Source organism: Archangium violaceum, from assembly GCF_016859125.1.
GTDB classification, from domain to species: Bacteria; Myxococcota; Myxococcia; order Myxococcales; family Myxococcaceae; genus Archangium; species Archangium violaceum_A.
Genome location: NZ_CP069338.1, coordinates 3,316,114 through 3,431,456, shown reverse-complemented (window position 1 = coordinate 3,431,456; position 115,343 = coordinate 3,316,114). Strand labels below are relative to the sequence as shown.

The window sequence follows — 115,343 nt, the reverse complement described above, 5'->3', positions numbered from 1 at the left end:
CCTCGTCCCTGGAAGGTTCACGCCGTCACGGAGCTGTCCGCCGCGCGCTCGCGGATGCTGCGGATGCTCGAGGGCCTGCCCGAGGACGCGCTCACCCGCCAGCACTCGCCCCTCATGTCGCCCATCGTCTGGGACGTGGCCCACGTGGCCAACTACGAGGAGCAGTGGCTGCTGCGCGCGCTCGGCGCCCCGGCGCTCACCGACGCCGCCTTCGACGCCCTCTACGACGCCTTCCGCAACCCTCGCGCCACGCGCTCGCAACTGCCGCTGCTCTCCCCCGAGCAGGCCCTGGCCTACGCCGCCCGCGTGCGCGAGGCCTCGCTCGACTGGCTGCAGGGCCTCCCCGAGGACTCGGACGCCCCCCTGCTGCGCGGCGGCTTCGTCTTCGGCATGGTGGCCCAGCACGAGCAGCAGCACCTGGAGACGCTCGCCGCCACGCTGCAACTCATGACGCGCCACGTGTACCGGCCCGCGGCGCGCCCCCGTCCCCGCCCCGCGCGCACCGCCGCGCACGAGCTCTTCATCCCCGGTGGCCCCGTGCGCCTGGGCAGCGACGCCGCCTGGGCCTACGACAACGAGCGCCCCGCGCACACCGTGGACGTGCCGCCCTTCCTCCTGGACGCGCACCCCGTCACCAACGGGGACTTCGTCGTCTTCGTCGAGTCCGGGGGCTACGACGACCCGCGCTGGTGGGCTCCCCAGGGCTTCGCGTGGATTCAGTCCCAGGGGATCCGCCACCCGCTCTTCTGGGAGCCGCAGGAGAACGGCACCTGGCTGCGGCGGCGCTTCGGGTGGTGGGAGCCCATCGCCCGCGACGAGCCCGTGCAGCACGTGTGCTGGTACGAGGCGGACGCCTATGCGCGCTGGGCCGGCAAGCGCCTGCCCACGGAGGCCGAGTGGGAGAAGGCCGCGGCGGGCTCGGACGTACGGCCTCGCACCTACCCGTGGGGCCACACACCGCCCACCGCGAGCCACGCCAACCTCGGCGGAGACATGTGGGGCCCCTCGGCCATTGGCAGCTACCCGACAGGACAAAGCGCCGACGGTGTCTGGGGCCTGCTCGGGGATGTCTGGGAATGGACCTCCAGCACTTTCACCGGGTACCCGGGGTTCAAACCCTACCCCTACCGTGAATATTCGGAGGTGTTCTTCGGGGCGGAGTACCGGGTCCTGAGAGGCGGAGCCTGGGCGAGTGCCCCCGTGGCCGTGCGCAACAGCTTCCGCAACTGGGACTACCCCATCCGGCGACACATCTTCGCCGGCTTCAGATGCGCGCGCGACGCGAGGTGATTGATGGGACGGACAGCGGGGTGGGTGGGGAATGTGGGGCTGGGACGGCGCGACGAGTCCCTGGTGACGATGGAGGTGCACGTCCGGCCGGGGGATGCGCAACGGGCGCTGCGCGCGGAGGTGCTGGCCGGACTGTGCGGCGAGCGCAACCCCCGGGAGCTGTCACCCCGGTGGCTCTATGACGAGCGAGGCAGTCAGCTCTTCGAGGAGATTACGCGGCTGCCGGAGTACTACCCCACGCGGTGCGAGCGGGAGATTCTCCTGGCGCACGCGGCGGACATCGCGCGGGCGAGCGGGGCGGAGACGCTGATCGAACTGGGCAGTGGGAGCAGCGAGAAGACGCGGCTGCTGCTGGACGCGATGCGGGGGACGGGGAGGCTCACGCGCTTCGTGCCCTTCGACGTGAGCGAGGCCTTCCTGCGGCAGTCGGCGGAGGCGGTGGCGAACGAGTACCCGGGACTGCACGTGCACGCGGTGGTGGGAGACTTCGAGCGGCACCTGGGGCGGCTGCCCAGGGGAGGCCGGAGGCTGGTGGCCTTCCTGGGAGGCACCATCGGCAACCTGAAGCCGGCCGAGCGGGCGCGCTTCTACGCGGAGCTGGCGGAGGGACTGGCGCCGGGCGAGGGGCTGCTGTTGGGAACGGATCTGCTCAAGTGCCGGCGGCGGCTCTTCGAGGCGTACAACGACAGGGCGGGGGTGACGGCGGCCTTCAACCGCAACGTGCTGAACGTGCTCAACCGCGAGCTGGGGGCGGACTTCGAGCCCGAGGCCTTCGAGCACCTGGCGCCCTTCGACGAGGAGAACGGCTGGGTGGAGATGCGGCTCATCTCCACGAGGCCGCAGGCGGTGCGGCTGCCCGCGCTGGAGCGCTACGTGAACTTCGCCGAGGGCGGGGTGTTGCGCACGGAGGTGAGCTGCAAGTTCCGCGTGGAGCAGGTGGAGGCGGAGCTGGCGGCGGCGGGACTGCACCTGGTGGAGCGCTGGACGGACGCGGCCGGCGACTTCGCGCTCTCGCTGGCCCTCAAGCGCTGACGCCTCCCACCTCTCCCTGGAGTCTCGGGCCCGTCTCCCAGAAGAGATTCAGAAGAGATTCCGCGCGAAAAACCCGCGCATATCCCCGGACGTTCACGCCTCCGTTGGTGAGCAGGGCGTTGAAGACTTTCACATATCCACCAGAGCGCCGGCCGTCCGGGGGGAAGGGCCGACTCCCTGGTGTGAGCAGGGGGGATTCATCGGGCGCGCGGCCGGAGAGCATGGGGCTCCTGGTCGTGGCGCCCGATGTCTTTGGGGCGACCCCCGCTCAGCGCTGCTGTTGGAACTCGATGCCGCGGCAGGCCTCGGTGGCCAGGTCCACCTCGCCTTCGGTGACGCCGGGGAAGGTGGCGCACAGGAAGAGGTCATCCTCCACGCGCCGGGCACCGAAGAGCGCGGGGTAGCGCGAGCCCATGCCCCCATCCGAGAGCTTCGACGAGAGCGACACCCGCACGAGCGAGAAGTCCGAGCCGCCCTGCTGCTGCTCCACGGTGCGCTCGAAGTCCTGGAAGGAGCCGCCCATCATCTCCACGAGCGCCTCGGGCGCGGGCAGCGAGTCCCCCTGGCCGGAACGCAGGTCCACGCGCAGCACGGGGTGGCCGGGAGGACCGAACTGGAAGCTGCCATCCCGCGCCACCTGGGCCGTCCACCCGGTGGGCATGGGGACCTTCACCCCCACGCGGCGAGGAGTCGCGGGCCGGGCCTCGGGCCCCTCGGCTCCGGCGGGCGGCTCCCCCTGCTGCCGCTCCTTGCACCCACCACAGCCGGTCGCCAGCACGGCGAGCGCCACCAGGGCGGCGCGGGCATGCTGGCGCACGGCGGGGCGCACTACTTCTTGCCCTCTCCACCCGGAGGCGGCGGGGTGCTCCCCCCCTTGCCGAGGTTCTCCATCTTGCTGGTGCCCTCGAAGATGACGCCGCGATCCATGGTGAGCGCGGGCGACTCGAGGTTGCCCTTCACGCGCGCGGGGGCGTGCAGCTCGATGAGCTGGGACGCGCGCACGTTGCCCTCCACGGTGCCGTTGATGATGACGGTGCCGGCGTTGATCTCCGCCTGGACGCGAGCGCCATCACCGATGACGAGCACGTCCTTGGTGAAGATCTGCCCGTTGAACTTGCCGTCGATGCGAACCTGCCCCTCGAAGGTGAGCTTCCCCTCGAACTCACTGCCCTTACCGAGCAGCGTGTGAACCTCACCCGGACGCGTTGCCACGGATTCATCCTCCCGTCTGCCACCTAGAAGCGGTACGTTGGTTTTCTCTTCTTTTTTGCCGAGGAGCGCCACGCGCTACTCCTTCCTGAGTACCTTCAGGATGCGGTCGAGGTCATCGTACGAGAAGTAATCGACCTCGATGGTCCCTTTTCCGCTGCCCTTCTCCACCAGGCGCACTTTCGTACCGAGCACCCGCTGGAGCTCCTCTACCAGGGACTTCACCTGGGGGCTCGGCTTCTTCGGGGTGGCGGAGTCCTTGCCCGCCTTGGCGCTGCCCTTGGCCTGCTGGACGAGCTTCTCGGTGTCACGCACGCTGAGCTTGCGGGCGGCGACCTGGGCGGCCAGCTCCGTCATCTCCGGGATGCGGGGCACGCCGAGCAGCGCGCGGGCATGGCCGGCGCTGAGGTTGCCCTCGGCCACCATGCGCTTCACCTCGTCCGGCAGGCCGAGCAGCCGCAGGGCGTTGGCCACGGTGGAGCGCTCCTTGCCAACGCGCTGGGCCACCTGGTCCTGGGTGAGGCCGAACTCCTCGACGAGCCGGTGATAACCCTCGGCCTCTTCCATGGGGTTGAGGTCCGCGCGCTGGAGGTTCTCCACCAGGGCGAGCTCGAAGGCCTCGACCTCGGTGACCTCGCGGACGATGGCGGGAATCTCATGGAGGCCGGCGAGCTGCGAGGCGCGCCAGCGACGCTCACCGGCGATGAGCTTGTAGCCCTCGGAGTCCTTGCGCACGAGCACCGGCTGCAGGACGCCCTGCGCCTTGATGGACTCGGTGAGCTCGCGCAGCTTCTCCTCGTCGAAGTGGCGGCGCGGCTGGAGCGTGTCGCGTTTGATGGCCTCGATGGGGAGCTTGAGGACACTGCCCTTGGGAGGAGCGGCGGGCTCGGCCGGGAGCACCACGGCCGCGGCGGCCGCGGCGGCCGCGGGAGGAGGAGCCGCCTGGGGGATGAGGGCGGAGAGGCCACGGCCCAACGCCCGCTTCTGCTTGTCACCATTCACCACTGCGTCGTCTCCGCCGGGCGAGCCCGGCATCACCAGCCCGGGGAGCACCCGGGCGGACAGGTCCTTCACGGCGGAAGCGGGTGGACCTGGGGAACCCGCTGACCCGGCGGCCCGCGCCTATATAAGGATGCAGGCGGCGGCCGGGCCGGGCACTACGCCACCTTCCGAGCGGGGGGCGGGTTGGGCTCGCGCTGCATGATTTCGCGGCCGAGCGCCAGGTAGCTCTCACAGCCCTTGGACTTGATGTCGTAGAGCAGGATGGGCTTGCCGAAGGACGGGCACTCGGACAGGCGCACGTTGCGCGGGACGACGGACGTGAAGACCTGCTCCTTGAAGAACTCGCGCACGTCCGCGACGACCTGGTTGGCGATGTTGGCGCGCGAGTCGAACATGGTGAGGAGGATGCCCTCCATCGTCAGGCCGGGATTGAAGGCCTGCTTCACCAGGTCGATGGTGTGGTTGAGCTGGGAGAGGCCCTCGAGCGCGTAGTACTCGCACTGCAGCGGGATGAGGACGGAGTCCGCGGCGATGAGCGAGTTGAGCGTGAGCAGACCGAGCGACGGCGGGCAGTCGATGAGGATGTAGTCGTACTGCTCGGCGAGCGGACGGAGCGCGTCGCGGAGGCGGTACTCGCGCCGCTCCTGGTTGACGAGCTCGACCTCGGCGCCGGTGAGGTCCGGGGTGGCGGGGACCACCTGGAGGAAGCGCAGCTCGGTGGGGTGGAGCAGCTCGCTCATGGGGCGCCCTCCGAGGAGGGCGTCATAGACGGTGCCCTGGAGCTGGTCGCGCTTGAGCCCGAGCCCGCTGCCGGCATTGCCCTGGGGGTCCATGTCGACGAGGAGCACCTTGCGCTCGGCGGCGGCGAGGCTCGCGGAGAGGTTGATGGCGGTGGTCGTCTTGCCGACGCCGCCCTTCTGGTTGGAGATACAGATGATTCGACCCACGTGGCCCATCCTTGCGACGCCCCGGGAAGTACCCGGGGGCTCTGCGGGGGAGGCAGCTACCGGATCCGCATTGATCCATCAAATCGCCGGCTGATCCAGTCCGCGACCGGATCAGCCTTCTAGCCTGCCTGCCTGACATCCCCGCGCCGAGCCAGGAGGCTCGAGGACCCCGAGAACCCCCTCCCTCTCCCCCCGGGAGAGGGCCTGGGTGAGGGTACCGGGTGGAAAAGCGAGGGTCCGCGTTCCACGTGGAACACGCGTTCGAGGGAGGGGCACGACAAGAACCCGAGGACTGGAGTACCGGAGCCGCCCCGTGAGCCACCCCACCGGGCGGACCCTCCACGAGGCCCGGTCCCATCCCGCCGCCCCTGGGGCTCCACCGCGGGGACCGCGGCCGCCAGCGCCCGTTCCACGTGGAACACGTGTTCGCGGAAGGAACCCGAGCACCGGGCACGAACCGGAGAGCAGGCCCCCTCCGAACGAGCACGCCGCGAGAAACATCTCCTGACAGGGTCTGCCGGCACATGACGCCCCCCTGTTCCACGAGGAACACGCGTTCGCGGATGGCGCTCCAGCTCCAGACACGCCCCCCGGAGCCAGCCCCCCCGGCCTGGCGGTTCCACGTGGAACGCGACTCCGCCTGAAAGACGCCCGCCCCCTCACTCGCCCCGGCACTGCTCCACGAGGAACAGGCTCCGACCGCCGGAAGGCGCCCTCCCCCTCCTCGTTCCTCGCCGGACACGCTTTCGCCGCGGAGGTCCTCGGGTACAGGGACGCGGAGCGGCGTCCCGGAAGCGCCGGACGGCGCACGCACGGGCCGACGTTCCACGTGGAACAGAGCCCCGCCGGGAAGCGCCCTCCCCTTCCGCCTCGTTCCACGTGGAACACGCTTCCGCTACGGGGAGCAGACAGGTGCCAGAACAGGGAGACGGAGCTGCGTTTTGAAGGACTCGGGCGGCACGCACGGGGCGGACGTTTCACGTGGAACAGAGCTCCGCCGGGAGCCCCCCTCTCCTCCCCAGCCCCTACGGGGGCCTCCAGAACCAGACATGCGGAGCGTCACCCCGGAAGACCGTGGCTGCGCGCACGGATCGTCGTTCCACGTGAAACAGGCTCTGATCGAAGGCGCCCTCCCCTCCCTCTCGTTCCACGTGGAACACGCTTCCGCTGCGAGGGCCTCCAGAACCAGGGGACCGGGCGGCATCGCGGAAGACCCGGGCGAAGAGCTCGAATCGACGTTCCACGTGGAACACGCTCCAGCCAGGGAGCCTCTCCGGGAACCGGGTGTGGTCCCAGCTCCGATGCTCCAGGCAGGATGCTCGGACCGACGTTCCACGTGGAACAGTCCCCGACCTGAAGGCCTCCTTCCCCTCCTCCGTGTTCCACGTGGAACAGCCCCCTGCCCGAAGGCGCCCTCCCCTTCTGCCCTGTTCCACGTGAAACACGCGCGCGCGGGGGAGCCCAGGCGCCCGGGGACGGAGCCGAGAGGCGGCTCCTCCAGCGGGCACCGCGGGGGAGCACACCGCCCGGCATCGCTCCCACGTTCCACGTGGAACAGCCCACCTGCCCCGGGACGCCCGTCCTCTCTTCCTTGTTCCACGTGGAACATGCTTCCGCGAAGGGGGACCTCCGGGGCCCGGGGCGTGGAGGGGCACGCCGTCCGGAGGCATCTCCGGCGGAGCTGCCCTTGTGCCGGGTTTCGGCCAGGCCGGAGCCCTCCTCTGGACTCCTGTTCCACGTGGAACACGCCCGGGCACGCCGGGACATCCTCGGCTACAGGCGGCCCCGTCCAGCCTGCCGGCCAGACCGCTGGCGCGGTCCCGCGCCATCCGCCCACGACCCGCTCGTCGCCGGTAGCGGTCCGAGCGGCGGCATCTCCGCCCCGGAGGCAGCGGCTGACCCCGCCACGCACCTCGAGGCTCGGTGCTCCATGGACCCCGACTGCTCCTGATGCCCTGGCTCCCCTTCGCGTCCCCGGGGACGGGCTCCCCGCCCCCAGCGCAGCCGCCCCTGGTTCGAGCCGGTGGTTGTGGGGACGGCCCGACGGCGGAGTCCCCGAGGGAGGCGTTCCGCGACCCGGGACTCCGACGAGGACGGGGGGCGCGCCCTCTGGGACAACTGCCCCATGTGCCCAACACCGCTCAGGAGGACACGGATGGAAACCGGGTGACGGCGGTGTCCTCGCCCTCCCTGGTTCCCGTGGGCGCGCTCCGCACCTGGCCCGTGACGGTGGCGAACATCGGCACGCGCGAAGCCACTCGGACGTCACTCATCTTGGCGCTCCCGAGCACGTTCCGACGGGGTCGTCACGGGCAACAGGGTCTCGTGCCGACTCGGAGAGGCGCTCGGGCCCCCTCCTCTGGCTTCCTGGGGCGCGCGGCCTCCGGGTTCCTCGGCCACCTTCACGAGCGTGTTGAAGGTCTCCGAGCCCGGAGGGCTCGTGCAGGAGCTGTCCACCGGCTGTGCGCGACCGGAATCGGACTCATCCAACAACCGCACCACGCTGTCCGTGTCCGTGGAGCCGCCCCCTCCTCCACGCCCCGGTGCAAGCTGTAGGACCTGGGACACACTGCAAGGCCCCGTGCCATGAGGGGAGGCCTCGCACAGGTTCACCCTCCGGGGCCCGTGCCCAACTTCCCGTCTCTCGGAGCTCGACATCGAGCGCCCTCTCGGGCCCACGGGGTCCGCGCGGGTGCTCCTTCACCTCGAGAGGGGGGATGAAGATGGAAGCCATCCTGCGACTCGCCGAAGTGGCCTCGGGTATCGCGCGCACCGCCGGGTCCGCCCAGGTCGTCAACTTCATCGCCGTATCCCTGGTCATGTTCCTCATGGCCGTCGTCTGGCTCCTGCTCAGCCGCAGGCGCGCTCCTCCCAGGACCCGGCGTCGTCGCCGGTAGAAGGGCGTAGACCCGCCCCCCCTCGATCAGAGGGAGAGGGGGCCTCGCGCGGGCTCAACGTGGGAGCATCCCTCCCCTCCCCCGCTACTCCCGCTTCGCGAACGGAGCAGACACGACCTGGCTGGGGTACTCGACCCCTGGCTCCGCGCTCACCGCGCCAGTTCGCGCACACGGGACCGACGCTGGGCGTCTCTCTCCATGGCACAATGGCGGACAGGGGGTTCTCCGTGTCCTTCATCGCGCCGTCCATGAGCGTGGAACTCTCATGAGGTCCGTGGTTCCGCTCCTCCTGCTCGCATTGGGTTGCACCACTCCCTCCTCACACGCGCCCTCCGCAGCGGACGCCACCCTCGCCCGAGGGCCGTGGTTGGAGGTGCCCGCGGTGGAGATGCCCACGGGAGACACCTCCATTCCCATCAGCCTGCTCAAGGACGTGGCCGATGCGCTCCTCAGGCGCCCGGGTGCCAGGGTGTGTGACCCCATGACGAATCGGCCCATCCCCGGCCTGTCCACCGAGTACTGCTCGACGGTGTATGTCACCGGAAATGCCGATTCCCTCTCCTGGCGCGTCACCGAGCCCCTCACGGGAACCCACAACCGATGCAACCCGTTCTTCGTCGTGAAGGACGAGGACTACCCCGCCTCGCAGGTGTGGGTCGTGGGCTATATCCACAACCACCCGTGCGGCGCGGTGCCCTCCTCACTCGACCTTGGCGCATGGCCCACGGACGCGTTCAACCCCTATGTGGCCATGGCGGAAGTCCGCCTGGTTCCGGGCAATCCGGCGCCGGCCGTCCACGGAAAGACGGCCATCGAGATGGCCTCGGCGCTGGTAGCGGAGCGCCAGGACGGCACTCGCCTCTTCCTGCGCTACTTCCCCACGGGCGAAGTCCAACAGTGGAGCCAGGGAAAGGCTCGTTGGATCTCCTTGGGTCGCTGTGCCCCACGCGGAGAAAACAGCCTCGGCACCGGCCCACAATGCAGCGAGGAACCTCTGCGGTTGTTGCCCGAATAGGGGCCGAGCATGGGCGACAGTATGCAATCCCCTGCTCCCAGAGCACCCGTGGCCCGGAGCGGTTTCAGGAGAGAAATGATGAAGGCATGTGCGCTCGCAGTACTCACGGCGGTGCTCTGGGGATGCGCCGTGCCCGCCTCCGCGTGGAAGGGGGAGGTCCAGTGGCCGGATGAGCGCTCGGCCCAACTCCGCGTCCCCTCCTTCGAGGCAGGCGCCGCGCTCGCCGCAGCAGCTGCTGTGCGCGAGATGGTGCGGACCAACCCGTTTCCAAACCTCTTCACGGGATGCTCCAGCCCCGAGCAGGGACTGAATGTCGCCGTCTTCACGGGCCCGACCCCGGGTCTCTATTACGTGAAGGTCATTCAGCGCTTCGATCGGTGCGGAGGCCCGTACGTGCGCGTACTCGACGGCTGGTACTTGTATGCCGTCACCCCCCAGGGCGAAGTGGTGGCGGAGGCCCCCTACCCTCCCGAGGAGGACACCTCCGCCGCCCCTACCCCCTCCAGCCCACCTCCTCCTCCCGAGCAAACGCCGCCACCCGCCGCTCCGCCCCCGAGTCCGGGAGCCGATACGCCCGCGCCGACACCACCGTCGGCCCCCGCCCCCGCGCCTCCACCTCCGGCCGAGTCTTCCCCCACCTCGCCACCCCCCGTCCCTCCGGCACCTGCTCCTGCAGGTCCGGTGGCTCCATGAAGGTATGAGGGAGCTCTCCCCATGGTCGTGGGTCCATCATCCCCCACCCGACCTCCTGGTAGACCCCGCGCGACTGGACGAGGCGTTCCGCTCACGCCCCCAAAAAGGCGAGAGGCGCCCGCCGCCAAGCGAGCGCCTCTCTGGGTCGTGACCGCCTGAGCGGACACGCGTCGAAAGTCCATCCATCCACAGAACGAGCAGGCCCCTTCGACTTCGCGGGAGTCCGCTCTCAGTCCTGTTTCCTGTTTCTCTTGGAGTCCGCTCCGATTCCAGTTTCCCGCTTCGCTTGGAGTCTGCCCCGATTCCCGATTCCTCTACGGAATGGATGCGCACCGCGCGCGCTGTAGTCAATTGGGTGCATGCGTTTGAACCCGTTCCGCGACGGTACGCGGCGCTCGAACATCCTGGCCAGGGCGCGCATCGCGCCTGCCCTCCGATGAACAAGACTCTTCCCCAGGGTGCATCCCCTCCAGGGTTCTTCGCTCCGGACCGAATGCCTACCTTCCGGCAACTCCCAACCGCCAAGGGGAGCCAACCCACGGAGCGCCTGCGGCGGACACGCGTCGAAAACCCCGCGTGCGCTCCTCAATAATCAAGGAGTCGGTTACGCATGGAACCATCCTCAATCATCACCGTGGCGAGCGAGCTCGCGTCGTCCTCGCTCGAGCCCGTCGATGTGCTCGTCTTCCTCTCCGTGGTGCTCGTACTGTTCATGCTCGCCGTCACATGGCGGGTCCTGAACGTGATGGAGCGCTCCGAGCAGCTGCGTCGGCGGCGGTGAGCTGACTCGCCGAGCACGGAGCCACCGGGCTCCTCGTTTCCGAGCCCGGTCCTCCCTCCTCCCCTCCCAGAGAGGGGAGGAGGCCCGGCTCACTCCCGCTTCGCGAACGCCGCCACCTGCCGCTCCGCTCCCGAGAACGGCAGCCGGTACGCCCTCGCCGACACCAGCGAGAGGCCCCGCTTCTCCGCCTGCGCTCGCAGCTCGTCCTCGCCCTGCGCCTTGCCCAGCATCGCCACCACGTGCCCTCCCGGCGCCAGGTACGCCGGCGCCAGGTCCAGCCAGTCCGGGAGGTCCATGAAGGCGCGGGCGATCACCCGGTCCGCCCTCGGCAGGCCCTCCGCGTCCGGCTTGCCCTCGGCGCGCGTGTGCACCGCCTTCGTCCCCGTCAGCCCCAGCCCCGCCACCACCACCACCGCCTTCAGGTACCCCACCTTCTTCCCCACCGCGTCCACCATCGTCACCGACAACGACGGCCTCGCCATCTTCAGTGGCAGCCCCGGGAACCCCGCTCCCGCTCCCACGTCCAGCACGCTCCCCGCCCCCTCCACCTCCGGCAGCACCGCCAGCGAGTCCAGGAAGTGTTTCTCCAACACCTCCTCCTCCGCCGTTATCGCCGTCAGGTTCACCTTCGCGTTCCACTTCAACAGCTCGCCCATCAGCCGGTGCAGCCTCGCCGGCACGTCCTCCCCCACCGTCACCCCCAACGCCCGGCACCCCTGCTGAATCTGATCGGCGAAGCGCGCGTTATCCACAGCCGGCCCTCCCTGCTCGGGGTCTCAACCCCTTGAAATGATTCACACCTTGGGCTTCTCCAGACTTGCCCACACCTTGTCCACACCCCCCTGTGCGATCAGACACCGCACTCGCGAGGGCCTCCGGCGCCCCCCAGCCCGCCACGCTTGAGCGCCACGAGCAGCAAGGAGAACGCCGCCGGCGTCAGCCCCGGAATCCGCCTCGCCTGCCCCACCGTCGCCGGCCGCACCTTCTCCAGCTTCTCCACCGCCTCCGCCGACAGTCCTCTCACCCCTGCGTACGAGAAGTCCCCCGGAATCCTCCACCCGTCCCACGCCTCCGCCTCCCTCGCCGCCGTCCGCTCCGCCATGACGATGTAGCCCTCGTACTTCACCTCCACCTCCACCTCCTCCACCACGTCCGGCGCCAGCGCGGGCCAGCCCTCCGGCTTCTCCGCCGCCAGCGCCGCGTACGTCACCTCGGGCCGCTTCAGCCGCGCCGCCAGTCCCGTGCGCTTGAGCCGCGCCACCTCCTCCGCCACCGCCCTCCCCCGCGCCTCCACCCGCTCCAGCACCTCGCGCGACACCAGCCCCACCCTCGCCCCGTGTTTCGCCAGCCGCAGGTCCGCGTTCCCCTCGCGCAGCTTCAGCCGGTGCTCCGAGCGGCTCGTGAACATGCGGAAGGGCTCGTCCACCCCCTTCGTCACCAGCTCGTCCACCAACACGGCCCCGTGCGCCTCGTCCCGCCCGAGCACCAGCGCCGGCTCGCCCTTCACCTTCAGCCCGGCCTGAATCCCCGCGTACAGCCCCTGGAAGGCCGCCTCCTCGTAGCCGCTCGTCCCGTTGAGCTGTCCGGCGAAGTAGAGGCCCTCGATCGCCTTCGTCTCCAGCGTCTCCTTCAGCTGAGTGGGCGGCGCGTAGTCGTACTCCACCGCGTAGCCGAAGCGCGCCACCTCCACCTTCTCCAGGCCCGGCAGCGTGCGCAGGAACTCGAGCTGCACCTCGGCCGGCATGCTCGTGGACAGGCCCGCGGGGTACACCAGCGGCGAGTCGGGGCCCTCGGGCTCGAGGAACACCAGGTGCCGCTCGCGCGCGGAGAAGCGCACCACCTTGTCCTCCAGCGACGGGCAGTAGCGCGGGCCCCGTCCGACGATTTCCCCCTGGAACAGCGGTGAGCGGTGGATGTTGTCGCGCAGAATCCGGTGCGTCTCCGCGGTGGTGTACGTGAGCGCGCACGTGACGGCGGGCTGGCACGGGAAGGACGTGGAGCCGAGCGTCCACTTCGTGCGCAGCGACAGCGGACGCGGGGGGAAGTCTCCGGGCTGGGGCTCGAGCGCGGCCCAGTCGATGCTGTCGCGCAGGAGGCGCGCGGGCGTGCCCGTCTTGAAGCGGCCCAGCGAGAAGCCGAGCGAGCGCAGCGAGTCCGACAGCCCCTTCGCCGCCTCGTCGCCGAGCCGTCCGCCCACCTCCTTCTTCTCGCCCACGTGCATGAGCGCCTGGAGGAAGGTGCCCGTGGTGAGCAGCACCGCGCGCGCCGCCACCTGCGTGCCGTCCCCGAGCACCACGCCCGCCACGCGTCCGCCCTCGGCCACCACGGAGGACACCTCGGCCTCGTGCACGGTGAGGTTCGGCTGGGCCCACAGCACGGACTGCAGGGTGCGCGCGTAGGCCTCGCGGTCGCACAGCACGCGGGTGGCCTGCACGGCCGGCCCCTTCGAGGCATTCAGCGTCTTGAAGTGCGTGCCCGCGAGGTCCGCCGCGCGGGCCATCTCCCCGCCGAGCGCGTCCAACTCGCGCACCAGGTGGCCCTTGGCGGTGCCGCCCACGGCGGGGTTGCAGCTCATGACGGCGGCGCGCTCGCGCTTGAGGGTGAGGCCCAGGGTGGACAGGCCCATGCGCGCGCAGGCCAGGGCGGCCTCGCAGCCCGCGTGGCCGAGCCCCACCACGATGACGTCGTACCGGAGATTCATGTCGGCAGGAAGGAAGGCGAGCGGGCGACAGGGGCGTCCCCGCGTGGTGCCTCACTTCTCACGCGGAGCACCCGGGAAGGCAAGCCGCGTGGTGGGCCGGAGCGCCCCTCAGGCGGCCTCGCCCGACACCTCGCCCACCGGCAGCTCCACCGTGAAGGTGGCCCCCTCCCCCGGCCGGCTCTCCACGGAGATGGTGCCCCCATGGGCCCGCACCACCTGGCGCGTGAGGTAGAGGCCGATCCCCAGCCCCCCGAAGTGCTGCTCCGGCACCCCGCGGCTGAACGGGTCGAAGATGTGCTCCAGCTCGCTCTGCGACATGCCCATGCCCCGGTCCCTCACCACGAGGCACACCGCGCCGTCCCGAGGCGTCACACGGATGTCGATGGGCCTGCCCTGGCCGAACTTCACCGCGTTCTGCACCAGGCCCGACACCACCAGCTCCAGCCGGCGCGGGTCCCACTCGCCGACCGCCGGGCACCGCAGCTCGCGCACCACCGCGGAGCCGCTGGCCGTTATCTGCCGCTGCAGCCCCTCGAGCACGCCCGCCACCACCTCGCACAGGTCCACCCGCTTGCGCCGCGGCACCAGCGCGTGGCCCGCGAGCAGGTGGGACACGTCCAGCAGTTGATCCACCAGCAACCCGAGCCGCCGCGTCTGCCACTCGGCGGCGGACAGCTCCGCGAGCAGCATCTCCGGCGTCAACGGGGCCCCGCTCCGGCCGCGGCGCAGCAGGCTCTGCAACCGCAGCTGGAGCGGCAACAGGGGCGTGCGCAGCTCGTGCCCGGCCACCGACAGGAACGTCTCGCGCAGCCGCAGCGCCTGCTCCGCCTGGCGGTAGAGCCGCGCGTTGTCGATGGCGATGGCCGCGCGCCGCGCCAGCTCCTCGGCCAGCGCGAGCTCGGCGGGCCCGTAGCGTCCCGGCTCGGCGGCGGCGAAGGTGATGGCGCCCAGCGCGTGCCCCCGGGCCACCAGCGGCACCGTCAGCAGGCTCCGCAGGCCCAGCCTCCACGCGAGCCGGAAGTGCTCGTCGTCCACGCACACCGAGCGCAGCGAGTCCTGCGTGAGGTGCGGCTCCAGCACCCACCTGCCGGTGCGCATGGCCACGGCCGCCGGCACCTTCGAGTCCGGGCCGGGAGGGTAGCGCCGCTGGAGCTCCTCGAGCAGCGGCGTCTTCGACACGTCCATGTGCGCCCCACTCACCCGGCGCAGCTCCCCCTCCTCCACCAGGTCGATGACGCACCAGTCGGCCAGGGTGCCCACGCACACGGAGGCGATGCGGGGCAGCACCTTCTCCAAATCCAGCGACTCCAGCAGCACCCCACCGGCCTCGGCGAGGAAGGCGGAGGCCGCCTCGGTGCGCTGGCGCTCCTCCAGCTCCTTGCGCAGCGACTCGCGCATCTCGTTGATGGCCGCGCTCACCTCGTCCAGCTCGTCCTGGCGCAGCCCGTCCGTCACCGCGCGCCGCAGCACCAGGGGGGCGTCCAGGTGCTCGGTGTCCAGGCCCCGCGTGTAGGCCGCCATGGTGGCCAGGTGCTGCGTCACCAGCCGCTGGAAGAGGATGAAGGCGAAGAGGGCGAAGAAGAGCGTCTTGCCCGCCTCGGTCGCGAGGATGACGAGCACCCGGCTGCCCAGCTGGGACTGGATGTCCTCCAGGGTGGCGCCCACGCGGAGCGTCCCGAGGAAGAGCGCGCCGCGGTGGAGCGGGAAGTCGCGGGTGAGCTCGCGTCGCGCGCCGTCGCCGGCCGTGTAGTGGGTGCCCAGCGCGCTGTCCACCTCCGCGAGCGCGATGCCCGGCAGCGTGGTGATGCCCTCGAGCTGGATGCGCAGGTGCTCCTCGTCCAGCGACCAGAGGCTCTCGGCGATGCTCTGGGCGTAGCTGGAGCGGATCTGCTCGAAGCGCGCCTCGAGCTCCCGCACCTCGCGCTGGTAGTCGGTGACGAGCTGCACCAGCGTGCCCAACAGGCTGACGGCGGCGCTGAAGAGCAGGATGTAGAGGAGCAGCCGGCGGCCGAGCCGGTTGCCCGAGTGCAGCCACCGCGAGCCCCAGGGGGAGCCCGGCCCGCGCTCCGGCGGCGCATGCGGCTCAGGGTTCGTGCTCGTGCGGTGGAGGGCGGGGGGTTGCATTCGTGTCCAAGGGTCCGCCCGGCAGTCGGCCATGCCGCTGCGCGAACAAGGTCTGGAGGGAGAAATCGTAGTGCTTCAGGCGGGGGTTGGCTGCTTTCGAGAAGGCCCGGAAGTCGAATGCCTCCCAGTCGGGCCGGGCGAGCACGTCCTGGTAGGCCGCGACGTTGGCGCGCGTGAGGGGGTGGAATGGCGTGCGCCAGTCGAGCCGCTCGGAGGCGAAGTCGAGCCCCTGGTGGTGGTCGTGGAGGAGCACCAGGGCCCAGGCCCCTTCCAGGAAGTGCCCGCCGAGGCTCGTCTCCAGCGTGCCCTCGCGCACGGCCTGGAGCGCCTGGGGCGTCCAGTCGATGCCCCCCACCAGCACGTCCACGCCCGGGCGGCGGCCCGCGTCCTCGATTCCCCGCGCCGCCCCCAGCGCCATGTCATCACTGGCGGCCCAGACGACCTGGACCTCCGGGAAGCGGCGCATCAGGAGGAACGTCTTGCGCCGGGCCTCGTCCCCCAGCCAGGAGGCGGTGACGCTCTGGAGGAGCTCGGCGCCCTTCCACTTCGAGAGGGCCAGGCCCAGCCCCTCGTTGCGGAGGATGGCGGAGGTATCGCGCCGGGGCCCCTCGAGCGCGACGAGCCGGACCGGCGCGTCCGGGGAGGGCCCGCGCGCCCGGGCCGCCTCGAAAAGGAGCCACGCCAGCCGCTCCCCCGCCCCCAGGTCGTCCGGCAGCATCTGGCCAATCCACCACGTGAAGAGCTCGCGCGGCCCGCCGACGCGCTTTTCATCCTCGGGCCGCAGCCCCGAGTTGATGATGAACACCGGGACGCGGGCCTGCTCGGCGATCTCCAGGACGCGGGTGCCGATGCCGCGGTGGATGGAGGTGATGAGGTAGTCGGGGCGCTCGCGCCCGCTCACCAACCGGCGCACCTGCTCGAGCATTTCGCCCGGCCACTGGGCGATGACGGAGTCGACGAAGTCGATGCCGAGATCATTCGCGGCGGCCCGCATGGCGCCCACGACGTTGCGCCGGAAGGGGTTGTCCGGCAGCGCGTCGAGGAACACCACGCGCATCCGCCGGGGCGCCGGGGCGGACGGCGGGGGCGCCGGAGCCACGGGTGGCGCCGCCCCCGAGAGGAGCAGGAGCGACGTGAGGAGGACGCCGAGGCGTCTCCGGAAAGCGGACATGGACAAGCAGCTCCCCCTTCTGCGCGCGGCGCCTCCGAAGCGGAGGGGAACCCCACGGGACGAGCGTAGCGTTGGATGGGACCCGGCGGTAATCCTCCCCCCTCGAGAAACGCTCACCCGTGAGCGCTCCGCGGCGGGTTGCTGGACCTCCGACGCACCCTGCCTTGACGCGGCGTGAACCTCGGGAGAGACAGGGGCCTCCCTGCTGGGGGACTCCTATATGAAAAAGACCTTGTTGCTCCTGACGTGCCTGCTGTCCGCCGGCTGCATCACGAAGAAGGCCACGCAATTCGCGGTCCCGAAGGAGCGCGCCACCGAGTGCGTGGCGCACTGCAACGATTTGGACATGAAGCTCTCCGCGGTGGTCATCATCAGCAGCTCGGCCGGGTGCGTGTGCGAGCCGAGGGACGCGCAGGCGAGCACGGGCAACGGCGCGGCGGCGGTGGTGGGCGGCGCGATGATCGCCGAGGAGGAGGCGCGGCAGCAGGAGCAGCAGGAGCGGCAGCGGCGGCACCAGTCCCCCTCCATCCCGCGGAGCCAGTAGAGCGGCTCACTTCTGCTCGGGGAGGGTGAAGGACTCCACCGTGTCGAGCGGGCAGAGGGAGACGGTGCGACCGACGCGGACCATGCGCTTGTTGTCGCGAGGGAAGTCGGCGACCTCCATCTCGCGCCGCTCGCCGCCGGAGAGGTAGACGAGGTCCTCGGAGAAGGGGTTGCGCAGGTGGTGCCCGACGGACGGGGTGGGGAAGCCGAGGAAGTCACCGGGGCCCACCTCATGCTGCGCGTCGGCGATCTCCGCGATGCCGCGGCCGGACAGCACGTACATCCACTCCTCCTCGAGCTGGTGCGAGTGGAAGATGAAGGACTCCTTGCCGGGAGGGATGCGGAGCAGGTGCACGCCGGTGCGGCGCAGGCCCACGAGGTCGCTGAGTGAGTGGCCGTGAATCTCCGAGCGGGGGTTGAGCGGGTGCTGCTGGGACTCGGTGGGGATGCGGGCGCGGTCGGCGGCGCGCGAGAGCGGGGACTTGGGCGCGGCGGGGCTCTTCTCGGTCTTCTCGGACATGAGTCACTCCAGGTGGGTGTGAGGGGCCCGGGTTCTAATCCCTTCAGGGAGGTGAGCGAAGGAGATGGATGCTCCCTCTCCCCCTGGGAGAGGGTTGGGGTGAGGGTATCCAGGCCCGTTCTTCCAACCCGTGGCCCGATGGGGGAGACAGCCACCCGCGCGCATGCCCGGGCCGTGACAACGAGACGGAGGGTGACCTCGAAGGACATGTGGGGCTGCCGGATGTCAGCGGTAGGGTGTAGCCTTCGGGCATGAACCCTGAAACCAGCGGAGCACCGTGGACATGGGTGGCGACCCGAGACGCAAGAAGACCTACGCGGACCTGGAGGCGGTGCCGCCCCACCTCGTGGCGGAGCTGGTGGACGGCGAGCTGTACACGAGTCCCCATCCGGCCTCGCTCCATGCACTCGCACAGGGAGCGATCTACGGAGAGCTCCACGGACCGTTCAACCGGGGGAGGGGAGGACCGGGAGGCTGGCTGCTCCTCTTCGAGCCCGAGCTGCACGTGGGAGAGGACGTGCTGGTGCCGGACCTGGCCGGCTGGCGCCGCGAGCGCATGCCGGAGATGCCGCAGGTGGTGGGCTTCACGCTCGCGCCGGACTGGGTGTGCGAGGTGCTCTCTCCGTCCACGGCGGCGCTGGACCGGGAGAAGAAGATGAAGGTCTACGCCCGCGAGGGCGTGCGGCACCTGTGGATGGTGGACCCATTGAAACAGACGCTGGAGGTATACGGACGCGAAGGCGAGCGTTGGGAGGCATTGGGCGTGCACGCCGGCCAGGCCCTCGTGCACGCCGAGCCCTTCGCGTCCCCGCCACTGGAATAGGGCGTGCTCTGGGCGCGCTGACGCGGACGCCGTCTCCCGTTCACCTCAGGGCGAGGGAGGAACGGACACGGGGCCAGCCGGGAGCGCCTTGATTTCGCGCAGTCCCTCCACGACCTCTCTGTACATCTCGGAATGTGGACGCCGGGCCTGTGGGTGACTCGTCCAGACGAGCAGGGTGTCGAGCGCTTTGGGACGGAGCCAATACATGGGCGGTGTCGTCGAGGTCTTTTCCCAGGTGCTCCAGTGCTCGTCGAAGAGGATGGATTTGGCGATGTCCCCGACGCCACAGGCGATGATGATGTGGGGAGCGTAGAGGCGGATCTGCCGGATGAGGAACTGCCGGTCCCGATAGGCGGCGGCCCACATCTCCGAGTCGACGCTGGTCGCCTTGCCGCCACACTTGTTGAGATTGACGACGGCGATCTTCGAGATGGCCTCGCGCCGGGACTGGACGGTCGAGGCGGGGACGGACTCCCACGGAAGCCCGCCCTGGTGGATGCCATGGGTCCAATAGGAGATGACGGTCCACGTCGGGCCGATGCTACCGTCGCCCACCACGTCGAAGAGGTTCCAGGCCTCCGCGTTCTCGTCCGCGTTGACCTCCTTGAGGAGGAAGAGCACCCGAGGATGGGTGTTCCAGTACGACGAGCCCCTGGCCATCCCATCCGGGTAGAAGCGGCGGTTGCCCTGCGCGAGGTGCTGCTTCCACTCCGAGAACAGCGCCGCCTCTTCCTGCTCGATGCCCTGGTTCATGCGTTCCCCCTCTGAGCGCGGAGAGGTTCGCACCCCGTCAGGGAGCACACAACCCGGATGGGGCAGGTACAACCTTCGTGGTACACCGCCTGCATCTGGCGCCGAGGTGGGCACCCTTCGAGGAGCGACATGGCCACGAAAAGCCGGGGAAGCTCACAGCAGCCCAAGCGCGTACGGGCTGGCTCACGCAAGCAGGCACCCTCTCAGCCCCTGCCCGTGTACTTCCTTTCATTGACCCTGAAGAACGTGCGCTGCTTCGGGCCCGAGCAAACCCTGAAGCTCTCCGATGACCAAGGACGTCCGGCGAGATGGACGGTCATTCTTGGTAACAACGGCATAGGCAAGACGACCCTGCTGCAGGCGCTCAACGGCTTTGAACCTGTTCCGTCACGCTCGTTTGTCTGTTCAGCTCAAAGCTGGAAATCTGCCATCCAATGACAGCACTCAAGGACATCAAGCCGGATTCTCATATCAACTGACATCACGCACAGCAGGCTCCAATAGTGCGACGATTGCCGCTAATTTCGTCAATCTGGCGTGCTACGGCTATGGGGCGACCCGCAGGTTGGGTGCTGGTTCATTGTCTGACCAGAAAGCGTCTGGTCCCAGCGATAGCCTCTTCTTCGAGGACGTACCGCTGAGAAATGCGGAAGAGTGGCTCTTGCAAGCCGATTACGCTGCCAGCAAGGGCTCACATGAACGAGGTGCGCAGGGCGAAGCCATCCAGCGGAGGGATCGCATCAAGCAACTCCTGCTCGATCTGCTCCCGGAGGTGAGTGACTTGCGCTTCGCACCTCCCGACGCGGACAACCCGATGGCCAGGGTGGAGGTACAAACACCTTACGGGTGGGTCGGGATGCGGAACCTGAGCCTGGGCTACCGGACGCTCATCGCCTGGATGGTGGACCTCGCGAGCCGCCTGTTCGAGCGCTACCCCGAGAGCCCCAACCCGCTAGCTGAACCGGCGGTAGTGCTCGTTGATGAAATCGACCTCCACCTGCATCCGACGTGGCAGCGCCAGCTCATCGGGTACCTGACCGAGCGATTCCCCAACACCCAGTTCATCGTGACCGCGCACAGTCCGCTCGTCGTCCAGAGCGCCACGGATGCGAACATCGTGGTCCTGAAGCGAGAGGGCGACCATGTTGTCATCGACAACGATGTGGAGTCCATCCGCGGCTGGCGCGTGGACCAGCTCCTCACGAGCGACCTGTTCGGATTGGAGACGGCCCGGCCGCCGCAGCTCGAGGATTTCCTCAAGGCGCGGACCGCGCTCCTCTCCAAGCCCCGACTGACGAAGAAAGACGAAGCCAGAGGCAAGTGCGCCTTCTGCGAATCGCAACTCGCCCATATCTCCTACGGAGACGTCGAGCACTTCCGTCCCAAGGCGGGGTGGCGGCAGGAGGAAGGAGGGCCACTCGGTCGGCCCGGTTATTACTGGCTCGCCTACGAATGGACGAACCTGTTCCTGGCCTGCACGCTCTGCAATCAGCAGTTCAAGAGGAACCTGTTCCCCTTACGGACTCCCTCGCGGCGAGCCCGAAGCCACAGTTGGCTCCAACACACGCGCGAACTCGCAGGCAACCCATCAGGGGTGGCCATCACCACGGGGAATTCCCATGAAGCAGGGCTGGAGGGTGGTACTACTTGTGCTCCTCGCGGGGTGTGGCTGCCTCTTCCTCTTGCCCATGGACGTTGAGGCTGGGAGTCGCTACGGCATCTATCACTGCAGCTGCAACTACACCGAGTTGTCGAAGGAAGAAAACGAGTCCCAGCGAGATAGATGGGACGCCTTCAGAGCCTCGTTCCGGGATGATTGGTCAAAGAAGTTCGGGCAGTGGCCCATCGAAAACGGGGACAATTGGCCAGGGCACCATGTCCATGACCTGAAGCACGGTGGCAACCCGGTGGACCGCAACAACATCATTCCCGCGCAGCCGGGTGTGCATAAGGTCTTCACCAAGGCGTACCCCGCTTGTTACGGCGGTCAACCCCCCTGGAATACGGTGGGGCCCGACCTGCCCTACACGGACGACTGACGATGGCCACACCCATGAGCCGCCTGCTCGAAGAGGTCTCCCGCGATCACTTCCCGTATCCACCCGCCACGCCCGAGGAGCTCGAGGCGTTCGAGCGGAGGGTGGGGTGGCGTCTGGACCCGGACCTGCGGGCCTTCTATCTGCATTGCAACGGGGCGGAGTTGTTCAAGCAGCGGCCAGGTTGCCCTTACCGCATCCTCCCCTTGTCCGAGCTCATCCGGGCGCGGGTGGCCATCCACGACGAAGACGATGACCGGTGGGGTCCCGCCTCCGTGTATGCACTCTGCTACGTTCAGGACGGCGATTACGTGGTGGTGGATGTGGGCCGCCAGGAGAACGGACGTTACCCCCTCGTCGATGGCTGGCATGAAGCATGGCCGGACCCGAGGCAATGCGGCCAGATTGCCAGTTCCTTCTCGGAGTTCTTGGAGGAGGCAGTGAAGAGCAAGGGGCGCCAGTTCTGGTTGAAGCGTGCCGCTGGGCGTTGAGCGGTACGGCTGCCGTCGATACCCGACTTGCCCTACACGGACAACTGACGATGGCCCCCCATGAGCAGCTTGCTCGAAGAGATTTCCCGCAAGCACTTCCCGTATCCGCCCGCCACGCCCGAGGAGATCGAGGTATTCGAGCCAGTGCACGGCCTACTCGCGCGCGCCCCGGGGCTACGGGTGTAGAGCGACAGCAAAATTGACCCCCTGGCGACACTAAAACCGACCCCCTCCCGGAGCCCCCTGAACCAGGGAGGTAACCTCGATGAAAAAGGCGAGCACGTCCGGTTGGATGTAGTGCTCCTCCTCGTCCTTGGACGCCAGGGTGAGGTCCACATCCACCGCGACAATCGCCGGCCTTCCGAGTGTCCTGAGCCGGTTCTCCCACTCGGAGCCCACATGCGAGTAGATGGCCTCGCCGCCCCAGATGCCGAGGAGGTTCTCGACGGCCTCGGCGTCGTCCATGATCTGCCGGCATGAGAAGAGGCACACCTTCCCCTCGCGGCCCAGCTCCTCCCCGAGTGCGAAGGCGTGTCCCTTGCGGAATCGCGCGGACTCCGTTCGGGTGATTACCTTGGACTTGAGCGATCTATCGATGCGCTGCAGCACCAGCTCCGGCGTGAGCCTTCTCAGTCCCTCCGCGCGAATGCCGGCGAACTCGTGCTCGAGCAGGCGCGTGCAGTGGTACGCACGAATGGTGGAGCTTCGCAGCAGCCCCCGGAACCTCTCCTCGGCCTCGGGGCATGATCTCATGGTCGTACCGCACCCTGCCTTTGTAGGTCGCTGCCGCCCGTTGAACGAACTGGGCGACCTCGGCGGGCCAGGTCCTCCTGTCATCCGGGTCAATCCGATCCATGTTGGGTCCCTCCTGCGGCCAGCTGTTTCTTCCGGGGCTGCGCGCCGCCTCACGCCTTCCGCCTGGAAGCCGGCGGCACCATCAACCGGAACAGCCCACGCTCCTCAAGCGCCCTCTGCACGCTCCAAGCGAGCGCCACGTGCTCCGGTTTGCTTGGAGTAAGGCGCTCGGGCGTGAGGGTGACGAGGGTGCCCGTCTCGCCCACGGGCTCAACGCGCACCGGCGGAGGGAGGACAGGCACCTCGCCCCGATCCCGCGAGAAGTACGTCATCCAGCCCACGAAGCAGCCGAGCTGACTGCCGCCGGAGAGCTCCTCCCAAAGCCCGTCCGCCGTCGCCACTGCCCACTCAGGCTCCCAGGCCACGGCAACGGCACGCATAGCACCAGAGACGACAGGCTCCGTGACTACGCGCTCCTGGCCCAGGGCCTCCTTGGGGAAGAAGATCCAGAGACGGTTCGGCGAAAACTCCGCCTTCGACCCACAGGCGAGCATGACCATTCCGCCCCGGCCCTGTTCCAAGTGTCCGGTCCATGCTCCGAAATCAAAACCATCATCTCCACGCTGGTACTTCTCACGGCCGAAGAACCTCACAAAGGTGTCGCGGGTGGGCTCAAAGCCGAGCTGTAGGGCCTTACGAGCGGAGTTACTCTGCTCATACCAGCGGGCGAAGTCGGGATGGCACTCCCCAAGGAGGCGGAAGAATGTCTCGGCCCGCCCCGCGCACTCCTCAGCCGACTCTGGGCGGTGCCCCCAATACGCTTTGATTCCGTACCTCTCGCTCATGCTTGGCGGCCTCACTTCACCGGTTGAGTGTAAACCACCTCTATGGACTGAAAGCCTTCGGCATCGAAATACTTCCGAAGGACGGACACCATCCGCGGCTCGGCGACATGCCAACGGACTGGCCGCCCGGCAGCCATCCGAAACTGACGCCCGGCCTGCTTCAGCATGCCCCTTATGCCCTCGTAGAAATCGTGCGTGGGGTTGAGGTCCTCGTCGAACCACTTCTGGTACCCACGCGCCTTGGCCTCGAGCAGTGTGCCCGTCTTCGGGTCGAATCCGTCAAAGTCCACGAAGTCGTCCCCGCGTGTCACCCTGTATGCCCACCCTTTCGGGGCTCCGGTCACCTGGGCTTGGTAGTCCCGGGCCTGCTCCGACATGCTGGAGGTGTCCTCAATCCACAGCCCGGGCCCGCCAACCGGAGGCCACCCACTACCGCCTCCCGCGCCCTGGGCGCCGGTATGGGCCATGTGCAGAACGTAGGTGGCACTCAACGCTGGCGCCGCCGCGGTGACAACGCGCCCCACGGGCACCGCGACCAACCGCACCGTCAGGAGCCCATCGCGCGTAAGCGACAGCAGGGGCACCGTGAGGCTCCCGAGCTTCCCGCTCCAGGCAGCCACCTTCGCAGTTCCAGCACCGGCCGTACCCACCGTCAGCACCGCGCCCGTGGCAAGCCGCGACACGGTTCGCACCTTCTCCGCGTAGGGCTTGTGACGGAACTCCTCCCAAAGCTGCGGCGAGTTCTCGTAGAGCTGCCTCACCGCGCCAGGGAACTGCGCCAGCCCCTCAAGCGTCTCGCCCGTGTAGAAGACGAGCCGGTAGAGGCCTTCCACCATGTCCACCACCGCGAGCACCGCTCCATCGGCCACCGCGAGCGCCGGGTTGTCGTCGGGCTCGTAGAGGCCCGCCGGACGCGCGCCTTTGGGAACCTCGAGCCCCTGGTCCACCGGGAAGAGGCGCCCTCCCTCGATGGCGTAGAACGGTCCCACCTCGAAGCGCCCGGCCCGGAGCGTGCCGTCCTCGGCGAGCACGACCTGACCGGCCTTCTGGACCGCTACTCCCGTCGTGGCCCTCACCAGGTATCCGTCCGGCCGAAGCACCAGCAGCCGCGAGAAGCGGCGCATGCGCGCGTGGAACTCGTCTCTCGTCACCACCTCGCCACCCGCGGCCACCTCCAAGAGCAGGTGTGCCGCCATACGGCGCAGCCCGAAGTTGCCCAGTGTCTGTCGATGATCACCGAGAAGCGCGGGAATTTGGACGAGCCGGGCGTCGCGGCCTGAAACTGGCGGGCAGAGGTAGGTGGAGGTAGCGAAGAGGGCCGGGACGAGGGCGCCAAAAAGAAGAGGGCCCGGAGCTGGTACCTCCGGACCCTCAGGCCGAATCACGGGGACGCGATGCGGGAGGAGCACGCTCGCACGAGGCCGTGAGCGAGTCGAATTTCCAGGCGTCTCAAGCCTGGGGACGCGTGGACTCACTGCGGATGGCGCAGTGCGCGCTCGGCACCTGCCGGGCACTCTTCTACCTGTTACCGCGCAGCTTAGATGGGGGAGAGCGGCCGGGAATTGGACCGACTGGATGATGGGAGGAGCCGTGGGGGCGTGGGGCGGCCCATCACCCAGCAGGTTCGGGTCAAGGCATGACGGGTGAGGTAGTGCGCAGTACCAGGAGGGCGGGGCCCGTGCGGCAGGGAGTGCCGCTCCGAGGGCCCAGGGTGGGCGCGGAGAAAAAGGAGGCCCGTGACGTGTAGGCAGCACGGCACGGGCCAGGGCTCCGCGCAGACAGTGGAGAAAGAGAAGCGGAGCAGCCGAGAAATCATCCGGGTGGCGCTGCCAGTCAAGAGTTGGGAGCAGGGGCCACCGGACGTGGTGGAGCAGGGCGCGAAGCGAGGTGCGGTATGAGCCACGAGCTGGTGCACGCGCGCGTGCTCGAGCACCTGGAGAGACTGCGCCTGGGACACCTGGCCGAGCGGCTGGACGCGATGCTGGCGGAGGCGGCGCGCGGTGAGCCCACGTACCTGGACTTCCTCGACGCGCTGCTGCGCGAGGAGGTGGGAGCCAAGCAGCGCAAGCGGGTGAGCATGGGAATCACCATCGCGCACTTCCCCACGGTGAAGACGCTGGAGGACTTCGACTTCAAGGCGCAGCCCTCGGTGGACCAGAAGCTGGGGCGGGAACTGGCCACGGGGCGATTCATCGCCCAGGCGGAAAACGTCCTGCTCTTCGGCCCGCCGGGCGTGGGTAAGACGCACCTGGCCATTGGACTGGGCCGGGCGGTGGTGGAGGCCGGGCACCCGGTACTCTTCACCAGTGCCACGGCGCTGCTGGCGGCGCTGGCCAAGGCCGAAAGCGAAGGGGCGCTCAAGGACAAGCTCAACTACTTCGCCAAGCCGAAGCTGCTGGTGGTGGACGAGCTGGGCTACCTGCCCTTCGAGAAGCGCAGCGCCCACCTCTTCTTCCAGTTGGTGGCGCGTCGCTACGAGAAGGGCAGCATGCTACTGACCACCAATCAGATGGTGGGCCAGTGGGGCGGCGTCTTCGGAGATGACGTGCTGGCCGCGGCCATCCTCGACCGGCTGCTGCACCACAGCCACACGCTGCTCATCCAAGGCGACAGCTACCGGTTGAGGCTGAAGAGGAAGGCCGGGCTGATGGGCCGAGGCACGCCGCAGGCCACCGGCGCAGGTGCAGAATCCGAGCGATGAGCCTCGGAAGACGCCTCCGCTCGCCCTCGCTCGAGAAGCAGCGAGGGCGAGCTCCGGCGGACGAAGGACGCAGAACGACGTAGCATCTCGATGTAGGAAAACGGGTCCTGGGAGGGGGTCAGTTTTAGTGACGTAAGGGGGTCAAAAATTCCTGTCGCCTGACAACGGGAGTACGCCGCGATGACCCGCGCATTCCTGTGCAGGTGCTCACGGACCCCCTGGAAACACGAAGAGGGAGAGGGCCCTCGCGTCACCCCGCGCGAACGACTCGCGAGCAGGGCCGCCGCCGCGTCCCAGGCGGGCTGGTTCTCGGAGGTTCGCGGCGGCAGGTGTTCCCGTGCGGTCCGCCGGCCGAGGTCGAGCACCTCCGGATCCGCTCCCGCCTGGAGCAGGAGATCCAGCATGGGCACGTCGAGCCGACTCGCCGCGAGCCCGAGGGCCGTCATCCAACCCAATCCACCAGCCTCGTTGATGCTCCGAGTGGCGCCACAGCGCAGGAGGAGGGAGGCCATCGCGTGCTCTCCCTGCTCCACGCAGGCGCGTAGAGGCGAATCCCCCTCGCTGCCTCTGAAGTTGGGATCCGCGCCAGAGGCGAGAAGTATTCGCACCGCCTCGGATAGCCGCCGGAAGACGGCCATGCGCAATGGTGTCGCATTCCGGTCAGCGCCCAATCCATCGACACGCGCACCGTGCCTGAGGAGCAGAACGAGCGCGTCGACCGGGCCCCCATACTCCAGTTCCTCGACAGCCGCATGCAGAGGCATCCACCTGGGCCATTCCTCTTTGACGGCATTCGGGCCGGCACCTCCATCCAGAAGGGTGGCCAACCGCTCCAGGTCGTGCTCCTCGATGGCCGCGAAGAGCTCTATTGGCATGACTCTCACAGTTCCGCCATGGGATGACCGGGTGCACAGTTCACCGTCTCGAGCGACCGACATTGCTCGAGCCCATTCTCATATTGGCCCAGGACTTCTTGGTGTCGGATGTCGGGCCCCCCTCCGAAACACTCGTCCTGGATGAACCGCCGGATGTTGATGCAGTTCCGCAGTGCCTGAATGCGCTGCCGGATTTGGGAACAGGGCATCCTGGCAAGCCGCTTGGCGCTGTGACTGGCCGTGCTACAGCTCGCCCCTGGCATGGCATTGCCTATCCGGTTCTTCTCGGCCTGAAGGTGCTCGAGCACCGCGTCTTCGCAGGTCTGATTCGGGTGGCGCCGCACGCCCGCTCCAGAAACGAACCGGGACTCCGGAGAGGACCTCTCCCTCCAACTCGCTCGGCCACAGGAGAATGGCCAGTATGGCCACGGGTACGTCCAGCAGACGAGCCGCGGGATGAGAGGGGGCACGCACGCGCGTACCGGGCTCCACGGGCGCTGGGCGTTGCACAGGCGGCGGCCTGGACCCCATAGCCAGCCGGAACGTTTGGCGTGGCACACCCGGAGAATAGCATCAGGAGGACAAGGCCTCTTGGAAGGCGGGGGAACGGCCATGGCCTGACGCTAGACCGGTTCCCAGACGTCCCACAGCGGGCCTGGTATGCCCCGTGAGCTCATACGACACAGGGTGAGCGCCGTCGCGAACCCGTGGTCCGCGCGACCCTCACCCCGTCCCTCTCCCGGGGGGAGAGGGGAGATGACTACGGCGTGGGCACAGGGGCCCTGGCCTTCTTCTCCGCTCCCGCGAAGTCGCCGGCCTTGACCACCGTCACCTTCTTCCAATCCAGGTACTTCGAGAGCGCCGTGCGCACGTCGTCCGGCCCGAGCGCGCTCATGCGCTTCTCGAACGCCGCGTCGAAGTCCAGCGTGCGCCCGTAGTACAGGTACGCCGCCAGCGTGCGCGCCAGCCCTCCGTCGTCCGAGCGGTTCGTCCGCCGGTACTCCAAGAGGCCCGCGCGCGCCTTCTCCAGCTCGTCCGCGGTGAAGCCCTTGTTCTGCACCTTCTCCAATTCCTCTCGCACCGCCGTCTCCAGCTTGCCCGCGTTCTGCGGCGCGTAGATGGCGTACGTGGAGAACGAGCCCACCGGATCCATCGCCCCCGCGGACAGCGAGCTGCTCACCCCGTAGGACAGGCCCTCCTGCTGGCGCACGCGCGTGGCCAGGCGCGAGTTGAGGAAGCCCCCGCCCAGCAGGAAGTTGCCCAGCACCAGCGCCGGGTAGTCCGGGTTGTCATCCCGCAGGCTCAGCCCCTGGCCCGCGAGGAACAGCGCATTGGCCTTGTCCGGCGTCTCGAGCACCAGCGCCTGCGTGCCCGTCTTGTACGGCTGCGCGGGGATGCGCGCGTACGGCGCGGGGCTCTTCCAGTCCCCGAAGAGCTCGGCGACCTGCTTCTTCAGCGCCTCCGCGTCGAAGTCACCCACGGCGGCGAGCTCGCCCTGCGAGGCCCCGTAGAAGTCGCGGTAGAAGGCACGCGCCTGCTCCAGGGTCGTCTCCTTCACGCCCTGGATCGCCTCCTCCAGCGAGTCCGCGTAGTACGGGTGCCCCTTGGGGTAGGGCGAGAGCGCGCGCGAGTAGGCGATGCGGCCCTGGGCGTTGGGCTCGCTGCGCTGCGATTCCAGCGCGGCCAGCCGCTCCTCCCGCAGGAGCGCGAACTCCTTCGGGTCGAAGGCCGGCTCGCGCAGCACCTCGGCCACCAGCTTCATCACCTCGGCGAGGTTCCGCCGCGGCACCTCGAGCGACACACTGGCACCGGTGGCGCCGCCGTCCACGCCCACGCGCGCCTTGAGCTTGTCGAAGGCATCGCGCAATTCCTGGCGGCTGTGCTTGCGCGTGCCGCGCATGAGCATCCTCCCGGCGTAGTCGGCCGCTTCACTCCTGTTCCACACGGCCTTCTCGGTGCCCCAGCGCAGGTTGAGCGTGAGGCTGACCATCTCGCCGCGCGTCTTCTTGGGCAGCAGCGCGAGCTTGAGCCCGGCCGCCTGTGAGCGCCGCACGCGCTTCTCGATGTTGGCGGGGGAGGGGTCGAAGGCCTCGCCCTGGACCACCTCGCCGCGGCCCTTGTAGCCCTCGAGCAGGGAGGCCACGTCGACGCTCGCGGGCATCTCCGCGCGGTCCGGCTTCGCGGTGGGGAGGAACTGGCCGAGCGTGCGATTGGAGGACTTGAGGTACTGCCCGGCCACGCGCGTGACGTCGGCGGGGGTGACGGCTTCAATGCGATCCCGGTGGAGGAAGAGCAGACGCCAATCGCCGATGGCGGCCCACTCGGAGAGCTGGATGGCGGCGCTCTCCGAGTCATTGAGCATCAGCTCGATGTACTTGAGCAGCGCCGTCTTCGCGCGGTCCACCTCGTCCTGGGTGAAGGGGGTGCGCGCGGCCTGCTCGACCGTCTCGAGCAGGGCCTCGCGGGCGGCGTCGAGCGGCTGGCCCTCGCGGACCTCGGCGGAGAAGGCGAGCACGCCGGGGTCGTGGAGCTGGAAGTTGTAGGCGTGGGCGCTCGCGGCCTTCTTGGGCTCGACGAGGGCCTTGTAGAGGCGGCCGGAGGGGGCGTTGCCCAGCACGTGCGTGAGCACGTCGATGGCGGCGAAGTCGGGGTGGGCGCCCTGGGGCACGTGGTAGACGGCGGCGAGCGCGCTCACGTCGCCCACGCGGCGCAGGGTGACGTGGCGCTCGCCATCCTGGGTGGGCTCCTCGGTGTACGTGACGGGGAGGGGCTCGGCGGGCTTGCGCAGACGGCCGAAGGTCTTCTGGACCTCGGCGAGTGCCTTCTGGGGCTCGAAGGCGCCGGCGATGACGAGCATGGCATTATCGGGCCGGTAGTACTTGCGGTAGAAGGCCTGGAGCCGCTCGATGGGCACGTGCTCGAGGTCCGCGCGGCTGCCGATGGTGGACTTGCCGTAGTTGTGCCAGAGGAAGGCGGCGCTCATGACGCGCTGGAAGAGGATGCGCGAGGGATCGTTCTCGCCGCGCTCCAATTCGTTGCGCACCACGGTCATCTCGCTGTCGAGGTCCTTCCTGGCGATGAAGCTGTTGACCATGCGGTCCGCCTCGAAGGCGAGGGCCCAGCGCAGGTTGTCGTCGGAGGCGGGGAGCGTCTCGTAGTAGTTGGTCCGGTCCAGCCAGGTGGTGCCATTGGGACGGGCGCCGCGCTGGGTGAGCTCCTGGGGGATGTTCTTGTGGGTGGGGGTGCCCTTGAAGAGGAGGTGCTCGAGGAGGTGGGCCATGCCCGTCTCGCCATAGCCCTCGTGGCGGGAGCCGACGAAGTAGGTGACGTTGACGGTGACGGTGGGCCGGGTGGGGTCGGGGAAGAGGAGGACGCGCAGCCCGTTGTCGAGCCGGTACTCGGTGATGCCCTCGACGCTCGTGTAGGGAGCGGGCGAGGCGGCCTTCGATCTGTCACGGGGCTGGGAGGCGGCCTTCGCGGGAGGCGATGCGGGGGCGGCGGGCCCCCTGGCGAGCGCGGGAGCGGAGGCGACGAGGAGGGCCGCGACGAGGAGGCGGAGGCGCGAGGGGAGGGACATGCGGGGAGGCCTGCTTTCGCGAGGGAGTTCCAGAAGTGCGTCTGGAGGCTACCAACCGGACGAGCCAGGACCGTGTTCCCGAGAGGGGAGGAAGAGCCAACGCCCAGGGCTGAACGGAGCGGGTGTGGGCGGGAGGGCACTCGGGCCATTCCCCCGCCCCGTGGAGTGCGGCGCACCGGCTCCGTCAGTAGACGATGCAGTCGAACTTCTCGATGACGGCCCGGAGCTCCTCCGCCGTGGTCTCCATGCGCTCGGCGACCGAGGGGGCATGATAGGTCAGCGCCCGGGTCGGGACCGGTTCGGTGTGCAGGTCCTCGATGATGACGCGGCCAAACCGGCCCGGCCACTGGACGCTGTTGAGCTCACGGCTTCTTCCAATGGGGTCGAGGATGGTGAAGCAGGGCCACCTGGGAAAGCGGAGGGTGGCGGGGTCGGAGCCCATGATGCGGCAGGCATCCAGGCGGGCCTCGGTGAAGTCACAGTCCTCGATGGAGCCGTGCTGATACCAGGGCAGGCTCATGTAATCAGGCCAGTGGCCGAAGTCGCACCCCCGCAGCCGCCCCTTGAAGCGGCAGCCCTTCAGGGACGCGGCCACCCAGCTCTGGTAGTTCTTCAACTCCTGCTTCACCTCGAAGGTGCAGTCGATGAAGTGGGGCAGCTTGAAGCTCAGGTGCCGAGCGGACACCTTCAGCACGAGGGTACAGTTCTTCAGTGTCAGGTTGGGGCCGAGGATGTAGTTCGCCTTGTTGTCCGTCAGCTCCAGCCGCTCGTTTGTGATTTCCCGGTCCGAGAAGACGACGTTACCGAGCCGATCCATGGCTACCCCTTTCAGAAGGTGAGCATCCGAAAGAACTCGCCGGCCATGCGCCTACCATGCCGCGCCAGATTCGACGCCGTTCCGGAGAGAATCTCGTACCGGGTGCCCGTTGCCGGGTCAACCACGTCGACGCCCTTCCCCAGGCTGAAGTCGTAGAGGTGATCGAACTGCGCTTTCACCTTCACTTGCACGTAGCGCCCCCGGGCCTCACGTTCCAGCAGGCGCGCCAGCCAGTATTCGCCCTTGTCCAGAGCCTTCTTGATGGCCTCTTTCTCCTCTTTCGAGAGTCTGTGGGGCCCCCACTCCTTCGCGGCCCGGGTGACGGCCTCCTGGAGCATGTCCCCCACCTTGTCCGCGGCGGGAATGTCTGCGGCCGACTTGCCGCGTGGCAGGTGCCAGCGCTGGCCGTCGCTGAGTTGCACCTGCCGGTTGCCGCCCCGGTGATGCATGACGGTTTCGGCGGAGCGGCCTCCAGGGGCCGTTCCCACCCCGGAGCCCCGACCCTTCTTGAACGTCACCACCGCCAGCGGGCCCCGCGGTGAAGTGGCCACCGTCTCCACCGCCGCCACGGCCTTGACCAGGGCGCCCTCCGTCGCGAGCGCCGTCTCCACGGCCTCCACTCGCTTCATGACGGCGGCGCCGCCCTGCGCCTCGAACCGCGCTCGCGCGAGGTCGAATCGCGGAAGCGACTTCACCCGCGGCAGCACCTGCCCGAGCGTGTGCCCGCTGAGAGTCGCCACGGCGAGAATCATGGCCCTCGCCGCGTCCTCGCCCAGCACCTTGCCGAACTCCCCACCCGCCGCGCGCAGTTCCTCGAAGGTGGTGGCGTGGTGCGCCGTGTCGGCCATGCGGGCCCAGCCGTCCATCAGCCCGTACACCGTCTCGAGCCCCAGGTAGCCCATCAAGAGGAGGGTCAGGCTCGCGGCCAGGGCCTTGGTGATCGGCTCGGGCACCACCCACATCATGCAGTAGAGCGCCACCGTCCAGACGACCAGGGACACCAGTGCCCGCGCGTCCAGCAACTCGCCCGCGAGGGCCGCGCGCGTCTCGTCGAGCACGGTGCCGAAGGCCAGCGCCAGGGCCAGCGTGCGCCGATCCTCCGTGCGCAGGTAGGGCCCGTCGTCCAACAGGCCCAGGCAGTCACCGCCGCCCTGGTGCGCACACCACCGGAGGTACCTCTCCTCGAGGGCTGCTTCAGCCCGGGGGGTGAGGACAACCGGGCCCTCCTGGCGCTCGGGAATGAAGGTGAGGCCCTCGCCGCGGTACGACTCCAACATCCAGTCGCCCGTGGCCGCCACCCTGGGAGCGTCCGGGGATCCTTCCAGGAGACTCAGCAACTCGTGGGCGGCCCGCCGGGGCGTCTTCGCGCCCAGCCGCACGTCGCGGGAGAGGCGCAGGAAGGTCCGCTGGAACTCGGCCCTGGGAATGGGCACCGGCCGGGTAGCGACGGTGCCGGGCTCCATGAAGTCCACGACATAGGCAGTGGCGGACTCGAGGCCGGGCTCCGCCGTGACGGCCCCACGCGCAGGGAGGGCCGATGGGGGCGTGAGCGAGCCGTGGCGATAGCCCTCGAGGAGGCCGCCGTGTGGAGCGCCCGTGGCACACGCGAACTGGAAGAAGACGATGAGGGCCCAGGCTCCAAGCCTGAAACAAACCATCGGGTTGTCCGGGCGTGAAGGCCGCTCAGGCAATCCATTGCATGACGCGGTGAGTGCATCCCACGAGGCGCAGCGGGAGCTCGCCTTGCTCGCGATTGAGCACGAAGCGGACACCTGGCGTCTTGATGTGGCGCTCCTCGCTCCAGGCCGTTTGAAAATGTCTGCCCCTGGCGAACTCCCCGGGCCCTGCAAAGACAGACCCAACACCGGCCTACGGGGTTTCCACATCAGGGTATTCCTCTAGCGCCGGACTCCATTCCAGCTCAATACCCGCAATACTCGCGCAAAATGCCAAAACAGTAAAACTTGTTTGACAAGTGAACACACCTCATGGCACATCGCGTCCAACTCAATGACGTGGCGCAACGCCATCCCGACGGAATTAACGAGCGTCTGTTCATGCGTTGAGACCATCGAACAACTGGAGAAGCCTCATGTCGCTCACGCAGCAGACCCCCATGACGGCGGCGCTGGATATGGTTGGAGTCACCTCTTCCACCTACCAGCGTCTCAATGACATCATCGACAGCCGCTACTCGCCCCACCCCTTCGAGGCGGGCGTGGAGTCGCAGCACCTCCGGCCACTGCTCCAGAACTACCTGGCCATGTCCCAGGCCTTCCCCTACCTGCAGGCCGGCGCGCAGAAGGAGCTCATCTTCGACGCCATCCAGAACGACCATGACGTTCCGGAGGATGTGGAGATCACCTCCGTCGTAGGCAACTACCTGTGCTGGGACGAGACGGGTGGCCACTTCACCCTCACCCGCCATGGCATCTCCGGGCTGCCGCGCATCCTGGAGACGCGCAAGACGTTCCACGCCAACCACCTGCGCCGCGACATCGAGCGGCTGGTCGGCACCGCGCGTCCCAGCTACGCCCCGGTGACGCGGGAGTACCTCACGGACCTCTACGAGGGCCTGGCGCACGCCTCGTCGCTCGAGCGGTGCGCGACGATGGTCGCCTTCGAGCTGCACGCCCAGCGGATGATCAGCGGGCTGTGGGGCGCGCTCGCCGCCGCCCACCCCGACATCCAGAAGGACGAGCTGAGCTACTTCCGCATCCACGTGGGCGGAGAGGACCCGGCCGAGCCCTACCACGTCGCGCTCACCTGCGGGATGCTCGAGCGGCTCGTGCCCCCGGAGCAGCAGGAGAAGTTCCTGGAGCGCTTCGAGGTGCGCTACGCGCGCAACGTGGCCTGGTGCCGCGACATCCGGCACCTGGGCGAGGCCAAGGTGGTCGGGAAGTCATGAGCGAGCCATCCGCCTCCACTCCCGCCCCTCCCATCTCCTTCGAGCACTTCCTCGGCGTGGACATCCGGGTGGGGCGCGTGGTGTCGGCGTCGCTCAACCCCAAGGCCCGCAAGCCCGCCTACGTGCTCGTCATCGACTTCGGGCCGCTCGGCCAGCGCACCACCTCCGCGCAGATCACCGCCAACTACCGCCCCGAGCAGCTCGTGGGGCGGCAGGTGGTGGCCGTCTGCAACTTCCCGCCCAAGAACGTGGCGGGAGTCACCTCCGAAGTGCTCGTGCTGGCCGCGGTGTGCCCTGATCGGGGGACGGTGCTCCTGTCCCCGGATCAGCCCGTGAGCGAGGGCGTGCGCATCCTCTGAAGTCCCTGAAGTCGAGGTCCCTGAAGTCGAGGTCCCCGAAGTCTTCGAGCCGGACCCGCCCCGGCGTACGCCCCCCCCGCGTGCGCCGCCACGGGTCCGCTCCGCCGTAACGAGAGGTCGTCATGAGACGGGAAGCGTCCCTGTCTTCTCCCGAAGAGCTCCAGAGCTGGTTGGTTTCCCTCGTGGCGGAGCGAACCACGCTGCCCGCCGGGAGCATCGACATCCGCGAGCCGCTCAGCCGCTACGGGCTGGACTCCGCCGGGGCCCTGGAACTGCTGGCCGAGCTGTCCCGGGCCGTGGGCCGTCCGCTGCCCGCCACGTTGCTCTGGGAGTGCCCCACGCTCGAGGCGCTGAGAGACCACCTCTCCGGCACGCGGAGCGGCCCCGAGCCGCAGGCCGTCGAGCCGGAGGCCGTGGCCGCGAGCCAGGAGCCCATCGCGGTGATCGGCCTGGCGTGCCGCTTTCCGGGAGCGCCGGACGCGGCGGCCTTCTGGCGCCTGCTGCGCGACGGGGTGGACGCCGTCACCGAGGTGCCCCGGGAGCGCTGGGACGTGGACGCCTTCCATGACGCGGACCCCGCCGCGCCCGGGAAGATGAACACGCGCTGGGGAGGGTTCATCGACGGGGTGGACCGCTTCGAGCCCCAGTTCTTCGGCATCTCGCCCCGCGAGGCGCTCGACATGGACCCGCAGCAGCGGCTCGCGCTGGAGGCGGCGTGGGAGGCGCTGGAGGACGCGGGGCTCGCGCCGGGCACGCTCAAGGGCAGCCGCACGGGCGTCTTCTTCGGCGCCATGTTCTGCGACTACGGGCGGTTGACGGGCGCCGGGGGCGTCTCCACCACCTCGCACACCGCCACGGGGCACGACGCGAGCATCATCTCCGCGCGCGTCTCCTATACGTTGGGCCTGCAGGGGCCCAGCCTCGTCGTCAGCACCGCCTGCTCCTCGTCGCTCGTCGCGGTGCACCTGGCCTGCCAGAGCCTGCGCAATGGCGAGTCCACGCTGGCCATCGCCGGCGGGGTGAACCTGGTGCTCGCGCCCCAGAGCACGGTGGCCATGGCCAAGTTCGGCGGCCTGTCGCCGGACGGCCGCTGCTTCGCCTTCGACGCGCGCGCCAATGGCTACGTGCGGGGCGAGGGCGTGGGGGCGGTGGTGCTCAAGCCGCTCTCCCGCGCGCTGGCGGATGGGGACACCATCCACTGCCTGGTGCTCGGCGGCGCGGTGAACAACGACGGGGCCAGCAACGGCCTCACCGCGCCCAACCCCCGCGCGCAGGAGGACGTGCTGCGCCGGGCCTGGGCGCAGGCGGGCCTCGCCCCCTCGCGGGCGCACTACGTGGAGGCGCACGGTACGGGCACCTTCCTGGGGGACCCCATCGAGGCGCGCGCCCTGGGCGCCGTGCTGGGCCAGGGCAGGCCCCCGGAGCGTCCCCTGCGGCTCGGCTCCGTGAAGAGCAACATCGGCCACCTGGAGGCGGCCGCGGGCATCGCCGGCCTCATCAAGGTGGCCCTGTGCATGCGGCATGGGGCGCTCCCCGCCAGTCTCCACGTGCAGAAGCCCAACCCCCACATCCCCTTCGAGGAGCTGGGGCTGAGGCTGCAGCGCGCCCTGGAGCCCTGGCCCCAGGGCGAGGAGGAGCCCGCCACGGCCGGCATCAGCTCCTTCGGCTTCGGCGGGACGAACTGCCACCTGGTGCTCCAGCAGTGGCGCGCGCGGGAGGCGGAGCTGTTCCCGCTGGCCGCGGGGAGCGCCGGGACGCTGCGGGAGAAGGCGCGGCGTCTGCTGGGCACCCTGGGCTCCGCCGAGGGCCAGGCGCCACTGGCGACCCTGTGCCACACGGCGCGGAGGCTGGGGGCGGGCGCGCACCGGCTGGCGGTGACGGTGCGCTCGCGCCAGGAGCTGGAGCGGCACCTGTCCGCCTTCGTGGCCGGAGAGCCGCGGGCGGGGCTGTCGGTGGGCGAGGCCACGACGCGCGCCCCGCTCGTCTTCGTCTTCTCCGGACAGGGCGGCCAGTGGCCGGGCATGGGCTGGAGCCTGCTGCGCGACGAGCCGGTGTTCCGCGCGGTGCTCGAGCGCTGTGACGGGCTCATCCGCCAGCACCTGGGCTGGTCCCTGCTGGAGGAGTTGGCGGCGCGGGGCTCGCGCTCGCGGCTGCACGAGGCGCTCTTCGGCTGGCCCGCCACGGTGGCGCTGGAGCTGGCCCTGGCGGAGCTGTGGCGCTCCTGGGGCATCCAACCGGACGCCGTGCTCGGCTACAGCATCGGCGAGGTGGCCGCCGCGTACGTGGCCGGGTGTCTGGGCCTGGAGGACGCCATGCGCGTCATCTGCGCGCAGGCGCGTCTCATCCACCGCACCCGGGGCCAGGGCGCCATGGCGCTGGTGTCGCTCTCGTGGGAGCGGGCGGGCGAGGCGCTCGTTGGAAACGAGGAGCGCGTATACCGCGCCATCCATGCCTCTCCCGAGGCGACGGTGCTCTCCGGCGAGCCCGAGGCGCTCGACGGGGTGGTGGAGTCCCTGCTCGGCCGCGGCGTCTCCTGCTGGAAGGTGAGCACCAACGTGCCGGCCCACACCCCCCGGCTCGAGCCCATGCGGGAGGAGCTGCGCGAGGCGCTCCGGGACGTGCGCTCGGGCCGCGCGCAGCTGCCGCTCTACAGCGCCGTCACCGGCACGCGGCTGGACGGGACGCCGCTGGACGCCGACTACTGGGCCGAGCACTTCACCCGCCCCGTCCGCTTCTCCCAGGCCCTGGAGGCACTCGCCGGGCAGGAGACGGCCTCGTGTTTCCTCGAGCTGGGGCCCCACTCCACGCTCAAGCACGCCATCGGCGCCACGCTCGCGCGCGCCGGACGGGAGGCCCGCGTGCTCCCCTCGCTGCGCCGGGGCGAGGACGGACAGGTGGTGACGCGCGACACGCTCGGGGCCCTGTACACGCTGGGCCACCCGGTGCGCTGGAGCGCCGTGCTGCCCCCGGAGGTGCAAGAGGACTCGTGGCCCCTGGTGGTGTCGCTCTGTGGAGACGCGGCCCCCGAGGCCGAGCCGGACGAGCCCACCCCGTGCGTGCTGCCGCTGTCCGCGCGCGGCGGAGAGGCGCTCACCGCGCTGGCCCGCGCGTACCAGGAGCGGCTGGCCGGGGCCACCGAGCCGCGGGACGTGGCCTTCTCCGCGGGCGCGCACCGCGCCCACCACGAGCACCGGCTGGCGGTGGTGGGCCGCTCGCGCCGGGAGGTGGGCGCGGCGCTCGAGGCCTTCCTGCGCGGTGAGCGTCCCTCCTCCGTGCACGTGGGGCCTCCCGTGGTGGGCGGGCGCCGCAGGGTGGTGTTCGTGTTCTCCGGCCAGGGCTCGCAGTGGGTGGGCATGGGGCGGCGGTTGCTCGCCACGGAGCCGGTGTTCCGCCGCGTCCTCGAGGCCTGCGATGCCCTGCTGCGGCCCCTGTCGGGCTGGTCCCTGCTGGAGGAGCTGGCCGCCGACGAGGAGCGCTCGCGTCTGCAACAGACGGAAGTCACCCAGCCCGCGCTCTTCGCCCTCCAGGTGGCGCTGGTGGAGCTGTGGAAGTCCTGGGGCGTGGTGCCCGACGCCGTCCTGGGCCACAGCATCGGTGAGGTGGCCGCCGCCCACGTCTCCGGGGCCCTGGGCCTGGAGGAGGCGCTGCGCGTCGTCCACCACCGCGCCCGCCTCATGCAGCGGGCCACCGGCCAGGGGAGGATGGTGGCCGTCGAGCTACCCGCCCCGGCGCTGGCCCCCTTCCTCGCGGGACGGGAGCGGCGCCTGGCCCTCGCGGCCATCAACGCCCCGTCCTCGTGCGTGCTCTCGGGAGACCCGGAGGCCATGGAGGAGGCGGTGGCGCGGCTGGAGCGCCAGGGCGTGGCGCACCGGTGGCTGCGCGTGGACTACGCCTTCCACAGCCCGCAGATGAATCCGCTCCAGGACGAGCTGGCGCGGGCGCTCGACGGACTGCGGCCCGGGCCCGCGACGGTGGCGCTCTACAGCACCGTCACCGGCACGCGCGTGGCGGGCGAGGAGCTCGGCGCCGCGTACTGGGCGAGGAACATCCGCGAGCCCGTCCTCTTCGCCGACGCCGTGAATGGCGCGCTCGATGACGGCCACACCGTCTTCCTGGAGGTGGGTCCGCACGCGGTGCTCTCGCACAACGTGCTGCGGTGTCTGGAGGAGCGCGGGGTTCAGGGGCAGGCCATCGCCTCGCTGCGGCGGGGACAGGACGAGGCGCGCACGCTGCGGGAGGCACTGGCCGCGCTGTACGTGCGGGGCTGCGAGGTGGACTGGAGGCGCGTGTACCCCGGAGCGCGCCACGTGCCGCTGCCCACCTACCGCTGGCAGCGGGAGCGGTACTGGCCGAGCCCGCGTGCGGAGCGGAGCCAGCGGGCGCCGGGCGGTGGACACCCGCTGCTCGGAGCGCGGCTGTCCGTGGCGGCGCTGCGTGGGGCGCGTTGCTGGGAGCAGACGCTGAGCCTGGAGGCGGTGCCCTACCTGGGGGACCACCGGGTGCAGGGCGAGGTGGTGGTGCCGGGCGCGGCGTACCTGGAGCTGGGACTGGCGGCGGGCTCGGCGGCATATGGAAATGCGCCACTCGCGCTGGAGGCCGTGTCCTTCCAGCGGATGCTGACACTGCCCACGGAGGGCGAGCGCACCGTGCAGGTGGTGCTCGCCGACAAGGAACCCGGCCTGGCCACCTTCGACGTGTACAGCGCGCGCGAGGGAGCAGGGGAGGGCGACGCCTGGCTGCATCATGCCTCGGGCCTGCTGCGCCGGGGTGAGGCCAGCACCGGGCCGGTGCCTTCCGAGCCCTCGCCGGACACGCTGCGCGCTCGGCTCCCCTCCCACTGGAGCGACGCCGAGCACTACCAGCACATGACGGCCACGGGGCTCGGGTACGGCGACGCCTTCCGGGGCGTGCGGGCGCTGTGGCGGAGCCCGGACGAGGTGCTGGGCCGGGTGCGCCTGCCCGAGGGTGTGACGTCGCGGCTCGCGGCCTACCGGCTCCACCCGGCGCTGCTGGACGCGTGCATCCAGGTGGTGATGACGCTGCTCACGGCGCCCGGGGAGGAGACGGCCGGGGCGGGGGAGACACTCGTCCCCGTGGGAGTGGAGTCGCTGCGAGTGCACCGGCGCCCGGAGCGCGAGGTGTGGGCGCTCGCACGGCGGGTGCGGACGGACGGCACTGGCGAGCGGTCCCTGGCGGCGGACCTGCTGCTGCTGGACGAGGCGGGCGGAGTCCTCGCCGAGGTGCGGGGCCTGCGGGTGCGGCGGCTGGAAGGCGGAGTGGGCACGCGCCCCGCGGGCGAGGAGTGGCTGCACACGCTGGAGTGGAAGCGTCACGAGGGCGCCCCGTCCGAGCAGGCGCCCACGGGTGAGGGCGCGTGGCTGGTGTTCTCGGACACGGCGGGCACGGGCGACGTGCTGGCGGAGCTGCTGAAGGCGCGTGGCCAGCACTGCGTGAGGGTGGTGGCCGCCGGGCGCTACGAGAAGCGGGAGCCGGACCTCTTCCAGGTGGATGCGACGTCGCCCGAGGACTACCGCCGGGTGCTGAAGGAGGCCTTTGGCGAGACGGGCTGCCGGGGCGTGGTGCACCTGTGGAGCCTGGACGTGGGCACCGCCACCCGCGCGGAAGACCTGGAGCGGGCGCGCGAGTCGGGCAGCCAGAGCGCGCTGTACCTGGCGCAGGCGCTGATCCGCCGGGGGTGGCGGGACACGCCGAGGCTGTGGCTGGTGACGCGAGGCGCGCACGCGGTGAAGCCGGGCGAGGACGTGGCCGTGGCGCAGGCGCCGCTGTGGGGCTTCGGCCGGGCGCTGGCGCTCGAGCACCCCGAGCTGCAGACCACCCTGGTGGACGTGGAGGGCGAGGACGCCCGGGCCCGGAGCCGCGCGCTGCTCACCGAGCTGGACGCGGCGGACGGGGAGACGCAGGTGGCATGGCGCGAGGACGCCCGGTACGTGGCCCGGCTGGTGCGCGGCACGTACGAGGCGCTGGGTGGCGAGCCGGTGCAACTGAAGGCCGAGGCCACCTACCTGCTCACCGGTGGCCTGGGAGGACTGGGCCTGTCGGTGGCGAAGTGGATGGTGGAGAAGGGCGCGCGTCACCTCGTGCTCATGGGACGCGGCGAGCCCACCGGGGCCGCGCGCGAGGTGCTCCAGGAGCTGGAGAAGGCGGGAGCCCGCGTGGTGGTGGAGCGCGCGGACGTCTCCCGGCGCGAGCAACTGGAAGCCGTGTTCGCGCGGATGGAGAAGGAGCTGCCGCCGCTCGCGGGCGTGCTGCACGCGGCGGCGGTGCTCGAGGACCGCACGGTGCTGGAGATGGACGGCGAGCGCTTCTCCCGGCCCCTGGCGCCCAAGGTCCTGGGCGCGTGGAACCTGCACGCGCTCACGGCGGACAAGGCGCTGGACTTCTTCGTCCTCTACTCGTCGGCGGCGGCGCTGCTGGGCTTCCCCGGCCAGAGCAACTACGCGGCGGCCAACGCCTTCATGGACGCGCTGGCGCACCACCGGCGGAGCCAGGGCCTCGCGGGCCTGAGCCTCAACTGGGGCGCCTTCTCCGACGTGGGCATGGCGGCGGCGCAGGCCAACCGCGGCGAGCGCCTGTCGTACCGCGGCGTGGGGAGCCTCCAGCCGGCGCAGGGCACGGCGGTGCTCGAGCGGCTGCTGACCGGAGGCGCCGCGCAGGTGGCGGTGATGAAGCTCGACGCGCGGCAGTGGCTGGAGTTCTACCCGAACGCCACCGCGCCCCTGTGGGCGGAGCTGCTCGCCGAGCAGGAGAAGGCGAAGTCCCACGAAGCCCGGAGCGTGCGCCTGCGCGAGACGCTGTCCAACGCCGGGCCCGAGCAACGCGCGGCCCTGGTGGAGGAGCACCTCGCCGAGCAGATTGCCCAGGTGCTGGGGCTCGAGGCGTCGAAGCTCGACCGGCTGCGGGCCTTTGGCGAGCTGGGACTGGACTCGCTGATGAGCCTGGAGCTGCGCAACCGGCTCGAGGCCAGCCTGGGGCTGAAGCTGTCGGCGACGCTGCTCTTCACCTACCCGAACCTCGCCGCCCTGGCCCACCACGTGGTGGACAAGCTGGAGCTGCCCACCGGGTCCACCCCGGCCCCTGCCACCGCGCCCACCGCGCCGCTCCAGGGCACGCCGGAGGACACGGCGGGCCTGGCCGCCACGGTGGAACAGATGTCCGACGAGGAAGCGGAGCGGCTGCTGCTCGCGAGCCTGGATTCCATTTCAACGGAGTTGCGGAAATGAGCGATGCGTCGTCGATGTCGTCCGTCAAGCGGGCGCTCCTCGCCGTGCAGGAGATGAAGGCCCGGCTGGATGAGGTGACGCGAGCCCGGACCGAGCCCATCGCCATCATCGGCCTGGGCTGCCGCCTGCCGGGGGGCGCCTCGACACCCGAGGCCTTCTGGAAGCTGCTCGAGAACGGAGTGGACGCCGTCACCCGGATTCCTCCGGAGCGCTGGCCCACCGGGAGCGACGAGGACGCCACCGAAGCCGAGCAGCGCGCCCTGCGCTGGGGTGCCTTCCTGAAGGAGCGGTTGGAGCTGTTCGATCCGGACTTCTTCGGCATCTCGCCGCGCGAGGCGGTGCTGTTGGATCCACAGCAGCGGCTGGTGCTCGAGGTGGCGTGGGAGGCGCTGGAGCGCGCGGGCATCGCCCCCGAGCAGCTCATGGGCTCCACGACGGGCGTGTTCCTCGGGCTGATGACGGATGACTACAAGCAGGCGTGCTACGCCGACCCCGAGCAGCACGACGTCTACACCTTCACGGGCAACGGGCACTGCTTCCCGCCGGGGCGGCTGTCGTACGTGCTGGGCCTCCAGGGGCCGAGCATGGCCGTGGACACCGCATGCTCCTCGTCGCTGGTGTCGGTGCACCTGGCCTGCCAGAGCCTGCGCAGCGGCGAGAGCTCCCTGGCGCTCGCGGGCGGCGTGAGCCTCCACGTGTCCCAGACGACCATGCGCGTGGTGGCGAGGACCTCGGCTCTGTCGCCGGATGGGCGGTGCATGACGTTCGACGCGCAGGCCAACGGCTACGCGCGCGGCGAGGGCTGCGGCATCGTCGTCCTCAAGCGCCTGTCGGACGCACAGAAGGACGGGGACCGCGTTCTCGCCGTCATCCGTGGCTCGGCGGTCAACCAGGATGGCCGCTCCACCGGCCTCACGGCGCCCAACGCCCTGGCGCAGAAGGCCATGCTGAGGACGGCGCTGGAGAACGCGCGCGTCTCGCCCTCGGACATCACCTATGTCGAGACGCACGGCACCGGCACCTCGCTGGGAGACCCCATCGAGGTCGAGGCCCTCACCGAGGTGATCGGCCAGCCGCGCGAGGACGGCTCGCGGTGCGTGTTGGGAGCGGCCAAGACGAACGTGGGCCACCTGGAGGCCGCGGCGGGTGTCACTGGCCTCATCAAGGCCGTGATGTCCATGCAGCACGAGGCCATCCCGGGCAACCTGAACTTCAAGCGGCTCAACCCTCGCATCAAGCTGGAGGGGACACCGTTCGTCATCCCCACGAAGAAGCAGGAGTGGAAGAAGGGAGGGAAGCGCCGCTTCGCGGGCGTGAGTGGCTTTGGCATGAGCGGCACCAACGCGCACGTGATTCTGGAGGAAGCTCCGGACACCGAGCCGCTCGCCGCCGAGCAGTCGCCCACCGAGCGCGTCCTCACGCTCACGGCGCGCACGGCTCCCGCGCTGGAGGCCCTGGCACGCGAGTACGTGAAGTATCTCGGCCCCGAGGGAGAAGGTCAGCCCTGGAGCGAGCGCGACATCGCCTTCACCGCCGCCCAGCGCCGGACTCATTACAAGCAGCGCCTCGACGTCGTCGGCCGGAGCAAGCAGGACTGGCGTCGGGCCTTGGAGGCGTACCTCGAGGGTGAGCAGCCGGGTGGCGTCTCGCGTGCCGAGGTCACCAACGACAAGCCCAGGGTCGTCTTCGTGTTCCCGGGTCAGGGCTCGCAGTGGGAGGGCATGGGCCGCAAGCTCCTCCAGCAGGAGCCCGTCTTCCGCGCCGCCCTCGAGGAGTGCGACGCCGCCATCCGCGAGGAGACCGGCTGGTCCCTGCTCGAGGAGCTTCAGGCGAGCGGCGAGCAGTCCAAGCTCGACCGCATCGACGTCATCCAGCCCGCCCTCTTCGCCATGAGCGTCGGCCTCGCCGCCCTCTGGAAGCACTGGGGCGTTCAGCCCGACGCCGTCATCGGCCACAGCATGGGTGAAGTCGCCGCCGCCTACGTCGCCGGTGCGCTCAGCCTCCAGGACGCAGCCAGCATCATCTGCCGCCGCAGCAACCTCATGCGCCGCCTCAGTGGCAGGGGCGCCATGGCCCTCGTCGAGCTCTCCCTGGAGCAGGCTCGCGAGGAGGTGAAGGGCCTCGAGCAGAAGCTCTCCGTCGCCGTCAGCAACGGTCCTCGCGCCACCGTTCTCTCCGGTGAGCCCCAGGCGCTGGAAGAAGTCATCCAGAAGCTCGAGAAGCGCGGAGTCTTCTGCCGCCGCATCAAGGTGGACGTCGCCTCCCACAGCCCGCAGATGGACGAGATTCGCGACGAGCTGCTCGGCGCCCTCTCCAGCGTGAAGGGCCTGGCGCCTCGCATCACCCTGCAGTCCACCGTGGTGGGCCGTCCAGTGGCGGAGGGCGAGCTCTCCGCCAACTACTGGGTGAGCAACCTGCGCGAGCCCGTCCTCTTCGCCCAGGGCGTGGACCAACTTCTAAAGTCGGGCCACGACGTCTTCCTGGAGATGAGCCCTCACCCCATCCTCCTGCCCTCCGTCCAGGAGGCGCTCGCGGACACGAAGAGCAAGGGCCTCGCGGTGGCCTCGCTGCGCCGCGAGCAGGATGACCGCCGTGTGCTGCTCGAGTCGGTGGCCGCGCTCCACACCCACGGCCTGTCCGTGGACTGGAAGCAGGTGAACGGCGAGCAGGGCCAGACGGTGCCCCTGCCCACGTACCCGTGGCAGCGCGAGCGCTACTGGCTCGAGGAGACGAACGCGGTGCCGCTGATGCGCGGGCCCGCGGCGCAGCCCGGGGAGAAGGAGCATCCGCTGCTGGGCCGGCCCTTCTCGCTCTCGGTGCTGCCGGGGATGCACGCGTGGGAGAAGGCGGTGAGCACCACGACGCCCGCCTACCTGACGGACCACCGGGTGCGGGGCGAGGCGGTGATGCCGGCGGCGGCCTACGTGGAGATGGGGCTGGCGGCTGCCGCGGCGGTATTCGGGCAGAAGCCCTACGTGCTGGAGGGTGCGAGCTTCGAGCGGATGCTGGCGTTGCCGGCGAAAGGAGCGCGCACGGTGCAGGCGGTCCTCACCGAGCAGCAGGGCGGCGAGGCGACCTTCCAGGTGTCCAGCCAGCCCGAGCCGGGCGCGGCGTGGGTGAGGCACGCCACGGCGAAGCTGCGGCTCCAGGAGGCCGGGAAGGAACCGGCGCGAGGCGAGGAGCCCCGGCGGATCCGCGAGCGGTGCACGACGCCCATCGCGGTGGCCGGGAGCTACGAGTCGCTGCGGGCACAGGGGCTCGAGTACGGGCCGGCCTTCCAGGGTGTGGAGGAGTTGTGGAGAGGTCCGGGCGAGGTCCTGGGCCGGGTGCGCATACCGGAGGGGCCGGCCACGAAGACGGCGGGGTACCAGCTGCACCCGGCGCTGCTGGACGCGTGCTTCCAGGCCTTCGGCGTGCTGCTGCCCTCGATGGACGAGGCGGGCGGTGAAAGACAGACCTTCATCGCGGCGGGCCTGGAGTCCCTGCGAGTCCACGGCCGTCCGGAGCGCGAGGTGTGGGCGCATGGCCGGCTGCGTCCGGCGGAGCGGAACGCGAGGGCCTACCTCTGGGATGTGTCGCTGCTGAGCGACGCGGGACAGGTACTCGCCGAAGTGAGCGGCCTGCGGGTGCAACGCCTGGAGGGCGGAGTAGGCACGCGCCCGGTGGGCGAGGAGTGGCTGCACACGCTGGAGTGGAAGCGCCACGAGGGCTCCCTGTCCGAGCAGGCACTCACGGGCGGAGGGACGTGGCTGGTGCTCTCGGACGCGGCGGGCACGGGCAACGCGCTGGCGGGGCTGCTGGAGGCACGAGGCCAGCGCTGCGTGAAGGTGGTGGCCGCCGAGCGCTACGAGAAGCTGGAGCCGGGCCTCTTCCAGGTGGACGCGGGCTCGCCCGAGGACTACCGCCGGGTGCTGAAGGAGGCCTTCGGCGACACGGGCTGCCGGGGCGTGGTGCACCTGTGGAGCCTGGACGCGGGCACCAGCACGGAAGACCTGGAGCGCGCATGGCGGCGAGGCAGCCAGAGCTCGCTGTACCTGGCGCAGGCGCTGATCCGCCGGGGCTGGCGGGACATGCCGGGGTTGTGGCTGGTGACGCAGGGCGCCCACGCGGTGACGCGAGGAGACCGGGTGTCCGTGGCGCAGGCGCCGCTGTGGGGCTTCGGCCGGGCGCTGGAGCTGGAGCACCCGGAGCTGCGCACCACGCTGGTGGACGTGGAGGGCAACGACGCGAAGGCCCGGGCGTGGGCGCTCGTGGCGGAGCTCGGGGCGGGTGACGGGGAGACGCAGGTGGCGTGGCGAGAGGACACCCGGTACGTGGCCCGGCTCGCGCGCGGCACGTACGAGGCACTCGGTGGCGGGCCGGTGGAGCTGAAGGCCGACGCCACCTACCTGCTCACCGGGGGCCTGGAGGCGCCGGGCGTGACGGTGGCGAAGTGGATGGTGGAGAAGGGCGCGCGCCACCTCGTGCTGCTGGAGCGGGGCGAGCCCTCCGGGGCCGGGCGCCAGGTGCTCCAGGAACTGGAGAAGGCCGGAGCCCGCGTGGTGGTGGAGCGCGCGGACACGTCGAAGCGCGAGCAGGTGGAGGCGGTGCTGAAGCGGATGGCGGAGAACCTGCCGCCGCTCCGGGGCGTGCTGCACGCGGCGTGGGCCACCGGCAACCACCCGGTGCTGGAGCTGGACGGCGAGCGCTTCAGCGGGCCCATGACCGCCGGAGCACGCGGCGCGTGGAACCTGCACGCCCTCACGGCGGACCGGCCCCTGGACTTCTTCGTCCTGCACGCCTCGGCGGTGTCGGTGCTGGGCCTGCCCGGGCAGAGCCACCACGCGGCGGCCCACGCCTTCCTGGATGCGCTCGCGCACCACCGGCGGAGCCAGGGCCTCACGGGCCTGAGCCTCGACTGGGGCGCCTTCGCCGAGGGGACGCGCGAGGACCGGGCCTCGACCGGACCGCTGGAGGTCATCGACCCCGAGCAGGGCACGGCCGTGATGGAGCGGCTGCTCCCGGGCCCGGCGGCGCAGGTGGGGGTGATGCGGCTGGAGGCGCGGCGTTGGGTGGAGTTCTACCCGAGCGCCAACGCGTCGGCCTGGTCCGAGCTGCTCCGGGCCCAGGAGAAGAGCCGCGCGCAGGAGCCGGGAGCCTCGCGCTTCCGCGAGTCCCTGCTGGCGGCACCCGCGGCCCGGCGTCAGGCGCTGCTGGAGGAGCACCTGGCCGGACAGATGGCTCGCGTGCTGCGGCTGGAGGCATCGCGAATCGATCGGCTGCGGGCGCTCGGCGAGCTGGGGTTGGACTCGCTGATGAGCCTGGAGCTGCGCAACCGGCTCGAGGCCAGCCTGGGACTGAAGCTGTCGGTGACGTTGCTGTTCACCTATCCGAACCTCGCCGCGCTCGCCGAGTACCTGCTCGGGGAACTGGTCCCGGCCTCCGCCGCCGCGGAGCCACCGCCCTCGCGGCCGGCCGATGACGCCACGTCGCGCATCACCGAGCAGGTGGAGCAGCTCTCGAAAGACGAGCTGCTCGAGTTCTTCGACAAGTCATTTGGAATTGCCTGATTGGGATTGAAAGGGAGAAGCGCCCCATGAGTATGTCTGAAGCGGACTACATCGCCCGCCTGCGAAAGGCCGCCATCACCCTCAAGGAGATGGAGGGAAAGCTGGGGGCCCTCGAGCGGACCCGCTCGGAGCCGATCGCCATCATCGGCATGGGCTGCCGCCTGCCGGGTGGAGCCTCGACGCCCGAGGCCTTCTGGAAGCTGCTCGACGGCGGCGTGGACGCGGTCTCGCCCGCTCCGGCGGACCGCTGGGGCAAGGACCCCTATGACGCGGGCGACACGGCCACGCCGGATCAGCAGTCGGCCCGCTGGGGTGCCTTCCTGAAGGAGCGGATGGACCTGTTCGATCCGCACTTCTTCGGCATTTCGCCGCGTGAGGCGATGAGCCTCGACCCACAGCAGCGCGTGCTGCTCGAGGTGACGTGGGAGGCACTGGAGCGCGCGGGGCTCGTGCCCGAGCAGCTCATGGGCTCGAAGACGGGCGTGTTCCTCGGGGTGAACACCAACGACTACGAGCAGTACATCCTGCCGAGGGACCCGACCTCGCTGGACGTGTATCACTTCACGGGCAACGGGCACTGCTTCCCGCCGGGGCGGCTGTCGTACGTGCTGGGCCTCCAGGGGCCGAGCCTCGCAGTGGACACGGCGTGCTCCTCGTCGCTGGTGGCGGTGCACCTGGCCTGCCAGAGCCTGCGCAATGGCGAGAGCTCCATGGCGCTCGCGGGTGGCGTGAGCCTCATCCTGCTGCCGTGGGTGACGCACCTGCTCGCCACGTCCCAGGCGCTGTCGCCGGACGGGCGGTGCAAGACGTTCGACGCTCAGGCCAACGGCTACGTGCGCGGCGAGGGCTGCGGCATCGTCGTCCTCAAGCGCCTGTCGGACGCGCAGGCCGCGGGTGACAAGATTCTCGCCGTCATCCGGGGCTCGGCGGTCAATCAGGATGGCCGCTCCACCGGCCTCACGGCGCCCAACGTGCTGGCCCAGAAGGCCATGCTGAAGGCGGCGCTGGAGAACGCGCGCGTCTCTCCGTCGGACATCACCTATGTCGAGACGCACGGCACCGGCACCTCGTTGGGCGACCCCATCGAGGTCGAGGCCCTCACCGAGGTGATCGGCCAGCCGCGCGAGGACGGCTCGCAGGTCGTGCTGGGCGCGGTGAAGACGAACGTGGGCCACCTGGAGGCCGCGGCGGGCGTCACGGCGCTCATCAAGACGGTGCTGTCGCTCCAGAACGAGGCCATTCCTGGCAACCTGAACTTCAAGCGGCTGAACCCTCGCATCAAGCTGGAGGGGACGCCGTTCGTCATCCCCACGCGCAGGGTGGAGTGGAAGAAGGGAGGGAAGCGCCGCTTCGCGGGCGTGAGTGGCTTTGGCATGAGCGGCACCAACGCCCACCTGATCCTCGAGGAAGCTCCGGACACCGAGCCGCTCGCCGCCGAGCAGTCGCCCACCGAGCGCGTCCTCACGCTCTCGGCGCGTACGGCTCCCGCGCTGGACGCCCTGGCGCGCGAGTATGTGAAGTTCCTCGGTGCCGAGGGTGAGGGACAGTCCTGGAGCGAGCGCGATATCGCCTTCACCGCCGCCCAGCGCCGGACCCACCACAAGCAGCGCCTCGCCCTGGTTGGCCGGAGCAAGCAGGACTGGCGTCAGGCCTTGGAGGCCTATCTCGAGGGTGAGCAGCCGGGAGGTGTCTCGCGCTCGGAGGTCGCGGGAGAGAAGTCGAAGGTCGTCTTCGTGTTCCCGGGCCAGGGCTCGCAGTGGGAGGGCATGGGCCGCAAGCTCCTCCAGCAGGAGCCCGTCTTCCGCGCCGCCCTCGAGGAGTGCGACGCCGCCATCCGCGAGGAGACCGGCTGGTCCCTGCTCGAGGAGCTTCAGGCGAGCGGCGAGCAGTCCAAGCTCGACCGCATCGACGTCATCCAGCCCGCCCTCTTCGCCATGAGCGTCGGCCTCGCCGCCCTCTGGAAGCACTGGGGCGTTCAGCCGGACGCCGTCATCGGCCACAGCATGGGTGAAGTCGCCGCCGCCTACGTCGCCGGTGCGCTCAGCCTCCAGGACGCAGCCAGCATCATCTGCCGCCGCAGCCTCCTCATGCGCCGCCTCAGTGGCAGGGGCGCCATGGCCCTCGTCGAGCTCTCCCTGGAGCAGGCTCGCGAGGAGGTGAAGGGCCTCGAGCAGAAGCTCTCCGTCGCCGTCAGCAACGGTCCTCGCGCCACCGTTCTCTCCGGTGAGCCCCAGGCGCTGGAAGAAGTCATCCAGAAGCTCGAGAAGCGCGGCGTCTTCTGCCGCCGCATCAAGGTGGACGTCGCCTCCCACAGCCCGCAGATGGACGAGATTCGCGACGAGCTGCTCGGCGCCCTCTCCAGCGTGAAGGGCCTGGCGCCTCGCATCACCCTGCAGTCCACCGTGGTGGGCCGTCCAGTGGCGGAGGGCGAGCTCTCCGCCAACTACTGGGTGAGCAACCTGCGCGAGCCCGTCCTCTTCGCCCAGGGCGTGGACCAACTTCTAAAGTCGGGTCACGACGTCTTCCTGGAGATGAGCCCTCACCCCATCCTCCTGCCCTCCGTCCAGGAGGCGCTCGCGGACACGAAGAGCAAGGGTCTCGCGGTGGCCTCGCTGCGCCGCGAGCAGGATGACCGCCGCGTGCTGCTCGAGTCGGTGGCCGCGCTCCACACCCACGGCCTCTCCGTGGACTGGAAGCAGGTGAATGGCGAGCAGGGCCAGCGCGCGCCCCTGCCCACGTACCCGTGGCAGCGCGAGCGCTACTGGCTCGAGGAGACGGCGCAGGCGCCAGCCGTGGCGCAGATGGCGAGGAGCACGACGGCGCGGACGGGACCGGTGGTGCACCCACTGCTGGGGACTCCGGTGCCGCTGTCCGTCGAGGGTGGCCCGCGCTTCTGGGAGTACACGCTGAGCGCGGAGACGGCGCCCTACCTGGTGGACCACCAGGTGCAGGGCGAGGTGGTGGTGCCGGCGGCGGCCTACTCGGAGCTGGGGCTGGCGGCGGCGGCGGCGACGCACGGGGAGAAGCCCTACGTGCTGGAGGACGTGAGCTTCCAGCGCATGCTCTCGCTGTCCGCGTCCAACGCGTACACCGTGCAGGTGGCGCTCACCGACAAGGGTGAGGGCCGCATGGGCTTCCAGGTGTCGAGCCTGCAGAACGTGGGGTGGATCCGCCACGCGGCGGGCACGATTCGCGCCAACGACGAGCTCCCCCCTGGCGAGCGCGTGATGCACGAGCCGCCGAAGCAGCTCATCGAGCGCTGCCCGAACGTCATCGCCACGCAGGCGAACTACGAGCTGCTGAGGAACCAGGGGCTCGAGTACGGCCCGTACTTCCAGGGCGTGAAGGAGCTGTGGCAGGGCGCGGGCGAGGTGCTGGGCCGGGTGACGCACCTGGAGGGGCCGGAGGCGCCGCTGGCGGGCTACCGGCTGCATCCGGCGCTGCTGGACTCGTGCTTCCAGGTGCTCGGCGTGCTGCTCTTCGCGCCGGAGGGCAACGAGACGGGCGAGCCGGAGACGTACGTCGCGGTGGGCATGGAGAAGGTGCACTTCTACCGCCCGCTGGAGCGCGAGGTGTGGGCGCACGGCTGGCTGCGCAAGCGCGAGGGGAGCGGCAAGGAGAGCCGCATCGGCGACGTGGTGATGATGAACGAGGCGGGCGAGGTGCTCGCCGAGGTGAAGGGCCTGCGGGTGCAGCGGCTGGAGGGTGGAGGCCGCACGAAGCCGGTGGGCGAGGAGTGGCTGTACGCGCTGGACTGGAAGCGGCACGAGGGCACGCTGTCCGAGCAGGGGCCGGAGGGCGAGGGCGCGTGGCTGGTGCTCTCGGACGCGCGCGGCACGGGCGATGCGCTGGCGGAGTTGCTGGAGGCGCGCGGGCAGCGCTGCGTGACGGTGGTGGCGTCCGACGGGTACGAGAAGCTCGAGGCCGGACGCTTCCGGGTGAACGCGGCGGCGGCGGAGGACTACCGCCGGGTGCTGAAGGAGGCCTTCGGCGACGCGGGCTGCCGGGGCGTGGTGCACCTGTGGAGCCTGGACGCGAGCGACACGGAGGACCTGGAGCAAGCGCTGCGGCAGGGAAGCCAGAGCGCGCTGTACCTGGCGCAGTCGCTGGTGCGGCAGGGCTGGCGCGACACGCCGCGGTTGTGGCTCGCGACGCGAGGCGCCCACGCGGTGAAGCAGGGTGAGAGCGTGGCCCTGGCGCAGACGCCGCTGTGGGGCTTCGGCCGGGCGCTGACGCTCGAGCACCCCGAGCTGCAGACCATCCTGGTGGACGTGGTCGGCGAGAACGCGAAGGCGCAGGCCCTCACGCTGCTCAAGGAGCTGGGCGCGACGGACGGCGAGACGCAGGTGGCGTGGCGGGGAGAGGCCCGGTACGCGGCACGGCTCTCGCGCGGCACGTACGAGGCGCTGGGCGGTGAGCCGAAGGCGCTCGAGGCCGAGGCCACCTACCTGCTCACCGGCGGTCTGGGAGGCCTGGGTCTCTCGGTGGCGAAGTGGATGGTGGAGAAGGGCGCTCGCAACCTCGTGCTCATGGGACGCGGTGAGCCCACCGAGGCCGCGCGTCAGACGCTCCAGGAGCTGGAGAAGGCGGGGGCCCGCGTGGTGGTGGAGCGCGCGGACGTGTCCAGGCGCGAGCAACTGCAAGCCGCCTTCGCGCGGATGGAGAAGGAGCTGCCCCCGCTCAAGGGCGTGGTGCACGCGGCGGTGGTGCTCGAGGACCGCACGGTGCTGGAGATGGACGGCGAGCGCTTCGCCCGGCCCCTTCCTCCCAAGGTCCAGGGCGCGTGGAACCTGCACACGCTCACGGCCGACAAGCCGCTGGACTTCTTCATCATGTACTCGTCGGCGGCGTCGCTGCTGGGCTCGCCGGGACAGAGCAACTACGCGGCGGCCAACGCCTTCATGGACGCGCTGGCGCACCACCGGCGGAGCAAGGGCCTCACGGGCCTGAGCATCAACTGGGGTGCGTTCTCCGACGTGGGCCAGGCGGCGGCACAGGCCAACCGCGGCGAGCGTCTGTCCTTCCGCGGCATCAGCGGCCTCAAGCCGGCGCAGGGCACGGCGGTGCTGGGACGGCTGCTGTCGAGCCGCGCTGCCCAGGTGTCGGTGATGCAGCTCGACGCGCGGCAGTGGCTGGAGTTCTACCCGAGCGCCAGCTCGCCGCTGTGGACGCAGCTGCTCGCCGAGCCCACGCAGGCCAAGGCCGAGGAGCCCGGCGCCGCGAAGATTCGCGAGGAGCTGCGCAAGGCCGAGCCGGCCCGGCGCCTGCCGGTGCTGGAGGAGCACCTGGCCGGGCACATGGCGCGCGTGCTGCGGCTGGAGGCCTCGAAGATCGACCGGATGGAGGCCTTCACCAACATGGGCCTGGACTCGCTGATGAGCCTGGAGCTGCGCAACAAGCTCGAGTCCAGCCTGGGGTTGAAGCTGTCGGCGACGCTGCTCTTCACCTATCCGAACCTCGCGGCGCTCGCCGAGTACCTGCTCGGGAAGATCGCCGCCTCGGAGGAGACCACCGCCCAGGCGGCGGCACCGGCCACCACGCCGGCCCAACCCATTCACCTCTCCCCCCAGGCCCCCGGTTCGCGCGCGGAGCTGCCCGCGGACCTCGAGCAGCTCGGCAAGGACGAGCTGCTGAGCCTGTTCGATGAATCGCTCAACGAGTCGCTGAAGCGCACCAGGATGACGAGGACGTCGCGATGAGCCAGTCTGAAGCCGAATACCTTTCACGTTTGCGCAGTGCGGTCGTCGCCCTCCGGGAGATGCAGGACGAGCTGGATGCCGTGAACTACGCCCGGACGGAGCCCATCGCCATCATCGGCATGGGGTGCCGCTTCCCGGGAGGCGCGTCGACGCCGGAGTCGTTCTGGAAGCTGCTCGACAAGGGCGTGGACACCATCACCGAGGTCCCCGCGGACCGCTGGGGAGAGGATCCGTTCCACTACCTGGACCCCACGCACCCCGAGCAGCGCGCCACGCGCTGGGGCGCCTTCCTGAAGGAGCGGATGGACCTGTTCGATCCGCACTTCTTCGGCATCTCGCCGCGCGAGGCGGTGAACCTGGACCCCCAGCAGCGCATGGTGCTGGAGGTGACGTGGGAGGCGCTGGAGCGCGCGGGCATCGCCCCCGAGCAGCTCTCCGGGACGCGCGCGGGCGTGTTCCTGGGCCTCAACACCAACGACTACGAGCAGTACGGCCTCTTCACGGATCCCAAGAAGCTGGACATCTACACGGCCACGGGCAACGGGCACTGCTTCCCGCCGGGCCGGCTGTCCTATGCGCTGGGCCTCCAGGGGCCGAGCATGGCGGTGGACACGGCGTGCTCCTCGTCGCTGGTGGCGGTGCACCTGGCCTGCCAGAGCCTGCGCAATGGCGAGAGCTCGCTGGCCATCGCGGGCGGCGTGAACGCCATGGTGCTGCCGTGGCTGACGTACATCTTCGCGCGCTCGCAGGCGCTGTCTCCGGACGGGCGGTGCAAGACGTTCGACGCGCAGGCCAACGGCTACGTGCGCGGCGAGGGCTGCGGGATGATCATCCTCAAGCGCCTGTCGGACGCCCAGAAGGACGGTGACCGCGTCCTCGCCGTCATCCGGGGCTCGGCGGTCAACCAGGATGGCCGCTCCACGGGCCTCACGGCGCCCAACGCGCTGGCCCAGCAGGCCATGCTGCGCCAGGCCCTGGAGAGCGCGAGGCTGTCCGCCGCGGACATCTCGTACGTGGAGACGCACGGCACGGGAACGGCGCTGGGAGACCCCATCGAGGTGCAGGCACTGGCGGATGTGATCGGCCCGCCGCGAGAGGATGGCTCGCAGTGCGTGCTGGGCGCGGTGAAGTCGAACGTGGGCCACCTGGAGGCGGCGGCGGGTATCACCGGCCTCATCAAGGCGGTGCTGGCCATGCAGCACGAGGCCATCCCCACCAACCTGCACTTCAAGCGGCTCAACCCGCGCATCCAGCTGGAAGGGACGTCGCTCACCCTCGCCACGAAGAAGCTGGAGTGGAAGAAGGGCAAGAAGCGGCGCTACGCGGGCGTCAACTCGTTCGGCATCAGCGGCACCAACGCGCACGTGATTCTGGAGGAGGCCCCGGACGTCGAGCCGCTCGCGCCGGAGCAGTCTCCCCCCGAGCGCGTCCTCACGCTCTCGGCTCGAGGCGCTCCGTCCCTGGAGATGCTGGCGCGCGAGTATGTGAAGTACCTCGGCCCCGAGGGTGAGGGACAGCCCTGGAGCGAGCGCGACATCGCCTTCACCGCCGCCCTGCGCCGGACTCATTACAAGCAGCGCCTCGCCGTCGTCGGCCGCACCCGGGACGAGTGGCGCCAGTCCCTCGAGGCCTACCTGGCGGGCGAGAAGCCCGGCAACGTCTCGCGCTCGGAGGTCACGGGAGAGAAGTCGAAGGTCGTCTTCGTCTTCCCGGGCCAGGGCTCGCAGTGGGAGGGCATGGGCCGCAAGCTCCTCCAGCAGGAGCCCGTCTTCCGCGCCGCCCTCGAGGAGTGCGACGCCGCCATCCGTCAGGAGACCGGCTGGTCCCTGCTCGAGGAGCTCCAGGCCTCCGGCGAGCAGTCCAGGCTCGACCGCATCGACGTCATCCAGCCCGCCCTCTTCGCCATGAGCGTCGGCCTCGCCGCCCTCTGGAAGAGCTGGGGTGTTCAGCCGGACGCCGTCATCGGCCACAGCATGGGTGAGATCGCCGCCGCCTACGTCGCCGGTGCGCTCAGCCTCCAGGACGCAGCGAGCATCATCTGCCGCCGCAGCAACCTCATGCGCCGCCTCAGTGGCAGGGGCGCCATGGCCCTCGTCGAGCTCTCCCTGGAGCAGGCCCGCGAGGAGGTGAAGGGCCTCGAGCAGAAGCTCTCCGTCGCTGTCAGCAACGGGCCTCGTGCCACCGTGCTCTCCGGCGAGCCCCAGGCCCTCGAGGAAGTCATCCAGAAGCTCGAGAAGCGTGGCGTCTTCTGCCGTCGCATCAAGGTGGACGTCGCCTCCCACAGCCCGCAGATGGACGAGCTTCGCGGCGAGCTGCTCGGCGCCCTCTCCAGCGTGAAGGGCCTGGCGCCTCGCATCACCCTGCAGTCCACCGTGGTGGGCCGTCCAGTGGCGGAGGGCGAGCTCTCCGCCAACTACTGGGTGAGCAACCTGCGCGAGCCCGTCCTCTTCGCCCAGGGCGTGGACCAACTTCTAAAGTCGGGTCACGACGTCTACCTGGAGATGAGCCCTCACCCCATCCTCCTGCCCTCCGTCCAGGAGGCGCTCGCGGACGCGAAGAGCAAGGGCCTCGCGGTGGCCTTGCTGCGCCGCGAGCAGGATGACCGCCGTGTGCTGCTCGAGTCGGTGGCCGCGCTCCACACCCACGGCCTGTCCGTGGACTGGAAGCAGGTGAATGGCGCGCAGGGGCAGATCGTGCCGCTGCCGACCTACCAGTGGCAGCGCGAGCGCTACTGGGTGGACGCGAGCATGCAGGTGGCGCCGCTGGCGCGAGGACAGGCGCTGCGTGCGGGAGAGGTGCTGCACCCGCTGATGGGGCGGTCCTTCTCGTTGTCCATCATGCCGGGGACGCGCTGCTGGGAGCAGTCGCTGAGCGTGGAGGCGGTGCCGTACCTGTCGGACCACCGGGTGCAGGGCGAGGTGGTGGTGCCTGGCGCGGCGTACGTGGAGATGGGGCTGGCGGCGGCGGCGGCGGTGTTCGGCCAGAAACCCTACGTGCTGGAGGGAGCGAGCTTCGAGCGGATGCTCGCGCTGCCGGCGAGGAAGGCGCGCACGGTGCAGGTCTCGCTCACGGAGCAGCAGGGGGGCGAGGCGACCTTCCAGGTGAGCAGCCAGGCCGAGACGGGCTCGGGGTGGGTGCGCCATGCGACGGGCCGGCTGAAGCAACTGGGCGGCACGCGGGAGGCGGTGCGAGGCGAGGAGCCCCGGCGCATCCGCGAGCGGTGCCCGGTGAACATGCAGGGCTCGGCGTACTACCCGCTGGTGGAGAAGCAGCACATCCACTACGGCCCCGGCTTCCAGGGAGTGCAGGAGCTGTGGCAGGGCACGGACGAGGTGCTGGGCCGGGTGCGGCTGCCGGACGCGGCGGCGACGCAGCTCGCGGCGTACCAGCTGCACCCGGCGCTGTTGGACGCCTGCTTCCAGGTGCTGGGCGCGCTGCTCTTCGCGCCGGGAGGCAAGCCCGCCGAGGGAGGCGAGCCCTACGTCCCGGTGGGAGTGGAGTCGCTGCGGGTGCACCGGCGCCCGGAGCGGGAGGTATGGGCGCACGGCCGGCTGCGTCCGGTGGAGAAGGAGGCGAAGACGTACCTCTGGGACATCTCGCTGCTGGACGAGGCGGGCGGGGTGTTCGCCGAGGTGAAGGGCCTGCGGGTGCAGCGCCTGGAAGGCGAGGTGAGCACGCGGCAGGTGGGCGAGGAGTGGCTGTACACGCTGGAGTGGAAGCGGCACGAGGGCGCCCTGCCCGAGCAGGGGCCGGAGGGCGGCGAGGGAGCGTGGCTGCTGCTGCTCGACGAGGCGAAGACGGGCAACGCGTTGGCGGGGCTGCTGGAGGCGCGAGGCCAGCGCTGCGTGAAGGTGGTGGCCGCCGAGCGCTACGAGAAGCTGGAGCCGGGCCTGTTCCGGGTGGATGCGACGTCGCCCGAGGACTACCGCCGGGTGTTGAAGGAGGCCTTCGGCGAGGCGGGGTGCCGGGGCGTGGTGCACCTGGGGAGCCTGGACGTGGGCGGCCCGGAGGACGAGGAGCGCGCACGGCGGATGGGAAGCCAGAGCGCGCTGTACCTGGCGCAGGCGCTGGTGCGGCACGGCTGGAGTGACACGCCGAGGCTGTGGCTGGTGACGCGAGGCGCGCACGCGGTGAAGCAGGGCGAGGACGTGGCCGTGGCGCAGGCGCCGCTGTGGGGCTTCGGCCGGGCGCTGGCGCTCGAGCACCCCGAGCTGCGCACCACGCTGGTGGACGTGGGGAGCGGCGACGCGCAGGCCCGGGCGCGCGCGCTGTTCGGCGAGCTGGGCGCTCCCGACGGCGAGACACAGGTGGCGTGGCGCGAGGAGGGCCGGTACGTGGCGCGACTGGTGCGCGGCACGTACGAGGCGCTGGGTGGCGAGCCGGTGGAGCTGAAGGCCGACGCCACCTACCTGCTCACGGGTGGCCTCGGAGGACTGGGCCTCACGGTGGCGAAGTGGATGGTGGGGAAGGGCGCACGCAACCTCGTGCTCATGGGACGCGGCGAGCCCACGGAGGCGGCGCGCCAGGTGCTCCAGGAGTTGGAGACGGCGGGGGCCCACGTGCGGGTGGAGCGCGCGGACGTGTCGCGGCGCGAGCAGGTGGAGGCGGTGCTGAAGCGGGTGGAGAAGGAGCTGCCTCCGCTCAAGGGCGTGCTGCACGCGGCGGTGGTGCTGGAGGACCGCACGGTGCTGGAGCTGGACGGCGAGCGCTTCGACAAGCCGATGGGCGCGAAGGTGCGGGGCGCGTGGAACCTGCACACGCTCACGGCGGACAAGGCGCTGGACTTCTTCGTCCTCTACTCGTCGGGCGCGTCGCTGTTGGGCTCGCCGGGGCAGACGAACTACGCGGCGGCCAACGCCTTCATGGACGCACTGGCGCACCACCGGCGGAGCCAGGGCCTCACGGGCCTGAGCATCAACTGGGGCGCGTTCTCCGACGTGGGCCAGGCGGCGGCGCAGGCCAACCGCGGCGAGCGCCTGCTGCACCGGGGCGTGGGGAGCATCAAGCCGGCGCAGGGCACGGCGGTGCTGGAGCGGCTGCTGTCCGGCCGGGCGGCGCAGGTGGCGGTGATGCACCTGGAGGCGCGGCGGTGGCTGGAGTCCTACCCGGGAGCCAGCTCGCCGCTGTGGGCGGAGCTGCTCGCCGAGCCGGGCCAGGGCCAGGGCGAGGAGGCCGGGACGACGAACATCCGCGAGGAGCTGCGCCAGGCGGGGCCCGAGCAGCGCAAGACGTTGCTGGAGGAGTACCTGAGGAAGCAGATGGCGCGGGTGCTGCGGCTGGAGCCCTCGCGGGTGGAGCGGCACGAGGCCTTCACCAACATGGGCCTGGACTCGCTGATGAGCCTGGAGCTGCGCAACCGGCTCGAGGCCAGCCTGGGGCTGAAGCTGTCGGCGACGCTGCTCTTCACCTATCCGGACCTGGCCTCGCTGACCGAGTACCTGCTCGGCCAGCCGGCGCTCACGGGTGAGGCGGCCGGAGGCACGGAGCCGGCGGAGTCGAAGGGCGCGACGGGGAGCGAGCGGTCGTGGTTCGGCTTCACCCGGAAGTGGCCGAAGGAGCACCTCCGCCTGTTCTGCATCCCGGGAGTCGGGGCGAGCGCGTCGTTCTTCCGGGCATGGGCGCCGCTCATGCCGGAGGGGATGGGGCTCTACCCCATCGAGCTGCCGGCACACGGCTCGCGCATCGCGGAGCCGCACCTGGAGCGGATGGAGGTGCTGATTCCCGCGTTGGCGAAGGCGCTCCAACCGCACCTGGGCGAGCGGTTCGCGCTGTTCGGGCACAGCATGGGCTCGCTGTACGCCTTCGAGCTGACGCGCTACCTGCGCGAGCAGGGGTTGGCGCCCGAGCACCTGTTCGTCTCATCCTTCCGGGCGCCGCACCAGCCGATGCCGTCGTCCATCGCGCTGAGGCTCTCGGACAAGGAGTTCCTGGAGATGTCGCGTCAGCGCGGCTTCATCACGGAGGAGTTCGGACGGGAGCACGACACGGAGCTGATGCGGACGTACCTGCCCACGCTGCGCAAGGACTTCGCGCTGTTGGAGTCCTACAGCTACGAGGAGCAGGAGCCGCTGGACATGCCGCTCACGGTCTTCGCGAGCACGCAGGACCGGATCATCCCCTCCACGCAGCTGGACGCGTGGGGGCAGCACACGCGAGGACGCCTGTCGACCTACCTCTTCGAGGGGGACCACTTCTTCGTGCGCGAGGCGGGGGAGAAGCTGCTGCCCCTCATCTCGGAGAAGCTGTCGCCGGGCTGAGGTCCGCGTGAGGCCGGGGAGGGAGGGTCGAGCAATGGCCCTCCGCCCCGGCGCATCCGCTCTCATGCATCCACGATGCAACGCCGGAAGCGCATGGAGTCATCTGCTGTCAGCGGCATTGACTCTCTCCGGATGCGCGCCGGGCATCCACGTGCGTGGGGCGGACCTGCATGCCTCGCCGCGAAGTAATCCCTCCCGGTGATCATCGACAACGATGCGAACGGGGGCCTCGTGCTGTTTCGAGGTGGCGCATGCGGTGACGCCCCCCTCCCCGCGGTAGTTGTCGGTGCGTCGCGGCCCTTCGACAGGGCGACTCTCCGCACTGTGTCGTCAGTAGACGATGCAGTCGAACTGCTCAACGACCGCTCTGAATGCTTTCTCGGTGGTCTCGCGTCGCCTGGCGAGGGCCGGAGCGTAGAGCGTTACTGCCGTTGTGCAGGGAGGATCCCTGTACTGACCCTCCACGACAATGGGGCGAAAACCTCCCGGCCATTGGACGCTGTTGAGCTCGCGGGCTCGCCTGATGGGATCCAGGATGGTGAAGCAGGGCCACTTGGGAAAGCGAAGGGTGGCTGGGTCCGACCCCATGATGCGGCAGCCATCCAGGCGGGCCTCGGTGAAGTCGCAGTTTTCGATGGAGCCGTGCCCCGCCCTCTCTGAGTAGTCAGGCCAGTGCCCGAAGTCGCAGCCCGACAGGCGCCCCTTGAACCGGCACCCCGCCAAGGATGCGAACACCCACTGTTGGTGGTTCTTCAGTTCCTGCTTCACCTCGAAGGTGCAGTCGATGAACCGAGCCCCAACGATGAGCAAGTTCCTGGCGGAGACCTTTAGGATGACGGTGCAGTTTCTAAGCAACAGGTTGGGGCCAAGGAAATAGAGCGAATTCTTGTCCGTCAACTCCAGCCGCTCGTTTGCAATCTCCTTGTCCTCAATGAGGACGTTCTCCAGCCACCCCATGGTTGTTGCTCCTTTCAGAAGGTGAGCATCCGGAAGAACTCGCCCGCCATGCGCCTGCCGTGACGCGCCAGATTCGACTCCGTGCCGGAGAGAATCTCGTACTTGCGGCCCGTCTTCAGGTCAAACACGTCCACTCCCTGGTGTTTGAACTGAAGGCTGCCTCGCACCTGGGCTTTGACCTCTTCGTGCACGAACCGCCCCCGGGCCTCGCGTTCCAGCAGTCTCGCCAGCCAGTATTCGCCCTTCTTCAGGGCTTCGTCGATGGCCTCTCGCTCGTTGCGCGAGAGCCTGTCGGGCCCCCACTTCTTGGCGGCCTTGGTGACGGCCTCCTGGAGCATATCCCCCATCTTGTCCTCGGCGGGAATATCCGCAATCGATTTGCCTCGAGGTAAGTGCCAGCGCTGCCCATTGCTGAGTTGCACCTGTCTGTTGCCGCCCCGGTGACGAATGACGGTTTCGGCGGAGCGTCCTCCCAGCGCCGTTCCCGTCCCGGCGCCCGGCCCCTTCTTGAGCATGACCACGGCCATGGGGCCCTGCGGTGAGGTGGCCACCGTTTCCACCGCCGCCACCGCCTTGGCCAGGGCTCCCTCCGCCGCGAGCGTCGTCTCCACGACTTCCACGTGCTCCATGACGGCGGCGCCGCCCTGCGCCTCGAACTGCGCCCCCGCGAGCTTGAAGCGCGGAAGCGACTTCACTCGCGCCACCACCTGCCCCAGCGAGTGCCCAGCGAGTGTGGACACGGCGAGAATCATGGCCCGGGCCGCATCCTCGCCCAGCACCTCGCCGAATTCCTCGCCCGCCGTGCGCAGTTCCTCGAGGGTGGTGGCGTGGTGCGCCGTGTCGGCCATGCGGGCCCAGCCGTCCATCAGCCCGTACACCGTCTCGAGGCCCAGGTAGCCCATCAGGAGGAGGGTCATTCCGGCGGCAAGGGCCTTGGTGGTCGGCTCGGGCACCACCCACATCATGCAGTAGAGGGCCACCGTCCAGACGACCATGGAGACGAGCATCTGCACGTCCAGCAGCTCGGCCTTCAGTGCATCGCGCGTCTCCTCGAGGACCCTGCCAAAGGCCAGGGCCAGGGCAAACGCCCGCCGATCATCGGCGCGCAAGTAGGGCCCATCGTCCAGCAGGCCGAGGCAGTCGCCGCCACCCTGGTGCTCACACCACTTCAGGTACTTCTGCTTGAGGGCTGCTTCGGCCTCGGGAATGAGCTCAACCGGGCCATCCTGACGTAGGGGTGTCCAGGTGGGGGCCGAGCGGTAGTGCTGCTCCACCTCCCAGTAACCCGTCATGGTGACCCATGGGTCGTCCGGCTTCGTCGCCACAAGGCTCAGAAACTCGTGGGCGGCCTCGCGCGGCGACTTCCGCTTCAACCGCACGTCGCGAGCGAGGCGCTGGAACGCCTGTTGGAACTCGGCCCTCGGTATGGGCACCGGCCGAGTAGCGACGTTGCCGGGCTCCATGAAGTCCACCACGTACACGGGGGCGGACTCGAGCCCGGGCTCCGCCGTGGCGGCCACACGCACATGGGGGGCCGGCGGGGACGTGAGCGGGTTGTAGCGGTAGCCGACGAGGAGACTGCCGTGTGGGGTGCCCGTGGCACACGCGAACTGGAAGAGGACGATGAGGGCCCAGACACCAAAGCAGGGGCTCAGACGCGCGCCCGAAGGGCGAGCACCAGGAAGACGGGTGGGCACGGGGCATCTCCGGAGGCGACGCGACCAAAAGCCGCCATTCCGGAATTACACGGGAATACAGGTACACCAGTCAAACCACCGGGTTGGCAGAGGGTGGGAGGACACAGCAGGTAAGCTGCAAGCCGGGCAGAGCCCCTTAGGGTCAGTACCGGGTGGTCGCGGGCATGCGCATCGACCCCACGAAGCCAGGCGACGCCCGCATCTTCCGACCCTGGGGATGGACGGTGGCGCTCATCGTCTCCGAGGACCTCACGCTGGCCCTCGAGCGCGAGCACATCACCGGCACACGCTTCACCGAAGTCTGACGCTCAGGGGTCAACGCTCCGTAACGCAGCCCCTCTCTGGCTACACCACTGCTTGTCGGCTGGCGCGGGAGACGTGCTCCTCCCCGGTTTCCGCGAAGCGCCGCGCCAACTCGTCCAGGCCCGCCTCGCCACGCTTCAACACGTACTCCAGCTCGGCGGGAAGGAGGGCCTTGACGGTGACGAGCCGCACGTCGCCGAACGGCGTGGGAAACCGCCTTGGCAGTGTGCGCGACTCCAGGCCAAGTAGCGCGCCCACCCGGCCCTCCTGGGTGACGAGGGTCGCGGGCATGCCCGTCCCCGCTACCTCCAGCGCAACGAGGCCCGCCTTGGCCCTCTCTCGCACGTTCTCGTGGGCCACCACCTCCTTGGAGACTCGCTCCAGCAGAGTGAAGGGCCAGCTTCCCTCGATGGAATCGAGGTGCAGTTCCGTCTGCTCCGTCTCTAGAGCGAGCTCCAGGCCAAAACCCACCGAGGGCTCCAGACGGGCGATGAAGGGGTCCGAAAGGCCCTCGGAGACGAGGAGGAGGCGCCCTGCCTCCCGATGGATGACACGCCAGTCTTGCCGGTGGCCCGGCCATTCGTAGCAGATGGCCCTGGGGACGACGGCCAGCTCGTCCACCGCGCCGAGGCATTTCCACGCTGCGCGTCTGGCGGCTAGGGGGGGGTCCAGAAGCTCGCGGCACCTCCGCTTGTAGGCGCGCTCCTCATCGCTGATGGGGCTGGGCCCGGTGACTTGCGTGAAGTTGAGCCCAGTGGCACCAGTGCGCTCGAGGGCCTCCTTCACGTCTTCGGCAACAAGCAGGGACCCTGTGTAACCCCAGGGACGAAACACCTTGGCATCGCCCACCTGGGTGGGGTCGATGCGCATGCCGTAAACGGCCTCATAATATCCAAGCTCGTCGGGCCAGTTGTCTTCCGGTTCCCCGTACCGCACCTCCTCCGAGGCTACTTCATCAATGCACTTCACCCGGCGCGCGACGTTGACCACGAAGTAGGTCTCTGGCCGCGACTCCACTTCGGCGGGGATCAGTTGAACGTCGCCGGGAGCCAGTTCGGCCAGAACGCGGGCCACCTTTTCGGAGACCACGGGGAAGCCCCCCGTGTCCACGCGCGTGAAGTCGAGAGAAGAGCCAGGATGGTAGACCGGGACGCGAAGGCGCCCGTCAAAACGGGTGGGCTCGCCGCTCATGAACTGCCGTCCACGTACCTCTTTGCCCTGCTCGTCGATGGGGTCTCCCAACAACCAGCGGTCCGGCCAGGTCATGTCGTCGGTCAGCTTGAAATAGTTTTTCGCCATGACACACCCCCTACCTCACTCGGTGCGGGTGACGAGCTTGTTGAGCTTGGAACCTACGCTCTTGAGTTGCTCGGCCAGTTTCCCCAATTCCCGGGTGAGGGCCTCCCGACACTGCGCCGTGGTTTCGCAGCGCCTGACTGCCCTCTCTAGCCGCTCATATACCTCCTGATGGTACTCCTCGGGGTGAGGTCCCTTGTGGCCCGGGATACGGACCTTGTTGGCTGGGTCCTCCATCGACATGCCGGCCTTGTCGAAGAATTTCTTGAGTCTTGGCGTCCACGGTCCGCCCCGGGCTGGGGACTTTTCATTCTCCACGGTGGCGATGTGGTGGATGTCGCCCTCCTCCTGATTCTGCATGGCGAGGATGGCGCCCGAGCCGGACGGAAGCGTGAGCGTCAGTCTGCCCTCGACCACGGACACCGACGTCGCATCGGAAGCCGCCGCGGGCAGCCGGAAGCGGCCCGCGGCGGCGGCGTTCCGCACCGCCTGGGGGAAACCCGGCAGCCCGCTCCCCGTCATGGCCTCCTTGCCCCTGGCGCCCGCCTTCCAGGTCGCCAGGAGGATGAGGACACGCAGGGTATTGGGTCCGAGCACCTGGGCGTACCGCTCGCTCGCGTCGCGTAACTCGTGAAACGCGCTGGCGGCCTCCGCCTCGTCCCAGAGGTCCTTCGTGGCGGAAATCAATCCCCAGAGCTCATGGCCCAGGTAGCCCCAGAGGAAGAGGGTCATCGCCAGGGCAAGGCCTTTGGAGAGGGGCTCCGGTGCCATGAGCACCACGAGGTAGAGGGAGAGGCCCGTGAGGAGCGTCGTCATGGCGTGCCCGGAGAAGTCCTGGAGGACGCCCGTGGCCGCCGCCACCGCTGGGGTGAGGGCGAGACTGAGGGCCAGTGCGAACCTGTCCCGGTGACCGAGGGTGGTGTCGTGTGGACCATCCCCCAGGAGCCAGAAGCAATCTCCCGGAGAGCCACGCCGCTCGCACAGGCGCGCGTAACCGCCTTCGACGCTGGAATCCCCCGCGGCACCCGGCGGCCAGGAGGCCAGTACCAGACGGCCCGCCAGAGGCCTGGTGGGGCGGGCTGCGACCCGCAGGGGAACCTCCAGTACGAGCTGGGTGACGGCGTCGCGAAACTCCGCGTCCGAAACCTGGACGGGCGCGAAGTCGCTCCTCGGCGTGAGGGTGACGTACTCCTTGGGGGCTGGTGGGGGCGTGAGCGAATGGGAGCGGTAGCCCACCAGGAAGCCGCCCCGTGGGGTGCCCGTGGCGCAGGCGGACTGAAGACAGAGCGCGAGGAGAAGCCAGCCGCCCAGCAGGGGACGCAGCCGAGCGCCAGGTAGGCGCGAGCCAACAAGACGGGTGGACACGGCGCACCTCCGGAGGCGACGCGGCGTGTGGGCCGTCGTGCCGGAATTACACGGAAATACGGGTGCGCCCGTCAAGCCACCGGGTTGGGCTGGGGGGTGGAGGATGCAGCGGGTGCCTCGAACTCTCGCTCCCAGAGGGCCTGACGCTGGAGGGCGCGACGACGGTCCAGATGGTGGCCGATGGCACCGTCCTCGTCGCGGGGGTGGCGGCGGGCACCGCCTCGGCCACCGCCTGCTCCGATGGCTCCGAGCCGAGGGACGGCTATTACTGGCACCACCTCGCCACCAACAAGAACGACACCTCGACGCTGCGGGGCGGCCCATGGACGCCACTTTTCGAGGAATTCTTCGAGCTGGCGGGGATGAGCCTGGATGCGAAGGAGAACCTCGTCTATCTCAAGGGCCACAAGGGCCCTCATCCCGAGGCGTACCATCAGGCGTTGTACGATGAGCTGCGTCGGGCAATGAGCGGCTGCGGAACCGCCGCTCTCTGCAAGAACAAGCTGGTGGAGGTACTCGCGAAGATCGCGGATGAAGTATGCACTCCTGGGTCGCGACTCCACCGGCTGATAACGAAGTCCCAGGACTGAGCTCGAAGCGAAATGCCCAGGTATTACAAACTGACGGACGACAGACACCACCCAGGGCGCTGGCACCTGAGGAGCCCCGTCGATGAGCACGGGCAGAAGATCAATCCCTGGCAGTTCGACGACGGCAGGTGGATCGATCCCGTGGGGACGATCCGCTTCCCCGTGAGGCCCGACGGAGTGGAGCTGGACTTCTGCTGGGCCGCCTTCAGCATCCTCGTGGTCAACGAGCGCTTCGTCCGGCTCTTCGAGCGGCTGGACGTCCGGGACGTTCAATTCATCCCCGCCCAGGTCGACGGACACGCCGGGCCCAGGTTCATCCTCAACCCCTTGCGCATCATCCGCTGCATCGACGACGCCCGGTGCGAGGAGGTGCAGTACTTCACGCCCGAGGACGGCCAGCCCGAGAAGGTGGGCCAGTACCGGGTGGTCGCGGGCATGCGCATCGACCCCACGAAGCCCGGCGACGCCCGCCTCTTCCGTCCCTGGGGCTGGACTGGAGCCCTCATCGTCTCCGAGGACCTCAAGCAGGCCCTCGAGCGCGAGCACATCACCGGCACGCGTTTCACCGAGGTCTGAAGCCCCGGCCTACCAGCAGCGGGCGGCGAACGCGGCCAGCTCGCGGTTGAAGCGCCGGGACTCCTCCCAGAAGGGCGAGTGGCCGGAGTTCGGGTACAGGGACACGAGGGCGCCGGGCACCACGGAGGCGATGTGGCGGCCGGAGGCGGGCAGCACCACGCGGTCCTCCAGGCCGTGGGACACGAGCACGGGGAGCGTCAGCCGGCTCAGCACGTCGTCGTTGTCCACGGAGCGCGCGCACAGGGCCTCGCGCACGTGGGCGGGCACCAGCTCGTTGTAGGCGAGCACCAGGCGCCGCGTCTCCGGCGTCACCGGCTGGTGGTGCAGCAACGAGACGAAGCGCTCCAGGGTGTCGCGGTCCGCGTCCTCGTCCTGCCCGGCGAAGAGCCCGGGGATGAGCGAGAGCAGCTCGTTGGAGAGCAGGCCGAAGGCCTCCTCGGAGCCACCCTTCACCATGGCGGACACGAAGTTCACCCCGGCCAGGTGCTCCTGGCCGTAGTGGCGCAGGTAGTCGGAGACGACCATGCCGCCGTAGGACCAGGCCACGAGCAGGGGCCGCTCCAGCTCGAGCGAGGAGATGACGGCGTGCAGGTCCTCGGCCCACAGCCGCCCGTCGCCATAGGCGCCGCGGGGCTTGCCCGAGTGCCCGTGCCCGCGCAGGTCCACCGCCACCAGCCGGAAGCCCAGGCCCAGGGCGCTGTGGAGCTGGCGCCGCCACGACAGGTGGCACTGGGAGAAGCCGTGCACGAAGAGGATGGGAGGCCCGTAGAGGTCTCCCGCGTCATACACACGCAGGGGCACGCCGCCGGCGCCCTCGAGGGTGTGGACGCGGACGGGGATGGGCTCGGAGAAGGGGAAACCGCCCTCGGCGTCCCTCAACCCCGGGTTCGCCTCCAGGAGGCTCATGGACGTGGCGGGTTGGGCTCGCGCCGTGGGCGGGGGCAGGTGCACGGAGAGGGAGAGGGTGTCGTCCATGGCGGGGGTCGTCCTGTTCGGGAGCACACGTCGTCCCCAGAAGGAATAGGCATCGGTGCAACCCCCGGAACCCCTCCCCCTAGTCCGGCGCTCCCGTTTTATCCGGAAACCTCGACTGTGCGGGCTTACGGGGTCTCCCGGGTGACATACGGACGACGGGGCCGGGGAGGACGCCCGCTGTCCGGACGAGGGCGGGTGTGGGGCGTGAGACGTCTGGCGGCTCGGCACACCGGGGGGCATGGAATGGAAGAGGGGCGAATGTCGTATGAGGAGTCGGTTGGTAGTAAGCCCTTCGCATACACGCAGGTGTCACACACAGGTGTCAGGAGCCTGGCGCATGAAACGCTTCTTCATCGGTTCGCTCGCGTTGGTGGGCGCACTGAGCCTCCTCTTCATGGGGGCCGTGGTGGGGCTGGTCATCCTCGGGGCGTCGAACAAGCCAGGGGTGCCGGAGCAGGTGGTGCTGGAGCTGGAGCTGAGCGAGCCGTTGGCGGAGTACGTGCCGGAGGACTCGCTGGCGGGGGCCTTCGGGGACGAGAAGCTGACGGTGCGGGACGTGGTGGACGCGCTGGAGAAGGCGGGGGAGGACGGGCGGGTGAAGGCGCTGGTGGTGAAGCTGGACGGGGCGCCGGGGAGCACGGCGGTGGTGCAGGAGCTGCGTGACGCGGTGAAGGCCTTCCGGGCGAAGGGGAAGAAGGCGGTGGTGTACGCGGACACCTTTGGCGAGGGCGGGGGGGCGACGGGGGCGTACTACCTGGCCACGGCGTTCGACGAAATCTACATCCAGCCCTCGGGGGACGTGTCGGTGGTGGGGGCGGCGGTGGAGACGCCCTTCGGGCGCGACATGCTGGCGAAGCTCGGGGTGAAGCCGAGGATGGGCAAGCGCTACGAGTACAAGGCGGCGGTGAACTCGTACACGGAGCAGACGTACACGGAGGCGCACCGCGAGGAGACGGAGCGCTTCCTGACGAGCCTCTTCGGGCAGGTGGTGAAGGGGGTGGCCGAGGGCCGGAAGCTGAGCGAGGAGCAGGTGAAGGCGGCCATCGACGCGGCGCCGCTGCTGGGGAAGGAGGCGCTGGAGGCGAAGCTGGTGGACGGGCTGCTCTACCGCGACGAGGTGTACGAGAAGGTGAAGGAGGAGGCGGGGAAGGGGGCGCGGCTCCTGTACGTGGAGAAGTACCTGGAGCGGGCGGGGAGGCCGAACACGCGCGGGCCGGTGGTGGCGCTCATCTACGGGGCGGGGGGCATCTCGCGAGGCCGCAGCCACACCAACCCCATGACGGGCGAGGTGACGATGGGGAGCGAGACGGTGGCGGCGGCCCTCCGCAAGGCGACGGATGACGAGCGGGTGAAGGCCATTCTCTTCCGGGTGGACAGCCCCGGGGGGAGCTACGTGGCGAGCGACACGGTGCGCCGCGAGGTGCAGCGGGCGAAGGAGAAGGGCAAGCCGGTGATCGTGTCGATGGGGACGTACGCGGCGAGCGGCGGGTACTTCGTGTCGATGGACGCGGACAAGATTGTCGCGCAGCCGGGGACGCTGACGGGGAGCATCGGGGTGTACAGCGGGAAGCTGGTGACGGCGGACTTCTGGGAGAAGCTGGGGGTGAACTGGGAGACGCTCGCGGTGGGGAAGAACGCGGCGATGTACAGCACGGACCTGGACTTCACGCCGGAGCAGCTGGCGAAGCACGAGTCGTCCCTGGACCGGGTGTACGAGGACTTCACGGCGAAGGCGGCGGAGGGGAGGAAGATGCCGGTGGAGAAGCTGCGGGAGGTGGCGAAGGGGAGGGTGTGGACGGGGGAGGACGCGAAGGAGAAGGGGCTGGTGGACGAGCTGGGAGGCTTCCCGGTGGCGTTGAAGCTGGCGAAGGAGGCGGCGAAGGTGGAGGGCCCGGTGAGGGTGGAGGAGTTCCCGAGGAAGAAGGGGGCGGCGGAGGTGCTGGCGGAGCTGCTCGGGGAGAAGAGGGGAGAGAACAGCGACGACGAGGGGGCGGGCGTGGAGGTGAGCGCGCCGTGGAGCCCGTTGCTGAAGCAGACGCGGGCGCTGTACCAGCTGGGGGTGAAGCTGGGGATGGTGGAGGAGCGGAGGCAGATGCTGTCCGCGCCGGTCCCCGACACCACCTGGTAGCCCAACCCAACCCATCCCATCCCATCCCTCCCTCTCCCTCCGGGAGAGGGTCGGGGTGAGGGTATCGAGATCCTCGGAGTACCTGTCACTCGAGCCCCACCGCGGTTGACAGGCGAAAGGCGCGTCAGCGAGGAAGGGGAGCATGATCACACTCCCCGAAGGCGCGACGATGAAGGACTACCAGCGCTACATCCACGAGCTGGAGACGCTGCATGGATGGCTGAAGGTGGACCTGGTGCACAACTGTTTCCTCATGGGAGAGGAGATGGGAGAGCTGTTCAAGGCGGTGCGCCGGTACAACAAGCTCTTCGACGAGGGGAAGAGCACGCCGACGGAGGAGGCGAAGGCGCACCTGGCGGAGGAGCTGGTGGATGTCTTCAACTACCTGTTGGCCATCGCCAACCGGGTGGATGTGGACCTGGAGCAGGCGTTCCGGGACAAGAACGCGCGCAACCAGCAGCGCACGTGGAGCTGAAGCGCTACCGGTCCCGGTGGAGCACGAGCACCTGACGAGCGAGCCCCGGAACGGAGCAATACAGCCGTAGGACGTCGGGGGACTCCAGGGGCTCCGCCAGGGATTGGCACCAGCGGAGCAGCGCGAGGAGGGAGGCGTCGTCCTGGAGCCGCCACCGCTCATCGGTCGAGACGCGGTGGCGGATGCGAGCCATGGCGGCGGCGGAAACACCGAGCAGGGTGCCGGCCCGGGTGATGAAGAACAGGCGGCGGAGGAACGACTCACCGACGGGTTCTCGCCGGAAGAGGCGGAAGGAGTCGCGCGTGAAGACGAAGCGCTCGCCGTCCTGTTCATGCACGGCCTCGCGGTCGAAGTGGCCGGAGCGGAAGTAACGCGTGCGGTAGAGCTGGGCGTCATAGTGCCCGGAGTCGCCCTTGAACCAGGCCAGGTTCTCCTGACGGCGGCGGAAGCCGTGGGCCAGGTCATTGAGGTTGCGCTTCACCTCGACGAGCGCGAGCACCTCCACGGGCTGGCCGGGGCGGAGCGGCTGACGGATGAGCAACTGATCGAGCTCGGTGCGCGCGGCCCCGAGCCCCACACCGGTGAGCACCCGGAGCCGCGCCGTGGCCCCGTTCCGCGCCAGGCCGGGCACGATGGAATGCCACGTCAGGGAGAGGGCCTGCTGCTCGAAGCTCCCGCCCGCGTTCCCGGAACGGCGCCCCTGGTGCAGCAGGAGCTCGGCGAGCTCGGCCTCCGCGCGCTCGAGCCCGAGGAGGGAGCGAAGCCGCTGCCACTCCGCGCGGAGCCGGAGCAACTCCTGGCGTGGAGGGCTCGCCTGGGTGAGCAGCGCCTGCTCGCGCAGCAGCACCCGCTGTCTGTCCTGGAAGCCGGAGAGCTTCCGCTGGAGGCCCGTCTGCTTTTCCGGCCCGGCCCGGGTCAACGCGTCACCCAACCCCGCAAGGGCCTTCTCCACCCGGGAGAGCTCCTCTTCCACCTGGAGAAGGCGAGGGGCCTGGGGAGAGGCCTCGTCCGCGGCGGTGGCGCGACGGAGCGCCCGCTCCAGAGCGAGGAGCTCGGGATGGGCGCGCCGCAGGTCGCGAATCCTGGCGCGCTGGGCGAAGGCCGGGTCCGCTTCCCAGAAGGGGAGCTGCTGGGTGAGCCAGCGGCGGAAGCCCTCCAGGTCGAGGCCGCGGAGGTCGACGGACTGTTGGAGCAGCCGGTGCAGCTCGCGGGTCCCCCGGCTCACGCGGAGGGAAGAAGAGGAGGAGGAGGCCATGCGCGAGCCGGAAAGCGTATCAGCCTCCGCAGGCGGGAGTACGACACGAACCCGGAGCCGACGCGTCAGCGACAGCGCGTTGACGCGTTGGCTTCGGCCCCCTGACGCGTCAACGTCCACCGGGCGCCTCACCTCCTGGGGGGCTCGCCGAGGGAAGGGCTCCGTGGTGCAGGATTTGCTTGGGGGGGTGGAAGTTCCCGCACCCTTGCACGAGCACGATGTGAATTGCAGCACGGTTCAGCCTGCCCCCGGTGTGCACACGCACTCACAACCCAAGAGGTAGATATGACTGTTGCAAGAGAACTCTCGTCGCGGCTTCCCTCCATCCAGCAGGATCAGCAGACGGGGCTCTATCACCCCAAGAGCGAGGAGGAGATCGCACAGCTCGTTCAGTTGGCCCTCGCGAACCAATCCGTGGCCCGGGTGATCGGCTCGGGCCACTCCGTGCTGGCCGCCATCGCGGCCGATTCGCTCTATTCCGTCGTCATGTCGCTGGATCAGTACAGGGGGGTCACCTTCAACGCGGACGGGACGGTGACGGTCCAGGCCGGGTGCTATCTGGGCCAGAACGCCCCCGGGCCCTGGGAGGACACGCTCTTCTACCAACTGGAGCAGAAGGGGCTGGCCGTGCCGGACATGGGAGGGATTACCCACCAGGCCGTGGGGGGATTCTCCGTCATGGGGTGTTCGGGTGGCTCGCTCCAGTACGCCTACACCGACAGCATCGTCGGTATCACCCTCGTGGATGGGCAGGGGGTGCGGCGCTCGTACACCCGGGGGAAGGACCCGGAGTTCGAGGGCGTGCTCGTGTCCATGGGGCTCATGGGCATCATCACCAGCATCACCTTCCAGCCCAACGCGCGCTTCGACATCATCGGGAACGAGACGTGCTACGCCCTGAATGACGTCAACTGCCCCATCGACTTCTTCGGGCCGGGCTCGCCCGGCAAACCCTCGCTGGAGCAGTTCCTGCGCCAGACGGAGTACACCCGGCTGCTGTGGTGGCCGCAGAAGGGAGTCGAGCGCATCGTCGTCTGGCAGGCCCGGCGCATGAAGGCCGAGGATTACAACGCGTTCACGGGCACTCCAGGGAACCTCAATCCCAAACAATACCGGGAGTTCCCGGTCATCCTCGGGTCTCAAATCCCGGCACAGATTGCCGCGTCGTTGTTCTACCAGCTGTCCGCCGGTTGGCCGGTGTTGATCAACCTCATCCAGGACGAGCTGGTGCGCGACCTGGTCCAGGAGCTCATCGAGCTGACGTACGGCCCGTGCATCCTGCCCTTCGTGATCAACCTCTTCGCTCCCGTCTACACGGGGGACACGGTCCCCCCCGGGTCACCCGCCCCGGAGGCGCCACAGGGAATGTTCTCGGACGAGGTCCGCGTCGTCGAGCTCGAGAGGAACACGGGCACGCCCGGGCAGGGGGCGGCTTCAGCGGGCTCCGCGGGGCGGCGCGCGGCCGGAGGTCCGCGCCTCCGACTGCGTCACCCGGATGCCGGAGCCCCCATGGACTCGACCCGCGTCACGTCGGTCCCGGTCGATCTCTGGAAGGATGTGCTGGCCAGGATGCCGGACGCGAGCACCCACCTGCCCAGGTTGCAGTCGCTCCTGAGCGAGCATGGCCTGAAGCTGCCTCGCTACTACCACATCCACGTCCCGAGCGACGTCCTGCAGGGCCTCCCGGCCGTGGATGTGACGCAGCCCCAGGATCCGGTGGGCAAGCAGCCGTTCTGGGATTACTGGTACCGCAGCCTGCCGATGGACAACGATGTCTCCGATTTCCTGATGCCCACCGAGTTCACCGAGCTGTGGATCCCCCTCGACAAGACGCAGGAGGTGATGAACAAGCTGCGTGACTTCTATGAACAGGGCGGGCTCGGGGCCACGGGCTCCTACTCCTGCGAAATCTACGCGGCCAAGGCCAGTGACCTCTGGATGAGCCCCGCCTACCAGCAGGACGTGGTCCGCGTGGACGTGTTCTGGTTCCACGACCTCTTCCGGGACGAGGATGCCCTCAGGGCCTTCTATCAGCAGTACTGGGACCTGCTGAAGGAGTACGGCTTCCGCCCGCACTGGGCCAAGTACCTGCCGGACGGAGACATGGGACCCGAGTACCTGGCGCAGCGCTACCCCCGGTGGACGCAGTTCTTGGAGTTGCGCGCGCGGTTGGATCCCCAAGGGGTCTTCGTCTCCCCCTATTGGCGCAGCGTCCTCGGCATTTCCTGAGAGGAGAGTCCGTTGCACGGTCGCGGAGGTGCTCCTTTCCCTCCGCGGCATGGCCGGATGTGCCCTGCATCCGGCCCCTTCATCGGGTGTCTACATGACTCGTGGTGTTCCGATCCTGTCCCTGCTGTCCTTCCTGTTCCTGTTGCCCTCGGGCTGCGCGCATATGGACCATGCGCAGGACGAGATGGAGATCCGCCAGCTCGTGGCGGTCCAGACCGAGGCGTGGAACCGGGGGGACGCGACGGCGTGGTCCAAGGACTTCGCTCCGGACGCGGACTTCATCAACATCGTGGGGAGCGTCTTCGACGGCCGCGAGCAGATCGAGGAGCGTCACGCCGCGATCTTCGCCTCCATCTTCAAGGGCAGTCAGGCCAGGGTCACGGTGCGCAGAATCGTGTTTCCCGAGGCGAACATCGCCGTGGTCGACACGGTCCACGAGGTGACGGAGCACGGCGGACTGCCACCGGGAGTGCAGAACACCGAGCCCGGACTGCTGCGAACCCAGATGAAGTACGTGATGAAGAAGACCGGCGAGAAGTGGCAGATCCTCGCCGGCCACAACACGGACGTGAAGCCCGCGCCCTAGCCACGAATCCAATCGCGGGCCCTACTTCGCGGAGGTACAGCGCGACAGGGAGCGGGTGAGCCACGCCTCGAAGGCGGCGCGCTGCCTGTGCGGAGATGGACTCGTGCAGCAGGTCCATCGCGCGCTCCCGGGCCACGGTGGCCTCCTCGCACCGGTTCTGGGCCGCCGCCACCACGACCAGCGCCGCCAGGACATCCGAACATCCAGTCCGGCTGGGGTACTCTCTGTGGCGGGGATTCCCATTCACTTCTGCTGCGCCCGGACGGCAAACTCTGGGCTACCGGTGAAAATGGTGCTGGCCAGCTCGGAGACGGGACGACCAACGACCGCCCGGCTCCCGCGCAACTCCCGAGTCTGAGCAATGTCGTGGACGTGGACTGTGGCAGCAACCATTCACTGGCCGTGCGTGCGGATGGCACGGTCTGGGTTTGGGGCTCGGGCAGCGAGTCGAAGTCGCCCACGCAGAAGGCCGGGTTGAGCAACGTGGTAGCCGTTTCAGCGGGGTATCAATTCTCGGTCGCGCTCAAGGCTGATGGCACCGTATGGGGCTGGGGCTCCAACAGCTCCGGCCAGTTGGGAGATAACACGACTTCCGACCGCTCCGTGCCGGTGCAGGCGCAAGGACTGAGCAACGTGATTGCCGTGAGCGCCGGCCATACCCACGTGCTGGCGGTGCGCTCCGACGGCACCGTGTGGGCCTGGGGTAGCAATGATAGCGGTGAGTTTGGGAATGACAGCACCACATCCAGCCCATCGCCTGTGCAGCTCCCGGGACAAACCGCGGTCATGAACATGGTGGGCGGATGAATCCCTCTGGGTGTCGGGCTCGAACACCCACGGAGCGTTGGGTGATGGCTTGCCCCGTCCAAATCAATACACGCCGGTCCAGATGCTCATGCCCTGAAGCTGGCGGAGAGCACCAGGGGCGTGAGCCGGCGTTCTCGCTCACGCCCCGACCTCTCCTGGCAGGAGAGGGACACTCGAGCCGCCATGAGGCACATGCCTGCCCAGGCTGCCCTCCCGAGAGGGGGACAGCTGAAGGCATGGGATTGTTGGCATGGTGTGGAACCGGGGGCTATCACGAGTGGACCGCTGAAGATACCGGTCCGCTTCCCGCTGGGCCGCCCCTCCTCACCCGGTGGTCCGCAGGCCTCCGGCGATCGCGTTGACCGTGAGCAGGAGCCTCGGGAGCAGGTGCTCGGCCTGGCCGTCCTCCTTCTTGCGCTGCGCGCGCCAGGTGCGCAGCAACTCAATCTGCTGGTGGTGCAGCACGCGCAGCCACGGCTGACGCAGGCTCAACGCACGGTGGATGTGCGGCCGGCGCTCCTCCAGGGGCGCGCCCCAGATGGCCTCCAGCATGCGCCGGGTCCGCGCGTACTCCTCGCGGATCATCCCCATCACCTGCTCACGGATGGCCGCATCCTCGACCAGGCCCGCGTACGCCTCCATCACCTCCGCGTCCGCCGACAGAATCGTCGTACTGACGTTGGTGAGCACGTACTTGCTCGGGTACCACTCCAGGCCCTGGGCCTTCAGCAGGGCGAAGGCCTCGGGCTGCTCGCGCTGCAGGGCCTCCAGGGCGCTGCCCACGCCGTACCAGCCGGAGAGGAAGAAGCGCGACTGGCTCCAGCTGAAGACCCAGGGAATGGCCCTCAAATCCGCCAGGGTGCGCTGGCCGGTGCGCCGCGCCGGGCGTGAGCCGATCTTGCTGGACTCGATCACATCGATGGGTGTCGCCTGGGCGAAGAACGTGATGAAGCCCGGGTGCCGCACCAGCGCCTCGTAGGCCCGCCGGCTCGTCTCCGCCAGACCATCCAGGTGGGGCTCGAGCGGGTGGGCGCGCTGCTCGCGCTGCCGGGCCAGGAGCGCGGCCTCGGTGGCGCCCGCCAGGAGCAGCTCCAGGTTGTACACGGCGCTGATGAGGTTGGCGTACTTCTGGGAGATCGTCTCTCCCTCTCCTCCAGGACCTCCCGGAAGCAGTCGAGCAGGAAGTCCAGGTCACGTTCCACCTTCTGCGGCTGGGCCATCGACGGGGCGGGGGAATCATTCACGAGTGGGGCTCTCCTTGCCAGACCCGAACATGCGCATGACCCCCGCGAGGCGGGGATGCGCGAGGACGAAGGCCCGTTTCTGGTCGGAGGATTCCGATGCGGCCAGGGAGACGAGCGTCAGGCGTCCCGCCCGGGAGGCCCCTTGCGACGCAGGCTCTCGAGGAGCCCGAGAGTGATTCCATCCTCCTCGTACCGGCCCCGGGGATGATGCAACGTGGTCACAATCACAACGCGTGCCCTCACTTGTGGAGCGTCAATCCTTTCACCGCCTTGTCGACCTGCTTGCGGTCGCCCCGGATCGCGAGGCCGACGAGGTCGAGCTCCTCGGGATTCTCGGCCCGGAACACCGCGCGATTCGCCTCGTCGTTCCCGGTCGAGAACATGGCGCCCACGTAGACCGCGGCCTCCAGTCCACGCTCCAGCGCGGTCCGGTGTGCGCCCTGGAGCTGGGCCCGGCTGGCGCTGAAGACGAGCATCGGTTGGCCGAGCATGCGGCTATAGCGCCTGCCGGCGGCGTCCACGTAGGGCTCGCCAAGGGCCTCGGGGGCCGAGGCGGCGACGCCCGTGGCAAGGAAGGCGGCGACATTCAAGCGCTGCCAGATGGCGAGGTCGTCGCGCACGATGAGCGCGACCTTGGTGGTGAAGGTCTCGGGCATGGAGGATCTCCGTCGTTGTGCGGAGCATCCTCAGCGCTCGAGCCGCGTGCCGTCTGGAACGTTCGTGCACTTCGCGCGGTAGGCCGCCGGCGTCAGTCCGAAGGCGCGGCGGAACCAGCGGCCCAGGTGACTCTGGTCGGCGAACCCCACGGCGGCGGCGACCTCCGCGGGCGGGTCACCCGCCGCCAACCGCTTGCGCGCCGCGGCCAGGCGCAGCCGCACCAGATACGCATGTGGAGGCAGCCCGTAGGCCTTTCGGAAGGCGCGTGTCAGCTGGAAGCGATCCGCGCCACAGAGCCGGGCGAGCTCGTCCAGCCCCAGGTCCTCCTCCATCCGCTCGCGCAGCAGCTCCCGGGCGCGGCGCGCGGCACGGGTCGCGGACTCGCTCGCGCCCGCCAACACGGAAGCGCCCAGATAGGGATTGAGCGCCACGGCCAGGGCATCCAATGCTCCATCCCGCGCGAGCCGCGACTCGGGTTCGTGCAGCCTCCAGAACGCCCGGCGGATCGCCGCCGCGAGCCGGGGCTCGTCATTGAGCGTCGCGCGGAAGCCGACCCGGTGACTCGCGAAAGCACCATCCGCCACCCGGGTGCAGGTCTCGGCGAGCCAGGCCGGGCTCAGGTAGAGCATCAGGTAGGTGAAGCCCGCCTCGTCCGGGGCATTCCCATCATGAATCTCCCCGGGTTCGATCAAGATGACGCGCCCGGGCGTGCTGCGATGGATCGCCCTGCGGCAGGAGAACTCCTGCAGCCCCTGCTCCGTCACGCCGACCAGGTACTCGTCGTGGAAGTGCGGATCATAGGCGTGGCCGGTGAAGTGGGCCCGGATGGTTTCGATGCCCGTGACCGGCTCCCGAGCCACATCGACCCAGTCCCGCCCGGGGTGTGCCTGCAGGAAGTCCATCGCGCCCTCCTCCAACTGGCGTCGAGCGTTTGTCCAATACGTGTCTGGAAGAAGTGGAACAAGCCTTCCAGCCCCCCCCACGGCCAGGCAGTCGTGCCTCGGTTTTTTAGAATTCGACAGTTTTTCTGGTAGAAGTCCAGACAGGTCATCAACGAGCAAGCTGACGAAACACGCTTCGACACGCTGGTGTCCTGCTCCTGCGGGAGTCCAGGCATGGCCTGGCCGCTCCAAGCCCCAGGTGGAAAGAAGCGGTCGCTTGCCACCCACCGCAGGAGGACCCTGGCCCCAACCCCCGACGGTCTTCATGGTGAACATTCCTGGCTACACCCTGCTCGACACACTCAAGTCGACGGGGGCGAACATCCTCTACCACGCGCTGCGTGACGACGATCGCCTGCCCGTCGTCGTCAAGATGCCGGTGACTCCGCATACCGGCGCTCGCGAAATCGAGCGCTACCGGCGGGAGCACGCCATCCTCGAGCAGCTCCGGGACGTGCGCGGCGTCGCCAGGACGCTGGGGTTCGAGCAGAGCCATGGACGCCCGGTACTCCTGCTGGAGGGCGCGAGCGGCAAGGCCCTCTCCGAGAGTACCGGTCAGCCCCTGGACGTGGAGCGCTTCCTCCCGCTGGCCATCTCCCTGGCCTCCACCCTGGCCGACATCCACCGGCATGGCGTCATCCACAAGGACCTCAAGCCCTCCAACATCCTCCTGCTCCCCTCCGGTGAGTGCCGCATCATCGACTTCGGCACCGCCGTCCTCCAGACCGTCGAGCACGTGGACGCGGTCTCCACCCCTCTCATCGAGGGCACGCCGGCCTACATGTCCCCGGAGCAGACCGGCCGCATGAACCGCTCGGTGGACCACCGCAGCGACCTCTACTCCCTGGGTGTGACGTTCTACGAGCTCCTCGCGGGCACGCTCCCCTTCCACGGGCGGGACGCGCTCGAATGGGTCCACGCTCACATGGCCCAGCTCCCCAGGCCTCCTCACGAGCGCGTCCCGGGCCTGCCCCCCGTCCTCTCCTCCATCGTCATGAAGCTCCTGGCCAAGGTCGCCGAGGAGCGCTACCAGAGCGCGGATGGCCTGAAGGCGGACCTCATTCGGTGCCAGGAGGACCTGCGCCGGGGCGTGCGCGAGGAGTTCCCGCTGGGCGCGCAGGACATCTCCCCCCACTTCCAGATGCCCCAGCGGCTCTATGGGCGGGACGAACAGGTCGCCACCCTCATGGGTGCCTTCGAGCGGATAGCCCAGGGGGGAAGCCCGGAGCTCGTCCTCATCAGCGGCTACTCGGGCATCGGCAAGTCCGCGGTGGTCCATGAGCTGTACCGGCCCGTCGCCCAGCGGCGCGGCATCTTCATCCAGGGCAAGTTCGACCAGTTCCAGCGGGACATTCCCTACGCCACCCTGGCCCAGGCCATCCGCGGTCTGGTGCAGCAACTGCTGGCCGGCACCGACGCGGAGCTCACGGCCTGGCGCGAACGTCTGAGGGAAGCGTGGGAGGGAAACGGGCAGCTGCTCGTGGAGCTCGTCCCCCAGCTGGAGCTCGTCGCGGGCAAGCAGCCTCCGCTCCAGGAGCTCTCTCCCTCCGAGGCGCAGACCCGCTTCAACCGCGTCTTCCAGCGCTTCCTCGGCGCCGTCTCCACCTCCGAGCATCCCCTCGTCCTGTTCCTGGATGATCTGCAGTGGGTGGACCCGGCCAGCCTCCGGCTCATCCAACACCTCATCATCCACCCGGACACCCCACCGCTCCTGCTGGTGGGGGCCTACCGCGACAACGAGGTCTCCCCGTCCCACCCGCTGATGCTGGCATGCAAGGAGATGCTGAAGGAGCGCGTCCGGGTGACCGACATCCGGCTCGAGCCGCTGAGCCTGGAGCAGCTCCAGCGGCTCATCGCCGACGCGCTCCCGGGCGCGGGTGGCGAGCTCATCGAGCCGCTCTCCGCCCAGGTGCACGAGAAGACCGGCGGCAACCCGTTCTTCTTCATCCAGCTGATGCGGACGCTGAACCAGGATGGGCTCCTGACCCGCACGCCCGAGGGCACCTGGCGCTGGGATGCCGAAGGTGTCCGCGCCAGGGGCTACTCCGACAACGTCGTCGACTTCATGGCGGGAAAGCTGCGCCAGCTCCCCGAGGTGACGCAGCACCTGCTGAGCCTGTCGGCGTGCGCGGGCAGTGTCTTCCCACTCCAGACGCTGTCCATCATCTCCGACCTGCCGCCAGGCGAAGTGGAGCGGGGACTCGAGCCCGCGCTCCAGGATGGCCAGTTGATGCGCAGCGGCCTGGAGCAGTACCGCTTCATCCACGACCGCATCCAGCAGGCCGCCCATGCCCTCATCCCCGAGGAGCAGCGCAAGGCCGTCCACCTGCGCATCGGCCGTCTGCTGCGGGCGAGCCTCTCCCCGGAGGAAATGCGGGAGCGGCTCTTCGACGTGGTGAACCAGCTCAACGCCGGCGCGGAGTTGATACGGGAACCCGAGGAGCGCCATGACGTCTCGCTCCTGAACGCCGAGGCGGGCAGGAAGGCGCAGGCCTCGACGGCGCACCGCTCGGCCGTCTCCTACTTCACGGCGGCCCTCCAACTCCTCCCAGAGGATTGCTGGGAGCGGGAGCGCACCTTCACCTTCGAGCTGCACCTCCAGCGCACCATCAGCGAGTTCATGAGTGGCAATCCGTCCGAAGCGCTCCAGCTCGCGGAGGCGCTCCAATGCAGGGCTCGCACTTCCACGGAGATCGCCGCGGTCTCCTGCCTGCTCAGTGACATGCACCTCGCCGCCAGCCAGAGCAATGCGTCCGTCGCGTGTCTGCTGGAGGGACTGGCGGCGCTGGGAATGCCCATGTCACCCCATCCCTCCTGGGATGAGGTGGTGGCGGCCAACCAGGAGGTGTGGGCCCTCATGGGGGAGCGCCCCATCGAGAGCCTCATCGAGCTGCCTCTCATGACGGACCCGGACACGAAGGCGGCGATGAGCATCCTCTCCGCCCTGTTCTCGCCGGCGCTCTTCACCGACATCAACCTGCTCTTCCTCCACCTCTGCCAGATGGTCCGCCTCTGCATCCGCCATGGCAACGCCGAGTCCGCCGTGAACGGTTATGCCTGGTACGGCCTCATGCAGGGACACTGCTTCCAGAAGTACCAGGAGGGGTATGCCTTCGGGTTGCTCGCCTACGAGCTCGTCGAGCACTACGGCTTCTCCGCCTCCAAGGCCAAGGCGCTCTACTGCATGGAGCTGGTCAACTACTGGACCCGGCCCATCTCCCGCTCGCTGGAGCTCATCCGCGAAGCCTTCCAGCATGCGGTCCCGGCCGGTGACTTCCTGAGCGCCTGCTACAGCTGCAACCACATCGTCACCAATCGCCTGGCCCTGGGGCACCCCCTGGACGAGGTCTACCAGGAGTCGATCGCGCGCCTCGACTTCGGACGCAAGGCCGGCTTCCAGGCCGTGCAGGATGTCATCCAGCAGACCCAGCGTTACGTGCAGCAGCTGCGCGGCCTTTCGCCCTCGTTCGGCTCGCTGAGCGGCGAGGATTTCGACGAGGAGGCCTTCGAGACCCACCAGGCACCGACGCGTCTGAGCACCGTGGTGTGCTGGTATTGGATTCTCAAGATGCAGACGCGCTACATGAGTGGCGCGTACGAGGAGGCGCGCCAGGCCTCGGCCCGAGCCGGGGAGCTCCTCTGGTCCTCGGTCGGCCACATCCAGCAGCTCGACTTCCACTTCTACAGCGGCCTGACCCTGGCGGCCTGCTACGAGGGCGCCGCCCCGGAGCGGCAGCGGGAGTACCTCGAGGCCATGCAACGGCACCAGGCGCAGCTCGAGGAGTGGGCGAACAACTGCCCCGAGAACTTCCGCGCGGCCGAACGGATGGTGTCCGCGGAGCTGGCCCGCTGCCAGGGCATGCGGGACGAGGCGATGTATGCCTACGACGAGGCGCTCCAATCCGCCCGGGAGCACGGAGTCCTCCAGAACGCGGGCCTCGCCGCCGAGCTCGCGGCGCGCTTCTGGCGCGAGCGGCGCGTCCCCACCATCGCCCTGCCGTATGCCCGCGAGGCCCGTGAGGCGTTCCGGCAGTGGGGCGCCCACGGCAAGGTCCAGCACCTGGAGCAACAGTGGCCCGCGATCGTGGCCATGGCGGAGGGCTCGGACACCCCCTCTCACGACACGAGCTCCACGCAGCTCGACGCGCTCTCCGTGGTGAAGGCCCAGCAGGCCATCTCCGGTGAAATCGTCCTGGAGCGGCTGGTGACCACGTTGATGGAGGTCGCCATCGAGAACGCCGGCGCCCAGCGCGGTGCCCTCCTGCTCCCGCATGGCAACTCCCTGCGCATCGCCGCCATCTCCAACGACTCACAAGACGGCGTCCGGGTGTTCCCGGAGGACGAGGCCCACACGGAGGGCCTGCCCTGGACGCTCCTCACCTACGTCCGGCGCACGTGCGAGCACGTGCTCATCGGCGATGCCTCGCGGCCCCATCCCTTCTCGTCGGATACGTACCTCGAGCGCGGCCTGGCCCGGTCCGTGCTGTGCCTGCCGCTCGTGCGCAAGGAGGGACTCGCTGGCGTGCTGTACCTGGAGAACCGCCTCGCCGCCGAGGCCTTCACGCCCTCCCGCATCGCGCTGCTCGGACACATCGCCTCTCAGGCGGCCATCTCCATCGAGAACGCGCGGCTCTATGACGAGGTCCAGCGCGCGGAGACGGCCCTGCGCCACGCCAAGGACGAGCTCGAGCGCCGCGTGGACGAGCGCACGCACGAGCTCAAGCGGACCCAGGTCCGGCTCGTGGAGACGGCGCGCGCGGTGGGCATGACGGAGATCGCCTCCAATGTGTTGCACAACGTGGGCAACGTCCTCACCAGCGCCGTGGTCAACCTGGAGGTGACGCGTCAGGCGGTGGGCTCCTCCCGGGTTGTCCGGGTGAAGCAGGTGGCCGCGCTGCTGGAGGAGCACCGCGGGCGGCTGGGGGACTTCTTCACGAAGGATCCACGCGGTGCGCATCTGGTCGACTATATCTCCGCGCTCGCGGGCGAGCTGCTGGGTGAGCAGACACATCTTCAGGAGAACCTGGAGGCGATGAACAGACATATCGAGCACATCCGCGCCATCGTCCAGGTGCAGCAGACCTACGCCAAGACATCGCTGCTCCTCGAGGAGTGTGACCTCGGACAGCTCGTCGACGACACCCTGCGCATCCAGCAGGCGGCGCTCCAGCGCCACGGCATCACCGTCAACCTCGTGGTCTCACGAGTCCCCCGGGTGAGGCTGGACAAGCACAAGGTGCTGCAAATCCTCATCAACCTCGTCAGCAACGCCAAATACGCCATGGATACGGTGCCCGAGGGACAGCGGCACATGACGGTGCGGCTCGCCGCCGGGAATGGGCGGGCGCGCATCCAGGTGGTGGACACGGGCATCGGCATCGAGCCGAAGCATCAGGCGAAGCTCTTCGCGCACGGCTTCACCACCCGCAAGGACGGGCATGGCTTTGGCCTGCACTCGAGCGCGCTGGCGGCGCAGATGCTCGGGGGAACCCTGACGCTGGAGAGCGAGGGGCCAGGACGGGGAGCCACGGCCACCCTGGAGATTCCCCTCACGCCCGACAAGACCTGAGCCCGTCAGGCCGCGGGCGGCTCCTCGATGGGTTGATAGGGCAGCTCCAGCGTGAACGTGGCGCCACGCCCGGGCCCCTCGCTGTGGACCGTCAGGGAGCCACCCAGCTCCTGCGCCGCCAGGGAGCTGGAGTGCAGGCCGAAGCCGTGCCCATCATCCCTTCGGGTGGTGAAGCCGTACTGGAAGATGCGCGTGAGCATCCCCTGGGAGATGCCCATGCCGTTGTCGCGGACCTCGATGCGCACGCGGTCGGCGACGGGGGTGTCCAGCGTCACCGTCAGGATGCGCTGCTCCGCCGGCGTCTCATCCATGGCGTACTTGACGTTGCTGATGAGGTTGACGAGGATCATCAACACCTTGTGCTTGTCCATCATCACCGGAGGCAGGAAGCACAGCTGACGCACCTCCTTCACCTGGTGCCGGGTGAGCGCGGCCGCGTTGATGCGCAGCGCGTCGTCCACCAGGGTCGTTGAGCACATTGCCCACGTTGTGCAGCACGCTGGTGGCGATCTCCGCCATGCCGGCCTGCCGGGCCGTCTGCACCAGCTGCCCGTGGACCGTCTTCAGCTCCCGGGTGCGCTCCTCCACCCGCTGCTCCAGCTGCTCGTTGGCCTGCCGCAGCTGCTCTTCCCGCTGCCGCACCTGGTCGGACATGGTCCGGAAGGCACCCGCCAGCTGCCCCAGCTCGTCACCCCGTGAGGTGTCCAGCGCCACCTGGAAGTCACCGGACGCCACGTGATGGGCGGCCTGGGTGAGCCCCAGCAGGGGCCGGGCAATCTGCCGCTGGAGCACCTGGTACATGATGATCAGCTCCAGCAGCAGCGACACCAGGCCGAACAGCAGGACGTAGCGTGCCGACCGCAAGGCCGCCGCGCTCACCACGCTCCCGGGCAACACCGTGACGAAGTTCCACCCCGGCCCCTCCAGCCGATCCACGGCCAGGTACTCGTCATGCTCCGGCAGCTCCAGGAGGCTCTCTCCAGGGGGCCGGTTGCGCACCTTCTCGAAGAGACTCCGCAGATGGACCTGCTGCGCCTCGGAGCCGAGCTTCGGGGGAACCTCACCCGGCTTCAGCGCCGCCCCCAGGATGTTGTAGCCGACATTGGCCCCCTGAAGGTCCAGCTCGGGATGGGCGATGATCTGACCGTCATCGCGCACCAGCAGGTTGTAGGCGCTGGTCAGGTGGTCCTTGATGGAGCGGCCATCAGCTCATCCAGCAGGACGTCATGGGCGATGGACGCGACATGGCGGCCCTCCCTGTCCAGCGGGGTGGTGACCGTGACCATCCAGTGCCGGGTGACGGGATACTGGAAGATGCCGCTCCAGACCGTCTTCCTGCTCGGATTCTTCTCGGGCGTGCTGATGGTGTAGTACTCGTAGTCGAGCGTTGGATCCTCCGCCGGGATGTCCTGGGCCCAGGTGGGGATGGAGGGCCAGTAGGAGAGACACGGCCCCTCCACCAGGGTGATGTAGGTGCTGTTGAAGCGTGTCGAGAAGGCGGGCCCGTACTGGGCGAGGACGTCGTAGGCGGCCAGGATGCGGCGGCGCAGCTCCGTATCCAGCTTCACGCCCGGGGGATGAAGACGCCCACCATCTTCGTCGCGTCGAAGCCCTCCGCGCGGGAGCGGACCGAGCCGTCGGGCTGCCAGGTGAAGAGGCTCTCGAAGCGGGGGTTGGGGTCCTGCTGGCTCCAGGCCTGGATGCGCTCCTCCAGCGCCTTCTTGAGGAGGGTGTGGTTGTCCTCCGCCAGGACGAAGAGGGCCTCCTCCCGCTGGCTGCGCTCCGTCACGTGCCGCTCCAACTGCTCGAGCGCGTCCTCACGCAGCGTGTGAAACATGTGCAGGTAGCTGACCAGGGTGGTCAGGATGATGATGACACCGATACGCACGCCCATCTGGATGAGCGTGGAACGGGCAAGGGAGGCAGGCGGTCGGGAATTCAGTTCTGGCATGCGTGGACCGGCTCAACCCTCGGGCGCTGGAATTTTTTCCGTGTCTCCACCCCCACCCCTGGAAATTCCATGAAAGAGGGCTTCCACCAGCGGCACGACCGGATACCTGTTCGACAGGCGGGCTGATGAAATTGAAACCCCGATGATGCACACGCTTAGCAAGCCTGATTGACTCCAGACGCGGCGTATCAATCGCTAGCACGCATGAGCAGCGCCTTTTGACGAGGAGTCTCAGTGTAGAGATTTTGGAGAATCCAAAATCTTCCCTGGTACAATCCTGGACAGCTCATCACCCTCGCCGCTCCAAGTCCCCCCCAGAGTGGGTGAGGTCGCTTGCCGGCATCGGTGGGATGATTCTGGCCTCAAACCAACCCCTGACGGTGCTCATGGCGAACATTCCTGGCTACACCCTGCTCGACACGCTCAAGTCGACGGGGGCGAGCATCCTCTACCACGCGCTGCGTGACGACGACCGCCTGCCCGTCGTCGTCAAGATGCCGGTGACTCCGCATACCGGCGCTCGCGAAATCGAGCGCTACCGGCGGGAGCACGCCATCCTCGAGCAGCTCCGGGACGTGCGCGGCGTCGCCAGGACGCTGGGGTTCGAGCAGAGCCATGGACGCCCGGTACTCCTGCTGGAGGGCGCGAGCGGCAAGGCCCTCTCCGAGAGTACCGGTCAGCCCCTGGACGTGGAGCGCTTCCTCCCGCTGGCCATCTCCCTGGCCTCCACCCTGGCCGACATCCACCGGCATGGCGTCATCCACAAGGACCTCAAGCCCTCCAACATCCTCCTGCTCCCCTCCGGTGAGTGCCGCATCATCGACTTCGGCACCGCCGTCCTCCAGACCGTCGAGCACGTGGACGCGGTCTCCACCCCTCTCATCGAGGGCACGCCGGCCTACATGTCCCCGGAGCAGACCGGCCGCATGAACCGCTCGGTGGACCACCGCAGCGACCTCTACTCCCTGGGCGTGACGTTCTACGAGCTCCTCACGGGCACGCTCCCCTTCCACGGGCGGGATGCGCTCGAGTGGTTCCACGCTCACATGGCCCAGCTCCCCAGGCCTCCTCACGAGCGCGTCCCGAGCCTGCCCCCCGTCCTCTCCGCCATCGTCATGAAGCTCCTGGCCAAGGTCGCCGAGGAGCGCTACCAGAGCGCGGATGGCCTGAAGGCGGACCTCATTCGGTGCCAGGAGGACCTGCGCCGGGGCGTGCGCGAGGAGTTCCCGCTGGGTGCGCACGACATTCCGCCTCACTTCCAGATGCCCCAGCGGCTCTACGGGCGGGACGAGCAGGTCGCCACCCTGATGCGCGCCTTCGAGCGGATAGCCCAGGGGAGAAGCCCGGAGCTCGTCCTCATCAGCGGCTACTCGGGCATCGGCAAGTCCGCGGTGGTCCATGAGCTGTACCGGCCCGTCGCCCAGCGGCGCGGCATCTTCATCCAGGGCAAGTTCGACCAGTTCCAGCGGGACATTCCCTACGCCACCCTGGCCCAGGCCATCCGCGGTCTGGTGCAGCAACTGCTGGCCGGCACCGACGCGGAGCTCGCGGCCTGGCGCGAACGTCTGAGGGAAGCGTGGGAGGGAAACGGGCAGCTGCTCGTGGAGCTCGTCCCCCAGCTGGAGCTCGTCGCGGGCAAGCAGCCTCCGCCCCAGGAGCTCCCTCCCTCCGAGGCGCAGACCCGCTTCAACCGCGTCTTCCAGCGCTTCCTCGGCGCCGTCTCCACCTCCGAGCATCCCCTCGTCCTGTTCCTGGATGATCTGCAGTGGGTGGACCCGGCCAGCCTCCGGCTCATCCAGCACCTCATCACCCATCCAGACACCCCACCGCTCCTGCTGGTGGGGGCCTACCGCGACAACGAGGTCTCCCCGTCCCACCCGCTGATACTGGCACGGATGGAGATGCTGAAGGAGCGCGTCCGGGTGACCGACATCCGGCTCGAGCCGCTGAGCCTGGAGCAGTTGCAGCGGCTCATCACCGACGCACTCCCGGGCGCGGGTGGCGAGCTCATCGAGCCGCTCTCCGCCCAGGTGCACGAGAAGACCGGCGGCAACCCGTTCTTCTTCATCCAGCTGATGCGGACGCTGAACCAGGATGGGCTCCTGACCCGCACGCCCGAGGGCACCTGGCGCTGGGATGCCGAAGGTGTCCGCGCCAGGGGCTACTCCGACAACGTCGTCGACTTCATGGCGGGAAAGCTGCGCCAGCTCCCCGAGGTGACGCAGCACCTGCTGAGCCTGTCGGCGTGCGTGGGCAATGCCTTCCCACTCCAGACGCTGTCCATCATCTCCGACAAATCAATGGGTGAGGTGGAACAGGGGCTCGAGCCCGCGCTCCAGGATGGCATGCTGATGCGCAGCGGCCTGGAGCAGTACCGCTTCATCCACGACCGCATCCAGCAGGCCGCCCATGCCCTCATCCCCGAGGAGCAGCGCAAGGCTGTCCACCTGCGCATCGGCCGTCTGCTGCGGGCGAGCCTCTCCCCGGAGGAAATGCGGGAGCGGCTCTTCGACGTGGTGAACCAGCTCAACGCCGGCGCGGAGTTGATACGGGAACCCGAGGAGCGCCACGACGTCGCGCTCCTGAACGCCGAGGCGGGTAGGAAGGCGCAGGCCTCGACGGCGCACCGCTCGGCCGTGGCCTACTTCACGGCGGCCCTCCAACTCCTCCCAGAGGATTGCTGGGAGCGGGAGCACACCTTCACCTTCGAGCTGCACCTCCAGCGCGCCATCAGCGAATTCATGAGCGGCAACCCGGCCGGGGCGCGCCACCTCGCGGGGACGCTCCGCCCCAGGGCTCGCACCTCCGCGGAGATCGCCGCGGTCGCCTGTCTGCGCAACGACATCCACCTCACCAGCAACGAGAGTGAAGAGGCCGCCGGGTGTCTGTTGGAGGGACTGGCGGCGCTGGGCATGCCCATGTCACCCCATCCCTCCTGGGACGAGGTGGTGGCGGCCAACGAGGAGGTGTGGGCCCTGATGGGGGAGCGCCCCATCGAGAGCCTCGTCGAGCTGCCCCTCATGACGGACCCGGACACGAAGGCGGCGATGAGCATCCTCTCCGCCCTGTTCGCTCCGGCGCTCTTCACCGATCTCAACCTGCTCGTCCTGCACCTGTCCCGGATGGTGCTGCTCTGCCTGCGCCATGGCAACACCGAGTCCGCCGTGCACGGGTACGTCTGGTATGGCCTGATGCAGGGGCATTGCTTCAAGAAGTACCGGGAGGGGCATGCCTTCGCGTCGCTCGCCAGCGAGCTCGTCGAGCGCCACGACTTCGCCGCCTCCCGGGGCAAGGCGCTCTACGGCATGGAGATGGTCAGCTACTGGACCCGGCCCATGGCCCTCTCCCAGGAGCTCATCCGCAGTGCCTTCCACCACGCGGTCCCGGCGGGTGACTTCCAGACCGCCTGCTATAGCTGCAACCACACCATCACCAACTTCCTCTTCATGGGGCACCCGCTGGAGGAGGTCTACCAGGAGTCGGTCGCGCGCATCGACTTCGTGCGCAAGGTCGGCTACCGGGGCATCGAGGAGATCATCCATCACATGCAGCGATACATGCTGCAGCTGCGTGGACTCGCGCCTTCGTTCGGCTCGCTGAACGGCGAGGATTTCCAGGAGGAGGCCTTCGAGGCCCACCTGTCCTCGGCCTCCATGACCACCACGGTGTGTTGGTATTGGCTCCTCAAGATGCAGGCGCGCTACATGAGCGGCGCGTACGAGGAGGCACGCCAGGCCTCGACCCGGGCCGGGGAGCTCCTCTGGTCCTCGATCGGCCACATCCAGGTGTTCGACTTCCACTTCTACAGCGGCCTGACCCTGGCGGCCTGCTACGAGGGCGCCGCCCCGGAGCGGCAGCGGGAGTACCTCGAGGCCATGCGGCGGCACCAGGCGCAGCTCGAGGAGTGGGCGAACAACTGCCCCGAGAACTTCCGCGCGGCCGAACGGATGGTGTCCGCGGAGCTGGCCCGCTGCCAGGGCATGCGGGACGAGGCGATGTATGCCTATGACGAGGCACTCCAGGCCGCCCGGGAGAGTGGCTTCCTCCAGAACATCGGCCTCGCCGCCGAGCTCGCGGCGCGCTTCTGGCGCGAGCGGCGCGTCCCCACCATCGCCCTGCCGTATGCCCGCGAGGCCCGCGAGGCGTTCCGGCAGTGGGGCGCCCACGGCAAGGTCCAGCACCTGGAGCAACAGTGGCCCACGCTCGCGGCCGTGGCGGAGGGCTCGGACACCCCCTCCCACGACACGAGCTCCACGCAGCTCGACGCGCTCTCCGTGGTGAAGGCCCAGCAGGCCATCTCCGGTGAAATCGTCCTGGAGCGGCTGGTGACCACGTTGATGGAGGTCGCCATCGAGAACGCCGGCGCCCAGCGCGGTGCCCTCCTGCTCCCGCATGGCAACTCCCTGCGCATCGCCGCCATCTCCAACGACTCACAAGACGGCTTCCGGGTGTTCCCCGAGGAGGACGCGAGCACCATCGCCCTGCCCTGGACGCTCCTGTCCTACGTCCGGCGCACGTGCGAGCACGTGCTCATCGGCGATGCCTCACGGCCCCATCCCTTCTCGTCCGATACGTACCTCGAGCGCGGTCTGGCCCGGTCCGTGCTGTGCCTGCCGCTCGTGCGCAAGGAGGGGCTCGCCGGCGTGCTGTACCTGGAGAACCGCCTCGCCGCCGAGGCCTTCACGCCGGCCCGCATCGCCCTGCTCGGGCACATCGCCTCGCAGGCGGCCATCTCCATCGAGAACGCGCGGCTCTATGACGAGGTCCAGCGCGCGGAGACGGCCCTGCGCCACGCCAAGGACGAGCTCGAGCGCCGCGTGGACGAGCGCACGCACGAGCTCAAGCAGACCCAGGTCCGGCTCGTGGAGACGGCGCGCGCGGTGGGCATGACGGAGATCGCCTCCAATGTGTTGCACAACGTGGGCAACGTCCTCACCAGCGCCGTGGTCAACCTGGAGGTGACGCGTCAGGCGGTGGGCTCCTCCCGGGTCGTCCGGGTGAAGCAGGTGGCCGCGCTGCTGGAGGAGCACCGCGGGCGGCTGGGGGACTTCTTCACGACGGATCCACGCGGCGAGCGGCTGGTCGACTATGTCTCCGCGCTCGCGGGCGAGCTGCTGGGTGAGCAGACGCAGCTGCAGGAGAGCCTGGAGGCGATGAACAGACACATCGAGCACATCCGCGCCATCGTCCAGGTGCAGCAGACCTACGCCAAGACATCGCTGCTCCTCGAGGAGTGTGATCTCGGGCAGCTCGTCGACGAAACCCTGCGCATCCAGCAGGCGGCGCTCCAGCGCCACGGCATCACCGTCGATCTCCAGGTGTCGCGCATCCCCCGGGTGAAGCTGGACAAGCACAAGGTGCTGCAAATCCTCATCAACCTCGTCAGCAACGCCAAATACGCCATGGATACGGTGCCCGAGGGACAGCGGCACATGACGGTGCGGCTCACCGCCGGGAATGGGCTGGCGCGCATCCAGGTGGTGGACACGGGCATCGGCATCGCGCCGGAGAACCAGGCGAAGCTCTTCGCGCACGGCTTCACCACCCGCAAGGACGGGCACGGCTTCGGCCTGCACTCGAGCGCGCTGGCGGCACAGATGCTCGGAGGAACCCTGACGCTGGAGAGCGAGGGGCCGGGACGGGGCGCCACGGCCACCCTGGAGATTCCCCTCACGCCAGACAAGGCCTGAGCTCACTTCCCGCCGCTCCAGCCCAGGAGCCAGTAGACGACGCCCGCATCGCGATTGGCCTCGACCCGGACCAGGGCCGGCCCGGCCCCCGCGACGATCGTCGGCTCACGCGGGTTCGTCTCGTCAGGGAAGAAGACCCACCGGCGGCACTCCCGCGCCAGGGACCGCGCGCTCTTGTAGGACCGGGGAGGCCGCTTGACGTACCAGAGCTCGGCCTCCGCGTACCCCACCTGACGCTCCCGCGTGGGCAGCGGGAATCGCGCCAGTGCCTGGAGGGCGGACACCTCACAGGAGCGAAACGCCTCTGTGAGCGCCCAGAGAGGGCCGCTAGGCCTGGACCGTGTCGCTCCAGCGCCCGGGGTGGAGCTCGAGGGCCCTGACCTTCACGGGGGCGGAGAAGCTCAGCGTGAGCTCTCCGCGTATATCCCGGGCATCGGGACACCACGCGGTGTTCGCGTTGGCATCCAGCACCAGGCTGACCTTCGCGCTCGCGGAGCTGGCCTTGACCTGAGAGAGCACGGGCCGGGAAGCCGTGTCCGCGGCGGCCCCCTGCCTGACGGGCGCCAGGAGCCCGAGGAGCAGGAGCACCCGAGTGAGCCCCGGGTACCACGAGGAGCGGGGCCATGGCCGTACCCCATACGGCAACAACGGGCACACTCGCGGGTGCATGCGCAGGTCCCTCCAGGTAGAATCTAGCGTCGGGGGCGGCATTGAATTACTCGGAGCCTCCAGGGGGGAAGCGACATGCCAGGTTCAGGCGAGTCTCTCGAGGGCAAGGCGTTCGAGCAGAAGCTCGCGGATGGATCATCAACCCGCAAGGGCAAGATGAACGCCACCGGGAAGGTACAGGTGGACGACGTGAAGCCGGGCAAGGTCAAGCTGACCTTCCCGGAGTGAGGGGGGACGCGATTCCATGGCACACAAGCTCTTCCGGCTCGGCCTGCCACTGGGCAAGCAGGACACCGTCATCTTCAACCCGAAGAACGAGGCGGACCAGGCCGCCCTCGCCGCGCTCTACAAGAACAACGAGGAGGGTCCGGGGGGTTGGTATCCCATCGGACTCAGCCAGACCTGGCACAACGGCATCCACCTGTCGTCGCCCGACATCACGACCCTGGTGCGCAGCATCGCGCCGGGGCGCATCGTCGCCGCGCGTCTGCGGATGAAGGGCGGTGAGGCGCCAGCATCGCCGAAGGAGTACCGCTTCGGCGGCCCCCAGTTCGTGCTCATCCGGCATGAGTTGAAGGTGCTCGAGAACAAGTGCGCGACCGAGAGGGATCCGACGAAGTGGACCTTCCGGGACGTGAAGTTCTACTCGCTGTACATGCACCTGCATCTGCCCGAGGCCTCGACGCGCAACATCCCCTGGCTCACGAGCTTCCTGCCCTTCCTCGGTCCCCAGCCCGAGGCGGACGCGAGCGGACCTTCCCGGCAGTTCGTGCGCATCGACGTGGAGCGGGACGGCTACAACAAGCCCTTCGGCCTCAACTTCCACGGCAAGCCCGTCAAGAAGAAGGGAGGTGCCCTTTCCCAGGGCGCGCGGCTGACCATCCTCAAGAAGGGAACGCTCCTGGAAGTGCTGACCCCCACGGAGGAAGAAGCCCCGTTCGCCGAGTTGGGTTACACCAAGGTCAAGGCGCCTACCGAGGGGAACAAGGAGGGGTGGGTCCGTTCGGATGACAAGCAGCTCGCGCCCCTCCCGGAGTTCAGCGCCCAGGTCGAGGCCCTCACAAAGGGTGGCTGTGCCCGGCTGGACTATCCGGTCTCCGCCGGGGAGTGCATCGGGCTCGTCGGGGCGGTGAAGCCCCACGGAGGGATGGTGCACCTGGAGGTGTTCTCCGAGGAGAACCTCATCGAAAAGGACGATCTGTCCCAGTGGCACCTCTTCGAGGGCGACAAGGACGACGATCCGCTGTGTGAAATCCAGGGGCTTCCCAAGGAGCTGGAGCCACTGGCCTACAACTCCTCGGCGCTCCTCACCAGCGAGCAGGTCAAGAAGGCCTTCACCGAGCTGGGCGACACGCAGCGCCAGTTCCTGCGCGCCAGCATCACGCGGAACAACTCCTTCTGGGCCGTCGAATGGAAGGATGTGAAGAAGAACAACGAGGGATGGGCCAAGGAGTTCGACCTCACGGATGACGATGTGAAGGACGCCACCGCGCTCATGTGGTGGAAGGAAGCCAAGGACGCGGGCGTGGCGCTGCCGGACAAGCCCTTCGTCTACCATTACCACCCGCTGGCCCTGCTGGAGTATCTCGCGGCACGCCTGCCGCAGGCCCCTCTCTTCTACGTCGAACGCAACGGAGAGGAGTTCATCGTCGTCAAGCCCAGCGAGCTGAACAAGAAGGAGAAGGAGAAGGTCTACGTCTACGACACCGGGGAGGACAGCTGGCTGCTGGGCATCCAGGAGGGAAAGGGCATCGTGCGCCTCTGGATTCATCCCGGGGGGCAGAACCTCTACGAGCTCCTCGTCAAAGGCGAGGCCGCGAGCCATGTCCCGTCCCTCGCAGCGGACATGAAGTCCGTCTGGGCCTCGCTCTGGCGCAGCGAGGGTGCGCTCTCGGGCGTCAATACCTGGGACAGCTCGTTCCTCTCCTTCGGGCCCTTCCAGCAGACGATCGGCAGGGACGACGAGAAGGGGGAGCTCTCGGGAGCGTTGGATTACGTGAAGAACCACGAGAGCGGGAAGGAGCTCTTCAAGAAGTACTTCCAGGATCACGGCTTCGACGTCGCCAACGTCAGTGGCCCGCAGGGGATGAGGACGGGCCAGGCCGTGGTGGATGGCAAGGTCCTGAAGACCGCCGCGGACAAGGAACTCCTGCGCGAGTTCATCTGGGCCTATCGCTTCGTGAAGGCCATGAGGGATCCCGCTTTCAGCAAGCTCTTCCTGGAGGCGGGCTTCAAACGGCTCCAGCTGCTCCGCAACCTGGAGCACGACTTCGGCAATGGGCAGAAGTTCAAGCTCTCACAGATCCACAAGTCCGAGCTGGCCCAGGCGCTCCTCCTGGATGCGCACATCAACCGGCCGGCCTTCCTCTCCAAGGCGGATGCACCGGCGGCGCTGGGAGAGGGACTGTGGATCCAACCCGCGAAAGATGTGCTCGGCAAGCTCGAGAAGAATCCCCTGGGGTCCGCGGGATTCAAACTGGAGCACATCACGGCGGAGCACGAGTTCGAGATGATCAAGTCCATCATCCAGCTGCGCAACAAGAGCAGCATGACGACTCCCGCCAAGAGAGCCGCCTTCATCGTCCTCTGCGTGCAGGGGTTCGACGCCAACGACGATGTGGCGAAGGCCTGTGGCTATGCGAGCAGGGACGATGTCGTGAAAAAGGCAGAGGATAAGGAGGCCGGACAACACAAGTACGGCTTCCTGGGCCGGCCGCCCATCATCAAGAAGGCCGCGGAAGAGAAGAAAGAAGCCCCCGCTCCCGTCGCCGCAGGTGGCTGAGCAGGAGTACGCCTTCCATGGTCACGAACATGCCAAGAAGAGGTGAGCCCGTGAGGGATCGGTCTGTTGGGTGTCCACGGAGTATCTGGCTGTGCGCGTTCCTGGCCCTGTTGCTGATCGCGAAACCCGCGAGTGCCGGGGCCGAAGCGGAGGCCCCCCCCCTCAAGACGCCCCAAGTCCCCTCGTTCATGAAGCCACGCGGGACGGGCAGCGTGGAGACGTGGGCCAGGGATTTCGCTGAGGAAGAGGGGTGGAAGACCGAGCCCGAGCTCGTGAAGAATTATTGGCACGAGCAGCGGCGGTTACGGGACAGGCAGCTGGGGCTGTTCATCCTGGGACGCTTCCAGCAGTTGGGTGTGCCGCTAGGGGGAGAGCACGTCTGGATGCTGTTGTTCCGCGCTCCTTCCGGGCGGTGGAACCAGAGCCTGGGACCGCTCGAGACCCAGCCATCCTACTCCAACACCACGGAAGTGAAGGTGCGCGCGGTGGACATGAAGCTCCTGGGCAAGCGTGGGGAGGCACGCCGGCTGCTCTGGATAGAACTCGAGAAGGAGATTGCCGAGTACCTCGAGAAGGTCGACGACTTCAGGAGGGAGATCACCCGCTACGGGCATGTCTTCCAGGTGGGGAAGGATGGCTCCATCCAGTGCGTCGCCACCGACATCCCCCTCTCCCTCACGGTGACGGTGCAGGGCCGCGAGGAGTCGAGCTCCTCGCTGAAGGTGACGTTCCCCCGGCCAGCGGTGATGAAGGTGGAGGCCTCCTCCCCGAGCCTGCCCCCTGAACAGGAGAAGTGGGTGGGAGAGTACGACGTGAGCGGTAGGTCCCCCGAGCCCTCGAAGGAAACCGGCCATGGCGGATGACAAGAAGAAGCAGGAGAAGAAGGGTGAGGAGAAAACGGTCCTCAAGGCCACGCCGAGCGAGGGGAGCAAGGAGGGCCTTCAATTCGAGACGGGCACCCCCATGCAGGTCGTGCTGCTGACACGCAAGCGTAAGTTCCTCTTCTCCCAGTGAGCGCTCACGAAGCCCGTGGGTTGCGGCCGGTACTCGACCCACGTATAGGGAGGGGCACCGTGTCGCTGGCTCTTCGCATCTTCACGCTCGCGCTTCTCCTCGGTTGGCAGGCAGTCGCCAGCGGAGTGGGGCTCGCGCACTTCTGTCCGAAGCAAGCCGCGACGAGCACCGCCTGCACCTGCCCGCACGATGGGAAGAAGGCGGAGACGGCCTCACACGACGACGGGACGACGTTGCGCAAGGATTGCTGCGACGCGTTGGAGCGGGATGTCCCCGCGCCAGTGCTCGTGGATGCCTCCAACCACGCAGCGCCCCTCGTGGTCCCACCGGCCCCGCCGCCGATGTGGCACCCCATCACGGCCCCCGAGAGTGGTGGCCGCCTGTCGCTCGCCCTCTGGGACACGCCCCATGCCCAGGGGCCACCCGTCTTCCTCCGCATCCGCTCGCTCCTCATTTGAGCTCTCCCGGCGCGCGCACCGGGTGCCTCGTCTTCCCTTCGCCGTAGCGAGAGGAGGCTCGAGGCTCCGAGCGCCGTGCCGAACGGGAGAGGAGTGGCCTGGCGCATCCTCGCCAAGCTGCCCCTCCGCCTGTCGAAAGCCCTGAGGGGCCGGGCGCGAGTTCCGCTCCGGCCAGCCATTCCCTTCCGCTCTGGAGCGCGACTCACGTGTTGACACCTTCCCGGTGCGCGCGAGCCCTCGTGGCCGCCGCATTCCTCCTCTTCCATCCGGCTTGCCCATCGGGCGAGAAGAAGCCGCCCCAGGCCGAGCAGGCCCTGCGCGAGTTCGAGGGCGCATACCCGCTGGAGGCCCGGCCCGTCGGCACGGTGCGGACCTTCGACCTCGTGGCCGAGCCCACCGAGGTGCCGCTCATCAATGGGCAGGCGCTTCGCGTCTGGGCCTACAACGGCCAGGTGCCGGGGCCGCGGTTGCGCATCCGCCTGGGCGAGACGCTGCGGGTCCGCTTCACCAACCGGCTGCCGCAGGAGACCACCATCCACTGGCACGGCGTGCGGCTGCCCAACGCCATGGACGGCGTGCCCCATGCCACGCAGAAGCCCGTGCGGCCGGGAGAGACGTTCGTCTACGAATTCACCCCGAAGGACGCCGGCACCTTCTGGTTCCACCCGCACGTGCGCAGCAGCGAGCAGGTGGAGCGAGGCCTCTACGGCGTGCTCATCGTCGAGGACGCCGAGCCGCCGCCCTACACCCGCGACGTGGTGTGGGTCATCGACGACTGGCTGCTCGACGAGACGCGGCAACTCTACCCGCGCTTCAACACCCGGCATGACCTCGCGCACGACGGGCGGTGGGGCAACGTCATCACGGTGAACGGGCGCACCGGCGAGGTGTTGCGCGTCCACCCGGGCGAGCGCATCCGCTTGCGTCTGCTCAACGCCTCGAATGGGCGCGTGGTGGCGCCGGACTTCTCGGGCCTCCAGGCCAAGATCATCGCGGTGGATGGGATGTACCTGCGCGAGCCCATCGACCCCTCGCGCTTCGAGCTCGCCCCCGGCAACCGCGTGGACCTCGACCTCACCTTCAACCAGCTCTCGGGCGAGCCCCTGCGCATCATCGACCGGTTCTACGCACGTCAGCCCAACCCCCTCGCGAGCATCGTGCTCGAGGGCGACGTGGTGGACACGCCGGCGTTCGACTCACCGGCCCGCGCCCACGTGCCCGTGTGGAAGGAGGGGCTCGCGGTGCCGGAGCACCACACCTTCCGGTTGAACGCACGTGGGGGTGGCCCGCTCGGCATCGAGTGGACCATTGACGGCAAGGCCTTCGCCGGACACGCGCACGCACACGGGGCGGGCCTGACGCTGAAGCAGGGCCAGTTCTACCGGCTGCGGTACGTGAACGAGTCGGCGCGCCTGCACCCCATCCACCTGCACGGGATGTTCTTCCGGCTGCTCGCGCGCGATGGGGTGCCGGTGAACGAGCCATTCTTCCGGGACACCGTGCTCGTCCACGGACGCGAGGAGGTGGACATCGCGCTCGTACCCACGGACGTTGGCAGTTGGATGATGCACTGCCACATCCTCGAGCATGCCGAGGCCGGCATGATGACAATGATTGACGTCGAGAAGGACTGAGTACCGGACGTCGGGATTCCAACCCGTTATTGAAACCCGTATCGCGGCCGTCGTCTCAGGACGGCGTGGAGAACCCAATGGAAGAAGTGATCATCGTCTCCTTGATAGGCCTCGTGGTGTTTGGTGGCCTCTTCCTGCTGCTGTGCCCGGAGTGGTGGAGCACGAGCCTGGGCACGCTCAAGGAGAAGAAGCCGGCGGGAGACAAGCCGGCGGCGAAGACTCCGACGGAGAAGACGCCGGAGGCCCCCGAGGCCGGCGCGAATCAGAAGACGCGGTAGAACAGCCCGCTCTGGAGGCGCGCGCCGGTGAGCGGCCCAGCCACTCCGAAGTGCCCCTGGAAGAGTGCACTTCGGAGAAGGCCTGCAGGCGCCCCGCGGTTACCTCGGGCCCGAGTATCTCGGGCTCGGGCCGCGGAAGCACCTCGCGCCCGTCACGGGGCCTGGTAGACGACGAGGACCTCAGGCACGGGCACCTTGTTCGGGGAAGGGTCCTCGAAGCCCTGGTGGAAGTACTGGGCGTCCCCCCCGCCAGCGAGCTGCACGGTCCACTGGGCCCCGAAGTCATTGGCGAGGATTTTGTGCGCCTCGTTGAGTGTCAGGGCGGGCATGGGAGACGTGGGGGTCGTGGACGTCAACAGGTAGACGACATCCTGGTCCTTCCCCTCGGCCCAGGCGCCATCCTTTCTCTTCGAGCCAATGAAGGACCGATTCGTCCTACGAGTTGCGTCGCCGTAGAGCGGGTGGAAACCAACGAGTGCGTCGAAGTAGCCCGAGAATGCATTGTTCACCGGGGTTGCACCCGCCTGGCAGGCCACGTCGAAAGGGCGGATGGCAGCGAACTGCTGGCCCGCGGCTCGGGGATCACTCAACCCGAACATCCGCTTGGCGCTGCTCCCATCGTCCATGTAGTAGCAGACGGGATCATTCCCGGTGGTGGTGATGATGCCCCACTTCTTCTCCGCGAACGACAAATGCGCAGTCGCGGCAGCGGTCGGCATGGTGAATGAACCGCTGGTGACGCTGAACAACTGAGCGATGGGTGGCACTGTCGCGTTGCCCAGCTTGATCCAGTTGTACCACTCTTGTGCCGTGCGCTTGACGAACAGGGTTTCGGATGTCCCGATGGGCGAGCCCGGCGCGACTTCGCTCATGATGCGCATCTTGGCGCCAGCCGCGAGGTCGACCACCTGGACGGTGATGTGCTTGAAGTTGCCGTAGCCGTCTTTCGCCCTGCACAGGTAGACGCCCTTCCCCTGGGCATCCAGCTCCCAACGATAGATCTCCGGGTGGATCGACTGGGACGGGCAAGGAGACTGGGCCTGGGCAGCACCGGCGAAAACGCCCAGCGCGACCGCGACGAGAGTGGAAAGGCCCGAGCGGCGCAACCAGGACGCACTGCCGTGCCGTGGTTCATTGGTTCGACGACGCGAAGAAAGGAGCATCTATCCGTTTCCTCCGGTTATGAATGTATCGAAAAGCGGGCCAGGCCCGCCCCCCGCACTCATAGTAAAACGCCCGGAACGAATTGGAACATGAATTTTCTGTAGCAATGCCTGACATTGGGGAGGGTGACAGCTTCGTGGGAAGAGCGCACCCTCGCGATGGATGGACTCTGATGCTCGAAGCCACGCAGGACGCTCCGCGTGCGCCCGAACGCTTGCTCCACCGCGCATCAGAAGACGCGGTAGATCTGCCCGGTCTGGTGGCCCTCCACGCTGCGGCTGTAGCCGAGGGCCACACGGGCGGCGGGGACCGCCTCGAAGCCTCGGAAGAAGGGGGCGAGCTGAGGCAGCGATTCCTGCACCACGTTCGGGCTGACGAGGTTGATGCGCAGCCCCCGCGGCAGCTCGATGGCGGCCCCGCGCACGAAGCCCTCCAGCGCGGAGTTCACCATGGAGGCCGAGCTGCCATTGCGGATGGGCTGCTCGGCGACGATGCCGCCCGTCACGGTGATGGAGCCTCCGTCGTTCAACCAGGCGCGGCCGATCATCGCCAGGTTCACCTGGCCCATCAGCTTGTCGCGCAGGCCGATGTCGAAGTGCTGCTCGGTCATCTCCTCGAGCGGAGCGAAGTGCAGGTTTCCAGCGGCCGAGACCACCGCGTCCACGCGGCCCACCTGCTCGAACATACGGCGGATGCTGGCGCTGTCGGTGATGTCCACCGTCACGTCCCCGCGGCTGCGGCCCGCGCTGACGAGGGTGTGGCGGGAGCCCAGCTCCCGTGCGACCGCGCTTCCGATGACTCCGTGAGCTCCGACGAGAAGAACCTTCATGACTGCCTCCGTTTTGTTCGATGATGCGAACCAATGCTCAGGTGCCATGGAGAATGCGCCTGGGAAGCCCGGGGATAAACGGGCCCTGGGCGGAAACACTGTTCGCGGATGAAGACAATGTTCGGACGGTTCGATCAGTCGCTGGCCTTCGTCACGGTGGCGGAGCTGGGCAGCTTCACGCGAGCGGCGGAGAAGCTCGGCTGCTCGAAGGCGCACGTCAGCGAGCAGGTGGCGGAGTTGGAGAAGGCGCTGGGCGTGCAGCTGCTGCACCGCACGACGCGGCGGCTGGCGCTGACGGAGGCCGGGCGGCTCTATCTCGAGTACTGCCGGCAGTTGCGCGAGGTGCTGCTGGAAGCGGAGCGAGCGGTCTCGGCGACCACCACGGAGGTGGGAGGACGGCTCCGGGTCACCGCGCCGACGACGCTCGGGGAGACCTTCCTGCCCGAGCTGGTGTTGGAGTTCCAGGCCCTCTACCCGCACGTCGAGGTGGAGCTGGACTTGAGCGTGCTGCGCAGGGACCTGGTGGGGGAGGGGTATGACGTGGCGCTGCGCACGACCCGGGCGCTGGAGGAGCACCTGGTGGCCCGCCCGCTGGGGGTGGTGCGGGAGGTGGTGGTGGCGAGCCCGTCCTTCCTGGCGGCACATGGACCGCTCGACACTCCCGCGGCGCTGGAGAAGGTCCCGTGCATCCACAACCCGCACTTCCGCGATGACGCGCTCTGGCTATTCGAGCGCGAGGGCCGCACGGAGACCGCCACGGTGGGCGGCCGGTTGCGGATCAGCCTCTACAGTGCCATCCGGCGCGTGGCGCTGGCGGGGGCCGGAGTGGTGCGGTTACCGCTCTTCCAGGTGCGAGAGGATCTCGAGTCCGGCGCGCTGGTGCGCCTGTGCCCCGGGTACGAGCTGGTGGCCATGCCGCTGTACCTGCTCTACCCGGCGCGACGGCACCAGCCGCTGCGCACGCGGGTGTTCATCGACTTCCTGCTGCGCTGGTTCGAGGCACCGGAGCGCCGCGCGCTGCTCACCTGAGAAGGCGCTCTCGCCGGTCCTCGAAAACGAATCGGGGAGGAGCCGCCCCCAGCAGCAGCTCCCCCGACCCGTTCCCCAACCCACTTCCCCCGAAGTGTCCCTGCCCCGACCCGCCCGTCCTACCCCGACCCGCCCGTCCTGCCCCGACCCACCCACCGACTTCTCGCCAGAGGGCTATAGCAGTCCGCGTGCCAGGGTCTTTCCCGCCCGAGTCATCGTGATTCCAGGGGTTTACGTGCTGGTGGTGGGCAGGACCGCCCCCGAGGGCAGTAAGCCTTACGGCCTTGGACATCCCATCCCCCGGAGGCTCGAACCGGCCGAGTCGCTGGCACGCCAGACCGGGGTGGGCACCACGCCCGGCAAGTTCGCGCTGGGCCCGCGAGTCACTGGCCCGGATGGCGGCCGACCCTCACTCCGGCAGGCGATGATCCGCGAGGCATTCACGGTGCGCGAGCCGCTCGAACCCGCACCACCAGGGCAGACACGACCTGCTCGCGGGCGGTCACGGGTGCTCCGCGCCCGGATGGGCCGGGTCCAGGAAACGAGCGCCTCGCGCGGCGCCTACGGTGGCGCGGGAGAACCCTCGGCACCCGTTTCCGAGTCGAGGAGCTCGTCGGGAAGGGTGACGAGAACACGGCCGATCCCACACACCACGACGCGCCTCGCCTCTGGGTCCAGGTAGAGCCGCACGCAACAGCCCTGTACGTAGAAGCGCAGCCCCAGGTCGTCCTGGTAGGTGAACTGCTTCCACCTCTCGTCATCCGGAGGCCAGAGCGCCGCCAGTTCCGCGATCCGCGCGAGCATCAAGTGGATGGTCACGGACGTGTGCCGGGGCAACTCCTCCATCAAGGCGAACAGTTCATCAGACAGGTCGATGGAATAGGACATGCCCGCACAGTGAGGACCGTCCACCCGGACAAGAACTGTACAAAGAGGCCATGGACACCCCCACGAGGCCTTCGCGGAGGGGACTCACGCTCGTCCCTTCGCACTCCTACCAGCCTGAAGCGGCGCGCTCCTCGACTCCTGGTCAACAGTTCCAGGGAAGCCGCACGCGGGGAGGGCCCTCCACTCTCGAGACCACGGCAGATGCAACTCCGTATACAATAGCGCGCATGGGAACGACGGACGCGCGCACGGAGGGGGCCCGGCGGATGTGGGGCCTCGGGGACTACACGGGACTGGCCGAACGACTCATGCCCGCGTCACGGGCCCTGCTCGAAAGGGTGGAGCCGGTCGCGGGGCGGCGGGTGCTCGACGTGGCCGCCGGCACGGGCAACGCGGCCTGGCTCGCCGCCGAGCGGGGCGCGCGGGTGACGGCGTGCGACCTGTCGCCCCGGATGGTGCAGCTCGGACGGGAGCGGACGGGGCCGCGCGTGGAGTGGCTCGAGGCCAACGCCGAGGACCTGCCCCTGCCCGCTGGCGTTTTCGACGTGGCCCTCTCCGCCTTCGGCGTCATCTTCGTGCCGAGGCCGGAAGTGGCCCTGGCCCAGTTGCGCCGGGTGCTGGTGCCCGGAGGCGTGCTCGCGCTGACGGCCTGGACGAATGATGGATTCATGGCGCGGATGACCGACGCCCTGCGCCCCTTCCTGCCGCCCTCGGACGGGCCGGACTCGCTCAGCTGGGGCAGGGAAGCCCAGGTGCGCTCCTGGCTGGCCGAGGGCTTCACCCGCATCGAGGTCCAGCGACGCACGTTGCCCTGGCACTTCGATTCACCCGCCCAGATGACGGCGTTCCTCGTGGAGCACTCCCCCATCCACGTGGCCCTGGGACAGCATGCGGGGGAGCGCGCCGGAGAGCTGTTCGCGGCCATCGAGCGCGTGGCGTCGCCCGATGGCGGGCCCGTCCGGCTGGAGGCGGAATATCTGCTCGTGAGCGCGGTGGCGGCCTGAGCACACCCGGGACGCGAAGACCCATGGCGCCTGGACGGGGGAGCGATCTTCCCCCTCACTCGGAGGGAGCCCAGCGACCTGTCTCCTCCGGGGAACCTCGCTTCTCCGTCTCCTCGTCCTCCGTGGAGACCACCGCGTAGACCTTGTCCGAGGCCTCCTGCTCGCCCGAGGGGGCCTCCGCCCGGGTCGTGGCGCTCTTCGCGCCGGTGGTCTTGCTGATGGGGGCATGGCCTCCGCCCGGCGGCGCGGTTCCCCCCGCGACCTTGGTGGAAGGCGGCCCACCCGCTATTCCCTGAGTGGGTCCAATCTTCGAGTTCGGTGCTCCGCTGTCTGGCATGGCGTCCTCCGAGTCCCTTCAAGGTTGGGCCTCGCCGCGTCCGGGGGCACCCGGGTGCGCGTTCCCGAAGTGCGTCAGCCCGAGGAGCGCCTCGACGAGCGCCTTCCGGCCCCCCATCCATGCACCCGGGTGCTCCGACGTCGGAGCACCGCCATTCCGCCCCTTCTCGCTCCCGACTCCGATCCTCCAAGGGCCCCGCGCTGCCGGAGCCGGGAGCGGGCGCGGCGCTACCACTGCGCGGGGTCGGCGTCGGCGAAGGTCGTGCCCGCGCCGATCTCGTCGAACCAGATGCTGCGCGTCCCCTGGCTGCCCTGCATGTACCCGTCGTCGTGCCAGCCATTCGCGTAGAGGCCGACACGGAACTGGAAGTACCGGTCGTCGGCGACGGTGGTGCTCAGGTTGTACTGCTCGAGCACCTTCCGGCCGTCGAACCACAGCTTGTAGAAGCCGGTGCCGTCGCTCGCCCACTTCGCCTGGATGATGACCTTGTGCCACTCCCCGGCGGTGACGGTGGCGAGGTTGCCGAACGTGACGGTCTTCTGATTGCAGACCGTGCCCTGCTTCACACGCGTGAAGAGCTGATTGCCCGAAATCCAGACCATGCTGGACGGCATGTAGTCGTCACAGCCGGTATCTCCGAAATCCGCGATGAACTGGGCGAGGTTGAACGACTGCGGTTGGAATTGCCAGTCCTGTTGCAGCCGGAACGCGAAGCCGTAGAAGCCGGTGTCACCACGACGGTACACATTGTTCTTCACGACCTCCGAGTGGTAGCGGCCGCTGTAGGAAGGGTCATAGACCTGCGTCACCTTGATGGCGGTGGGGCCCTCGTAGGTGACATTCGTCACCTCGTTGACGGAGCCCTTGTGCTCCCGGTTGATGGAGTTCCAGCCGGAGAGGGTTCCGGTGTTGTGGAAGATGACGGCGGCGTGCGCGACCAGGCCGAACGTGAGCAGGGAGCCACCAACAGCGACGCCAATGCTTTTGAGTTTCATGGAATCTCAGAGGGGCGAGGGGTGAACGGAGACGGGACCTCGTTCCGGTCACAGTGGGACCGTGACCGGGTCGTCAACCAGGAAAACCTGATCAACGCGCGGAGTTATACCGGTCCGATATGCCAGCGGCATCCCCCTTTCGAGTGAGGTTGCCACCAAAGCGCGCCACGTAATGCCAGACCCGCTTCAGCGCCTGTTCGTCGTACCGTCCCGAGCGCGCCGCCTCGCCCAGTTCGTTCGGTGTCAGATAACCGTTTCGCATCAGTGACAGGCCCAGGTCGACATAGGCCTGTCCCCGGTAGTCAGGGTGCGCTCGCAGCGACGCCGCTGATAGACGAAACCCGGAATGCCACTCCACGGGACAGGGCAGCCGGAGCGCGGAGACTTCGACGGAGGTGCCGCGATAGCAGGGGTCCAGCACGAGCGCTTCGACATCACGCTCCAGTGACAGCGGGCCGTGGATGTGCGCTTCGATGTAGTCGTCCAGCGGCTCCTTGTCATCGGCTTCCGCCAGGGAAATCAATGACATCCGCTCGGAGACCCCGAAGTGGGCGGGGTGGAAGAAGCTGTCGGGGTAGCAGAACGTGGCCCGGTCCAACGTGTCCTCGGTCAACCGCAGGTACGCGGAGCCGAATCGCGGCGAGCCGCCCGTGTCCCGTCGACGGAAGTTCAGGGAGCCGTACTTGGGGCGCTCACCTGGCGGCACGGCATCGTAGGCGCCGCCGAACATGCGGCTCTCCCAGTGCCAGCGGTCGCCGCCGGGATGGGCCGTCAGCCCTCCATTGCTGGTGCCGGTCTCGAACTGTGAGCGGTAGACCCCTTCCGCGCCGAGAACCTCCAACAGCGGACGCCCCTGATACAGGCGGTCGGGATGGAAGTGCAGGGTGATCCGCAGCGAACGCTCGAGGGCCCCGCCCTCGGCCAGGGCCGACACGTGGGCCAGCGCCCGGGCCTGGGGAGAACCGGCGGGAAATCGCTCCATGGGCATCCACGCGTCAGGGATTGGGCCGGGCACGCGTGGTGCGCTCCACGAATAGCAGGCCGTCGTAACACTCCAGGGCCCGGACCGAGCCCACCGCCGGGTAGCCCTGGTCCGAGTAGATGAAGCCGATGTCGTGCGTGGGCTGGGTGCGGCGCCACCACTCGTACGCGGGTCCACTCCGTGGCAGCGCCCGGAGATCCACCGCCAGCAGAGGCCCACCCGCCCGGGCAAGCACGTCATCCAGCGAGCCCTCGGGCGACGGAGTGACGGAGAACTCCACCATGCCCTTGCGCCCTGGAGGTGGGTTCGGGTCCATGTTGAAGGCCTGGAAGGCGCCCTGGCGGAAGGCGAAGCCAAAGACATACAGCTGCTGGCCGAGCGCCTTCGCGAGGTGCCTCCCCATGGGCATGTCCAGCCACTCGCCCGAACCCCGCTTCACGTGCCCGTTGTGCGCCCACACCACGGCCTTCGTCCCGGGCCCATTCCACTCCAACAGCCAGAGCAGGTTCTCCGCCATGGCCCGATCCCGGCCCCCGTTCTCCTCGCGGAGGAGGTGACCCAGGTACTGGCGCAGCACCCGGAGGTTCTGTCGCGCCAGGGTCCACGCCTCGGGGCTCGACTGGCGGGTGTAGGGCTCGCGCTCGCGCTCGAAGCGTTCGGCGAGGGTGTCGAGCACCTGTCGTATCTCCTGGTGGCGCTCCCTGGGGAGCCGGAGGAAGGCGCCCGCGTTGCGCTCGGTGAGGGGGGCGAGTGACGTCTGGATGGGGGCGACCTGGGAGGGGTCCACCTTCGACAGATAGGCCACCACGTGGGCCACCGCCGCGGGCGAGTACTGCATGTCCACACCCTGGAGCCGGAGCTTCTTCGTGTGCGAGGGGTTTTCGTTGTAGCGGCGCATCCACCGCACGAGCTCCAACACCTCCTGCGTGTCCCACGTCTCCCCCTTCAAGAGTTGCACGGGGTCGCCGCGTCCGGTGAGGACGTAGTCGTCGAGGGCGAGCATCTCGGCGAAGTTGCTTTCGAACGCCATGACGGTGAAACCCATCCGCGTGACGAGGAACTCGAAGAGCCGGTGCTTGAGTTGGAAGAACTCCCGGGTGCCGTGCGTGGCCTCGCCCAGGGCCACCACGCGCACATCCCGGAGCACGGGCTGGAGTGGCACCATGTCCTCGAAGCCATGTCCCGCCTCCGCGGACTGGAGCATCAGGGCGTTCTGCGTCAACCAGGCCACGGCCGCCTGTCGCATCGACTCATCCGCGACCCGCTCCAGGGCCACGACGACAGGCTCGCCCGGACGCGCCACCTGCTGCATCCGCGTCGTGAAGCCCGGTGCCGAGGCGATGAGGCTGTACGTGCCATCGCGTGCGGTCTCCAGGTGGAAGCGGCCCGAGGAGGAGGCCGAAGGGAAGGCGACGTCATCGTAGGGCATGCCCGCCCGGACGACGCGCAGCTCCACGCCGGGGATGGGCGCTCCCGCCTCGTCCACCACGGTGGCCTCCCAGGAGATCCGCTCCTCGGGTACACGCAGGACCCGAGGGGCCCCGGATTCGCCCGCCTTCACCTCGATGCGCTCCGTGAACAGGACGCCTCCCCTTGGGGTGACGGCGGAGAGGCCATACCTGCCAGGAGCAAGGGGTCTGAGCTCGAAGGTGCCTCGAGGCCCCGACCGGACGAGCGCCACCGGGGCATCCGTCCGGAGGTTCCAGGCGGGCACGAAGGGAATCAGAGCGACCCTCGCACCTTCCAGTGGAGTTCCATCAGCGCCCAACACGACTCCCGAGAGCGATGGGCCCTCCGGGACGGTCTGGGTCCGAGACGGAGGGCGGACCGAGGAACAGCCCAGTCCCCACAGGAGCAGCAGAATCCACGAGGCGGTGCGCATCGGTGGCACTCCAAGACGAACGGGTGTCGCACTTCAAGGCGAACGGGTGGAGAGAGGGTCACAGCAGCGGCGAGGGGAGAGACGTTGTCCTTCAACCAGAGCTCGTCATCATAGAGGCGATAGTCCGCGTTGAACACGAACTGCCCTCCGATCCGCTGCATGACGATGATGTTCTCGTCGTAGTACTCTGGGTGAATGCACCCTTACATGAGCTCTGTCGAGATTCGAAACCTGCTGCACTTGGATCCCAACGTATACCTGCACTACACAGACAAGGCAGGTCTCGATGGGATCCTCGCCGAGCGGGTGATCCGTACGAACAGTAAGCTCCATGTCTACTTGACGCGAGACCCGTTCAGCACTTCCTGCGGTGGGTAACAGCCTCTTCATTGGGGCATCTACACACGCGGGACGCGGCTCGCACATCCTGGTCGTGCGGCTCGATCAAGGAATCAAGGTGGAGCGTACCAGTTACTACGAGTACCGCGTCCATCACACGATCAGCTTGAGAGCACGTGGACAACAGGACCCGCTTCTTCATGCGGGCGTGAATCCGTTTTGATGTCCGAGACAGAGAAGCCGCGGAGCAGGTGACGCAGCTGCGGGGGCGACCTGGGTGGAGGCCGCATGCCCATCCTCCTACCGGAAGACGAAGCGGACCGTATCTCCTACTCGCCGAGGCCCGCTTTTGCGCGAAGAAAACCCGGGATGCCATCATCGGTGCGCATGAACAACCCGGCTCCCGACAAGAGCAAGAGCATCGTCATCGTGGTGATGGCCACCGTCGCATGTGGGGTCGCCGGGTTCCTCATTCCCCTGGGCATCGGCCTCATCATGGACATCCGGGAGGGAATGCACGGCCCCCTCGGGCTGATCGGCCCCCTCCTCGGCGCCAACTTCGGAGCGTTCATCAGCCCGGTGGCGGCCGTCGTCGGAGGTGTCGTCGCGGCGCTCTTCGTCTTCATCAAGCGCCCCGTGAAGAACGCACCTCCGCGCTGATTCCACGGACGTCATGGGCTATGCGCCATCGGGCCCGGCTGTCGTGACGTATTCCTCGTACTGTGGCAGGTCATCGATAATCGTGAACCACGGCGCCTTCGAGCCGACGAAGATGTGCTCGGTCGGGCGGATGGTGGGCGCGTCGACGAGCGATCCCATGGCGACGTGAACGAACTGGCCCTCGCGGACGACTGAATAGAGGAACGAGCCGCACACCTTGCAGCGCATGTCGCAAGCGAGTTCCTCGCCAAAGCGCATGAGGTTGTTCTCCCCCTCGGTGATGCGCAGCTTGTTCCGCTCGATACCCGCGAACGGCTTGAAGGCCGAACCCGTCGCCCTCCGGCAGTTCGAGCAGTGGCAGTTCGCTGCGTAGACGAACTCGTCCGCGACCGCGTAGTGAACGGCTCCACATAGACACTTTCCGGTGAGCGTGCGGTCTGGGTTTGTCACAAGGTCCTCCGGTCAAGATGAGCTGGAAGTGATGATTCCATGGAACGTCTCTCTCGCGGCTCCTGAGCGACCGGAGTTTCTCACCCGGAGAGAAAACCGCCGCGGCGTTGAAAACCTCACACACGGCTCGTTTTACGCCCGGAATAACCAGACTACCCAGAAGGTAAACTACCGCTGGCGTCTGCCTGCAACCATGTGGCGCGAACGATGAAGACACCCTGGTTGCAAACGTTCTACACAGGCGTGCGAACCACACGGGGGGATCGCGCGATGCAAACGAAGAAACGCCTGGGAGAAATCCTGCTGGAGCTGGGGTGGGTGGACGGGCTGCAGTTGCAATCGGCCTTGGCCTACCAGCGCAAGTGGGGAGTGCCGCTGGGACAGGTCGTGGTGGACATGCGCTTCTGCACGGCGAGCCAGGTGCTGGCGGCGCTGGCTCGCCAGACGGGCATCCCGGAGATCGATCTGGACGCGGAGCTGCTGGAGCCCTCCCTGGCGAAGCTGGTGCCGAGGCGGCTGGCGGAGATGCACCGGGTGGTGCCGCTGAAGCTGGAGGGCCCTCGGGACATGGTGCTGGTGGTGGCGATCGCCGCCCCGGCGAGCCTGCAGTCGTTGGACGCGGTGCGCAGCGTGACGAGCAAGGCGCGGGTGGTGCCGAGGCTCGCGACGGACGCGGCGATTGGCCGGGCCATCGAGCGGCTCTACTCGGATGGGACGCAGTCGCCGAAGCGGCCGGAGCTGGAGGCCATCACCCTGCCCGAGGCCGACGCGGACATGCAGCTGAACAGGGCCAGCATGGCGGAGCTGATGGAGGGCTCCAGCTTCGAGGGGCGCGCCATCCTGATGCCGGACCTGAACCTGGAGTGCGAGGCGCTGGAGCTGCCGCTCCTGGAGCCGCTGGACGTGGAGGAGTTGGAGGAACTCCTGGAGCTGACGGAGGAACTGCCGGAGCCCGAGGCCGGTGGCGTGCTGCTCTACGGCTGGGGCGCGGCGGCGGCGGCGGGGCTGGTCCGGGTGCTGGGACAGGCGGGCTACCAGGCGAACGTGGCGAGCACGGAGCAGGTGTTGTCGGCGGGGGAGGGCGCGGTGGTGCTCTCGCCCCTGCCCTCGCTGGAGGCGCTGGAGCGGCGTCCCCGGGCGCAGCTGCTGGTGGCGGGCAAGGTGCCGGAGCTGGACGTGGGGCGCGCGCAGGCGTTGGGCGCTCGCGGCTTCCTCGCGGCGCCCCTCGACACGGACCTGATGCTGCGCGCCGTGAAGCGGCTGGTGCGCTCGGCGGGCGAGGTGCCCCAGCTCCGGGCGGCGGGCTGAGGCGCTCGGCTCAGAACCCGGGCACGTCGTTGGCCAGGTGCGCCGACAGGCCACCGTCCATCACCAGCGCGCTGCCGTTGATGTAGCCTCCGAAGGGCCCGACGATGAAGGCCACCAGCCTGGCCACCTCCTCGGCGCTTCCGAACCTCCCGGCGGGAATCCTTCGCAACAACTCCTTGCGCGACTCGGGGTCCGCGTTCGCCAGCATCTCCGTGTCGATGTAGCCGGGACACACGGCGTTGCAGGTGATGCCGTAGGCACCCCACTCGGCGGCGATCGTCTTCGAGAAGCCGATGATGGCGTGCTTGGTGGCCGCGTAGGTGGAGGAGCGCGCCCCCCCAAACAGTCCCTGGATGGAGGAGATGTTCACGAGCCTCCCGTACCCGCTCGCCTTCATGCGCGGGAGCGCCCACCGGCAGAAGTGGCGCACGCCATCCACGTTCACGCCGAACAAGGCCTTCCACTCCGCCGTGTCGACCTCGTCCACGCGGTGGAAGGGGCCTCCGACGCCAGCGTTGTTCACGATGACGCCGGGAGTGCCCAGGCTCGTCTCGATGCGGTCGAGCGTCGCGTTCACCGCGGCCTCGTCCGCGACATCACAGACGAACGATCGCGCCCGGTCCCCGAGCTTCGTCTCGAGCCTGGACAGGGCCGCCACGTCCCGTCCGACCAGGGCCACCTGGTAGCCGTTCTCCGCGAGCACTTCCGCGATCGCCGCTCCAATACCCCGGCTGGCTCCGGTGACGACCGCGAGCTTCGCGTTCACTGGCGCTCCCATCACAGCACCCCCTTGGGAGGAAGCAGTCGGATCTCATCCACGCGGACGTTCAAGGGCTTCCGGGCGATCTCCCAGAGGGTCTGGGCCACCTCGTCCATGGACAGCATGTCGGCCGGGCTGAACTCCGGGCGCGAGTGCCAGAAGGACGTGTAGACGGCGCCCAGGGAGATGAGCGTGGCCCGGATGGAGTAGGGCTTCCCCTCTTCATTCAAGACGCCCGTCAGGCCTCGAACCCCGTGCTTGGACGCGGCATACGCCGCGTTGTCCACCAGGGTGAGGTGATCACTCACGGAGCCCATGTGGATGATCCGCCCGCCACCCGCTGCCTTCATCCGCTTGAACGCCTCGCGCGCGCAGATGAAGGCCCCCGTCAGGTTCACGTCGATCGTCTTGCGCCAGTCTTGAACTGAAATCTCCGGAATGGGTGCGAAGACCCCCACGCCCGAGCAGTTCACCAGGAGGGTGATGGGGCCGCCCAGCGCCTGCTCCGCCCTGTCGAACATCGAGGTCACGGAGGCCTCGTCCGTGACGTCCACGCGAAGGGCCTCCGCTGTCTCCTGCTGCACGTCATTCGACGCGCACACGACGCGCAGGCCCTCCGCCTTGAATCGGGCGAGGACGGCCCCGCCTATTTCACCGGTCCCGCCGACGACAATCGCATTCCGAGCGCTCATGCGGGGGGACTATAGGGCGCTCAGGTCCGCTGGATGGGATGGAAGAACGGGAGCGAGGTGTAGCCGCCGCAGGAGTTCACTCCGGTCTGGCCCAGGTGCTCGGGTGCTCGCGCGGAGAGGCCAAGCCTCCGCCGCAGGGACTCCAGGGGCTCCTCCCACAGCGTCTCGAAGCGCTCGCCCAACAGGGCCGCAGCGGCAACGCCCCGCTCGAAATCCTCCGCCTGGATGTGCCCCGAGTAGATGTCGCGCAGGTGCTTGTACCGATCCCGCTGGATGTCCGGATGCACCGCCGCCTCCGCCAGGAAGGAGGCGAGCGCGACGGGCGCCACGCCGAACACGAACGACTCGACGGCGACCTCGTCCGCGTCCGATGTCTCGTACGCGCCCAGCACGTGGATGAAGTCGTGGCACTTGTTGAGCCGGTGGACGGCGTACTGCGTGGGCGTCGCGTCCGCGCCGAGCTTCGCCTGGATGGGGAAGAAGTCGGGGAACAGCCGGTAGTGCTCCATGTACCGCGCGTAGCAGTTGCCGAGCGTGCCCGCGGGCAGCTTCGCCAGTGCCTCGGGCTCCGGGAGCGGGGGATCCCACCGCTCGGCATGGAGCTGCCGGAAGCCCGGCACCGCGAGCAGGGCGGCATCGCTGGCGGCCAGGAGCTCGGGAGTGGAAAGCGGTGAGATGATCTCACCCAGGGTGGCGCGCCGCCGCGTCAGGTCGCGCGCGAGCTCGTTGAGGGAGCGACTCATACCCCCAACGGTATTTCCTTCCGGGCGGGACCTTCAAATCCTACTCGGAAATCCCGTCACCCGGCACGCCATGCAGGCGGGCGGCGTGGACCGGGCGCCTCGGGCCTCACGTGCTCAGCGCACGAGCTCCAGGAAGCTCTCGGTGGGCATCCACAGCGAGGAGAGCTCCAGCGGGAGCGAGGCGAAGGGCTCGGCGCGGACGATGGCGTCGCCCTCGTAGGTGTCGACGAGCAGCCAGCCGCGCTTGACGCGCTGGAACACCTCGAGCGTGCGCGCGGAGGGGTCCACGAGCCACACGTGGGACACGCCAGCGCGGGCATAGGCCGGCAGCTTGCGGGTGCGGTCGAGCGCGGCGGTGGAGGGCGCGAGCACCTCGCAGATCCAATCCGGCGCGAGTGTGAGGAAGGGCGCATCCGGCGTGGGCGCCTCGGAGAGCCTGTCCCGGCGCCAACCGGCGAGGTCCGGGACGAGCACATCGTGGCCGAGCCGCAACTCGGGGGCACGCAGGAAGCACCAGCGGCCGGACCCACCGCGCCGCGGGTCGAACCGTTCACCGAGCTCTACTCCCAACATGAAGGCGGCACGGGCCTGGACTGGCGCCGGCCGGGGCGAAGCCACCAGCTCCTCGTCGACGATTTCCCCAACCCATCCCATGGGCAGCGCCTCGAGAGCCGAGTACGCCGCCTGGCTGTTGCACATCGGAATCACCCTGTCCTCCTACGGCCCTGGTGGGCCGGGCAGGGGAAGCAGTCTAAGGAGGGGTCTGACATCCCCCGGGCCGGGGAGCGGGTGTCTACTTCCCGATACAGAAGCGCTGGAAGATGGCGTCGAGCAGGGCCTCGGAGGCGCAGGTGCCGGACACCTCGCCGAGCGACTCGAGGGCGAGGCCGACCTCGCCGGAGACGACCTCGAGCGTGGAGAAGCGGCAGGCGCTCTCGGCGCGCGACAGGGCCTCGGCGGTGCGCCGGAGGGCATCCGCGTGACGCTCGGAGACGAGGGCGACGGCGGAGGGCGCTCCACCGCCCCACAAGCGCGAGAGCATCTCGGAACGCAGCCGCTCCACGCCCTCGCCGGTGAGCCCGCTGACGGACACGGCCTGCTCCGTCCCCAACTTCTCCACAACTCCCCGGACGTCACACTTGCCCGCCACACGCAGCACGGCCGTGACCCCGGCCTCGCGAAGCCATCGTTGGGCCTCCGCCTCATCCGCCTCGGGAGGAAGCACGAGCACCGCGAGGTCCACGGTGGCGAGCACCTCGCGCGTGCGGGCGATTCCGAGCGCCTCGATGCGTCCGGGAGACTCGCGCAGCCCGGCGGTGTCGAGCAGGGTGACGCCGAGTCCCTCCCACTCGACGCGGGCCTCCAGCACGTCGCGCGTGGTGCCCGGCTCCTCGTCGACGAGGGCGCGCTCCTCACCCACGAGCCGGTTGAACAGCGTGGACTTGCCCGCGTTCACGGGCCCATACAGGGCCACCCGGGCGCCCCGGCGCACGAGCCGTCCGCGTCCCACCTCGGCGAGCAGGGCGTCCGCGGCGGCGCGCAGCTCGGCGACACGCGCGCCCGCGCCCTCGTCGGCGCCCTCTGCCTCCTCGGGGAAGTTCAACACGCCCTCGAGGTCCGCGTGGAGCGAGCGCAGGGGCTCCTCGAGGCCCCGGAGCCGCGAGGCCAGCGCTCCGGCGAGGCCCGCGGCGGCGGCGCGGACGGCGGCCTCCGAGTCCGCGGCGACCAGGTCGGCGACGGCCTCGGCGCGGGTGAGGTCGATGCGCCCATTCAGGAAGGCGCGCCGGGTGAACTCACCGGGCCCGGCGGGGCGCACGGCGGGGTGCTCGAGCGCGCGGGAGAGCAACATGCGCAGGAGCCGGGGGCTGCCATGGGCCTGGAGCTCGACGACGTCCTCGCCGGTGAAGGAGTGGGGCGCGCGGAAGTAGAGGAACAGTCCCGAGTCGAGCACGGCGCCGGAGGCATCGACGAAGGAGGCCAGGTACGCGTGCCGGGGCGAGGGAGAGGCGGGGACGCCGGGAGCGAGCATGCGCCCGGCCTCGAGGGCGGCGGGGCCGGAGAGGCGGAGGATGCCGACGGCACCGGCGGCGGGAGCGGTGGCGAGCGCGGCGAGGGTGGCGGGCGGGGAGCTCATGCGACTACGGGCACGCGGGCGGGGTGGGGGAGAAGAAGTTCTCGTCGTAGGAACCGTTGCAGGACACATTGCCATTGCCGCCCACGTTCCCACCACGGAGTTGGGAGCCGCCGATGCGGATGACGTAGCCCTCGGCGCCGAACACGGAGTTGCCGCCGCCGGAGAGGGTGGAGCGCTGCACGTCCACGGAGTAGGAGCCGGAGTCGGCGCGGCTCACCTCCAGGGCGCGAGCCTGCCGCCCCGAGGCACCGGAGCCCGAGACGGTGCTGTCCCGCACGGAGGCGGGGGACGACGTCAGGCGCAGCCCGGTGGAGACGCCGCCATTCGCGCCGGAGAGCTCGGCACGGACGAGCACCACGGAGGAAGCACCCACGGCCTCCACACCGGTGCTCTCCGCGCCGCCGTCCGCGCCGGTGGCGAAGGAGTCCCACAGCTCCAGGGCGCCCTGGCGCACGGAGACGCCGAGGGCCCGGTTGCCACCCTGCCCGAGGAACGTGGAGCCCGTGAGCTTCGCGGTGCACCCCTCGCACGAGAAGCCCACGGTGTCGCCCTGGGAGGAGGAGGCGAGCGCCTGGACGCGCTCGAAGCCACCGGGGCCCGGGCCGGCGGAGGACTGGATGGCGACGGTGCGCTGCTGTCCGTCACGAGCGAGGGCCACCACGTCGCGCGCGCGGAACAGGGACGAGGCGGTGGAGAGCGCCACGGCCTCGCCCGCGCCGCCCGTGTGCTCCACGGTGAGCGAGCGCAGCTCCGTATGGTCCACGCCCACCACCGTGGGCCCCGGGGCGTGGGAGCGCACGAGGGTGAGCGCCTGTCCCGAGCCCTGGACGTGGATGTACGGCCGCAACTCCAGCCCCTCGGCTCCCAGGTCGAACACCCCGGGCTCGACGAGGACGAGCCACGGCTCCTCGGCGGAGACCTTGGTGATGGACTGGACGGCGTTGCGCAGGTTCTCGCCGCCGATGAGCGGGTTGTCGCCTGGCGGCACGACGCGGATGCGGGCGAAGTTGCCCGGAGGGCCCATGGGTCCGGGGTCCCCCTTGGGACCTGGATCTCCCTTCGGCCCGACGACGTTCTCGCCCGCCGGACCCGGCGCTCCCTGGGGACCGGGTTCTCCCCTGCCACTCGAACAGGCACAAAGGGACGTCATCAACATGGCCAGGGAGAGAACGACTCGGCGCCGCATGGACAGCCCTCCTGTGCCCAGGGGGGCACGACGCACGAGCTAGGTGCGCCGTCCACGTGCGTCCAGCCGAAGGAGGGCCCACCACCGCTGGACGACGGTGGGAACGTCCACCAGTGGCGGCCCGGGACCGGTGAAGACCGCCGGCCGACAGAGCCCCCCGACGCCAGGGCGTCGGACCCGGGGA

88 protein-coding genes and 2 pseudogenes (1 of these 90 running past the window's edge) are annotated in these 115,343 nt (G+C 69.0%); 43 read left to right on the top strand and 47 right to left on the bottom strand.

Going from position 1 to position 115,343, the window contains the following annotated elements; translation table 11 throughout:
- Window positions 1-1,290, top strand: partial view of an ergothioneine biosynthesis protein EgtB gene (gene egtB / locus JQX13_RS14740; protein ID WP_203409651.1) — the 3' portion only. Its footprint begins 45 nt before the window's first position; 1,290 of the gene's 1,335 nt are visible here — the last part of the coding sequence; its start codon lies beyond the left edge, outside the window; it ends in the stop codon at window positions 1,288-1,290.
- Window positions 1,291-1,359: 69 nt separating this feature from the next.
- Window positions 1,360-2,322 (top strand): L-histidine N(alpha)-methyltransferase, encoded by a 963-nt coding sequence (egtD, locus tag JQX13_RS14735; RefSeq protein ID WP_430384205.1) that lies wholly within the window; start codon window positions 1,360-1,362, stop codon window positions 2,320-2,322.
- Window positions 2,323-2,590: 268 nt separating this feature from the next.
- On the opposite strand, the gene JQX13_RS14730 is transcribed toward egtD, so the two are convergent.
- The 5 genes from JQX13_RS14730 to JQX13_RS55370 all read right to left on the bottom strand — a co-directional run bounded on the left by JQX13_RS14730 (window position 2,591) and on the right by JQX13_RS55370 (window position 7,753).
- Complete coding sequence (locus JQX13_RS14730; RefSeq protein ID WP_203409649.1) at window positions 2,591-3,139, bottom strand: hypothetical protein; 549 nt, start codon at window positions 3,137-3,139, stop codon at window positions 2,591-2,593.
- Window positions 3,140-3,150: 11 nt separating this feature from the next.
- The gene (gene bacM / locus JQX13_RS14725) at window positions 3,151-3,606 is read right to left on the bottom strand and encodes a bactofilin BacM (protein WP_203409648.1); all 456 of its coding nucleotides are present in this window, start codon (window positions 3,604-3,606) and stop codon (window positions 3,151-3,153) included.
- Window positions 3,607-3,609: 3 nt separating this feature from the next.
- Window positions 3,610-4,536, bottom strand: coding sequence for a ParB/RepB/Spo0J family partition protein (locus JQX13_RS14720; RefSeq protein WP_203412029.1), 927 nt, complete (start codon window positions 4,534-4,536; stop codon window positions 3,610-3,612).
- A 152-nt stretch (window positions 4,537-4,688) separates the two neighbouring features.
- Window positions 4,689-5,489 carry a ParA family protein gene (locus JQX13_RS14715; protein ID WP_430384176.1) on the bottom strand — a complete coding sequence of 267 codons (801 nt, stop codon included), beginning with the start codon at window positions 5,487-5,489 and terminating at the stop codon, window positions 4,689-4,691.
- Between the two features lie 2,132 nt (window positions 5,490-7,621).
- Complete coding sequence (locus JQX13_RS55370; protein WP_275424995.1) at window positions 7,622-7,753, bottom strand: hypothetical protein; 132 nt, start codon at window positions 7,751-7,753, stop codon at window positions 7,622-7,624.
- 444 nt (window positions 7,754-8,197) lie between these two features.
- On the opposite strand from JQX13_RS55370, the gene JQX13_RS14710 reads away from it, so the two are divergent.
- The 4 genes from JQX13_RS14710 (at window position 8,198) to JQX13_RS14695 (ending at window position 10,866) form a co-directional block, all read left to right on the top strand.
- The gene (locus tag JQX13_RS14710; protein WP_203409646.1) at window positions 8,198-8,377 is read left to right on the top strand and encodes a hypothetical protein; all 180 of its coding nucleotides are present in this window, start codon (window positions 8,198-8,200) and stop codon (window positions 8,375-8,377) included.
- Window positions 8,378-8,642: 265 nt separating this feature from the next.
- Window positions 8,643-9,392 (top strand): hypothetical protein, encoded by a 750-nt coding sequence (locus JQX13_RS14705; protein WP_239014754.1) that lies wholly within the window; start codon window positions 8,643-8,645, stop codon window positions 9,390-9,392.
- A gap of 75 nt (window positions 9,393-9,467) precedes the next feature.
- Window positions 9,468-10,085, top strand: coding sequence for a hypothetical protein (locus tag JQX13_RS14700; RefSeq protein ID WP_203409645.1), 618 nt, complete (start codon window positions 9,468-9,470; stop codon window positions 10,083-10,085).
- 610 nt (window positions 10,086-10,695) lie between these two features.
- Window positions 10,696-10,866: a hypothetical protein gene (locus JQX13_RS14695; RefSeq protein WP_203409644.1), complete on the top strand. Its 171-nt coding sequence runs from the start codon at window positions 10,696-10,698 to the stop codon at window positions 10,864-10,866.
- A gap of 89 nt (window positions 10,867-10,955) precedes the next feature.
- On the opposite strand, the gene rsmG is transcribed toward JQX13_RS14695, so the two are convergent.
- The 4 genes from rsmG to JQX13_RS14675 all read right to left on the bottom strand — a co-directional run bounded on the left by rsmG (window position 10,956) and on the right by JQX13_RS14675 (window position 16,862).
- The gene (gene rsmG, locus JQX13_RS14690) at window positions 10,956-11,618 is read right to left on the bottom strand and encodes a 16S rRNA (guanine(527)-N(7))-methyltransferase RsmG (RefSeq protein ID WP_203409643.1); all 663 of its coding nucleotides are present in this window, start codon (window positions 11,616-11,618) and stop codon (window positions 10,956-10,958) included.
- A gap of 98 nt (window positions 11,619-11,716) precedes the next feature.
- Complete coding sequence (gene mnmG / locus JQX13_RS14685; RefSeq protein WP_203409642.1) at window positions 11,717-13,567, bottom strand: tRNA uridine-5-carboxymethylaminomethyl(34) synthesis enzyme MnmG; 1,851 nt, start codon at window positions 13,565-13,567, stop codon at window positions 11,717-11,719.
- Window positions 13,568-13,675: 108 nt separating this feature from the next.
- Window positions 13,676-15,691 carry an ATP-binding protein gene (locus JQX13_RS14680; RefSeq protein ID WP_203409641.1) on the bottom strand — a complete coding sequence of 672 codons (2,016 nt, stop codon included), beginning with the start codon at window positions 15,689-15,691 and terminating at the stop codon, window positions 13,676-13,678.
- Window positions 15,651-16,862, bottom strand: a complete 1,212-nt coding sequence (locus JQX13_RS14675; protein WP_203409640.1) for an ABC transporter substrate-binding protein — start codon at window positions 16,860-16,862, stop codon at window positions 15,651-15,653. The genes JQX13_RS14680 and JQX13_RS14675 overlap by 41 nt, the downstream gene beginning before the upstream one ends.
- 220 nt (window positions 16,863-17,082) lie before the next feature.
- Here JQX13_RS14675 and JQX13_RS14670 point away from each other — a divergent pair, with 220 nt between their 5' ends.
- Window positions 17,083-17,406: a hypothetical protein gene (locus JQX13_RS14670; RefSeq protein WP_203409639.1), complete on the top strand. Its 324-nt coding sequence runs from the start codon at window positions 17,083-17,085 to the stop codon at window positions 17,404-17,406.
- Window positions 17,407-17,412: 6 nt separating this feature from the next.
- On the opposite strand, the gene JQX13_RS14665 is transcribed toward JQX13_RS14670, so the two are convergent.
- Window positions 17,413-17,925 carry a cupin domain-containing protein gene (locus JQX13_RS14665; protein WP_203409638.1) on the bottom strand — a complete coding sequence of 171 codons (513 nt, stop codon included), beginning with the start codon at window positions 17,923-17,925 and terminating at the stop codon, window positions 17,413-17,415.
- Between the two features lie 283 nt (window positions 17,926-18,208).
- Here JQX13_RS14665 and JQX13_RS14660 point away from each other — a divergent pair, with 283 nt between their 5' ends.
- Window positions 18,209-18,748: a Uma2 family endonuclease gene (locus tag JQX13_RS14660; protein ID WP_203409637.1), complete on the top strand. Its 540-nt coding sequence runs from the start codon at window positions 18,209-18,211 to the stop codon at window positions 18,746-18,748.
- Window positions 18,749-18,793: 45 nt separating this feature from the next.
- Here the strand turns inward: JQX13_RS14660 and JQX13_RS14655 are convergent, their stop codons facing one another.
- Window positions 18,794-19,501, bottom strand: coding sequence for a hypothetical protein (locus tag JQX13_RS14655; RefSeq protein ID WP_203409636.1), 708 nt, complete (start codon window positions 19,499-19,501; stop codon window positions 18,794-18,796).
- 129 nt (window positions 19,502-19,630) lie between these two features.
- On the opposite strand from JQX13_RS14655, the gene JQX13_RS14650 reads away from it, so the two are divergent.
- From JQX13_RS14650 to JQX13_RS56285, 5 genes are all read left to right on the top strand, one after another.
- Window positions 19,631-19,939 carry an ATP-binding protein gene (locus JQX13_RS14650; RefSeq protein WP_203409635.1) on the top strand — a complete coding sequence of 103 codons (309 nt, stop codon included), beginning with the start codon at window positions 19,631-19,633 and terminating at the stop codon, window positions 19,937-19,939.
- 223 nt (window positions 19,940-20,162) lie between these two features.
- A complete protein-coding gene (locus JQX13_RS14645; protein WP_203409634.1) occupies window positions 20,163-21,200 on the top strand; it encodes an AAA family ATPase in 1,038 nt (345 codons plus the stop codon).
- 208 nt (window positions 21,201-21,408) lie between these two features.
- Window positions 21,409-21,540, top strand: a complete 132-nt coding sequence (locus JQX13_RS55910; RefSeq protein ID WP_343211090.1) for a hypothetical protein — start codon at window positions 21,409-21,411, stop codon at window positions 21,538-21,540.
- A 2-nt stretch (window positions 21,541-21,542) separates the two neighbouring features.
- Window positions 21,543-22,028 carry an SMI1/KNR4 family protein gene (locus tag JQX13_RS14640; RefSeq protein ID WP_203409633.1) on the top strand — a complete coding sequence of 162 codons (486 nt, stop codon included), beginning with the start codon at window positions 21,543-21,545 and terminating at the stop codon, window positions 22,026-22,028.
- A 60-nt stretch (window positions 22,029-22,088) separates the two neighbouring features.
- Window positions 22,089-22,214, top strand: a complete 126-nt coding sequence (locus JQX13_RS56285; protein ID WP_430384175.1) for a hypothetical protein — start codon at window positions 22,089-22,091, stop codon at window positions 22,212-22,214.
- A gap of 30 nt (window positions 22,215-22,244) precedes the next feature.
- Here JQX13_RS56285 and JQX13_RS14630 read toward each other — a convergent pair whose 3' ends face one another.
- The 3 genes from JQX13_RS14630 to JQX13_RS14620 all read right to left on the bottom strand — a co-directional run bounded on the left by JQX13_RS14630 (window position 22,245) and on the right by JQX13_RS14620 (window position 24,864).
- Window positions 22,245-22,781, bottom strand: coding sequence for a hypothetical protein (locus JQX13_RS14630; RefSeq protein ID WP_203409632.1), 537 nt, complete (start codon window positions 22,779-22,781; stop codon window positions 22,245-22,247).
- A 152-nt stretch (window positions 22,782-22,933) separates the two neighbouring features.
- Window positions 22,934-23,668, bottom strand: a complete 735-nt coding sequence (locus tag JQX13_RS14625) for an Imm52 family immunity protein (RefSeq protein ID WP_203409631.1) — start codon at window positions 23,666-23,668, stop codon at window positions 22,934-22,936.
- A gap of 11 nt (window positions 23,669-23,679) precedes the next feature.
- Window positions 23,680-24,864, bottom strand: coding sequence for a Tox-REase-5 domain-containing protein (locus JQX13_RS14620; RefSeq protein WP_203409630.1), 1,185 nt, complete (start codon window positions 24,862-24,864; stop codon window positions 23,680-23,682).
- A 540-nt stretch (window positions 24,865-25,404) separates the two neighbouring features.
- Here JQX13_RS14620 and JQX13_RS14615 point away from each other — a divergent pair.
- Both JQX13_RS14615 and istB read left to right on the top strand, forming a co-directional pair.
- Window positions 25,405-25,566: a hypothetical protein gene (locus JQX13_RS14615; protein ID WP_203409629.1), complete on the top strand. Its 162-nt coding sequence runs from the start codon at window positions 25,405-25,407 to the stop codon at window positions 25,564-25,566.
- The gene (istB, locus tag JQX13_RS14610) at window positions 25,563-26,369 is read left to right on the top strand and encodes an IS21-like element helper ATPase IstB (protein ID WP_203409628.1); all 807 of its coding nucleotides are present in this window, start codon (window positions 25,563-25,565) and stop codon (window positions 26,367-26,369) included. The genes JQX13_RS14615 and istB overlap by 4 nt, the downstream gene beginning before the upstream one ends.
- On the opposite strand, the gene JQX13_RS56280 is transcribed toward istB, so the two are convergent.
- From JQX13_RS56280 to sitA5 (JQX13_RS14585), 4 genes are all read right to left on the bottom strand, one after another.
- On the bottom strand, window positions 26,282-27,244 hold the full coding sequence (locus JQX13_RS56280; protein WP_203409627.1) for an ankyrin repeat domain-containing protein: 963 nt from the start codon (window positions 27,242-27,244) through the stop codon (window positions 26,282-26,284). The two genes, istB and JQX13_RS56280, sit on opposite strands and share 88 nt — an antisense overlap.
- Before the next feature lie 760 nt (window positions 27,245-28,004).
- Complete coding sequence (locus JQX13_RS14595; protein WP_203409625.1) at window positions 28,005-30,821, bottom strand: M16 family metallopeptidase; 2,817 nt, start codon at window positions 30,819-30,821, stop codon at window positions 28,005-28,007.
- Window positions 30,822-31,005: 184 nt separating this feature from the next.
- Window positions 31,006-31,638: a hypothetical protein gene (locus JQX13_RS14590; protein ID WP_203409624.1), complete on the bottom strand. Its 633-nt coding sequence runs from the start codon at window positions 31,636-31,638 to the stop codon at window positions 31,006-31,008.
- An 11-nt stretch (window positions 31,639-31,649) separates the two neighbouring features.
- Window positions 31,650-33,296: a SitA5 family polymorphic toxin gene (sitA5, locus tag JQX13_RS14585; protein WP_203409623.1), complete on the bottom strand. Its 1,647-nt coding sequence runs from the start codon at window positions 33,294-33,296 to the stop codon at window positions 31,650-31,652.
- Window positions 33,297-33,730: 434 nt separating this feature from the next.
- Between sitA5 (JQX13_RS14585) and JQX13_RS14580 the strand changes: the two genes are divergently transcribed.
- The 6 genes from JQX13_RS14580 (at window position 33,731) to JQX13_RS14555 (ending at window position 59,651) form a co-directional block, all read left to right on the top strand.
- Entirely contained in the window at window positions 33,731-34,546 is an 816-nt protein-coding gene (locus JQX13_RS14580) for a hypothetical protein (protein ID WP_203409622.1), read from the top strand.
- The gene (locus JQX13_RS14575; RefSeq protein WP_203409621.1) at window positions 34,543-34,905 is read left to right on the top strand and encodes a tRNA-binding protein; all 363 of its coding nucleotides are present in this window, start codon (window positions 34,543-34,545) and stop codon (window positions 34,903-34,905) included. Before JQX13_RS14580 ends, JQX13_RS14575 begins: the two co-directional genes overlap by 4 nt.
- 122 nt (window positions 34,906-35,027) lie before the next feature.
- Window positions 35,028-42,146, top strand: a complete 7,119-nt coding sequence (locus JQX13_RS14570) for a type I polyketide synthase (protein WP_203409620.1) — start codon at window positions 35,028-35,030, stop codon at window positions 42,144-42,146.
- Window positions 42,143-47,695, top strand: coding sequence for a type I polyketide synthase (locus JQX13_RS14565; protein WP_203409619.1), 5,553 nt, complete (start codon window positions 42,143-42,145; stop codon window positions 47,693-47,695). Before JQX13_RS14570 ends, JQX13_RS14565 begins: the two co-directional genes overlap by 4 nt.
- 26 nt (window positions 47,696-47,721) lie before the next feature.
- Complete coding sequence (locus tag JQX13_RS14560) at window positions 47,722-53,394, top strand: type I polyketide synthase (RefSeq protein WP_203409618.1); 5,673 nt, start codon at window positions 47,722-47,724, stop codon at window positions 53,392-53,394.
- On the top strand, window positions 53,391-59,651 hold the full coding sequence (locus JQX13_RS14555) for a type I polyketide synthase (protein ID WP_203409617.1): 6,261 nt from the start codon (window positions 53,391-53,393) through the stop codon (window positions 59,649-59,651). The genes JQX13_RS14560 and JQX13_RS14555 overlap by 4 nt, the downstream gene beginning before the upstream one ends.
- A gap of 330 nt (window positions 59,652-59,981) precedes the next feature.
- Here the strand turns inward: JQX13_RS14555 and JQX13_RS14550 are convergent, their stop codons facing one another.
- Both JQX13_RS14550 and sitA5 (JQX13_RS14545) read right to left on the bottom strand, forming a co-directional pair.
- Window positions 59,982-60,608 (bottom strand): pentapeptide repeat-containing protein, encoded by a 627-nt coding sequence (locus JQX13_RS14550; protein WP_203409616.1) that lies wholly within the window; start codon window positions 60,606-60,608, stop codon window positions 59,982-59,984.
- A gap of 14 nt (window positions 60,609-60,622) precedes the next feature.
- Window positions 60,623-62,305, bottom strand: coding sequence for a SitA5 family polymorphic toxin (gene sitA5, locus JQX13_RS14545; RefSeq protein WP_203409615.1), 1,683 nt, complete (start codon window positions 62,303-62,305; stop codon window positions 60,623-60,625).
- Between the two features lie 164 nt (window positions 62,306-62,469).
- Between sitA5 (JQX13_RS14545) and JQX13_RS14540 the strand changes: the two genes are divergently transcribed.
- Complete coding sequence (locus JQX13_RS14540) at window positions 62,470-62,610, top strand: hypothetical protein (RefSeq protein WP_203409614.1); 141 nt, start codon at window positions 62,470-62,472, stop codon at window positions 62,608-62,610.
- A gap of 40 nt (window positions 62,611-62,650) precedes the next feature.
- Here JQX13_RS14540 and JQX13_RS14535 read toward each other — a convergent pair whose 3' ends face one another.
- Window positions 62,651-63,907 (bottom strand): imm11 family protein, encoded by a 1,257-nt coding sequence (locus tag JQX13_RS14535; RefSeq protein ID WP_203409613.1) that lies wholly within the window; start codon window positions 63,905-63,907, stop codon window positions 62,651-62,653.
- A 15-nt stretch (window positions 63,908-63,922) separates the two neighbouring features.
- Window positions 63,923-65,269 (bottom strand): AHH domain-containing protein, encoded by a 1,347-nt coding sequence (locus tag JQX13_RS14530; protein WP_203409612.1) that lies wholly within the window; start codon window positions 65,267-65,269, stop codon window positions 63,923-63,925.
- A 61-nt stretch (window positions 65,270-65,330) separates the two neighbouring features.
- Between JQX13_RS14530 and JQX13_RS14525 the strand changes: the two are divergent.
- Together JQX13_RS14525 and JQX13_RS14520 are read left to right on the top strand one after the other, a co-directional pair.
- A pseudogene (locus JQX13_RS14525) lies at window positions 65,331-65,859 on the top strand (AHH domain-containing protein); the annotation flags it as partial.
- Between the two features lie 12 nt (window positions 65,860-65,871).
- The gene (locus JQX13_RS14520) at window positions 65,872-66,435 is read left to right on the top strand and encodes an imm11 family protein (RefSeq protein WP_203409611.1); all 564 of its coding nucleotides are present in this window, start codon (window positions 65,872-65,874) and stop codon (window positions 66,433-66,435) included.
- Between the two features lie 9 nt (window positions 66,436-66,444).
- Here the strand turns inward: JQX13_RS14520 and JQX13_RS14515 are convergent, their stop codons facing one another.
- A complete protein-coding gene (locus JQX13_RS14515) occupies window positions 66,445-67,410 on the bottom strand; it encodes an alpha/beta fold hydrolase (RefSeq protein ID WP_203409610.1) in 966 nt (321 codons plus the stop codon).
- 337 nt (window positions 67,411-67,747) lie between these two features.
- On the opposite strand from JQX13_RS14515, the gene sppA reads away from it, so the two are divergent.
- Complete coding sequence (sppA, locus tag JQX13_RS14510; RefSeq protein WP_203409609.1) at window positions 67,748-69,538, top strand: signal peptide peptidase SppA; 1,791 nt, start codon at window positions 67,748-67,750, stop codon at window positions 69,536-69,538.
- Window positions 69,539-69,680: 142 nt separating this feature from the next.
- Complete coding sequence (locus tag JQX13_RS14505; RefSeq protein ID WP_203409608.1) at window positions 69,681-70,013, top strand: MazG nucleotide pyrophosphohydrolase domain-containing protein; 333 nt, start codon at window positions 69,681-69,683, stop codon at window positions 70,011-70,013.
- A 4-nt stretch (window positions 70,014-70,017) separates the two neighbouring features.
- On the opposite strand, the gene JQX13_RS14500 is transcribed toward JQX13_RS14505, so the two are convergent.
- The gene (locus JQX13_RS14500) at window positions 70,018-71,268 is read right to left on the bottom strand and encodes a hypothetical protein (protein ID WP_203409607.1); all 1,251 of its coding nucleotides are present in this window, start codon (window positions 71,266-71,268) and stop codon (window positions 70,018-70,020) included.
- A 285-nt stretch (window positions 71,269-71,553) separates the two neighbouring features.
- Between JQX13_RS14500 and JQX13_RS14495 the strand changes: the two genes are divergently transcribed.
- The 4 genes and pseudogenes from JQX13_RS14495 (at window position 71,554) to JQX13_RS54065 (ending at window position 74,890) form a co-directional block, all read left to right on the top strand.
- Window positions 71,554-73,497, top strand: a complete 1,944-nt coding sequence (locus JQX13_RS14495; protein ID WP_203409606.1) for a D-arabinono-1,4-lactone oxidase — start codon at window positions 71,554-71,556, stop codon at window positions 73,495-73,497.
- A 94-nt stretch (window positions 73,498-73,591) separates the two neighbouring features.
- Entirely contained in the window at window positions 73,592-74,083 is a 492-nt protein-coding gene (locus tag JQX13_RS14490) for an SgcJ/EcaC family oxidoreductase (protein WP_203409605.1), read from the top strand.
- An 87-nt stretch (window positions 74,084-74,170) separates the two neighbouring features.
- Window positions 74,171-74,428 (top strand): annotated as a pseudogene (locus tag JQX13_RS56275) (RCC1 repeat-containing protein); the annotation flags it as partial.
- Between the two features lie 21 nt (window positions 74,429-74,449).
- Window positions 74,450-74,890 carry an RCC1 domain-containing protein gene (locus JQX13_RS54065; RefSeq protein ID WP_239014752.1) on the top strand — a complete coding sequence of 147 codons (441 nt, stop codon included), beginning with the start codon at window positions 74,450-74,452 and terminating at the stop codon, window positions 74,888-74,890.
- Window positions 74,891-75,214: 324 nt separating this feature from the next.
- Here the strand turns inward: JQX13_RS54065 and JQX13_RS14480 are convergent, their stop codons facing one another.
- The 3 genes from JQX13_RS14480 to JQX13_RS14470 all read right to left on the bottom strand — a co-directional run bounded on the left by JQX13_RS14480 (window position 75,215) and on the right by JQX13_RS14470 (window position 77,693).
- Complete coding sequence (locus JQX13_RS14480) at window positions 75,215-75,994, bottom strand: phosphoenolpyruvate carboxylase (RefSeq protein ID WP_239014751.1); 780 nt, start codon at window positions 75,992-75,994, stop codon at window positions 75,215-75,217.
- 379 nt (window positions 75,995-76,373) lie between these two features.
- Window positions 76,374-76,790: a DUF2000 domain-containing protein gene (locus JQX13_RS14475; RefSeq protein WP_203409603.1), complete on the bottom strand. Its 417-nt coding sequence runs from the start codon at window positions 76,788-76,790 to the stop codon at window positions 76,374-76,376.
- A gap of 30 nt (window positions 76,791-76,820) precedes the next feature.
- Entirely contained in the window at window positions 76,821-77,693 is an 873-nt protein-coding gene (locus tag JQX13_RS14470) for an AraC family transcriptional regulator (protein ID WP_203409602.1), read from the bottom strand.
- A gap of 304 nt (window positions 77,694-77,997) precedes the next feature.
- Between JQX13_RS14470 and JQX13_RS14465 the strand changes: the two genes are divergently transcribed.
- Window positions 77,998-83,301 (top strand): trifunctional serine/threonine-protein kinase/ATP-binding protein/sensor histidine kinase, encoded by a 5,304-nt coding sequence (locus JQX13_RS14465; protein WP_203409601.1) that lies wholly within the window; start codon window positions 77,998-78,000, stop codon window positions 83,299-83,301.
- Between the two features lie 5 nt (window positions 83,302-83,306).
- Here the strand turns inward: JQX13_RS14465 and JQX13_RS55905 are convergent, their stop codons facing one another.
- The 4 genes from JQX13_RS55905 to JQX13_RS55890 are packed head-to-tail and all read right to left on the bottom strand — an operon-like array spanning window position 83,307 to window position 85,252.
- Window positions 83,307-83,651 (bottom strand): ATP-binding protein, encoded by a 345-nt coding sequence (locus JQX13_RS55905; RefSeq protein ID WP_343211089.1) that lies wholly within the window; start codon window positions 83,649-83,651, stop codon window positions 83,307-83,309.
- On the bottom strand, window positions 83,605-84,459 hold the full coding sequence (locus JQX13_RS55900; protein WP_343211088.1) for a HAMP domain-containing protein: 855 nt from the start codon (window positions 84,457-84,459) through the stop codon (window positions 83,605-83,607). The genes JQX13_RS55905 and JQX13_RS55900 overlap by 47 nt, the downstream gene beginning before the upstream one ends.
- A gap of 20 nt (window positions 84,460-84,479) precedes the next feature.
- Window positions 84,480-84,869 carry a PDC sensor domain-containing protein gene (locus tag JQX13_RS55895; RefSeq protein WP_343211087.1) on the bottom strand — a complete coding sequence of 130 codons (390 nt, stop codon included), beginning with the start codon at window positions 84,867-84,869 and terminating at the stop codon, window positions 84,480-84,482.
- Window positions 84,866-85,252 carry a hypothetical protein gene (locus JQX13_RS55890; protein ID WP_343211086.1) on the bottom strand — a complete coding sequence of 129 codons (387 nt, stop codon included), beginning with the start codon at window positions 85,250-85,252 and terminating at the stop codon, window positions 84,866-84,868. Before JQX13_RS55890 ends, JQX13_RS55895 begins: the two co-directional genes overlap by 4 nt.
- Before the next feature lie 386 nt (window positions 85,253-85,638).
- Here JQX13_RS55890 and JQX13_RS14455 point away from each other — a divergent pair, with 386 nt between their 5' ends.
- Entirely contained in the window at window positions 85,639-90,942 is a 5,304-nt protein-coding gene (locus JQX13_RS14455; RefSeq protein ID WP_203409600.1) for a trifunctional serine/threonine-protein kinase/ATP-binding protein/sensor histidine kinase, read from the top strand.
- 2 nt (window positions 90,943-90,944) lie between these two features.
- On the opposite strand, the gene JQX13_RS14450 is transcribed toward JQX13_RS14455, so the two are convergent.
- Together JQX13_RS14450 and JQX13_RS14445 are read right to left on the bottom strand one after the other, a co-directional pair.
- Complete coding sequence (locus tag JQX13_RS14450; RefSeq protein WP_203409599.1) at window positions 90,945-91,226, bottom strand: hypothetical protein; 282 nt, start codon at window positions 91,224-91,226, stop codon at window positions 90,945-90,947.
- A gap of 43 nt (window positions 91,227-91,269) precedes the next feature.
- Window positions 91,270-91,611, bottom strand: a complete 342-nt coding sequence (locus JQX13_RS14445) for a hypothetical protein (RefSeq protein WP_203409598.1) — start codon at window positions 91,609-91,611, stop codon at window positions 91,270-91,272.
- Between the two features lie 75 nt (window positions 91,612-91,686).
- On the opposite strand from JQX13_RS14445, the gene JQX13_RS14440 reads away from it, so the two are divergent.
- The 7 genes from JQX13_RS14440 (at window position 91,687) to JQX13_RS14410 (ending at window position 97,777) form a co-directional block, all read left to right on the top strand.
- Window positions 91,687-91,839, top strand: a complete 153-nt coding sequence (locus JQX13_RS14440; RefSeq protein ID WP_203409597.1) for a hypothetical protein — start codon at window positions 91,687-91,689, stop codon at window positions 91,837-91,839.
- A 16-nt stretch (window positions 91,840-91,855) separates the two neighbouring features.
- Window positions 91,856-94,393: a hypothetical protein gene (locus tag JQX13_RS14435; RefSeq protein ID WP_203409596.1), complete on the top strand. Its 2,538-nt coding sequence runs from the start codon at window positions 91,856-91,858 to the stop codon at window positions 94,391-94,393.
- 188 nt (window positions 94,394-94,581) lie between these two features.
- On the top strand, window positions 94,582-95,256 hold the full coding sequence (locus JQX13_RS14430) for a hypothetical protein (RefSeq protein ID WP_203409595.1): 675 nt from the start codon (window positions 94,582-94,584) through the stop codon (window positions 95,254-95,256).
- Window positions 95,246-95,407 (top strand): hypothetical protein, encoded by a 162-nt coding sequence (locus tag JQX13_RS14425; protein WP_203409594.1) that lies wholly within the window; start codon window positions 95,246-95,248, stop codon window positions 95,405-95,407. Before JQX13_RS14430 ends, JQX13_RS14425 begins: the two co-directional genes overlap by 11 nt.
- 59 nt (window positions 95,408-95,466) lie before the next feature.
- Window positions 95,467-95,865 (top strand): hypothetical protein, encoded by a 399-nt coding sequence (locus tag JQX13_RS14420; protein ID WP_203409593.1) that lies wholly within the window; start codon window positions 95,467-95,469, stop codon window positions 95,863-95,865.
- Window positions 95,866-96,071: 206 nt separating this feature from the next.
- The gene (locus tag JQX13_RS14415) at window positions 96,072-97,499 is read left to right on the top strand and encodes a multicopper oxidase family protein (protein ID WP_239014750.1); all 1,428 of its coding nucleotides are present in this window, start codon (window positions 96,072-96,074) and stop codon (window positions 97,497-97,499) included.
- A gap of 77 nt (window positions 97,500-97,576) precedes the next feature.
- Window positions 97,577-97,777: a hypothetical protein gene (locus tag JQX13_RS14410; RefSeq protein ID WP_203409592.1), complete on the top strand. Its 201-nt coding sequence runs from the start codon at window positions 97,577-97,579 to the stop codon at window positions 97,775-97,777.
- A gap of 152 nt (window positions 97,778-97,929) precedes the next feature.
- Here JQX13_RS14410 and JQX13_RS14405 read toward each other — a convergent pair whose 3' ends face one another.
- Both JQX13_RS14405 and JQX13_RS14400 read right to left on the bottom strand, forming a co-directional pair.
- Window positions 97,930-98,940 carry a hypothetical protein gene (locus JQX13_RS14405; protein ID WP_203409591.1) on the bottom strand — a complete coding sequence of 337 codons (1,011 nt, stop codon included), beginning with the start codon at window positions 98,938-98,940 and terminating at the stop codon, window positions 97,930-97,932.
- 230 nt (window positions 98,941-99,170) lie between these two features.
- The gene (locus JQX13_RS14400; protein WP_203409590.1) at window positions 99,171-99,770 is read right to left on the bottom strand and encodes a short chain dehydrogenase; all 600 of its coding nucleotides are present in this window, start codon (window positions 99,768-99,770) and stop codon (window positions 99,171-99,173) included.
- 108 nt (window positions 99,771-99,878) lie between these two features.
- Here JQX13_RS14400 and JQX13_RS14395 point away from each other — a divergent pair, with 108 nt between their 5' ends.
- Entirely contained in the window at window positions 99,879-100,799 is a 921-nt protein-coding gene (locus tag JQX13_RS14395) for a LysR family transcriptional regulator (RefSeq protein WP_203409589.1), read from the top strand.
- Between the two features lie 561 nt (window positions 100,800-101,360).
- Here the strand turns inward: JQX13_RS14395 and JQX13_RS14390 are convergent.
- Window positions 101,361-101,687, bottom strand: a complete 327-nt coding sequence (locus JQX13_RS14390; protein ID WP_203409588.1) for a hypothetical protein — start codon at window positions 101,685-101,687, stop codon at window positions 101,361-101,363.
- A 227-nt stretch (window positions 101,688-101,914) separates the two neighbouring features.
- Between JQX13_RS14390 and JQX13_RS14385 the strand changes: the two genes are divergently transcribed.
- Entirely contained in the window at window positions 101,915-102,691 is a 777-nt protein-coding gene (locus JQX13_RS14385; protein ID WP_203409587.1) for a class I SAM-dependent methyltransferase, read from the top strand.
- 55 nt (window positions 102,692-102,746) lie between these two features.
- On the opposite strand, the gene JQX13_RS14380 is transcribed toward JQX13_RS14385, so the two are convergent.
- From JQX13_RS14380 to JQX13_RS14365, 4 genes are all read right to left on the bottom strand, one after another.
- Entirely contained in the window at window positions 102,747-103,028 is a 282-nt protein-coding gene (locus JQX13_RS14380) for a hypothetical protein (protein WP_203409586.1), read from the bottom strand.
- A gap of 227 nt (window positions 103,029-103,255) precedes the next feature.
- Window positions 103,256-104,023: a polysaccharide lyase gene (locus JQX13_RS14375; protein ID WP_203409585.1), complete on the bottom strand. Its 768-nt coding sequence runs from the start codon at window positions 104,021-104,023 to the stop codon at window positions 103,256-103,258.
- A gap of 91 nt (window positions 104,024-104,114) precedes the next feature.
- Window positions 104,115-105,005 (bottom strand): DUF3626 domain-containing protein, encoded by an 891-nt coding sequence (locus JQX13_RS14370; protein ID WP_203409584.1) that lies wholly within the window; start codon window positions 105,003-105,005, stop codon window positions 104,115-104,117.
- Between the two features lie 13 nt (window positions 105,006-105,018).
- The gene (locus JQX13_RS14365; RefSeq protein WP_239014749.1) at window positions 105,019-106,719 is read right to left on the bottom strand and encodes an erythromycin esterase family protein; all 1,701 of its coding nucleotides are present in this window, start codon (window positions 106,717-106,719) and stop codon (window positions 105,019-105,021) included.
- 876 nt (window positions 106,720-107,595) lie between these two features.
- Here JQX13_RS14365 and JQX13_RS14360 point away from each other — a divergent pair.
- The gene (locus tag JQX13_RS14360) at window positions 107,596-107,886 is read left to right on the top strand and encodes a hypothetical protein (protein WP_203409582.1); all 291 of its coding nucleotides are present in this window, start codon (window positions 107,596-107,598) and stop codon (window positions 107,884-107,886) included.
- Between the two features lie 18 nt (window positions 107,887-107,904).
- Here the strand turns inward: JQX13_RS14360 and JQX13_RS14355 are convergent, their stop codons facing one another.
- Window positions 107,905-108,336 carry a GFA family protein gene (locus tag JQX13_RS14355; protein WP_203409581.1) on the bottom strand — a complete coding sequence of 144 codons (432 nt, stop codon included), beginning with the start codon at window positions 108,334-108,336 and terminating at the stop codon, window positions 107,905-107,907.
- A 270-nt stretch (window positions 108,337-108,606) separates the two neighbouring features.
- Here JQX13_RS14355 and JQX13_RS55365 point away from each other — a divergent pair, with 270 nt between their 5' ends.
- Window positions 108,607-109,644 carry a general secretion pathway protein GspE gene (locus JQX13_RS55365; RefSeq protein ID WP_203409580.1) on the top strand — a complete coding sequence of 346 codons (1,038 nt, stop codon included), beginning with the start codon at window positions 108,607-108,609 and terminating at the stop codon, window positions 109,642-109,644.
- Between the two features lie 10 nt (window positions 109,645-109,654).
- Here JQX13_RS55365 and JQX13_RS14345 read toward each other — a convergent pair whose 3' ends face one another.
- The 6 genes from JQX13_RS14345 to JQX13_RS14320 form a co-directional block, all read right to left on the bottom strand.
- Window positions 109,655-110,410: an SDR family NAD(P)-dependent oxidoreductase gene (locus JQX13_RS14345; protein WP_239014748.1), complete on the bottom strand. Its 756-nt coding sequence runs from the start codon at window positions 110,408-110,410 to the stop codon at window positions 109,655-109,657.
- Between the two features lie 11 nt (window positions 110,411-110,421).
- The gene (locus JQX13_RS14340; RefSeq protein WP_203409578.1) at window positions 110,422-111,096 is read right to left on the bottom strand and encodes an SDR family oxidoreductase; all 675 of its coding nucleotides are present in this window, start codon (window positions 111,094-111,096) and stop codon (window positions 110,422-110,424) included.
- A 20-nt stretch (window positions 111,097-111,116) separates the two neighbouring features.
- Window positions 111,117-111,839 (bottom strand): Coq4 family protein, encoded by a 723-nt coding sequence (locus tag JQX13_RS14335; protein WP_203409577.1) that lies wholly within the window; start codon window positions 111,837-111,839, stop codon window positions 111,117-111,119.
- A 114-nt stretch (window positions 111,840-111,953) separates the two neighbouring features.
- A complete protein-coding gene (locus tag JQX13_RS14330; protein WP_203412024.1) occupies window positions 111,954-112,538 on the bottom strand; it encodes a Uma2 family endonuclease in 585 nt (194 codons plus the stop codon).
- A gap of 94 nt (window positions 112,539-112,632) precedes the next feature.
- Window positions 112,633-113,973, bottom strand: coding sequence for a tRNA uridine-5-carboxymethylaminomethyl(34) synthesis GTPase MnmE (mnmE, locus tag JQX13_RS14325; RefSeq protein WP_203409576.1), 1,341 nt, complete (start codon window positions 113,971-113,973; stop codon window positions 112,633-112,635).
- A 4-nt stretch (window positions 113,974-113,977) separates the two neighbouring features.
- Window positions 113,978-115,159 (bottom strand): hypothetical protein, encoded by a 1,182-nt coding sequence (locus tag JQX13_RS14320; RefSeq protein WP_203409575.1) that lies wholly within the window; start codon window positions 115,157-115,159, stop codon window positions 113,978-113,980.
- Window positions 115,160-115,343 lie beyond the last annotated feature (184 nt).

Excerpts from the sequence above, each read along its gene's own strand:
- JQX13_RS14665 (WP_203409638.1), bottom strand. The coding sequence starts at position 17,925 with ATGTCCGAGAAGACCGAGAAGAGCCCCGCCGCGCCCAAGTCCCCGCTC.
- JQX13_RS14575 (WP_203409621.1), top strand. The coding sequence starts at position 34,543 with ATGAGCGAGCCATCCGCCTCCACTCCCGCCCCTCCCATCTCCTTCGAG.
- JQX13_RS14555 (WP_203409617.1), top strand. The coding sequence starts at position 53,391 with ATGAGCCAGTCTGAAGCCGAATACCTTTCACGTTTGCGCAGTGCGGTC.
- JQX13_RS14680 (WP_203409641.1), bottom strand. The coding sequence starts at position 15,691 with ATGCAACCCCCCGCCCTCCACCGCACGAGCACGAACCCTGAGCCGCAT.
- JQX13_RS14375 (WP_203409585.1), bottom strand. The coding sequence starts at position 104,023 with ATGAAACTCAAAAGCATTGGCGTCGCTGTTGGTGGCTCCCTGCTCACG.
- JQX13_RS14440 (WP_203409597.1), top strand. The coding sequence starts at position 91,687 with ATGCCAGGTTCAGGCGAGTCTCTCGAGGGCAAGGCGTTCGAGCAGAAG.
- JQX13_RS14465 (WP_203409601.1), top strand. The coding sequence starts at position 77,998 with ATGGTGAACATTCCTGGCTACACCCTGCTCGACACACTCAAGTCGACG.
- JQX13_RS14660 (WP_203409637.1), top strand. The coding sequence starts at position 18,209 with ATGGGTGGCGACCCGAGACGCAAGAAGACCTACGCGGACCTGGAGGCG.
- JQX13_RS14695 (WP_203409644.1), top strand. The coding sequence starts at position 10,696 with ATGGAACCATCCTCAATCATCACCGTGGCGAGCGAGCTCGCGTCGTCC.
- JQX13_RS14335 (WP_203409577.1), bottom strand. The coding sequence starts at position 111,839 with ATGAGTCGCTCCCTCAACGAGCTCGCGCGCGACCTGACGCGGCGGCGC.
- JQX13_RS14380 (WP_203409586.1), bottom strand. The coding sequence starts at position 103,028 with ATGCCAGACAGCGGAGCACCGAACTCGAAGATTGGACCCACTCAGGGA.
- JQX13_RS14670 (WP_203409639.1), top strand. The coding sequence starts at position 17,083 with ATGAAAAAGACCTTGTTGCTCCTGACGTGCCTGCTGTCCGCCGGCTGC.
- JQX13_RS14490 (WP_203409605.1), top strand. The coding sequence starts at position 73,592 with ATGACTCGTGGTGTTCCGATCCTGTCCCTGCTGTCCTTCCTGTTCCTG.
- JQX13_RS14705 (WP_239014754.1), top strand. The coding sequence starts at position 8,643 with ATGAGGTCCGTGGTTCCGCTCCTCCTGCTCGCATTGGGTTGCACCACT.
- JQX13_RS14655 (WP_203409636.1), bottom strand. The coding sequence starts at position 19,501 with ATGAACCAGGGCATCGAGCAGGAAGAGGCGGCGCTGTTCTCGGAGTGG.
- JQX13_RS14580 (WP_203409622.1), top strand. The coding sequence starts at position 33,731 with ATGTCGCTCACGCAGCAGACCCCCATGACGGCGGCGCTGGATATGGTT.
- JQX13_RS14500 (WP_203409607.1), bottom strand. The coding sequence starts at position 71,268 with ATGGCCTCCTCCTCCTCTTCTTCCCTCCGCGTGAGCCGGGGGACCCGC.
- JQX13_RS56285 (WP_430384175.1), top strand. The coding sequence starts at position 22,089 with ATGAGCAGCTTGCTCGAAGAGATTTCCCGCAAGCACTTCCCGTATCCG.
- JQX13_RS14410 (WP_203409592.1), top strand. The coding sequence starts at position 97,577 with ATGGAAGAAGTGATCATCGTCTCCTTGATAGGCCTCGTGGTGTTTGGT.
- JQX13_RS14445 (WP_203409598.1), bottom strand. The coding sequence starts at position 91,611 with ATGCACCCGCGAGTGTGCCCGTTGTTGCCGTATGGGGTACGGCCATGG.
- JQX13_RS14330 (WP_203412024.1), bottom strand. The coding sequence starts at position 112,538 with ATGTGCAACAGCCAGGCGGCGTACTCGGCTCTCGAGGCGCTGCCCATG.
- JQX13_RS14640 (WP_203409633.1), top strand. The coding sequence starts at position 21,543 with ATGGCCACACCCATGAGCCGCCTGCTCGAAGAGGTCTCCCGCGATCAC.
- JQX13_RS14395 (WP_203409589.1), top strand. The coding sequence starts at position 99,879 with ATGAAGACAATGTTCGGACGGTTCGATCAGTCGCTGGCCTTCGTCACG.
- JQX13_RS14675 (WP_203409640.1), bottom strand. The coding sequence starts at position 16,862 with ATGTCCGCTTTCCGGAGACGCCTCGGCGTCCTCCTCACGTCGCTCCTG.
- JQX13_RS55370 (WP_275424995.1), bottom strand. The coding sequence starts at position 7,753 with ATGAGTGACGTCCGAGTGGCTTCGCGCGTGCCGATGTTCGCCACCGTC.
- JQX13_RS14340 (WP_203409578.1), bottom strand. The coding sequence starts at position 111,096 with ATGAGCGCTCGGAATGCGATTGTCGTCGGCGGGACCGGTGAAATAGGC.
- JQX13_RS14570 (WP_203409620.1), top strand. The coding sequence starts at position 35,028 with ATGAGACGGGAAGCGTCCCTGTCTTCTCCCGAAGAGCTCCAGAGCTGG.
- JQX13_RS14435 (WP_203409596.1), top strand. The coding sequence starts at position 91,856 with ATGGCACACAAGCTCTTCCGGCTCGGCCTGCCACTGGGCAAGCAGGAC.
- JQX13_RS56280 (WP_203409627.1), bottom strand. The coding sequence starts at position 27,244 with ATGCCAATAGAGCTCTTCGCGGCCATCGAGGAGCACGACCTGGAGCGG.
- JQX13_RS55890 (WP_343211086.1), bottom strand. The coding sequence starts at position 85,252 with ATGCCAGAACTGAATTCCCGACCGCCTGCCTCCCTTGCCCGTTCCACG.
- JQX13_RS14520 (WP_203409611.1), top strand. The coding sequence starts at position 65,872 with ATGCCCAGGTATTACAAACTGACGGACGACAGACACCACCCAGGGCGC.
- JQX13_RS14565 (WP_203409619.1), top strand. The coding sequence starts at position 42,143 with ATGAGCGATGCGTCGTCGATGTCGTCCGTCAAGCGGGCGCTCCTCGCC.
- sitA5 (WP_203409623.1), bottom strand. The coding sequence starts at position 33,296 with ATGGTTTGTTTCAGGCTTGGAGCCTGGGCCCTCATCGTCTTCTTCCAG.
- JQX13_RS14385 (WP_203409587.1), top strand. The coding sequence starts at position 101,915 with ATGGGAACGACGGACGCGCGCACGGAGGGGGCCCGGCGGATGTGGGGC.
- JQX13_RS14470 (WP_203409602.1), bottom strand. The coding sequence starts at position 77,693 with ATGGACTTCCTGCAGGCACACCCCGGGCGGGACTGGGTCGATGTGGCT.
- JQX13_RS14430 (WP_203409595.1), top strand. The coding sequence starts at position 94,582 with ATGAAGCCACGCGGGACGGGCAGCGTGGAGACGTGGGCCAGGGATTTC.
- JQX13_RS14320 (WP_203409575.1), bottom strand. The coding sequence starts at position 115,159 with ATGCGGCGCCGAGTCGTTCTCTCCCTGGCCATGTTGATGACGTCCCTT.
- JQX13_RS14625 (WP_203409631.1), bottom strand. The coding sequence starts at position 23,668 with ATGAGCGAGAGGTACGGAATCAAAGCGTATTGGGGGCACCGCCCAGAG.
- JQX13_RS14390 (WP_203409588.1), bottom strand. The coding sequence starts at position 101,687 with ATGTCCTATTCCATCGACCTGTCTGATGAACTGTTCGCCTTGATGGAG.
- JQX13_RS55905 (WP_343211089.1), bottom strand. The coding sequence starts at position 83,651 with ATGATCCTCGTCAACCTCATCAGCAACGTCAAGTACGCCATGGATGAG.
- JQX13_RS14405 (WP_203409591.1), bottom strand. The coding sequence starts at position 98,940 with ATGCTCCTTTCTTCGCGTCGTCGAACCAATGAACCACGGCACGGCAGT.
- sppA (WP_203409609.1), top strand. The coding sequence starts at position 67,748 with ATGAAACGCTTCTTCATCGGTTCGCTCGCGTTGGTGGGCGCACTGAGC.
- JQX13_RS14595 (WP_203409625.1), bottom strand. The coding sequence starts at position 30,821 with ATGTCCCTCCCCTCGCGCCTCCGCCTCCTCGTCGCGGCCCTCCTCGTC.
- JQX13_RS14620 (WP_203409630.1), bottom strand. The coding sequence starts at position 24,864 with ATGGCGGCACACCTGCTCTTGGAGGTGGCCGCGGGTGGCGAGGTGGTG.
- JQX13_RS14455 (WP_203409600.1), top strand. The coding sequence starts at position 85,639 with ATGGCGAACATTCCTGGCTACACCCTGCTCGACACGCTCAAGTCGACG.
- egtD (WP_430384205.1), top strand. The coding sequence starts at position 1,360 with ATGGAGGTGCACGTCCGGCCGGGGGATGCGCAACGGGCGCTGCGCGCG.
- JQX13_RS14540 (WP_203409614.1), top strand. The coding sequence starts at position 62,470 with ATGCGCATCGACCCCACGAAGCCAGGCGACGCCCGCATCTTCCGACCC.
- JQX13_RS55365 (WP_203409580.1), top strand. The coding sequence starts at position 108,607 with ATGCAAACGAAGAAACGCCTGGGAGAAATCCTGCTGGAGCTGGGGTGG.
- JQX13_RS14495 (WP_203409606.1), top strand. The coding sequence starts at position 71,554 with ATGACTGTTGCAAGAGAACTCTCGTCGCGGCTTCCCTCCATCCAGCAG.
- JQX13_RS14515 (WP_203409610.1), bottom strand. The coding sequence starts at position 67,410 with ATGGACGACACCCTCTCCCTCTCCGTGCACCTGCCCCCGCCCACGGCG.
- JQX13_RS14550 (WP_203409616.1), bottom strand. The coding sequence starts at position 60,608 with ATGGGGTGGCTGGAGAACGTCCTCATTGAGGACAAGGAGATTGCAAAC.
- JQX13_RS14590 (WP_203409624.1), bottom strand. The coding sequence starts at position 31,638 with ATGGATCGGCTCGGTAACGTCGTCTTCTCGGACCGGGAAATCACAAAC.
- JQX13_RS14710 (WP_203409646.1), top strand. The coding sequence starts at position 8,198 with ATGAAGATGGAAGCCATCCTGCGACTCGCCGAAGTGGCCTCGGGTATC.
- mnmG (WP_203409642.1), bottom strand. The coding sequence starts at position 13,567 with ATGAATCTCCGGTACGACGTCATCGTGGTGGGGCTCGGCCACGCGGGC.
- JQX13_RS14630 (WP_203409632.1), bottom strand. The coding sequence starts at position 22,781 with ATGAGATCATGCCCCGAGGCCGAGGAGAGGTTCCGGGGGCTGCTGCGA.
- JQX13_RS14700 (WP_203409645.1), top strand. The coding sequence starts at position 9,468 with ATGATGAAGGCATGTGCGCTCGCAGTACTCACGGCGGTGCTCTGGGGA.
- JQX13_RS14535 (WP_203409613.1), bottom strand. The coding sequence starts at position 63,907 with ATGGCGAAAAACTATTTCAAGCTGACCGACGACATGACCTGGCCGGAC.
- JQX13_RS14360 (WP_203409582.1), top strand. The coding sequence starts at position 107,596 with ATGCCATCATCGGTGCGCATGAACAACCCGGCTCCCGACAAGAGCAAG.
- mnmE (WP_203409576.1), bottom strand. The coding sequence starts at position 113,973 with ATGAGCTCCCCGCCCGCCACCCTCGCCGCGCTCGCCACCGCTCCCGCC.
- JQX13_RS14650 (WP_203409635.1), top strand. The coding sequence starts at position 19,631 with ATGGCCACGAAAAGCCGGGGAAGCTCACAGCAGCCCAAGCGCGTACGG.
- istB (WP_203409628.1), top strand. The coding sequence starts at position 25,563 with ATGAGCCACGAGCTGGTGCACGCGCGCGTGCTCGAGCACCTGGAGAGA.
- JQX13_RS14505 (WP_203409608.1), top strand. The coding sequence starts at position 69,681 with ATGATCACACTCCCCGAAGGCGCGACGATGAAGGACTACCAGCGCTAC.
- JQX13_RS14400 (WP_203409590.1), bottom strand. The coding sequence starts at position 99,770 with ATGAAGGTTCTTCTCGTCGGAGCTCACGGAGTCATCGGAAGCGCGGTC.
- JQX13_RS14560 (WP_203409618.1), top strand. The coding sequence starts at position 47,722 with ATGAGTATGTCTGAAGCGGACTACATCGCCCGCCTGCGAAAGGCCGCC.
- JQX13_RS14370 (WP_203409584.1), bottom strand. The coding sequence starts at position 105,005 with ATGGAGCGATTTCCCGCCGGTTCTCCCCAGGCCCGGGCGCTGGCCCAC.
- JQX13_RS14475 (WP_203409603.1), bottom strand. The coding sequence starts at position 76,790 with ATGCCCGAGACCTTCACCACCAAGGTCGCGCTCATCGTGCGCGACGAC.
- JQX13_RS14425 (WP_203409594.1), top strand. The coding sequence starts at position 95,246 with ATGGCGGATGACAAGAAGAAGCAGGAGAAGAAGGGTGAGGAGAAAACG.
- JQX13_RS14715 (WP_430384176.1), bottom strand. The coding sequence starts at position 5,489 with ATGGGCCACGTGGGTCGAATCATCTGTATCTCCAACCAGAAGGGCGGC.